The following is a 115343-nucleotide window of genomic DNA, read 5'->3' on the forward strand; positions in this document are numbered from 1 at the left end:
TGTTGAGGCGCCAGTGGTTCCAGATCGCTTCGTTGATGCGCATGCGACTGTCCATATGAGCCTGAGTCATGGGCGGCATTGACACGGATTCATAGGCCCACGCGTCGAGACTTGCGCGCAACAGCATTTGCTCGTGCAGCAGGTCGTTGAGTCGCGCATCGATGGTTCTGTTGTCCCAGCCAGTGTGGCGCAGGCGGCCGAGGATCTCTTCGGGAAACGCGTCCTCCAGCTCAAGCATGCGGATCTTGTCCAGCAGGCTCTCGTCGGTCATGTGCCAGTCGACCCTGCCACCGCCGCTTAATGGGTAGCCAAGGCGACCATCGGCCAGGCGCATGGGGGATTTCGAGCCTGGCTTGATCGCCTGCATGTTCAGCAATGGCGCGAGTTTCTGGCGGGGCAGGGGATTGTCCTGGATCAGCGCTGCCAGCGCCTGACCCTGCCCGGTGTGGGCAAAGCCCAACTGGTTGCGTTCGGCATCGGGCAGGGCGTGCAGCACGGACGAGTACAGATCGTCCAGCCCGTGCAGGTGCTGGTCATCAGCGTCACGGGCCTCGTAACGATTACCGTCCTTGATCAGTACTTTGCGCACAGGCGCATCCTCGAGACCGATGCTGTCGATCAGCCGGCCACCGAAATACCGGTCATGGACCTCCAGCCTGACCTGTGCAGGCCATTGCGGCAGGGCTTCAAGGCTGTGCAACGCAAGACAGTCGGTATCGGCGCTGGAGACCGAGGTCAGATAAAGCCCTTCATAGGCCCGCGCCAGCCTTACCTGTTGTAGATAGGCGCTGGCCTCTTCGGCAACGGGCAGCGGCACCCGGCGCTCCATCGTCAGTTGCAGCCGCTCTGCCGGCAAAGCGTGGCTGGCCAGTTCCTCGGCAACCAACGGCGGCAGGCCAGGAAATGCCTTCTGCAGGGTCTGCACTCCATCAGCCTCGGCGACGCTCAATGCGCGGTAACGGGATTCGAACAGCCAGCCTCGGGTGGCTCGGGCGCGTGCCGCCAATTGCGCCCGTAGTGTGATCAGTCGCGGTGACATGCCGAGCTGACCCGCGCCGAACTCTTCGTTGAGCAGGGTGCGTATTTCGTTGTTGCCGAGCTGTTCCAGCACCTGGCGCAGGGCATCCGGCTGGTCGGCACGCACCGTGATGTCGAGGCTGTCAGCCGCCACCGGATGAGAGGCCGGAGCGAATGTCTGAAGCGTATGGCCCTCGGCATCCACCAGGACCAGCGCGCGATTGCCCGGCCAGCCACGGTCCTGGCTCAACAGCTCCAGTTGAAGCGGTGCCGCCGCGTTTATATCGTTGGCTTCGAGCTGCTCGATGAAATGCTCGATCTCCTGGTCCAGCCTGAAACGGCGCGCCGTGTCCTCAAGCAATGCCGGAGGGCGACGCTGATCGGCCAGCGCCTCGCGCATCACCGATTCAGGCGTGTTGCTGACGTTGACGATGCGCCTGGCGGTGCTGTCGGAAAACGTATCGCTGGAATAGCCCAGCCGTCGAAACAAGGTCAGGCCTTCCATCTCCAGCGGCTGATCGAGCTCATGCAGCCATGCTCCGGCGCCGTTGTGTCGCAAGGCGGGCCGATAGCTGCCCGCGCGGGTCGGGTGCTCGATCAGGTAGCCGTTCCCGGTCGTGGCAGGACTGACGGAATAGATGCGTCCTTCAAGTGGCAACCATTGTTTGCCTTGCCAGGTGTACAGGCCCGTGGCATCGGGCTGCAGATCCTTGGGCAGGACGATGTCATGGGCAAAGGGCGTCAGATCAGGCTTCCACAGGCGCGTCGTGCCGCCTGGTAAATCCACGGGCTTGAGGCGGTGGACGAACTCGGGCGCCTGTACCGCAGGGATGCCTGCTGCGCCTGTCGACGCAGCACCAAGGGCCGATATCAGCGCAACGTTCTCGATCACATCGAACAGGTAGGCGAACGCCTGTCGTTTCTCGTCCCTGGCCCAGCTCTCCATGCCCTCATACACTTCGTGAACCAGCTGAATGGCGGTGACGGCCATCATCACTTCGCCCAATACCGGAACGACGAAGCCTGCGATATTCAAGACGTCGAAGGCGGTGTCCATGAAGTACTGCACCCGCTCATCGAAGGTCTTCTGGTCCTGTGCCGCAGTCGGCACACCATGAAACAGTGCGTCGTCGCGCAACGCCGCGCGTTTGCGCTCATGCAGGTTGTCCAGCAGCGGGCCTTGCAGCACGGTTTCTCTCAGGTCGAGCCGGGCGTTTCGGTCCGCTTCACGCTCCAGCCACTGACGTTCGAAAATGCCGCCTTTCTTGACTTTGGGGTACAGGCGTTCGGACAACTTTTCAAATACTGCACTTCGATGGCGTGCAGGTACGAAACGCATGAAGAAGTTCAGGTAGCCGTTGATGAACATCCGCTCACGCAGCGCATTTATGAAGACTTCGACCGAGTCGTATTCCTTCAGCGGCGCAACGGGGTCATCCGGGATATACACCACAATCCTTTCTGCCTGAGTGGCAATATCCCGGTCCTTGCCAATCACCAGAAGACCGGTCAGTTCGATATCGCCCAGGCACAGTACGCTGCAGTTGACCGGCCTGTTATCAAGTCGGACATGTTGCTTGCCGTCGAGAAGCTCAAGTAATGCGCCTTGCAAATCCGGGCCGATCTGCTGTTGCAGGGAGGCCATCTGCAACTGCAGCCGGATCGACGATGCTTCCAGTTGCATGAAGCTCTGGCGCAGTCTGGATGCCGCGGCGTCTGCAGTTTCGTCGGGGCTCGAAGGCGTGCTGAAGACGGCCTGGATATGCGCCTGATATTGGCCGCCCAGGTCCAGCTCACGGCACAGCGCCGCAAAGCCGGTCGGGGAAATCGGTAAGGACGTGCCAGTGATCTGTTGGCCGATGATTTCAAAGGAAGAAAACACCTGGGCCTTGATGCCGGTGCTGGCGTCCATTGCGCCCGGTGTGGTTTCCCAGGCTTCGAAATTCTGCAGCGCAGCCTTGAGGAGGCTCTGGGTCGACGCCCTCAGGGCAGTGTTTGCCTGCGTTACCGGGTCTCTGGATGCCGTATTGAACGACTGGTCGACCCGTGCACGACTGGCATGGAACAGCCAGGTGTTGGCGACGTCCACCTCCAGCCCGAAGCGATCCTTGATGGCGGCTGTCAGCAGGGGCCTTGCGAAGTCCTCCAGCGTCGACAGACCGTCCAGCGTCGGACGAACCTGTTGCTCGTACTCGCGGTGCCCGGCATACAGGCGCTGCAGCTCGGCGAGCTGACCGGGGCTGGACTTGCGGGCGCCTGCCAGCCATTGCAACGGACGTCGCGAGGCTTTGCGCAAGGTTGCATGGGTTGCCGGCGTTGCCTGAAGCAGCCACTCGGGGGATTTGTCTTTTATCAGTTGCAGATGCGGGAGCTCAGGAGCCTTGCCCGACGGAGATAGATCCAGCATTTAAGTGCCTTGTCGTGAATGAACAGGCGACAAAGCTTACGGCCGCGACTTGCCGTGCAAGTGCTAACTATCTATGTGCTCTTGCTGTTTCTGAAGGTCATAGCTCAAGTAGTGGTGGCGATGGCCGACAAGAAATGAAGAGGGACGAAAGAGTGGCGGTCGACAGCGGCCATGACTTCATTTTGTATTACCCATGTAACGTTTGACGGCTGGGCTATACTCACGCCGTTTGGACCGTTCGTCGGTCCGCTTCTTGAACACGGCCCGACGCCGTCGTTGAACTCTTGAGGGCTGACTGTGAAGAACTGGACCTTGCGCCAACGGATTCTGGCGAGTTTCGCCGTCATCATCGCAATCATGCTACTGATGGTCGTTTTATCTTATTCACGTTTGTTGTCCATCGAGTCCAGCGAGGAAGATGTGCGTCTCGATGCGTTGCCCGGCGTCTACTACAGCACCCTGGTGCGCAGTGCCTGGGGCGAGAGTTACATCCGCACGCTGGAGCTGATTGCCGAAGGGCAGGCTCGGCCGCTGACCAAGCAGGAAAAGGATCAGTTCAAGGGGTTTGAAGACGCCCTTCAGTCGCAGATGGACGGCTACAAGAAATCCATCTTCGATGACACGGACAGGGCCAGCTTCGCGGTGTTCGAAAAGCGCCGCGAGGTCTATTCGCGCATGCTTGCCGACGTTCACGCCAAGTACGAACGCGGTGATTATGCGGGCGCTCGCGATGAGTTTTACAACGAGCTCAATCCGGTCTGGAGCGAGGGCCGTCTGCAGCTCAGAGACCTGATCGTTGCCAACAAGCAACTGGCTGACCAGTCCACCACCAATATCGTCAACGCTGTGCTGGGTGCCAAGATCAGCATGGTGCTCTCTCTGCTGATCGCGGTCATGGCGGCGGCGGCCTGCGGGCTGCTGCTGATGCGCTCGATCACCTCTCCGATGCAGATGATCGTGAGTATTCTGGACGTCATGCGCAAGGGCGATCTGAGTACCCGGCTGAACCTGTCGCGCAAGGACGAGTTCAATGCGGTCGAGACCGGCTTCAACGACATGGTCTCCGAGCTCACCGCGCTGGTAGCGCAGGCGCAGCGCTCTTCGGTACAGGTCACGACCTCGGTCACCGAGATCGCTGCAACGTCCCGCCAGCAGCAGGCTACCGCCACCGAGACCGCGGCAACCACCACCGAGATCGGCGCGACGTCGCGGGAAATCGCCGCCACTTCGCGGGACCTGGTGCGGACCATGACCGAAGTCACTTCGGCGGCAGACCAGGCTTCGGTGCTCGCCGGTTCCGGCCAGCAGGGCCTGGCACGCATGGAAGACACCATGCATCAGGTGATGGGCGCTGCCAATCTGGTCAACGCCAAGCTGGCGATCCTCAACGAGAAGGCCGGCAACATCAATCAGGTCGTCGTCACCATCGTCAAGGTCGCCGACCAGACCAACCTGCTGTCGCTCAATGCCGCCATCGAGGCCGAAAAGGCCGGTGAATACGGTCGCGGGTTTGCAGTGGTGGCCACCGAGGTGCGTCGCCTGGCCGACCAGACTGCCGTCGCCACGTATGACATCGAGCAGATGGTGCGGGAAATCCAGTCGGCGGTGTCTGCTGGCGTGATGGGTATGGACAAGTTTTCCGAAGAGGTGCGCCGCGGCATGTTCGAGGTCACTCAGGTCGGCGAGCAATTGTCGCAGATCATCCATCAGGTTCAGGCGTTGGCACCCCGTGTGCTGATGGTCAACGAAGGCATGCAGGCTCAGGCCACCGGCGCCGAACAGATCAACCAGGCGCTGGTGCAACTGGCGGATGCCAGCAGCCAGACCGTCGAATCACTGCGTCAAGCCAGTTTCGCCATCGACGAGTTGAGTCAGGTCGCGGTCGGGCTGCGCAGTGGCGTTTCGCGTTTCAAGGTCTGAACGATCAATGAGCGATCACTCGCCGAGGCGCAATGGCCCGCCACTGACCGCCAGCAAACTCTTTCTGCTGTTTTGCATCGGCGAAGACCGCTATGCGCTGGACGCGACCGAGATCGCCGAAATCCTGCCGCTTGTGAAGCTCAAGACTATTGCCCGGGCACCTCACTGGGTGGCGGGAATCTTCGCCCATCGTGGCGAGATCGTTCCGGTGATCGACATCAGTGCGCTGAATTCCGGGCAGCCGGCGCGCTCGCGTACCAGTACGCGCATGGTGCTGGTGCATTATCGCTACGACGACGCGCACCCGGCGCAGTTGCTCGGACTGATTCTGGAACAGGCGACCGAGACGCTGCGCTGCCCTGTTGCGCAGTTCAAGGCCTATGGGCTGGACAATCGCCTGTCGCCTTATCTGGGGCCGGTGCGTGAGGATGAGCAGGGCCTGTTGCAGTGGATTCATGTTCACGAGCTGTTGAGCGAGCCGGTGCGCGAGTTGTTGTACCCGGTGCCGCCGATTGACCTCGAACTGCTCGAGGACGCGCAATGAAGGTGGATGATTCGCGCTTCTTCAGCTTTCTCAAGGAGCGTATCGGCCTGGATGTGACGTCCGTCGGCGAAGCGATCATCGAGCGCGCCTTGCGTCAGCGGGCGGCGGCCGCCCACTGCGCTGACAGCGATGCCTACTGGCATCTTCTGGTCTCGTCGGCGCAGGAGCAGCAGGCGCTGATCGAAGCGGTGATCGTTCCCGAGACCTGGTTCTTTCGTTATCCCGAATCGTTTGTCACCCTGGGCATGCTGGCCCGTGAGCGTATCGCCAGCCTTGCCGGTGCGCGCCCCTTGCGCATACTCAGCCTGCCGTGCTCGACCGGTGAGGAGCCATATTCCATCGCCATGGCGCTATTCGACGCCGGGGTCGATGCCAGGCAATTCAAGGTCGATGCCATCGATATCAGCCCTGTTTCGATTGCCAAGGCCGAGCACGGTATTTACGGCAAAAACTCGTTTCGTGGCAGCGACATCAGTTATCGCGAGCGGTATTTCAATCCGATCGCTGACGGCTTTGAAATCGCTGACAGTGTTCGCGCCTGTGTGAGTTTTCAGCCGGGCAACCTGCTCGACCCCAAACTCGTTTCGCAAGCGGCCTATGACATCGTCTTCTGCCGCAATCTGGTGATCTATTTCGATCGGCAGACCCAGCAACATGTGTTCAAGGTGCTCAAACAACTGACCCGTGAAGACGGCCTGCTGTTTATCGGCCCGGCGGAGGGCAACCTGCTGGCCGCTATCGGCATGCGCTCGACGGGGATCGCCCAGTCGTTCGCCTTCCGGCACGCACCTGTCGATGCGGCGGTGCCAGCTCCGACGCCTCGGCAGGTCCCTGCACCCGTTGCGTCCCGTCCGGTCGTCGAGGCCCCTGCCAGAGTTGTCGCGCCACGGCCTGCGCCGCGCCCCTCTGCGACATTCGCGCCCATTGCAAAACCCGTCGCTGCGGCGGGTAACACCGAGGTATCGGCAGTGCTCGACAGGATTGCGGGGCTGGCCAATGAAGGCAAAAGTGCCGAGGCGCGGGCTGAATGCGAGCGTTACCTGCAGCAGCATGAGCCGGTCGCGCAAGTGTTTTACTGGCTGGGTCTGCTCAGCGAAGTGGAGGGCCGTGTGCCACAGGCGCAGGGCTTCTATCGCAAGGCGCTGTATCTGCAACCGCAGCACTCAGAATCGCTGGCCCAACTGGCGGCATTGCTGGCTGCGCAGGGTGACACTGCCGGCGCGCGCCGCTTGCAGGACCGCGCTGCGCGTGGCGCGAATAAACAAGGAAACCACTGATGGCGGGCGTGTCCGGTTTTTCCAGTCTGACCCATGATCAGGCCCTGGATATCGATGATTGCTGGAACCGCATCGGCATTCATGGCGATCGCTCCTGCCCGTTGCTCGCAGAGCACATCCACTGCCGCAACTGCGCGGTTTATTCGGCCGCCGCCACCCGTCTGCTGGACCGCTATTCGCTGGCCCAGGAGTCGCCCGAGCATTTTCAGGGCTCGGTGTTGCTGCGCGACCTCGAGACCCGCTCGATTCTGGTATTTCGTCTTGGCGAAGAGTGGCTGGGGCTGGCGTCGCGCTGCCTCTCGGAAGTCGCCCCCAGCCAGACCATCCATTCACTGCCACACCAGCGCTCGCGTGCGTTGCTGGGTGTCGCCAATGTACGCGGCGCTCTGGTAGCGTGCATCTCGCTGGTCGAGCTGCTCGGCTTGGACAGTACCGCGGTGAGTAACCCGTCGACGCGGGTGGTACCGCGCATGCTGATCGTCAGCGTCGAGGGCGGCCCGGTGGTGGTGCCGGTCGACGAGGTGGACGGCATTCATGCCATCGACGAGCGGGAGCTGGAAGCCGCTTCGGCATCCGGCACGCACGCCAATGCCCGTTTCACCCGTGGCGTCCTGCAATGGAAGGGCCGCAGCCTGCGCTGGCTGGATGAAGATGAGTTGTTGTCGGCGGTGTATCGGAGCCTCACATGACGCCAGATCAAATGCGTGACGCCTCGCTGTTCGAACTGTTCACGCTGGAAGCCGACGCGCAGACCCAGGTATTGAGTGCCGGCCTGCTGGCACTCGAACGTAACCCGACCCAGGCGGATCAGCTGGAAGCCTGCATGCGTGCCGCTCATTCGCTCAAGGGCGCAGCGCGGATTGTCGGCGTCGATTTCGGTGTGAGCGTCGCGCATGTGATGGAAGATTGTCTGGTCAGCGCGCAGGAAGGGCGTCTGCTGCTTCAGGCCGAGCATATCGATGCGCTGCTGTCGGGGACCGACCTGTTGATGCGTATCGCCACGCCTGGCGGCGACAGCGTTGGTCAGCCTGATATCGACAGTTATGTCCAAAGGCTCAATACGTTGCTGGCTTCCGGTGCTGGCGCGGCGCGAACGGTCAGTACGCCACTGCCGGACCCGGCCTCGGACGCTTTACTCGCCAGCGCGATGCTGCAGTTCGAGACGCCCAGCGCGGCAGTTGTGCCGGAGTCTGTGCCCGAGCCCTTGGCCGCAGACTTGCCTGCGTCCGCCAATCCAGCCGCCGTGCCGGCTGCGGAACCTGAAGCACCGTTCACGCCATTGCGTGAGCGGCGTGTGGCCGAAGGTGGCGAGCGCGTGTTGCGAGTCACCGCCGAGCGCCTCAACGGGCTGCTGGACATGTCCAGCAAATCGCTGGTCGAGACTCAGCGACTCAAACCGCTGCTGGCCGGTATGCAGCGGCTCAAGCGTCTGCAAAGCAGCAGTGATCGTGCGCTTGAAGTGCTGGGCGCCAGCTTCGGCGAGGAAGGTCCTTCGGCTGATGTGCAAAAAGCCCTGGAAGACGCGCGTAGCCTCTTGTCCCAGGCGCAGCAGGTGTTGGTCCGGCACACTGCCGAGCTGGATGAATTCGGCTGGCAGTCGGCGCAACGTGCGCAGCTGTTATACGACACGGCACTGGCCTGCCGGATGCGACCTTTCGCCGACGTGCTGAACGGCCAGGCGCGCATGGTTCGTGACCTGGGGCGTGAACTGGGCAAACAGGTCCGCTTGCAGATCGAAGGCGAGAAGACGCAGGTCGATCGCGATGTGCTGGAAAAGCTCGATGCGCCACTGACTCACCTGCTGCGCAACGCCGTGGACCACGGCATCGAATCGCCCGAGAAGCGCGTGGCGTCCGGCAAGGACCCTGAAGGTCTGATTCGTCTGCAGGCCTCGCATCAGGCGGGCTTGCTGGTCGTCGAGTTGAGCGATGACGGTGGCGGCGTGGACCTTGAACGTGTGCGCCAGAGCATCATCGACCGCAAGCTCTCGCCCGCCGAGACCGCTGCGCAGTTGAGCGAGGAGGAACTGCTGAGTTTTCTGTTCCTGCCGGGCTTCAGCATGCGCGACAAGGTCACGCAGATTTCCGGCCGTGGTGTTGGTCTTGACGCCGTGCAGCACATGGTTCGCCAGATGCACGGCAGCGTCGAGCTGCAGCAATGGGCGGGCGAGGGCAGTCGCTTCAGAATCGAAATGCCGCTGACGCTTTCAGTGGTACGCAGCCTGGTCGTGGAAGTGGGCGGTGAAGCCTATGCCTTTCCGCTGGCGCATATCGAGCGCATGCGCGACCTGCAGCCTGACGATATTCTGCAGCTGGAAGGGCGTCAGCACTTCTGGGATGAAGAGCGGCATGTCGGTCTGGTTTCGGCCAGCCAGCTGTTGAACCGGCCGCCTGCGCAGAAGGCCGGAGAAACGCTCAAGGTCGTGGTGATTCGCGAGCGCGATGCGGTTTATGGCGTGGCCGTCGAACGCTTCATCGGTGAGCGTACGCTGGTGGTGATGCCGCTCGATGCGCGCCTTGGCAAGGTCCAGGACGTGTCGGCAGGGGCCTTGCTCGACGACGGTTCAGTGGTGTTGATCATCGATGTCGAAGATATGCTGCGCTCGGTGGAAAAACTCCTGAATACCGGCCGTCTGGAGCGCATCGACCGGCGCGCTCGTCAGGCAGATCAGGTGTCACGCAAACGCGTGCTGGTCGTCGATGATTCTTTGACCGTTCGCGAGCTGGAACGCAAGCTGCTGGTCAGTCGCGGTTACGAAGTATCGGTGGCCGTGGACGGAATGGATGGCTGGAATGCCCTGCGCGCCGAGGACTTCGACCTGCTGATCACCGACATCGACATGCCGCGTATGGACGGTATCGAACTGGTGACCCTGTTGCGCCGCGATACCCGCTTGCAGTCCTTGCCGGTCATGGTCGTGTCCTACAAGGACCGCGAAGAGGACCGGCGTCGCGGCCTGGACGCCGGCGCCGATTATTACCTGGCCAAGGCCAGTTTCCACGATGATGCCTTGCTCGACGCTGTCGTCGAATTGATAGGAGACGCGCAAGGATGAAGATTGCCATCGTCAACGATATGCCCATGGCCATCGAAGCCCTGCGCCGTGCGCTGGCCTTCGAGCCGGCGCATCAGATCATCTGGGTGGCGTCTAATGGTGCCGACGCCGTGCAGCGTTGCGTCGAGCAGACCCCGGACCTGATCCTGATGGACCTGATCATGCCGGTGATGGATGGCGTGGAAGCCACGCGCCGGATCATGGCCGAAACACCCTGCGCCATCGTCATCGTGACCGTCGACCACGAGCAGAACATGCGCCGCGTGTTCGAAGCGATGGGGCACGGCGCGCTGGATGTGGTGGACACGCCGGCCATTGGTGGTCCCAATCCAAAAGAGGCGGCGGCGCCCCTGCTGCGCAAGATCCTCAATATCGACTGGCTGATCGGCCAGCGTGTCGGCCTCGAACGGGTCGCGGCTACACCGCGCGCCGCGCCGTCGAGACGTGATCGGCTCGTGGCGATCGGCTCCTCGGCAGGCGGGCCTGCCGCGCTGGAGATTCTGCTCAAGGCGCTTCCGGTGAGCTTCCCGGCGGCGATCGTCCTTGTGCAGCACGTCGATCAGGTCTTCGCCGCCGGTATGGCCGACTGGTTGAGTTCCGCCTCCGGCCTGCCGGTACGTCTGGCAAGGGAAGGCGAAACGCCACAGCCGGGTGTGGTGTTGCTGGCAGGCACCAATCATCATATCCGCTTGCTCAAGGACGGCACGCTGGCGTACACGGCGGAGCCGGTGAATGAAGTTTACAGGCCCTCGATTGATGTGTTTTTCGAGAGCGTAACCCGTTATTGGAGTGGCGAGGCGATCGGCGTTCTGCTGACCGGGATGGGGCGCGACGGTGCACAGGGACTCAAGGCCATGCGTGAACGGGGGTTTCTGACCATCGCTCAGGATCAGGCCAGTTCTGCTGTGTATGGCATGCCCAAGGCCGCCGCAGCCATCGATGCTGCCGTGGAAATCCGTCCGTTGCCCGCCATAGCACCTCGCTTGATCGAGGTATTTACTCAATGACTGCTCTGCTGAACCCAGCGGTAGTCGGCGATCAGGAGAAAGATCATGAATGACCTGCAAACGGATGAGCTCAAGACACCGGATGAAAACAGCGCAATGGTGCTTCTGGTGGATGATCAGGCCATGATTGGTGAAGCCGTACGGCGCGGCCTGGCCGGCCATGAGTCTATCGACTTTCATTTTTGTGCCGACCCGCATCAGGCGATTGCTCAGGCCGTGCAGATCAAGCCGACGGTGATTCTGCAGGACCTGGTGATGCCGGGCCTCGACGGGCTGACGCTGGTTCGCGAGTACCGCAGCAACCCGCTGACACGCGATATCCCGATCATCGTGCTGTCCACCAAGGAAGACCCGCTGATCAAGAGCGCGGCGTTCACGGCCGGGGCCAACGACTATCTGGTCAAGCTGCCGGACAACATCGAGCTGGTGGCGCGCATTCGCTATCACTCGCGCTCGTACATGACCCTGCTGCAGCGCGATGAAGCCTACCGCGCGCTGCGCGTCAGCCAGCAGCAACTGCTCGACACCAATCTGGTGCTGCAGCGCCTGATGAATTCCGATGGCCTCACGGGGCTGTCGAATCGCCGCCATTTCGACGAGTATCTGGAACTGGAGTGGCGCCGGGCAATTCGCGAGCAGTCCCAGTTGTCGTTGCTGATGATCGATGTCGACTATTTCAAGCCCTACAACGACAACTTCGGGCATCTGGAGGGCGACGAGGCCCTGCGTCAGGTCGCCAAGGCCATTCGTAACAGTTGCAGTCGCCCGTCGGACTTGCCGGCTCGCTACGGCGGCGAGGAGTTCGCCATGGTCCTGCCCAATACCTCGCCCGGCGGCGCACGTCTGCTTGCAGAGAAGCTGCGCCAGAGCGTTTCAGGCATGAATATTCCGCACATTGCGCCAGCGCCGGGCTCCAGCCTGACCGTGAGTATCGGTGTGGCGACCATGACGCCACAGCTCGGAATGCCCAGCCGTCAGCTGATTCTGGATGCCGACAAGGGGCTTTATCAGGCCAAGAACAACGGGCGCAATCAGGTCGCAGCGGGCTGACGCCGGCAGCGACCGGTAAAATAGGCCTCACAACGCCTGCCCGACGGGCTGCTTTCGTGGCCTTGCCTGGGGTATACTCGTCGGCTTTGAAAATTTCGCCTGCGAGTGCTGCCTACCATGGAAATCAACCCGATCCTAAACAGCATCAAGGATTTGTCCGAGCGCTCCGAAACCATTCGGGGGTATCTTTGACTACGATCACAAACATGATCGTCTGACCGAAGTCAACCGCGAGCTCGAAGATCCAAACGTCTGGAACAACCCGGCCTACGCTCAGGAACTGGGGCGCGAGCGCTCCCTGCTGGCGCAGATCGTCGAAACCCTGGACGAAATGTCCTCGGGTCTGGCCGATGCCAAAGACCTGTTGCTGATGTCTGCCGAAGAAGAAGACCAGGCTGCCGTCGATGACGTCGCTGCCGAAGTCGAGCGCCTGCGCGAATCGCTGGAAAAGCTCGAATTCCGTCGCATGTTCAGCGGCGACATGGACCCCAACAACGCCTACCTGGACATCCAGGCCGGCTCCGGCGGTACCGAAGCGCAGGACTGGGCGAACATCCTGCTGCGCATGTACCTGCGCTGGGCCGACAAGCGCGGTTTCGACGCCACCATCATGGAACTGTCCGCCGGTGAAGTCGCCGGTATCAAGGGCGCTACCGTGCACATCAAGGGCGAGTACGCCTTCGGCTGGCTGCGTACCGAGATCGGCGTTCATCGTCTGGTGCGCAAGAGCCCGTTCGACTCCGGCAACCGTCGCCACACCTCGTTCTCGGCCGTGTTCGTTTCGCCGGAAATCGATGACAACATCGAAATCGACATCAACCCGGCGGACCTGCGCATCGACACCTACCGCTCCTCCGGTGCCGGTGGTCAGCACGTAAACACCACTGACTCGGCGGTGCGTATCACCCACGTTCCGACCAACACCGTGGTCAGTTGCCAGAACGAGCGTTCCCAGCATGCGAACAAGGACACCGCCATGAAAATGCTGCGGGCCCGTTTGTATGAGCAGGAAGTGCAGAAGCGCAACGCGGCGTCCCAGGCGCTCGAAGACACCAAGTCCGATATCGGCTGGGGTCACCAGATTCGCTCCTACGTACTGGACGCCTCGCGTATCAAGGACCTGCGGACCAACATCGAACGCAGCGACTGCGACAAGGTGCTTGATGGCGATATCGACGAATACCTGATCGCGAGCCTCAAGCAAGGGCTGTAAACCGTCAGCCGACAGCCGACACCTCAAGTCCCTCGTCGCCAGGCGAGGGCGAACCTGTGATGGAATATTTAAAGACATGAGCGACCAACAACTCGACCCGCAAGCCCTGCAACAGGAAGAAAACACCCTGATCGCCTTGCGCAAGGAAAAGCTTGCTGCAGGCCGTGCCAAGGGTCAGGCCTTCCCCAATGACTTCCGCCGCGACAGCTACTGCAATGACCTGCAGAAACAGTACGTCGACAAGACCAAGGAAGAACTGGCAGCGGCAGCGATTCCGGTCAAGGTTGCCGGTCGCATCATGCTCAACCGTGGCTCGTTCATGGTGATCCAGGACATGACCGGGCGCATCCAGGTCTATGTCAACCGCAAGACCCTGCCCGAAGAAACCCTGGCCGAGGTGAAAACCTGGGACCTGGGCGACATTATCGCCGCCGAAGGTACCCTGGCACGCTCCGGCAAGGGCGACCTGTACGTCGAGATGACCAGCGTTCGCCTGCTGACCAAGTCCTTGCGTCCGCTGCCCGACAAGCACCACGGCCTGACCGACACCGAACAGCGCTACCGTCAGCGCTACGTCGACCTGATCGTCAACGAGGAAGTGCGTGAGACCTTCCGCGTGCGTTCGCAGGTCATCGCTCACATCCGCAGCTTCCTGATGAAGCGCGACTTCCTCGAAGTCGAAACGCCGATGCTGCAGACCATTCCGGGCGGCGCGGCGGCCAAGCCGTTCGAAACCCACCACAACGCGCTGGACATGGAAATGTTCCTGCGTATCGCCCCGGAGCTGTACCTCAAGCGTCTGGTGGTCGGTGGTTTCGAGAAGGTCTTCGAGATCAATCGCAACTTCCGTAACGAAGGTGTTTCGACCCGGCACAACCCCGAGTTCACTATGCTCGAGTTCTACCAGGCCTACGCCGATTACGAAGACAACATGGACCTCACCGAGGAACTGTTCCGCGAACTGGCGCAACTGGTTCTGGGCAGCACCGATGTGCCTTATGGCGACAAGGTATTCCACTTCGGTGAACCGTTCGTGCGCCTGTCGGTGTTCGACTCGATCCTCAAGTACAACCCTGAGCTGACCGCTGCCGACCTGCAGGACATCGACAAGGCGCGCGCCATTGCGAAAAAGGCCGGTGCCAAGGTGCTGGGCTTCGAAGGCCTGGGCAAATTGCAGGTGATGATTTTCGAAGAGCTGGTCGAGCACAAGCTGGAACAGCCGCACTTCATCACCCAGTACCCGTTTGAAGTGTCGCCGCTGGCGCGTCGCAACGACGAAAACCCGAACGTCACCGACCGTTTCGAGCTGTTCATCGGTGGTCGCGAAATCGCCAATGCCTACTCCGAGCTCAACGACGCCGAAGATCAGGCCGAACGCTTCCAGGCTCAGGTGGCCGACAAGGATGCCGGTGACGACGAAGCCATGCACTACGACGCCGACTTCGTCCGTGCGCTGGAGTACGGCATGCCGCCGACGGCAGGCGAGGGGATCGGTATCGACCGGTTGGTGATGTTGCTCACCGACTCGCCGTCGATTCGCGACGTTATCCTCTTCCCGCACATGCGCCCGCAAGCGTAACCAGTGGAAAAACAGCCGCCTTCAATGGGCGGCTTTTTTTTAAGTGTTTTTCAGATCGACTCATTTCAGAGCGACTTATAAGGAAGCTGTCGTGACGATTGCCAGAGAAGGGGCCGCCGGAGTAGCCAGCGCGGTGGCCAAAAGTGTCAAGTATCAGGGCCGCAAGGCTGCGCGTGAGGGCAGTGAGCAACGCAGGCAGGTCATTCTCGATGCCGCCATGCGTATCGTGGTGCGTGACGGCGTACGCGCCGTGCGCCATCGCGCAGTGGCCGCCGAGGCCAGTGTGCCGCTGTCGGCAACCACCTATTACTTCAAGGACATCGATGATTTGCTCACCGATGCCTTCGCCCAGTATGTACAGCGCAGCGCTGATTATCTGGCGCGGCTGTGGCAAAACACCGAAGGTATTTTGCGCGAGATGATGAACCGCAGTTCCGGGAGTCCGACCGACCGTTTTCGTCTGGCGGACGACATTGCGCGTATGGTGATGGAGCATATCCGTCATCAGTTGCTGACCCGGCGCGACTATCTGATTGCCGAGCAGGCGTTCTACCATGAAGCACTGATCAACCCGCGCCTGACGCCATTGGTCATGGCCCATCAGGAAATTTTGCTGCAGGGCAGTTGTCAGTTCTTCCAGGTAATCGGTTCCCTGCATCCCTATCAGGATGCTCAGGTGTTGACGGGGCTTATCCGGCGCATTGAGTATCAAGGCCTGCTTCACGGACCGCAGCGTCAGGCGGACGAAGAAATGCTCTGTATCCTGACCCGGCAGATGCGTCTGGTACTGGGCACCCCGCAGCCGCTTCGAGGGTGACTATACTGCTGCGCGAGTGCCCCGGATCGGCTGTTCAGACGGTTTGACGATCCTGCCAGTTTCGATATTTACCAGCGGTGGTGTGTTGTTCCGCGCCGCCAAGCAGTAGCGTGACAGCCAGCCAAGGAGTACCGGTGGACGAGTATCAACAGACTATTCGTGCTTTATCGGATCGGATCGTCGTTGCACAGACGCCGATTCGCATTCTGGATGCAGTTAAATGGGATGAGAACGTCCGCAAGGAGTTTCTGGCCGCCAAGGGCAAGGCGCTGCCTGCCGTGGACCGCGCCTATTACGAAAACCGTCCGCTGGGTTTCGACTCTTCGGCCTTGAAGCAAGAGTTTCAGAACATCGAGCGCGACGTCACGCGTCAACTGGGGCAGTTCAACCCGGTCGGGCAGATCATGCGCCGCATGTGCCGTGAGTACCGCATGGTGGTGCGTATGCTTGAGGCACGCGGCACGTCCGACTTCGGGCTGATTTCTCAGGAACTGTATGGCGCGGCATCCGATGCCTTTCATGCGGGTGATCCGACGCTGGCCGATCTTGGCTTGATGCTCTCTGATTACCTGAACAACATTGCCGGGCGCGGCGACCTGAAGGACGAGCCGAAAACGCTCACCGCCAAGGACGCCGTTTCGCTGCTGCAATCGCGTTTGAACCGCGTGTTCGGTGAGGCCGAGGAGACCATCCGGGTTTTCGAATCCGACGGGATCGTCGCCGATGCGGCTGCCGGTGCCGACTACATCAAGATCCGCACTGACGCGATGTTCAACGAGCGCGATGTACGCGCGCTGGAAGTTCACGAAGGGCTGGTGCACGTGGGCACCACACTGAACGGGCAAAACCAGCCGATCTGTACCTTCCTGTCCAAAGGCCCGCCATCCTCGACGGTGACGCAGGAAGGCCTGGCGATTCTCATGGAAGTCATCGCCTTTGCATCCTATCCGAGCCGCCTGCGCAAGCTGACCAATCGCACACGGGCCATTCACATGGCCGAGCAGGGTGCCGATTTTCTGCAGGTGTTCGAGTTTTACCAGGAGCAGGGCTTCGGCATGTCCGAGAGCTACGGCAATGCCAGTCGCGTTTTCCGCGGCTCGGTGCCCAACGGCCTGCCGTTCACCAAGGACCTGTCCTACCTGAAGGGCTTCATCATGGTCTACAACTACATTCAGCTCGCCGTGCGCAAGGGCAAGCTCGAACAAGTGCCGCTGCTGTTCTGCGGCAAGACCACCCTGGAAGACATGCGTACCCTGCGTCAACTGGTGGACGAAGGGCTGGTGGTTGCACCCAAGTACCTGCCCGAGCAGTTCCGTGACATGAACGCCTTGTCGGCCTGGATGTGCTTCTCCAACTTCCTCAACCACCTGAGCCTGGACCGCATCGAAGCGGACTACTCGAATATTTTGTAGGCAGCGATCTTCGCTGTACGCCAGCCTGTTTTTGACTCTGGCCGAAGGCCGTAGGAGCGAACTTGTTCGCGAAGGAGAGGTACATTCTCCGAAAGCTCATGATTATGCCTATCGGCCAATGCTCGCAGAACATGGGAACGAGAATCTGAGTCTCGCGCCAGCACGGCAGTGATGTGGCGCTGAAAACAACAAGGAACCCTCATTTGAAACTGCTCGGCATCTTCACCCTGGTCCTTGCGCTCACCGGCTGCAGTTCGATGTTGTTCTACCCCGAGCAAGGGGTTCCGTTCACGCCCGACAAGGCGCGCCTGCAGTATCAGGACGTGAACCTCACGGCTGCCGACGGTACGCGCCTGCACGGCTGGTGGTTGCCAGCGAAAGAAGGCGTGCCGGTCAAGGGTACGGTGCTGCATCTGCACGGCAACGGTGGCAACCTGTCCTGGCATCTTGGCGGCGTCTGGTGGCTGCCCGAGCAGGGTTATCAGGTGTTGATGCTGGATTACCGTGGCTATGGCGAGTCGCAGGGCGAGCCGAGCCTGCCGGCGGTCTATGAGGATGTTCAGGCCGCTTTCGACTGGTTGAACACTGCACCGCAGGTGCAAGGCAAACCGCTTGTGGTCCTGGGGCAAAGCATTGGCGGGGCGCTGGCGGTGCATTATCTTTCCGAACACCCGCAAGAGCGTTCGCGTCTCAAGGCGCTGGTGCTGGACAGTGTGCCGGCCAGCTACCGCAGCGTCGCGCGAAACTCGCTGAGCAAATCGTGGCTGACCTGGCCATTGAAAACGCCCTTGTCCTGGCTGATCCCGGAAGCCGACAGCGCGGTCAACGGCCTGCCACGACTGGCCGGCACGCCGATGCTGATCTTTCATAGCATGGACGACACGCTGGTGCCGCTCGCCAACGGCATCGAACTGTACAAGGCCGCGCCGCCGCCGCGCGTGTTGCAATTGACCCGTGGTGAACACGTGCAGACGTTCGCAGACCCTCTCTGGCGTCAGGTGATGCTGCGCTATCTGGACGACCCGACGCATTTCAACGGTCTGCGTCGCCTTGCGGAAGTACCCAATTACCCGACCCCCGCAACACTTCCAGCGCAATGAGCCGCGATCGTAACCTCAACGGCATGATCCTCAGCGCTGTTGGTGCGGTCATCGGCACAGTGGGCTGTCTGTGGTTTTACGGCTACCTGCACTTCGCCAAGCCAGAGGATGCACTGTTGCTCGGTGAATTCACCCTGCTCAAAACCGTGCCCGGCGAGGATTACAAGGTCGCTGCCACGCCAGCCGCCGAGGTCGCGCAGTGCGTTGATGGCGTACTGGTGTTGTTCGATACGTCGCGAAAAGGTCTGTCAGGCGTGTTGATCGATGATCACAGGCAGGCCGTGCGCTGCCTTGGCCAGCAAACGCCTCGGCCGTAAGACACCGGTAAAAAACAGCGCCCATGAAAAAGCCCCGCCTGTATGCGCAGGCGGAGCTTCGGTGCAGCAGCTCAGTCGCTTATTTCATCGAAGAGCGCGGTGCAACAGGCTGGTTGTCGTTGGAGATAGTCACTTCCACACGACGGTTCATGGCGCGGCCCGAGTTGCTGGTGTTGTCAGCAACCGGGTATTCCTTGCCATAACCCATGGTCACAACGCGCGCTGGGTCTACACCCATGCGTACCAGAGCCATACGCACCGAGTTGGCGCGACGCTCGGACAGCGACTGGTTGTAGGAAGCCGAACCGGTGCTGTCGGTGTAGCCTTCGACAATCACTTTGCGATCAGGGTTTTCCTGCAGGAAGGCAGCCAGCTTGCCAATGTCGCCCTGGGCGGTCGGCTTCAGTTCGGCCTTGTTGTAGTCGAACAGCACGTCACCGAAGGTCACCAGCGTACCGCGTTCGGTCTGCTTGGCGTTCAGGCTGTTTTTCAGTGCAGCGATCTGCGCGTCACGTGCTTCCAGACGGGCCTTGGCGCGGTCGGCAGAAGCATTTTGCAGCGCGGCTTCAGAAGTGCGCAGGGCGATGGTCTGCTTGGCCAGCTCGACGCGCTGGTTGGTCAGATACGACAGTTGGTCGACTTTCTGCACGTCCTCATCGTTGCGGAAGGCCTGTTCTGCCTTGGTCAGCCATTCGCTGGCGTCCTTGGTTTCAAGGGCTGCGACTTGAGTGGCCTGAGGGTTGGTCTGCAGCGCGGTGAAGTTGCTGCGAGCCTGTTCCAGGTTAGGGTTCGGCTTGGTTGCACAGGCTGCCAGGGCAACGCTCATGGCCAGCAGAGCAGGGATCATCAATTGTTTACGCATAATAGGGTCGTCCTTTAATCAGTTACGAATTCATGAAAACAGAAGGGTGTACAGGACAATCACTGCACCTGACGCAGGCCTTCTTCACGGAGTTCGTTGACGCCTTGACGAGCGTCCTGCACGGCCTTGGCAGCTTTGGCGGCCTGAGATTTGCGTTCTGCTACGCGAGCGTCCCACTCGGCCTGTTCAGCCAGACGGCGTGCTTCATCGTATTTGTGATCCTGCATGGCCAGATCAGCAGCCTTGAGCTTGTCCTGAGCCGACTTCATTTCTACCGCCGCGAACTCGGTACCGCCAGCGCTGACAGCGCTGTTGACTGCCGATTGCGAAACCGCGTACTGCTCGGAGGGCGGGTTACCGGCACAGCCGGCCAGGATAAAGGTGCTACCGAGTGCCAGCGCAGCCAGCTTGAGACCGCGCAGGCCTTTGAATTTGGTTTTGGCAGTTAGGGTGTTCATGTTGATCAACTCCAATGTCTGACTCCAACGTGGTTATCCATGACAGTCGTTGCATCAAGTCCGGGCATCAGGTTCTACAACCGCCTACTGCCTTTCGGGCTTTCCTGTAATGGTTAATGGTTCCGACCTTCGCGGTTTTTGAATAGTTCAGATAAATATCTACTGACCGGTCAGGAATTTTCAGAGGCATTCAGACGAGTGCCAATATGTTGATCATCATATGAAGGCGCGTCGAACCCCGTTCAATAACCCTGATCGCGTTCAGGTTTTTGCTGAAGCATTTGTCCAACCGCAGACTTTTGGTGCACTGTTGGCATAGCGGATTCGAATTCACGTACGCCCGTGCTACCGAGCGGGTACGCAACTGAGCCCAGATAAAAAACGGGAGAGGAACGATGGCCGATATCGATGCGCGTCTGCGCGAAGACGTTCACCTGTTGGGTGAGCTGTTGGGGAATACGATTCGCGAGCAGCGAGGTGCGGAATTTCTCGACAAGATCGAGCGTATTCGCAAAGGTGCCAAAGCGGGCAGGCGCGGTTCCGCAGAAGGGGCCGAGCAACTCAGCTCCAGCGTCGACGGGCTGGGTGATGATGAGCTGCTGCCGGTGGCGCGTGCGTTCAACCAGTTTCTCAACCTGGCCAATATTGCCGAGCAATATCAGCTCATGCACCGCCGCGATGATAAACAGCCGCTGCCATTCGAGTCGCGAGTACTGCCCGAACTGCTTGATCGCCTCAAGGCCGAAGGCCACTCACCTGATGCCCTGGCACGCCAGCTCAGCAAGCTGGAAATCGACCTGGTGCTGACTGCGCACCCGACCGAAGTGGCACGTCGCACGCTGATTCAGAAATACGACGCCATCGCAGCGCAGCTGGCTGCACTTGATCATCGCGATCTCAATAGCATCGAGCGCACACAGATTACTTCGCGCCTGCAGCGGCTGATTGCCGAGGCCTGGCATACCGAAGAGATCCGGCGCATCCGACCCACCCCGGTCGATGAAGCCAAATGGGGTTTCGCGGTCATCGAACATTCCCTCTGGCACGCCATTCCAAACTACCTGCGCAAGGCAGACCATGCGCTGCATGCGGCCACCGGTCTGCATCTGCCCCTGGAAGCCGCGCCGATCCGTTTTGCCTCCTGGATGGGCGGCGACCGCGACGGCAACCCGAATGTCACCGCCGCTGTCACCCGCGAAGTGCTGTTGCTGGCGCGCTGGATGGCCGCTGACCTGTACCTGCGTGACGTGGACAATCTCGCCGCAGAACTGTCGATGCAGCAGGCTAGCGATGCTCTGCGTGCCAGCGTGGGTGACAGCGCCGAACCCTATCGGGCAGAACTCAAACGCCTGCGCGAGCGCTTGCGCGCGACGCGCAACTGGGCCAATGCCTCACTGAGCGAAACCCTGCCTGCGCCGGAAGCGGTGCTGCGAGACAACCGTGAACTGCTCGACCCGCTGCTGCTGTGCTTCCAGTCGCTGCACGAATGCGGCATGGGTGTCATCGCCGACGGCCCGCTTCTGGATTGCCTGCGTCGTGCGGTCACATTCGGCCTGTTCCTGGTGCGTCTGGATGTTCGCCAGGATTCCAGCCGTCACTGCGCAGCGATGACCGAAATCACTGATTATCTGGGGCTGGGGCGCTACGAAGAGTGGGATGAGCAGACCCGCATCGACTTTCTATTGCGTGAATTGAATAACCGCAGGCCGCTGCTGCCGAGCTACTTCAAACCGGCCGCCGATACCGCAGAGGTTCTCGCAACCTGCCGCGAGGTGGCGGCCGCCCCGGCCGCGTCGCTGGGGTCCTATGTCATCTCGATGGCCGGCTCGGCTTCGGATGTGCTGGCCGTGCAACTGCTGCTCAAGGAATCCGGGCTGCAGCGGCCCATGCGTGTGGTGCCGCTGTTCGAGACCCTGGCCGACCTGGATAACGCCGGGCCGGTGATCGAGACGCTGCTCGGGCTGCCGGGCTATCGCTCGCGTCTGCACGGCCCGCAAGAGGTGATGATCGGCTATTCCGACTCGGCCAAGGATGCCGGCACCACTGCGGCGGCCTGGGCGCAGTACCGCGCCCAGGAAAGGCTGGTGGAGATCTGCCGCGAGCAGCAGGTCGAATTGCTGCTGTTCCACGGCCGCGGCGGTACAGTCGGTCGTGGCGGCGGCCCGGCGCACGCGGCGATCCTCTCGCAGCCGCCGGGTTCTGTGGCCGGGCGTTTCCGGACCACCGAGCAAGGGGAAATGATTCGTTTCAAATTCGGTCTGCCGGACATCGCCGAGCAGAACCTCAATCTGTATCTGGCTGCCGTGCTGGAAGCGACCCTGTTGCCACCGCCACCTCCGCAGCCAGCGTGGCGGACGATGATGGACCAGATGGCCGACGACGGGGTCAGTGCCTACCGAGCGGTGGTGCGCGAGAATCCCGAATTCGTCGAGTATTTCCGTCAGGCGACGCCCGAGCAGGAGCTGGGGCGCTTGCCACTTGGCAGTCGTCCGGCCAAGCGCCGCGAGGGCGGTGTAGAAAGTCTTCGTGCCATTCCGTGGATCTTCGCCTGGACGCAGACGCGTCTGATGCTGCCCGCCTGGCTGGGTTGGGAGGCCGCGCTGAGCAAAGCGCTGGAGCGCGGCGAAGGCGAGGTGCTGGCGCAGATGCGTGAGCAGTGGCCGTTCTTCAGAACGCGCATCGACATGCTGGAAATGGTCCTTGCCAAAGCCGATGCGGACATCGCCCGACTCTACGACGAACGTCTGGTCAGCGCCGAGCTGCAACATTTGGGCGCACATTTACGCGACCTATTGTCGCAGGCGTGCAATGTGGTTCTGGGGCTGACCGGGCAGACGCAACTGCTGGCCCACAGCCCTGAAACGCTGGAATTCATCAGTCTGCGCAACACTTACCTTGACCCGTTGCATTTGCTTCAGGCGGAGCTGCTGTCGCGCTCGCGTAATCGTGAAGCCAGTCTGGACAGTCCTCTGGAACTGGCGCTGCTGGTGTCTGTAGCGGGGATTGCTGCCGGTCTGCGCAACACGGGCTGATGGATCCGGCCAATGTCATCGTCGGGCCTTTTCAGTCCGGCGATGGCCAGCGCGGGTTTTCCAGGCGGGTCTGCCTTAAACGTTGATATAGGTCATGTCACTCTGAAATCAAGGCCGACAAGCCGGTACGCCTGCGGTTACTGCGACTTTCGGCGGCTTGTGCGGCCTCGGTCTGCTGTGTATCTTGATCAGCCTTTCGGCCTATTGGCCTGATTCATTTTTTAGATTGGCCCCCGAGGCGAATCCGATGATTTCACTATAAAAAATTTGAGGAGCATGACGATGCGCGTGATTCTGCTGGGAGCTCCCGGGGCCGGTAAAGGTACTCAGGCAAAATTCATCACTGAAAAGTTCGGCATCCCGCAGGTTTCGACAGGCGACATGCTGCGCGCTGCAGTCAAGGCTGAAACCGAGCTGGGCCTGAAGGCCAAGAGCGTCATGGACGCGGGCGGTCTGGTTTCCGATGACCTGATCATCGGCCTGATCAAGGACCGTCTGGCCGAGCCGGACTGCGCGAACGGCGTGCTGTTCGATGGCTTCCCGCGCACCATTCCACAGGCCGAAGCCCTGTTGAACGCCGGTCTGGAAATCGACCATGTGCTGGAAATCGCGGTCGATGACGAAGAAATCGTCAAGCGCATGTCCGGCCGCCGGGTTCACGAAGGTTCCGGGCGCATCTACCACACTATCTTCAATCCGCCGAAGGTTGAAGGTATCGATGATGTGACCGGCGAACCGCTGCTGCAGCGCAAGGACGACGTCGAAGAAACCGTGCGTCATCGCCTGTCCGTGTACCACGCGCAGACCAAGCCGCTGGTCGAGTTCTACAGCCAGCTGGAAGCGAAGAACGGCAAGCCCAAGTGCAGCCATATCCCGGGCGTCGGCTCGGTTGAGGACATCACTGCAAAAGTACTGAAAGCCTTGAGCTGAGGCTCGCAGGCTGAACAATAAATGGCCCGCTTGCGGGCCATTTGTCATTTATACTGCTGCACTTTTTCACATTGACCACGACGGAAACACCGATGACCACCTTGCTGGCCCTGGACACCGCCACTGAAGCCTGCTCGGTCGCTTTGCTGCATGACGGCAAAGTACTGAGCCACTACGAGGTGATCCCGCGCCTGCACGCCCAGCGGCTGCTGCCCATGATCAAAAGCCTGATGGCCGAGGCGGGCATTGCCATGTCGGCGCTGGACGCCATTGCTTTCGGCCGCGGTCCCGGTGCGTTCACCGGTGTGCGTATTGCCATCGGCGTCGTGCAAGGCCTGGCATTCGCCCTTGAGCGTCCGGTGCTGCCCGTGTCGAACCTCGCCGTGCTGGCGCAGCGCGCCTTGCGCGAGCACGGCGTGTCGCAAGTGGCCTCGGCCATCGATGCACGCATGGACGAGGTGTACTGGGGCTGCTATCACGAGAGCGCCGGAGAGATGCGTCTGCTGGGCGACGAAGCTGTGATGGCGCCCGAACTGGCCACGCTGCCTGCGCACGCCAGCGGGCAATGGTTTGGTGCCGGTACGGGCTGGGGCTATGCAGAGCGTATTCCGCTCAGCCTGGCAGGCCATGATGCGGCCATGCTGCCGCACGCGCAGGATCTGTTGACACTGGCGACCTTCGCCTGGCACCGCGGCGAAGCCCTGCCTGCGGATGACGCTCAGCCGGTCTACCTGCGCGATAAGGTCGCTACACCTAAAGCACGTTGATTGAATGAGTTCAGGACCCGCGCAATCGTCTGATCCGTCATGAACACGTCTTTCAATACTCGCCAGCATCAGCCAATGCTGAAAAATATCAGTTTGCCATCTACCGTTTATCGTCTGAATGGTCTTTAATCTCATTTGGCGATAACAAGTTGCAAGATATGTGGTCTAGTTATCGTTACGCAATTTGCGAACTACAAGGCAGTAACGCTAAATTGCCACTATCGACGCCGAGTACATAATCGATGCGCATAGACGGAACCTCATCACGCTCGTACCCCATCAAGCGAAAGCCGCAGAAAACACCTTCGACGGTCGAAGGTTCTTTTGAGGAAGTCGTGGTTGATGCCGAGCTGCCGCCGCCACCAGCGCGCGCTCGCCGTGAAACGGGTGATCCAACGATTGGCAGCACTGCCAACGTACCTGCGCGTCCGCAAGACATCATTTTCCCGCGCTCCATGAGCTCTCGTGTCGCCCATGCGCTGGCCAGTTATATGGCCACTGCCAGTTTTGTCGATTGGGACCTTGAAGTATCGGGGCTCGATCTGCACGTCTGATTGTGTCTCGTCTGCCTTACTACCTCGGTTGTCCGTCATGGAGTGAAAACGCCTGGCGCGATTCGCTGTACCCCGAAAATGCCCGCCCCAATGATTTCCTGAACCTCTACACTCAGGTGTTCAACGCTGTCGAAGGCAACACCACGTTCTATGCCCGTCCCGCCGCCACTACGGTGCAGCGCTGGGCAGAAATAATGCCCGACGATTTTCGCTTCACCGCCAAATTCCATAAAGACATCAGTCACAACGGCGACCTTCGTGAGCAGGTGGGCGCCGCTGGGGAATTCATTCGCCTGCTTGCGCCTCTGGGCAGACGGGTCGCGCCGTTCTGGCTGCAGTTGCCCGCCAGCTTCACACCGCAGCGCCTGGCCGAACTGGCCGGTTTTCTTGACGAGCTCAAGGTGTCTGTAGCAGTGGAAGTGCGCAACATGGCTTTCTTCATGAAAGGTGACGAAGAGCGCATGCTCAATCGCCTGTTGCTGGACCGAGGCGTCGAGCGCATCTGCCTCGATTCGCGGGCATTGTTCAGCTGTGTCTCGAGTGATCCTGCAGTCCTGCACGCCCAATCGAAAAAGCCCAAGGTGCCGCCTCGTCCGGCTTCGCTGACGCTGTTTCCTCAAGTGCGCTTCATCGGCGGTCCGGACCTTGAGGCCAACGATCAGTTTCTGCTGCAGTGGGTGGAAAAGGTCGCCGTGTGGATTGAAGAGGGGCGCACGCCGTATGTCTTCCTGCACACTCCGGACAACATCAGGGCTGCCGAGCAGGCCATGCGCTTTCACCAGCAACTGATGGCGCGATTGCCGGGCTTGCCGGCATTGTTCGAACTGGATCGCGGGCCTCAGGTGGAACAGTTGGGCTTGCTCTGAGGTCTTCCAGGTGTGGGCTGAAAAAGCCTGGCCTTGCGGAGAGCACGCTTATGGATGCGCAACTGCGCTGTGTTGCCCCTGTTTACAAACGCCTCTTGCGGTTCGCCTCTGTTGCCCTGGTCAAGGGCTGAGCATGCGCGTGCTGCTGGTATTTCTGTTGCTCTGTGCAATGGCTGCGTTGGCAGTCTGGCGTGGCTGGGTCGATGTCCCCGAGCGCTGGAACCCATGGGCGCCACTGGATGTGCGGGCCGAGCCCAATTTTCTGACGGCTTACAAGCTATCGCGATTGCAGAACGATCCCGCACTGTGCGATCAGGTGCTGAGTTCGTCGGGGTTGCGTTTCAGTCGCCAGGCCGACAGTGATCCTTCTGCTCGTTGCCCTCTGCAAAATACCCTGCGTATCCAGGGTGGCGACGTGGCGCTGAGCAGCAGCTTTCTGGCCAGTTGCCCATTGGCGGTCGCCTATGCGCTATTTGATATCCACACGTTGCAGCCTGCCGCCCAGGCCGTTTTCGGCCAGCGGGTAGCGCGGATCGATCACTTGGGCAGCTTTGCCTGCCGCAATATCTATAACCGCACCAACGCTCGGCTCAGCCAGCATGCCACGGCCAATGCGCTGGACATGGCAGGTTTTCGCCTGGCAGACGGTCAGCGCATCGGTGTTCTAAAGGACTGGAACGATGATGGGGACAAGGGGCGTTTTCTGAGGCTGTTGCGTGACGGTGCCTGCAAAAATTTCAGTACGGTGCTCGGGCCGGAGTACAACGCAGCGCATCGCGATCATTTTCACGTCGACATGGGGCGCTGGTCGGTGTGCAGGTAAAGCCGCGGTAAGCTGCCGGCAGGAAGCGTTCGGGGCTTATGCCGCCATCCGCAGGTTTTGCAGGATCAGCGGGCGTGCCCAGCCGTTCTCGTAGTCGAACTGGCGTTGTTGGGCGGCGATGGTCTGCTCATCCAGGGGCAGGGCAGGCTTGTCGGCCAGTTCCCATTCGAATTCGGCAATCGGCAGATGCAGCGGGCGTGGCTGCGGGCCAGGGCCTGGTTTGACGCTATCGTCATAAGGATTCAGAACGGTAGGGCGTACCCAGTGGCTCTCGAACTCCAGATGGCGTTGCTGTTCGATCATTTCAGCCATGCTGAACGGTTCTGCAGGTGGAGGCAGAAGATCGAGGTCAAACTCGGCAATCGGCAGGAACAGCGGCTCTGGAGGCTTGACCTCGGTGTCGGTGACCGGGCAGGTACGTTGCTCGACGATCTTGCTCAGGGTTTTTGCGCCAGCGACCGGTTCGCCTGTTTCTACATCCACCTCAACGGCCGTCGGGTGCACGGGGACTGAAGCGCTTTCACTGACCTGATCCGCCATCGCCCGGGCAAATGCATCCGACCACAGCTGCGTCACACCACCCAGTGTGCGGCTGTTGCGTACGCTAAAGTCGCCTGAGTGCGACAAATAGCCGATGGATGATTGAACAATCTCTGACATAGCGATCAGTACTGGCCTTGGGTCTGGCAAAATGCCGGATACTTGGTTATCGGCAGGCTTTGCCGAACATTAACAATTTTTGAGTGTGTAAACGCAATGATTGAGCAGCAAGCAGGCAGTCGTATCCGGGTCGAAGCCCTGGCCGTTGGCGGACAGGAGCAGGCGGCGCAATGGGCGCAGCGCCTGGGCCTGCCGTTGACCGATGCTCACGCTGATTTTGCACTGCAGCTTACTGACGAAGGGCTGCAGTTGCAGCAATTGGGCGATGATGCGCCAGGCGCGGTACGTGTCGATTTTGTCGAGGGCGCAGTGGCTCATCGGCGACTGTTCGGTGGTGGGACCGGGCAGATGATTGCCAAGGCGGTTGGTATTCAGCCAGGCATTCGCCCCAGCGTGCTGGATGCAACGGCAGGGCTTGGCAAGGATGCGTTCGTGCTGGCAAGTCTCGGTTGCGACATGAGCCTGATCGAGCGTCAGCCGATCATCGCTGCATTGCTGGAGGATGGTCTGGCCCGTGGGCGCGGTGATCGTGACGTTGGTTCGATCATTGCCCGGATGCGCCTGTTGACCGGCAACTCGATCGACCTCATCCGCGCCTGGACAGGCGAGCCGCCCCAGGTGATCTACCTGGACCCGATGTTCCCGCATCGGGAGAAGACCGCCCTGGTGAAAAAGGAAATGCGCCTGTTCCGGCCGCTGGTCGGTGATGACATGGACGCGCCAGCCTTGCTGGAAGCCGCGCTGGCGCTTGCCACTCATCGGGTTGTGGTCAAACGCCCGCGCAAGGCCCCCTGCATCGACGGCCTCAAGCCGGGCTATGCGCTGGACGGCAAATCCAGCCGCTACGACATCTACCCGAAGAAGGCCTTGAAGCCCAAGGCAGCCACAGACGAGAGCGGTGCATAGCGCCTGTATCGTCGACGGCCTGAGCCCGAATCAAACGCAGATGCGCCTGTGAATACAGGCGCGAATCCCGCACTCAGAGTGCGCCAAACACTTTCTTCGCCAGGCCCGTAGCGGCGGCAGCAGGGTTGGCGCGAATGCTTTCTTCCTGTTTGGCGATCATTTCGAACAGCCCGTTCAGCGCTTGCTCGGTCACGTAGCCTTCAAGGTTGGCATTTTTGCTGTCAAGCGCGCCAAGCGCCGCCGCTTTGCCGGCAAAGGCGTTGTACTTCTGGGCCAGGCCCACCTGATCGGTGGACTTCTTGACGATAGGCAGGAACTTGGCGCGAATCTGCTCGCGGCTGGTGCTGCTCAGGTACTGGGTGGCCGAGTCCTTGCCACCGCCGAGAATGGCTTTGGCGTCGGTTACGCTCATCTTTTTCACTGCATCTACAAGCAGGGCCTGAGCTTGAGGCACGGCGGCTTCGGCGGCCTGGTTCATGCTGGTTTCCAGCTGATCGACCTGAGCGCCCATGCCGAGCATTTTCATTTTTTTCGCGATCTGGCCGAGTTTGCCCGGCAGCTCGATACGTACCTCTTCATTTTTGCTGAAGCCACCGGGCACGCCGAGCTGTTTGACGGCGACCTGTGCGCCTTGAGTCAGGGCATCCTTGAGTCCTCCGGTCGCGTCCGATTGCGAGAGGTCGCTCAGCGACAGGGCGAAGACGTTGGCCGACAGCAGAAGGCCAGCGCACAGGCCGGCCAGGGTGAAGGAAAAACGAGGCATGAGAGCTTCCTTGTTGAAGTGGGTTCTGACCTGAACCCGGGTCGATAGTGGTGCGGTGCGTGATCAAGCGTATCAGGAAGTCGCAACAGGCACTTGCGCCCGTGAGCGATGCACGTCAATCGATGTCGGGGGTGATGAAGCCTTGTGAAACGACAACGGCGCGTGAAGGCGCGCCGTTGAAGGGAGCAAGCAGTGTCGAACGGATTAGCCGGCTGCCTGAATGACCTTGATTTTCAGGCCGCTCTGGTCCTGGTTGGTCAGTTCAACAGGATGAACAGTGTCGTTGATCCAGATAAGTTTGCCGTCATGTTCGATGCGTGCCGACAGTGCATAGCTGCGACCCTGAATGGGGTAGCGATCTGCGGCATAGCCCAGTTCAAACGGCAATGGCACCTGGCTGGTAATGTGTGTTTCGCTGACGTCGATGACAGGGGCCAGAACATCAGCAAGGCTGATGTCACTCAGGGTGACAGTGAGCTTGCAGTCCGCTGGCAGCAGGATGCGTGGCAGGTAATAAACTTCACCCTGAAGGCGTACTAGGGGTTCGCTGGACATTTCAATTTCCTTATTGAGTGTGGGTACCAGTCATTGGCACAAACCACACCTTAGCAACTGCCGGGAGGCATAAAGCACTCGTCTAAAGATCCCCGGCTAATTGCGGAAGATCCCTACGCTGCGCCTTGATCGGTTCCCACATCCTGCTCCTCTTCATTGCTGTGCAAGGCTACTTGCCGTATCGAAAGACGGATTTCGGCAGGCAATACCCGCTTGGCCGCACCTTCTGCCAGTTCGCCCAGCATCGGGTGATAGCTCAGCTTGCCAGCACTGTCCTTGCGCAGTACGCCCAGGTCCAGCAGGGTCTGGATGAAGTGCCGGAACAGGCTCTTGTCGAAGAACTCCGGCGCATTGAGGCCATGCAGAATCGACAGGCGCTGGGCCATGACCGTGCACAGGTCCTCAAGCTGCTCGGGGCTCAGCGTGTTCTGCCCGCTGTTGAGCAACAAGGCAATCGCCATGTAGAAGCGCTGCAGGGTCTGGGCGATGGCGCGCGACAACAGGGTCAGCAATACGAACTCGCGGGAACTGGGCTCCGGGCGCACGTAGGCGTCCTTTTTGAAGCGCAACAGACCTTGTTCCACGAATGCGGCCAGCCATTGATCGACCACGTCATCCAGTTCGTTCAGCGGCCAGCGAATGAACAATTCCGATTGCAGGAACGGATACAGCGCACGTGTGTAGCGCAGGATCTGTTCACGGGTCATGCGCGACGAGCTCTGGAAAAAGCTCGCCAGCAGCGAGGGCAGGGCGAAGATGTGCAGGACGTTGTTGCGGTAATAGGTCATCAGCACCGCATTCTGTTCGTTCAGGTACAGAATTTTGCCCAGCGCGTCTTTTTGCTCGGCGAGCAGGTCCATGCCTTTGACATGCTCGATCAATGAGCGGCCATCACCTTCCGGCAACGTCGTGTGCGGAGAATAAGGTACGGCGCGCAGCAGGGTCAGGTACAGATCAAGAACCCGCTCCATGGCCTGATCGTCCAGCGCCAGTCTTTGTGTCGACAATAACGCCACGGCAACCAGGTTCATCGGGTTGACGGCAGCGGCTTCGTTCAGGTGCTGAGCCACACGCTCGCCCAGACGGTGCGTGGTCTCGCTCAGCCATTCGGGGCGAAATTGCGGGTCCAGTTGCTGTTCGCGCCAGTCCGGTTGTTCGCCATCGAGAAACTCGGCCAGTTTGATCGGCGCACCGAAGTTCACCGAGACCTGGCCGAAGCGCTGCTTCAGCGCGCCGATGACTTTGAAGATATCGAAGATCGACTCTTTCTTCTTGGTTGCTCCGCGCAGTTCGCCCAGATAAGTACGGCCTTCCAGTACGCGCTCGTAACCGATGTACACCGGGATGAAGACGATAGGCATCCGCGAGTTGCGCAGAAAGCTGCGCAGGGTAATGGCGAGCATGCCGGTTTTCGGTTGCAGCATGCGCCCGGTGCGCGAGCGACCGCCTTCGACAAAGTATTCGACCGGAAAGCCCTTGATGAACAGCGTGTGCAGGTATTCGGTGAACACCGCCGTATACAGCGGGTTGCCCTTGAACGTGCGGCGCATGAAAAATGCCCCGCCACGTCGCAGCAGGCCGCCGACCACAGGCATATTCAGGTTGATGCCCGCAGCAATGTGCGGCGGCGTTAGGCCGTTGCGAAACAGCAGGTAAGACAGCAGCAGGTAATCGATATGGCTGCGGTGGCAGGGGACATAAATGACCTCATGTCCCGGCGCGACTTCCTGAACGCCTTCGATGTGGCTGACCTTGATGCCGTCGTAGATCTTGTTCCAGAACCAGCTGAGCACCACCTCCATGAAACGGATCACCGAATAGGTGTAGTCCGAGGCGATCTCGTTGCCGTAGCTCAGCGCCCGTTCCCGCGCCTTTTCCTGGGTGATGTGTTCACGCTCGGCTTCTTCGATGATCGCCTGCTTGACCAGCGGCTCGTCCAGCAGACCTTTGACCACCGTGCGCCGGTGCGAAACGTCGGGACCGATCACGGCACTTTTCAGGTTGCGAAAGTGCACGCGCAGCAGACGTTGGGTCATGCGCAGGGTCAGTTCGTAACCTTTGTTTTCACCCACCAGTTCGCGCATGTGGATAGGCGCGGAAAACTGCACGCGGGTCTTGCGGCCCAGAATCAGAATGCTGACTAGGCGACGTAAGCGGCCGGTCACCGCCCAGCTGTCGGCAAACAGCAGCTTCCAGGCACTGGACTCGCGGTCAGGCGACTGGCCCCAGAACACGCTCACCGGGATGATCTGCGCGTCTTCGCCGGGGTTCTGGCTGACGGCTGCGACCACACGCTCCAGCGTCGGAGGCGCACCACGCTTGTCCTGGCGACCGAGCCAGTCGGGGGAGGGGGTCAGGTAAAAGAATGCGGCCGGCTCGATCAGGTTGCCGACCGCTACCGACAGCACCGGACGAGGCAGACCGGCCTTGCGGCATTCTGTGTCGATCACTGCCAGATCGCTGATCGACGGCGATTGCAGTGCATAGAACACCGGGCGGCTGCGGTCCAGATTCAGCGTAAAAGACGATTGATTGATGGTTTCCGAGCGAACCCAGAGATACAACAAACGGCGCAGGGTGCCGAACACAAGGCGACGGAATGGAGAGCGGGTCATACGGCTTCTGCTGAGTGAGGGGCGGGCGATTGCCCTGGATGGGCGCCAGTGTGACGTATCCCGAAGCGATCGGCAAAAGCGCCGGTGCGCGCGCTGAACGGATCACGTCTGAATGACCGCTTGCCGAGCCGGGCTCACCTGACGACGGCACGTATCAGGAACGTCGCGGCGAAAAATCCTACGCGGTTCGCCAGGTAATCTCTTCCTCACCGTCGGCACTCACGCGTATCCAGCGGTCGGCCGTCTCGTCGCTTTCTTCTTCAACCCAGGTGCCCGGGGCGCAACGTACTTCGACGTTCAATGCCTTGAATGCGGCGCGAGCACAGGCGATGTCGTCTTCCCACGGGGTCTGATCGCTGTCCAGGTGCAGGCTGTTCCATTTACCGACCGCTCTGGGCAGCCAGGTCACGGCGACAGTGCCCGCGGTGCATTTCCAGGTCTGGCCTTTCTGCTTCCAATCGCTGCAAAAGCCCAGCGCTTTGCCGAGCCACTGGGCAATTGCCTTGTGATCGACGTCTTCGTCTTTCAGGTAAATCTCGATATCGGGTTGGCGCATGGGGGCCTCTGTTGAATGCTTATTGCAGCACGAAATAATCGTAGCGCATGGAAACGGTGACCTTGAAAGGTCCTGGTTGCTCGATGACCGCTGCCCGACGTTCGGCGCTGGCGCGCCAGCCGTGCGGTGTCATGGCCAGCAGATCGGCGCGGGACTGGCCGTCGATCAGCTTCAGCGTGTAGCGCAGTGTTTCGCTGTGTTGCAACTGCATGCCTTGCGGCACCAGTGACAGGTGCTTGTCGTCTGCGTAATCGCGCACTTCATCATAGAGCCGCTGACGCAGCTCCATCAGATGCTCGCTGGTCGGGCCGACCCGCATCAGTCCGCCGCCAGGGGTCAGCAAACGCTTGGCTTCCTGCCAGTCCAGCGGGCTGAACACGCTGGCCAGAAACTGGCAGCTGGCATCCGCAAGTGGCACACGGGCCATGCTGGCGACCATCCAGGTCAGCGCCGGATCACGACGACAGGCGCGTTTGACCGCCTCGCGGGAGATGTCCAGCGCATAGCCATCGGCATGCGGCAAGGCTTCGGCAATCTGCGCGGTGTAATAACCTTCGCCACAGCCGATGTCCAGCCAGTGCGCAGGGGATCGCTCAGCGGCCAGTTCAGCCAGACGCCGGGCTACCGGAGCGTAGTGCCCGGCGTTGAGAAAATCGCGTCGCGCCTCGACCATGGCCTGATTGTCGCCCGGGTCGCGGCTGTTCTTGTGCTGCACCGGCAACAGGTTCAGATAACCCTGACGGGCTCGGTCGAAACGATGATTGGCCGGGCACACCACGCCGTTGTCGGCAGTGCTGAGCGGCGCTGAGCAGATCGGGCAGGTCAGCATCAGGCGAGCAACTTGACCAGAGTCTGGTAGTAGATCTCGGTCAGCACATCGAGGTCGCTGGCCAGAATACGTTCGTTAACCTGATGGATCGTTGCGTTGACCGGCCCCAGCTCGACCACTTGGGTACCGAGGGTGGCGATGAAGCGACCATCGGAGGTTCCGCCGCTGGTTGAGGCTTTAGTCTCACGGCCGGTGACGCTTTTGATGCTGGAAGACACGGCGTCCAGCAACGCGCCCGGTTCGGTGAGGAACGGCAGGCCGGACAATGCCCAGTCCACGTGCCAGTCCAGTTCATGCCTGTCGAGGATATCGGCAACGCGCTGCTGCAGACCTTCGACGGTCGACTCGGTGGAAAAACGGAAATTGAAGACCGCCACCAGATCGCCGGGGATGACATTGGTGGCGCCGGTGCCAGCGTTCAGGTTGGAGATCTGGAAGCTGGTCGGCGGGAAGAAGTCGTTGCCGTGGTCCCAGTGCTCGGCGGCCAGTTCGGCCAGGGCCGGCGCAGCCAGGTGAATCGGATTCTTCGCCAGATGCGGGTAAGCCACATGGCCCTGCTTGCCGCGTACTGTCAGCGTGGCGCCCAGCGAACCGCGCCGACCGTTCTTGACCACATCGCCGACCAGCGTGGTGCTCGACGGCTCGCCGACGATGCACCAGTCCAGACGCTCGTTACGCGCTGCGAGGCGTTCGACCACGGCTTTGGTGCCGTGATGCGCCGGGCCTTCTTCGTCGCTGGTGATCAGAAATGCCACCGAGCCCTTGTGATCAGGGTGGTCGGCGACAAAGCGTTCGGCCGCCACCAGCATGGCCGCCAGACTGCCTTTCATGTCTGCCGCGCCGCGTCCGCAGAGCATGCCGTGCTCGTCGATCAACGCATCGAACGGGTCGTTCTGCCAGTTCTGCAGCGGCCCGGTCGGCACCACGTCGGTATGCCCGGCGAAACACAGTACCGGGCCGTCGGTAGTGCCGTGGGTGGCCCAGAAGTTGTCGACGTCTTCGATACGCATTGGCTCCAGCTTGAAGCCGGCATCGCCCAGGCGCTGCATCATCACGGTCTGGCAATCGGCATCGACCGGCGTCACTGACGGACGGCGGATCAGATCGCAGGCGAGTTGGAGGGTGGGCGAGAGGTCGGCTGGGGCCGTCATGTACAGAACTCCGGTAGCAAGACTTTGGGCGCGAAAAGGCGGATATCTTAAAGCAAAACGACGACCTGAGGCCGTCGTTTATCGTGCCCGGTGGATAGGTCAGGTTGTCGGCAGTGCCGGGCGGTTTGCGCGTGCCGACAAGATAGCCATGGTTATGGCTGCAAGATAAGGGAGTGATTGTGCGAACAGCATGGTTATCCAGAAACCGGAATTCGTATCGATGGATGCCCTGCCTGTGAGCAAAAGCACAATCGCGATCCAGGAGATCGCCAAGGTAGACAGTTCTTCCCTTACATCGAGCAGGTTTTGTCCGATCCGGTTTGCAGAGGTATGTTTGGGCGTTCTGTAGAAAGGCATCGCCGAGGTGAAAAGCCCCGCCAGCACTGCCTTGCCCAAGGTCGGATAAAGCGCCATGCCGGCCAGTATCGCCGCCAATGCCTCTTTGATGTGTGTGCTGACCAACCGCCGGTAAAGCACAATCATCTTGAACGAGCGCAGGGCAAACATCAGTATCAACGACGTGGAAAATATCCATGGCAGCGGCCCGAAAGTCTCGGGCTTAAGGATCATAGCCATCGACCAGGCCAACACAGCCAGCGTTAACAGATAATTCATTCCTTCTGCCACCCACGGCATCCACCCCGCGATGAAATGGTAGCGTTGCATCGCGCTCAGGGACGCGCAATTTCCTGCAATCAGGCTTCCGGCGTGCCGCTTGACGATCTGCATAGCTCCATATGCCCAGCGATATCGTTGTTTCTTGAAGTCCATGAACGTATCGGGAGTCAGCCCTTTGCCATAGCTGATAGCGGCGTAACCAGTGGAGAAACCACTTTCAAGCATACGCAGGCCAAGTTCGGCGTCTTCGCATATGCACCATTCCGCCCAGCCCAGTCGGTCCAGTGCTGATCGGCGGATCAGTGTCATGGTGCCGTGCTGGATAATTGCATCGTGATCGTTACGGATCACCATGCCGATGTTAAAAAAACCTCGGTACTCGGCCTGACAGCAACACTTGAACAGGCTTTCGTGACCGTCGCGATAATCCTGCGGCGATTGAATGACTGCAACCTTCGGGTCCGTGAAGTGGGGCACCATATGTTTGAGCCACTGTCGATGGACGCAGTAATCAGCGTCGATGACTGCCACTACCTCTGCGTCTTCAGCGGTATGTCTCAGGAGGTAGTTGAGCGCACCCGCTTTGAATCCGGGAAGTGGACTGACATGAAAAAACCGGAACCGAGGGCCGAGCTGCTGACAGTATCGCTCGATAGGCTTCCAGATGGCCGGGTCCTGAGTATTATTGTCGATAACCAGCACCTCGAAGTCCGGGTAGTCCAGCGTTTGCAACGAGTCGAGAGTCCGTTTCACCATGTCCGGAGGTTCGTTGTAGCACGGAACATGCAGGGAAACTTTCGGGGCGGGACCAACAGGACGATGGACGGGGCTGAAAGAGCGTGGGGTGTCCGGTCCCCAGCAGGCTTCGAGGAATTCGTGCGTTTCGATACCCATGTAAGTCAGCACGCTGGCAGCCCAGATAAAGACGACAGGCAGCGCGAGCCAGGCGGGCAGTGGCTGTGAGTAGTGCATGCCGAACCCTGACAATGCGCAATAAGCCAGCACGATTATCAAGGCGCCTGCGGGCCACGACTCCGGTTTAAGGCGGGTGATAAGCCTGAGTATTTCCGAGAGCATGTTGACCGGCATTTTTACCGGGCCGTTGACGTGCAGTTTTAATCTGCGCTTTGCATCGAACAAACCCCAATTAGGCCCGGGCAGACCTTCTTCAGTCTTCCAGTGCTGGTCGAAGGCTTCTATCACGAAATAGTCATGGCCGTGCTGATCCAGTAATGGAATCTGGTTGCGCAGGTATATCGAGTGCTCTGCGTCAGAGGTCGTCATCCGCCTCTTGGCGATGGCCTTGCTCGGCCAGCCAATCTCCGAAAGTATGAGGGGCTTGTCGGGGAATCTCGTTCTCAGTTCGTTCGCGTGTGCCAGAACGATCGCGGTCGCGTCCAGCGCTGAAACGCCTTCCCAGAAAGGCAAAATATGGGCGGCAATGAAGTCGACATGCCTGACGAGGTCCGGCGTCTCGTACCATTGTGTCCATATCTCGGAGGTCGAAACAGGCACATTGACGGCGCGTCGTGCGGTCTGCAGATAGTGAATAAGCAGATCGATGGGAACATCATCACGAAACAGGACTTCATTTCCCAAGACCAGGCGTTGCACGCTGGAGTAACGGTTGGCGAGTTCGATCCCTGCATTTATTTCCTCGATATTGTGCGTTTCATCCTCTGTTATCCACACGCCAAGCGTGACATTCATGCCCAGTGCTTCGGCGAGTTCGGGGATATGCATCAATGTCCCTTCCACCGAGTAAGTTCTTATATTCCGTGTAATGCTTCGAAGTAGCAGCAGGTCTTCTCTTATCTGATCACGCGTCGGAAAAATCTGTTTGTAGGGGCTTTGGCCCGGTCGAAAAGGGGCGTAGGCCACGCCAGAGATCATTGCAGGCCAGTTGGGCGGATAATTGAACCTGGTTTTGAACAGGTTTTTCAGCCACGTGCCTGCCTTGTTTGAATATTCATCCATGTGTGAAACGTGCTCCATGCTTGTTGCACTGGTGCCGCGAGTTCCCTTCGCGTTGGTTAACCTTAGTCGCCCTCGTTCATTGCCGTTTGCAATGCTTAGACTCTTTTCCTCGGGCGTTTCCAAAAACGGAATGGCGTTTAGGCAGTGGGCGTTGATCGCGTTCTAAAATCATTATTTTTTACTTCCCTTGAGTCTCTGGGTCAGTTCGTCAACGGACCAGGACCTTGCCTGCCGGGAACAAGTCAGGTGTCTTGCCGTCGACAAACCCCTATAATGCGCGCCGGTTTTTGAGGTATTGATCATGAGCGCAGAAGATCCGCGGTTCGCTGGTATCGCCCGTCTATATGGCATCGAAGGGCTGGCACGCCTGCGCGCGGCCCATGTGGCGGTGGTGGGTATCGGCGGGGTGGGCTCCTGGGCGGCGGAAGCCATGGCGCGCAGTGGTGTGGGCGAGATTTCGCTGTTCGACATGGACGATGTCTGTGTCAGTAACAGCAACCGTCAGTTGCATGCGCTCAGCAGTACGGTTGGCCAGTCGAAAGTCGAGGTGATGGCTGAGCGTATCCGCGCGATCAACCCCGATTGCATCGTGCACGCGGTGGCTGATTTCGTCACCCGCGACACCATGGCCGAGTGCATCACCCCGGACATGGACTTCGTCATCGACTGTATCGACAGCGTCAACGCCAAGGCTGCGCTGATTTCCTGGTGCAAGCGGCGCAAGATTCAGATGGTCACCACCGGCGGGGCGGGGGGGCAGATCGACCCGACCCTGATTCAGATCGCCGACCTGAACCGCACGTTCAATGACCCGCTGGCCTCCAAGGTGCGCTCGACCCTGCGTCGGGATTATGGTTTTTCACGCACGCCGAACCGTCACTACAGCGTGCCTTGCGTGTTTTCTACTGAACAACTGCGCTACCCCAAGCCGGATGGCAGTATTTGTCTGGAAAAGAAATTCGTCGGCGAGGGCGTAAAGCTCGATTGCGCCGGTGGTTTCGGTGCAGTGATGATGGTGACTGCGACCTTTGGCATGGTTGCCGCTACCCGTGCGGTAGACAAGCTGGTGGCGGGCACGCGACGGCCTTCGGAGCGGATCAAGCCAGCGCTTGTAACACCCGATCAGGCTTGAGTCAGCTGGCGCATCTTCTGCAGTACGGCATTCAGGCCGTTGCTGCGCGAGGGTGAGAGCTGGCGGGCGAGGCCCAACTGATTGAACCAGCCAGGTAAATCCACGGCTGCCAGCTCCCGGTCCGACAGGCCGTTGACCCGCGCCAGCAGCAGCGCCACCAGACCGCGAATCAGTCGCGCGTCACTGCCGGCCCGAAACAGCCAGGCATTGTCGCTGACTTCACCGGTCAGCCAGACCTTGCTTTCACAACCGTGTACCAGGTTGTCGTCGGTCCTTTCTTCGTCACTCAGCGGCGCAAGTTGATCACCCCATTGCATCAGCAGGCGTGCGCGCTGTTCCCAGCCTTGTGGCCGGGAAAAACTGTCGAGCGCAGTTTGCGCCAATGGCGGCAGACTCATCGAAGCAGCTCCAGTGCCTGATCCAGTGCGCTGAAGAACTGCAGCAGATCGTCCGAATCGTTGTACAGCGCCAGTGACACGCGAATCGCGCCGGGTAGGCCAAGGGTCTTGAACAGCGGCATCGCGCAATGATGACCGGCACGTACGGCAATGCCCTGTTCGGTCAGCAGGTGAGCCACATCAGCATTGTGAACATCGTCGACGACGAAGCTGACCAGTGCCAGATCCGGCGAGCCCAGAACCTGGATGCCATCACGCTGTTGCAGGCCCTCAAGCAGGCGACGGTGCAGTCTGGCTTCATGTTCTGCGACCGCCTGATGATCGAGGCTGTCCAGATAGGCCAGCGTAGCGCCCAGACCGATCACACTGGCGATGGGCGGGGTGCCGGCCTCGAAACCCAGGGGTGCCGGACGAAATTTCGCGTGCTGATAATCGGCTGTCAGCACCATCTCGCCGCCGAACTGCCAGTGCGCGAGGCTGGGCAGCGCCTCGTTGCACCCGTAAAGCACGCCGAGTCCTTCCGGGCCATACAGTTTGTGGCTGGAAAACACATAAAAATCGCAGCCCAGCGCCTGCACATCGTGGCGTCCGTGCACCACGCCCTGTGAGCCGTCCACGACGGTAATGGCGCCTTGGGTCTTGGCAAGTGCGATAAGACGAGCGAGCGGTTGCCAGGTGCCGAGCACGTTGGAGAGCTGGGTGACGGCGAGCAGACGTGTGCGCGGTCCGATCAGGTTGGCGGCCGCGTCGCAGTCGATCACGCCATCGATATCCAGCGGCAGAACCACCAGTTTCAGGCCGCGACGCTGAGCCAGTTGTTGCCATGGCAGCAGATTGGCGTGATGTTCCAGCGCGCTGATGGCGATTTCGTCGCCCGCCGCGAATTCATGTTCCAGCCCGTAGGCCAGCAGGTTCAGCGCAGACGTCGCGCCGTGAGTGAAGATGATCTGGCTGTTCTCGCCGGCATTCAGCCAGCGGGCGGCCTTGCCACGGCTGGCCTCGAACGCTTGAGTGGCGTGTGCGCCGGGCAGATGCTGGGCACGATGCACATTGGCGGCACCGTTGGCATAGTAATGAGTCAGGGCGTCGATCAGCGCCTGGGGCTTTTGCGTCGTGGCGGCGTTGTCCAGATAAGTCTGGCCTTGCCGTTGCAGGGCGGCGATGGCGGGGAAGTCGCCACGCCAGGGAGAGAAGAGGGGCATTGTTCGTCCAGCGTGTGCAGGCGGGTTCAAAACCATCAGCCTTGAACCCGCACACAGCATCAGTTATGAGCGTGCAGTGCTTCGTTCAGCTCGACGGCCGACTTGTGGGTTTTGCATTCCACCGCGCCGGTCTGAGAGTTGCGACGGAACAACAGGTCGGTCTGACCCGCCAGCTCGCGGGCCTTGACGATCTTGACCAGCTCATTGTTTTCGTCGAGCAGCGCGACTTTGGTACCTGCGGTCACGTACAGGCCCGACTCCACGGTGTTGCGATCACCCAGCGGGATGCCGATGCCGGCGTTGGCACCGATCAGGCAGCCTTCACCGACCTTGATGATGATGTTGCCACCACCGGACAGCGTACCCATGGTCGAGCAGCCGCCGCCCAGATCCGAGCCCTTGCCGACGAATACGCCAGCGGAAACGCGGCCTTCGATCATGCCCGGGCCTTCGGTGCCGCCATTGAAGTTGACGAAGCCTTCGTGCATGACCGTGGTGCCTTCGCCGATGTAGGCGCCCAGGCGCACGCGAGCGCTGTCAGCGATACGGACGCCGCTCGGCACGACGTAATCGGTCATTTTCGGGAATTTGTCGACCGAGAACACTTCCAGCAGCTCGCCCTTGAGGCGTGCTTCGAGCTGACGTTCGGCCAGTTCGGCCAGATCGACCGCGCCCTGGCTGGTCCAGGCCACGTTTGGCAGCAGCGGGAAGATACCTGCCAGGTTCAGACCGTGCGGCTTGACCAGACGGTGCGACAGCAGATGCAGCTTGAGGTACGCCTCGGGAGTCGACGTCAATGTGGCGTCTTCAGCCAGCAGGGTCGCGACCAGCGGCTTCTGGCTTTCGGCCAGACGAGTCAGCAGTGCGGCTTGTGTCGCGTCCACGGATTTGGCCGCTTCGGCCAGCTTGTAGGCCATGTCGACATTGAAGGTGATCGCCTGGTTGCCGCCGGTGTAACCCAGAACCGGTGCGATAGCCGCGACCAGTTCCGCAGAAGGATTGATCAGAGGCTGAGCATAAAATACTTCAAGCCATGCGCCTTGACGATTTTGGGTGCCGACGCCGAAGGCCAGGCTGAACAGGGTGGTGGACATGTAAATACCTCGTGGCTTTATCAAGGGGCTTTCAGTAGCGCTCTGGCTTACTGTAAAGCCGCTGCATACAGGTCAGGCTTGAAGCCGATCAGGGTTTTATCGCCCAGATCAAGCACCGGGCGCTTGATCATGGACGGCTGCGCGAGCATCAGTTCTATGGCTTTCGCCTGGTCGAGATCGGCCTTTTGTCCGTCTTCGAGCTTGCGAAAGGTCGTGCCTGCGCGGTTCAGCACAACCTGCCATCCGTGTTCATTGCACCACTGCTCGAGGTGCTCACGGTCGATGCCCTGGGTCTTGTAGTCGTGAAATTCGTAGCTCGCCGAATGCTCATCGAGCCAGGTACGAGCCTTTTTCATCGTGTCGCAGGCTTTGATGCCAAATAGAGTGTAAGTCATTGTTTAAGGTGGGGTGGCTGATCTTGCTCGATACTCCCCACGTCCTCTCCTCGCAATTTAGCCGGCTATTATGCCACGTCAGTCCGTTCAGTGTTATGACAGAGCCAGTACGGTGACTGAACGAAAATTAGATAATAAGGCTAACCATCATTAAGAAAACTTCACCCGCTCACGCTTGAGTCGCTGGCTGCAGCGGGCAATTATTACCCGTCATTTGAAGTTTGGGTGCGTTATGTCTGAGCAAGAGAAGAAGCGTCAGGATGCGCTTGTCCGGCAACGTTATTACAGGGAGCGTCAACGTGCCGAGGGATTCAAGCAAAGTACCATCTGGATTCACGGTGAAGCCGAAGCTCAGGGCCGGCTGGCTGCCCGTGAAGGAAAGCCGTTGCTGCCCATGCAGTCTCATGACCCCGTCAGCTGGGCAGTCGGCTGGGTGGCTGAAAAGCTGCGGACCCGACAGTAGTCAGCACTTTTTCGGGCGGTCACGCCACTCGTTGGGGACGTATGGCGCGCTGTTGATTGCCGCATGATCAACACGTGTCAGGACGCTCTCCGTCAGAGCGTTTCAAATTTCGAGTTGCCACGGTCCGCGTAGATAGCGCCCATCACGGCGATGTCATTGCTGCTGAGTGTCTTGCCCACATTGATGATCTCGAAGTCGCCGAGGGTCAGGCCGTTGGGGATATCGAAATGCATGACCGAATCACGGTCGTAAGCCGAGTAGTGGAAGTCTGCGGCCTCGTACCTGTCGAAAAAATTGGTATTGATCTCTTCGTCACTCAACCCGGTTTGCGAAAGCAGTGAGCGCAAGAGCGGCTCGTTCCAGGGGATGTTTGCCTGTGGATGCTGATGCTCGTGAACCGCGCCCAAGGCGTGCCCGAATTCATGCAGTACGATGCGCGTCAATTCCGGCATCGGCTTCAGGTCCGCCGTGTACAGCTCTTTTAGGTTGAACTCCATCGTAGCCTCATCAGGTCCGGCCAGCAGGGTATCGGTGCCTATGGCGCTCCAGTTCAGGTGTTCATTGAAGCCAATTCGGATATCACTCGCCCCGTCCGTCACGAACTCGAATTTCAGGTTTATGTGCGGCAGCCACTTGCGGGCGGCCTCGACGATGGGTGCTGTCAGGCTGGCAGGAGGATTCTTCAAAAAAAGAACTTTCAGGGTTCGCCCGCGAGCCCAGTATTTGCTGAACGAAACCAGCAGGCGCGCCTGGCGACCTGACTGGCTGGTGTCGGCGCCGGTTTCCGATGGGTAAGCAGGGGTGATCGGCGCGTTGGCGGGGTTTTCGCGAATCGCTGCATCATACGAAGCCTGGTGATTTCCAGCGCTGCGCATGCAGCAGGATGCGGGCAGTTTTACGCCTTGGGTAACAGCGGGTGCGGTCATGGGAGTGGCCTTCATGGTAGTTCGCTTCGTGTCTGGAAGCATTAAAAATGAAGGGTGAGGGTACGTTCACGCAGGGGGCTGGAGGTGGTAACTAATTACCCCGCCGCACATTGCATGCGGCGGGACGATTTTTTTGGATTCGGCTTTTACTTGCTCAGGAATGCGCGGATACGTTCGGCCGCTTCGATGCATTCGGCCAACGGGGCCACGAGCGCAAGACGCACCCGGCCTGCGCCAGGGTTGACGCCATCCACTTCGCGGGAAAGGTACGAGCCCGGTACTGCAGTGACGTGCTGATCGACGAACAGATCGCGGCAAAATGCAGCGTCATCGGTACCGACGTTCGGCCACAGGTAAAAGCCGCCGTCCGGGCGTTGAACGTCGAGCACCGGGGTCAGGATGTCGAGCACCGCAGCGAACTTTTCCCGGTACAGATCACGGTTGGCGCGTACGTGCTCCTCATCATTCCAGGCGGCGATGCTGGCCAGTTGAGTCTGAACCGGCATGGCGCAGCCGTGATAGGTGCGATACAGCAGGAAGGCCTTGAGGATCTGGGCGTCACCCGCCACAAAACCTGAGCGCAGGCCCGGCAGATTGGAGCGCTTGGACAGGCTGTGGAAGACCACGCAGCGTTTGAAATCCTCGCGGCCCAGCTCGACGCAGGCGCTGAGCAGGCCCGGCGGCGGGGTCTGCTCATCGAAGTACAGCTCGCTGTAGCACTCGTCCGCAGCAATGACAAAGTCATGTTCGTCGGCCAGGGCGATGAGCTTTTTCAGGGTTTCAACCGGAATCAGCGCCCCGGTCGGGTTGCCTGGTGAGCACAGAAAGAGGATCTGGCAACGCTTCCAGATGTCCGGGCTGACGGCATCGAAATCGGGATTGAACCCGTTATCGCTCAGGCAGGGCAGGTAGTGCGGTTGGGCTCCGGCCAGAAACGCGGCGCCTTCATAGATCTGGTAAAACGGATTCGGGCTGATCACCAGGCCGTCATCACTGCGATTGACTACGGTCTGGGTGAAGGCGAACAGCGCTTCGCGCGTGCCGTTGACCGGTAATACATTGCGCGCCGGATCGATCCAGCCCTGTGGCACGCCGAATCGACGGCTGCACCAGCCGGCAATGGCTTCGCGCAGCGCAGGAATACCCAGCGTGGTCGGGTAAACCGCCATCTGATCGAGGTTGTCTGCCAGTGCTTTGGCAACGAAATCGGGAGAGCGGTGCTTCGGTTCGCCGATGGACAGTGCTACCGGACGCTTTTCCGGGTTGGGTGTCACGCCGGCCAGCAAGGCGCGCAGCTTCTCGAAAGGGTAAGGCTGAAGCAGTTGCATGGCGTTATTCATGGAACGTGTTCCTCAATGAGCTGCGTTGAGTCGATTCGTATGGCCGAGTATTCATATGCTGATCCGCAAATCGTTGCCCGGCTCTGAGTTGACGCTCAGTTGCTTGACGATCGCATCCTGCAACTGGCGGCACAGTTGTGGATCGGACAGCGGGTGATTGTTGGCGTCGGTGATGAAGAACACGTCTTCCACGCGCTCGCCCAGCGTTGCAATCTTGGCGTTCTGCAGGGACAGGTCGAACTCCAGGAAGATCTTGCCGATGCGCGCCAGCAGGCCTGGACGGTCCGGTGCCAGCAACTCGAGTACCGTCACCGGACGCTGGGCGTCGTTATGAATGGTGACTTGCGGTGCGAAGGCAAAGTGCTTGAGCTGACGTGGCACGCGGCGCTTGATGATTGTCGGGTAATCATCCGGGTTGCGCAGGGCTTCGGTCAGGCCTTCGCGGATGTCCTGAATGCGCTCCGGGTTGTTGCCGATCGAACCGCCCTCATGGTCGAGGACGATGTAGGTGTCGAGTGTGAATTTGCTGCTGGAAGTGATAATGCGTGCGTCGTGAATGTTCAGGTTCAGCTGGTCCATCGCCGCCACGGTAACCGCGAAGAAGTCATGCTGATCCGGGGCGTAAATGAAGATCTGCGTGCCGCCCTCGAATTCACGCTGCGTGGTTTCCTTGATCAGCACCAGCGGACCGCCGTCGGCTGGTTGCTGCAGAATCGCATCGCTATGCCAGGCCACGTCGCCGGCGGTGTGGCGCAGGAAGTAATCATCGCCCAGTGCTGACCAGAGTTGCTCGACGTCATCAGGATCGGTGCCGTTGCGTACCAGAATATCCAGTGCGGCAGTCTGTGTGCGGCGAATCTGTTCTTCGCGGTCGACCGGGTTTTCCAGGCCGCGGCGCAAGGCCCGCTTGGTCTCGGTGTACAGCTGACGCAACAGGCTGGCGCGCCATGAGTTCCAGAGCGTCGGATTGGTCGCGTTGATGTCGGCGACGGTCAGCACATACAGATAATCCAGATGCACTTCGTCGCCCACGAACTGGGCAAAGTCGTGGATGACCTGCGGATCGGAAAGGTCCTTGCGCTGGGCGGTGGTCGACATCACCAGGTGGTTGCTCACCAGCCAGACAATAAGCCGGGTGTCCCAGGCAGGCAGATGATGGCGCGCACCGAACGCCTGCGCATCGATGGCGCCCAGCTCCGAGTGATCACCGCCACGACCCTTGCCGATGTCGTGATAAAGCCCGGCCAGGTAGATCAGCTCCGGCTTGGGCAGGCGGCCCATGATCTTGCTGGCCAGCGGAAATTTCTCGGACACTTCGGTGTATTGCAGCTTGCGCAGGTGCTTGATCAGATTCAGCGTGTGCGCATCGACGGTATAGATGTGAAACAGGTCATGCTGCATCTGACCGACGATATGGCCGAACTCCGGCAGGTACAGGCCGAGAATGCCGTAGCGGTTCATCCGCCGCAGGTTGCGATGAATGCCTATTTCGCACTTGAACAACTCGATGAACAGGCTGGTGTTGCGAATATCGTTGCGGAACTCGTCGTTGATCAGGTGCCGATGTTCACGCAGCAAGCGAATGGTGTCGGCACGTACACCCTTTATTTCCGGATGCTGGGCCATGAGCACGAAGATTTCGATCATGGCAAACGGGGTGCGCTTGAAGACGTTCGGGTGGGTGGCTTCTATATAGCCATCGTGCAGCTGAAAGCGTGAATTGATCGGCTGTGGTGTGCCGCTGTCGTCGGAAAGAATCACTTCTTCGAAATGCTGGATGATCAGATCGCTGAGTTCGGCGATGCTCATGACCACCCGGTAGTACTTCTGCATGAAGCGCTCTATGGCCAGCTTGGCATCATTGTCTTCATAGCCCAGCAACCCGGCGATGCGTACCTGATAATCGAACAGAAGCCGGTCTTCGGAGCGTCCGGCCAGCATGTGCAGCGCGTAACGCACTTTCCACAAAAACTCCTGGGAGGAGGCGAGCAGAGCGTTTTCGCTGCCCAGCAGGAAGCCTTCGCCTGCCAGTGCATGCAGGTTCAGCGTGCCGTACTGGCGCCGCGCGACCCAGAGGATGGTCTGAATATCGCGCAGGCCACCCGGAGAGCCCTTGACGTTGGGTTCCAGGTTGTATTCGGTGTCGTTGTACTTGTGGTGGCGTTTTTTCTGTTCCGCGTGTTTGGCGAGGAAAAACTCCTTGCTCGGCCACATATGCTCGGTGCTGGTGACCTCCAGCATGCGCTGGCGCAGGTGTTCGGGGCCGGCGATGGTGCGACTTTCCATCAGATTGGTGATCACGGTCAGGTCGGCGCGGCCTTCCTGTGCGCACTCGTTGACCGAGCGTACGCTTTGTCCGACTTCCAGGCCGATGTCCCATAGCAGGGTCAGAAACCGCTCGATGGGCTCGCGGAAAACTTCGTGGTCATCGCTGTCCAGCAGGATCAGCAGATCGATGTCCGAGTAAGGATGCAGCTCGCCGCGCCCGTAGCCACCCACTGCCAGAAGCGCGATATCGGCGTCTTCACTCCATTCGAACTGATCCCAGGCCTTTTGCAGGATGTTATCGACAAACCATGCCCGGTCCTCGATCAGTCGTCGAATGTCACGGCCCGACCTGAAGCGCTCATCAAGGACGTCTCTCGCTCGGCGGATGGCCTTCTTGAACGCAGCGATGGGGCTGGCTTTCAAGGCCAGTTCGGCCTGGAACTGGCCTCGATCGAACAAGTCTGGATCTACTTGCGGCATTGAGCAGTATTCCTCGTGTCGGGCTGTGCAAGTGACGGGCGGGCGTTCAGCCAGGCATGATCGGGTCAGGGAGCCTTTTGGGCAATGGTGTCATCGCTGCGCAAGGTGAAGATTTCGTAACCGTCAGCGGTCACCAGCAGCGTGTGCTCCCATTGCGCCGAGAGCTTGCGGTCCTTGGTGATCGCCGTCCAGCCATCGCCGAGAATCTTGGTTTCAGGGCGACCCTGGTTGATCATCGGTTCGATGGTGAAGGTCATGCCTTCCTGCAACTCGATACCGGTTCCGGCCTCGCCAAAGTGCATCACCTGCGGCTCTTCATGAAACACCTTGCCGATGCCATGGCCGCAGAACTCACGAACCACGGAGAAGCCGTTCTTTTCAGCGTGTTTCTGGATGACGGCACCGATGTCACCCAGGCGAGTGCCGGGTTTGACGATTTCGATGGCCTTGTACAGGCACTCCTGAGTTACCTTCGACAGGCGCTCGGCCCATACCGGAACGGTGCCGACATGGAACATCCTGCTGGTGTCGCCATGGTAGCCGTCCTTGATGACGGTAACGTCGATGTTCAGCGAGTCACCGTCCTTCAGCTTCTTGTCGCTCGGGATACCGTGGCAGACCACCTGGTTGATCGAGGTGCAGATCGATTTGGGAAAGCCCTTGTAGTTCAGCGGGGCCGGGATCGCCTTCTGTTCGTTGACAATATAGTCATGGCAAAGGCGGTCCAGCTCTTCGGTGGTCACACCGGGCTTGACGTACGGCGCTATCATTTCCAGAACATCGGCGGCCAGGCGACCGGCGATGCGCATCTTCTCGATGTCTTCCGGGGTTTTGAGGGTGATGGTCATACGAATTCTCTCGGCGTGGCAGGCACGCGGTGGGTGCGCAAAGGCGCAATTCTATCAGACCACCGGTGCCGGGTAATCATCGCTTCCTTCTATAGGCCGTCCATGCAACTGCAAAGTCACCGCAAAACAAGCACTTGATGGGAGTTCCGTTCTCTTCCCTTTTATGATATAAAATGCGCCGCTTTCCAAGGTCCGTCCTTGAAGCACAAACCCACACACGTGTCGACACGATGACCTGGGTGCCCTTGGCAGATGCCATTGGTTGGTCATTGGGATACGTGGAGGCCTAACCCGACTTATCAAGGAACTATTTATGTCCCAAGTCAATATGCGCGATATGCTGAAGGCTGGTTGCCACTTCGGTCACCAGACCCGTTACTGGAATCCGAAAATGGGTAAATACATTTTCGGCGCGCGTAACAAGATTCACATCATCAACCTTGAAAAAACCCTGCCTATGTTCAACGAAGCGCTGACTTTCGTTGAGCGCCTGGCTTCGGGCAAAAACAAGATTCTGTTCGTCGGCACCAAGCGTTCCGCTGGCAAGATCGTTGCTGAAGAAGCAGCACGTTGCGGTTCGCCGTACGTCGACCATCGCTGGTTGGGCGGCATGCTGACCAACTTCAAGACCATCCGTCAGTCGATCAAGCGTCTGCGCGAGCTGGAAGTACAGGCTGAAGACGGTACTTTCGCCAAGCTGACCAAGAAAGAAGCCCTGATGCGTACCCGTGATCTGGAAAAACTGGATCGCAGCCTGGGTGGTATCAAGGACATGGGCGGTCTGCCGGACGCTCTGTTCGTTATCGACGTTGATCACGAGCGCATCGCGATCACCGAAGCCAACAAGCTGGGCATCCCGGTTATCGGCGTCGTCGATACCAACAGCAGCCCGGAAGGCGTTGACTACATCATCCCTGGCAACGATGACGCAATCCGCGCCATCCAGCTGTACATGGGTTCGATGGCTGATGCTGTTATCCGTGGTCGTAACAATGTTGCTGGCGGCACCGACGTCTTCGTCGAAGAAGCTCCAGCTGCAGCTGCTGTAGAAGGCTGAGTACAAACGCCTGGCGTTTACTCAGTACGCGAAAAGGGGGCTTAGCCCCCTTTTTGCCACCTAGGAAATGATTTGTCGGTCTGTAGCCATGACCTCGCTGTCATGTGTTGCTGCCACCCTGATTTTTCAAGAATTGCACGCCCGGCCTGTCGGGTGGAATGGTTGAAGACCTATCCAAGAGGATTTTGAAATGGCAGAGATTACTGCAGCGTTGGTCAAAGAACTGCGCGAGCGTACCGGCGAAGGCATGATGGATTGCAAAAAGGCCTTGACCAAGGCTGGCGGCGACATCGAAAAAGCAATCGACGACATGCGTGCTTCCGGCGCCATCAAGGCCGCCAAGAAAGCAGGCAACGTGGCTGCTGAAGGCGCTATCGCTATCAAGGACGACGGCAAGGCTGCTGTCATCATCGAAGTCAACTCGCAGACCGACTTCCTGGCCCTGCAGGACGACTTCAAGGCTTTCGTTGCTGCAAGCGTCGAAAAAGCCTTCGCTGACAAGCTGACTGATGTCGCTCCGTTGATCGAAGCTCAGGAAGCTGCACGTCTGGTACTGGTCGGCAAGGTTGGCGAAAACGTCAACATCCGTCGCTTGAAGCGTATCGAAGGTGACGTCGTAGGTACTTACCTGCACGGCAACAAGATCGGCGTGGTTGTTACCCTTAAAGGTGGCGACGTCGAGCTGGCCAAGGATATCGCCATGCACGTCGCGGCAAGCAACCCAGAGTTCCTGTTCCCTTCGGAAGTTTCTGCCGAAGCGATCGAGCGCGAGAAGAATGTCTTCCTGCAACTGAACGAAGACAAGATCAAAGGCAAGCCAGCTGAAATCGTTGAAAAAATGGTTGGCGGTCGTATCACCAAGTTCCTGGCAGAAGCCAGCCTGGTTGAGCAAGCCTTCGTCAAGAACCCGGAAGTCAAGGTCGGTGATCTGGCCAAGAAAGCCGGCGCTGAAATCGTTTCCTTCACCTACTTCAAAGTAGGCGACGGCATCGAGAAGCCAGTTGATAACTTCGCTGACGAAGTGGCTGCTCAACTGGCTGCCGCCAAGCAGTAAGACGGTTTTTCAACTGTCGCCCCAAAGAGGCTGCCCGCTCACGCGTGCGGCCTCTTTGTCGAAAGGGAAAAGGAAATTTTCCTTGGAGATTGTGCTCACAAGGCTGCATTCTCCCGACGCGCGCAAAGCGTCAAGCTAAAGTAAGCGCAGGCTTGAAATAGCCCGCACAGATTTTTTTCAGAAAACGCCGCAGGAGAGATTCGCAATGGCTCAGCAGGGCAGTGGTTATCAGGCTCGCTATAAACGCATTCTACTCAAGCTTAGCGGTGAGGCCCTCATGGGCTCGGAAGAGTTCGGCATCGACCCGAAGGTGCTGGATCGCATGGCGCTGGAAGTCGGCCAGCTGGTCGGTATCGGCGTTCAGGTCGGTCTGGTGATTGGCGGCGGCAACCTGTTCCGTGGCGCGGCCTTGAGTGCTGCGGGCATGGATCGGGTGACAGGCGATCACATGGGCATGCTGGCCACTGTGATGAACGCCCTGGCAATGCGCGATGCGCTGGAGCGCGCTAATATCACTGCCATCGTGATGTCGGCCATTTCCATGGTGGGTGTGACCGATCATTATGATCGCCGTAAGGCCATGCGCCATCTCAGCGCCAAGGAAGTGGTGATTTTTGCCGCCGGCACCGGTAATCCGTTCTTTACCACCGATTCGGCTGCCTGCCTGCGCGCGATCGAGATCGACGCCGATGTAGTGCTCAAGGCCACCAAGGTGGATGGTGTGTACACCGCAGATCCGTTCAAGGACCCGAATGCCGAGAAGTTCGATCATCTGACCTACGATGAAGTGCTGGATCGCAAGCTGGGTGTGATGGATCTGACCGCAATCTGCCTGTGTCGCGATCACAAGATGCCATTGCGCGTCTTCAACATGAACAAGCCGGGTGCCCTTCTGAATATCGTCCATGGTGGCGCTGAAGGGACCCTGATCGAGGAAGCACAATAATGATCAACGAAATCAAGAAAGATGCTCAGACCCGTATGCAGAAGAGTCTGGAGTCGCTGACCCATGCCTTCACCCGTATCCGTACCGGCAAGGCGCATCCGAGCATCCTGGGTGGTGTGATGGTTCCTTACTACGGCGCCGATACCCCGCTGAGCCAGGTGGCCAACGTGACCGTCAAGGACTCGCGTACCCTTCAGGTCGTGGCGTTCGAGCGCAACATGCTCGCTGCTGTCGACAAGGCCATCCAGAGCTCCGGTCTGGGCTTCAATCCGACCAACCTGGGTGAGTTGCTGCTGATCTCCATGCCGGCGCTGACCGAAGAAACCCGTAAGGGCTTCACCAAGCAGGCGCGCGATGCTGCAGAAGATGCCCGTGTGGCCGTCCGTAACATCCGCCGTGACGCCTTGAGCCAGTTGAAAGACCTGGTCAAGGAGAAGGAAATCAGCGAAGACGAAGAGCGTCGTGCGGCTGACGACGTACAGAAGCTGACTGACAAGTTCGTGGCGGAAATCGAAGTTGCGGTCAAGCAGAAAGAAGCCGATCTGATGGCTGTTTAAGGTTTCGGACGCTTTCATGGAAAAGATAAAACCGGCCGTGCCGTCTTCGGTGCCGCGCCATGTTGCGATTATCATGGATGGTAATAATCGCTGGGCCAAGAAGCGCCTGCTGCCAGGCGTTGCAGGCCATAAGGCCGGCGTCGATGCCGTGCGGGCCGTTATCGAGGTCTGCGCCGAAGCGCGGGTCGAAGTGCTGACACTGTTCGCGTTCTCCAGTGAAAACTGGCAGCGCCCGGCCGAAGAGGTGGGTGCGTTGATGGAGCTGTTTTTTACGGCGCTGCGCCGTGAAACCAAGCGCCTGAACGAAAACGAGATCAGCCTGCGAATTATCGGCGACCGCTCACGCTTTCATCCTGAGCTTCAGGCTGCCATGCGCGAGGCGGAAGTGCGCACCTCCGGCAACAGCCGTTTCGTGCTGCAGATCGCTGCCAACTACGGTGGGCAGTGGGACATCGCGCAGGCTGCCCAGCGGCTGGCGCGTGAGGTTCAGGCCGGGCACTTGCAGCCGGAGGACATTACTCCTCAGTTGTTGCAGACCTGCCTGGCCACCGGCGACCTGCCGTTGCCGGATCTGTGCATCCGCACCGGCGGCGAACACCGCATCAGCAATTTTCTGCTTTGGCAGCTGGCCTACGCCGAGCTGTACTTCTCCGACCTGTTCTGGCCGGACTTCAAACACGATGCCATGCGCGCCGCGCTGGCAGATTTCGCTTCTCGCCAACGTCGCTTCGGTAAAACCAGCGAACAGGTAGAAGCTGGAGCCCGGGCTTAATGCTGAAACAACGGATCATCACGGCACTCATTCTGTTGCCGATCGCCTTGTGCGGGTTTTTCCTGCTGACCGGCATGTACTTCGCCCTGTTCATCGGGGTCGTCGTCGTTCTGGGTGCCTGGGAATGGGCGCGGCTCGCAGGTTTTGCCGCGCAGTCGATGCGTATCGGCTATGCGGCTGTGGTCGCTGTTCTGCTTTTCCTCATGTACCTGCTGCCAGGGCTGGAGCCCTGGGTGCTGGTTGCTGCCGTCATCTGGTGGGGTGTGGCGACCTTTCTGGTCCTTACCTATCCGGACTCCAGCAGTCACTGGGCAAGTGCAGCGTGCAAGCTGGTCATCGGCCTTCTGATTCTGCTGCCTGCATGGCAGGGTCTGGTCCTGATCAAGCAGTGGCCACTGGGTAACTGGTTGATTCTGTCGGTGATGGTGCTGGTCTGGGCCGCCGACATCGGCGCTTATTTCTCCGGCAAGGCTTTTGGCAAGCGCAAGCTGGCGCCCAAGGTGAGCCCGGGCAAGAGCTGGGAGGGCGTATATGGAGGTCTGGTGGTCAGTCTGGGCATCACCGCAGCAGTAGGTTTTTCCCGCGACTGGACGGTTGCGCAGTTCATCGCGGCGCTCTTTGGTGCGGCGGTGATCGTATTCATCTCGGTGATTGGCGACCTGACCGAAAGCATGTTCAAGCGCCAGTCCGGGGTCAAGGACAGCAGCAATCTGCTGCCTGGACACGGCGGGGTACTGGACCGCATCGACAGCCTGACGGCGGCCATTCCGGTATTTGCCGTTCTGCTCTGGGCCGCTGACTGGGGTGTCATGTGAGTGCTCCGCAACAAATCACCATTCTGGGCGCAACCGGTTCCATAGGGCTGAGCACTCTGGACGTGGTTGCCCGTCATCCAGCGCTTTATCAAGTGTTCGCGCTCACAGGCTTCAGTCGTCTGGATGAATTGCTGGCCTTGTGCATCAGGCACACACCGCAGTACGCCGTAGTGCCGGATCAGGTGGTCGCTCGCAAATTGCAGGACGACCTGGCAGCGGCCGGGCTCGATACCCGGGTGCTGGTCGGCGAGGGCGGTCTGTGCGAAGTGGCCGCAGACCCTCGGGTCGATGCAGTCATGGCCGCTATTGTCGGGGCTGCCGGCTTGCGCCCGACGCTGGCTGCGGTACAGGCGGGCAAGAAGGTATTGCTGGCCAACAAGGAAGCGCTGGTCATGTCCGGCGCCCTGTTCATGCAGGCTGTTCGGCAAAATGGCGCTGTGCTGTTGCCCATAGACAGCGAGCACAATGCGATCTTCCAGTGCCTGCCCGGCGATTTCGCTCGCGGGCTGGGTGCCGTTGGCGTCCGGCGGATCATGTTGACTGCCTCGGGCGGGCCGTTTCGCGAAACGCCGCTGGAGCAGTTGCACAATGTCACGCCGGAGCAGGCCTGTGCCCATCCGGTCTGGTCGATGGGGCGCAAGATCTCCGTCGATTCGGCAACCATGATGAACAAGGGGCTTGAGCTCATCGAAGCCTGCTGGCTGTTCGATGCGCGGCCGGATCAGGTCGAGGTGGTCATTCACCCGCAAAGCGTGATCCACTCGCTGGTCGATTATGTCGATGGCTCGGTGCTGGCTCAATTGGGCAATCCCGACATGCGTACGCCCATCGCCAATGCATTGGCATGGCCTGCGCGTGTAGACTCTGGCGTTGCGCCACTCGACCTGTTTCGTATCGGCCAGCTTGATTTTCAGGCGCCGGACGAGGAGCGATTCCCCTGTCTGCGGCTGGCCCGACAGGCGGCAGAGGCTGGAGGCAGTGCACCTGCCATGCTCAACGCGGCCAATGAAGTGGCCGTCGCGGCATTCCTCGATGGGCGTATCCGCTACCTGGAAATCGCCGGTATTATCGAAGAGGTTCTGGATCATGAGCCTGTCACCGCGGTCGAAGGGCTCGAAGCGGTGTTCGCCGCCGATGCAAAGGCGCGTTTGCTGGCGGGCCAATGGCTTGAAAGACACGGGCGATAGTGATCTGACAACCCGTCAGGATGTGAGTGAAAGGGTTGATGTGGCGCGTCAACGGCGGGCCTGGAGGCCTGCAATGATTAACACACTGGCCGACCAGTCGGTACCCGGAGAAGGCTGATGAGCGCTTTATACATGATTCTCGGCACCCTGATTGCTCTGGGTGTGCTGGTGACCTTCCACGAATTCGGCCACTTCTGGGTGGCGCGCCGCTGTGGCGTCAAGGTGCTGCGTTTCTCGGTAGGCTTCGGCACGCCTCTGCTGCGCTGGCATGATCGGCAGGGCACCGAGTACGTCGTCGCTGCCATTCCTCTGGGCGGCTATGTGAAGATGCTCGACGAGCGCGAAGGCAATGTTCCGCCCGAACTCGCTGACCAGTCGTTCAACCGCAAGACAGTAGGGCAGCGCATCGCGATCGTGATTGCCGGCCCGACTGCCAATTTCATCCTGGCTATCGCATTTTTCTGGGTGCTGGCGATGATGGGCAGCGAGCAGGTGCGCCCCGTTATCGGCGCAGTCGAGTCCGGAAGCATCGCCCAGCAGGCTGGCCTGACGGCCGGACAGGAAATCGTCGCTGTCGATGGCGAGCCTACTTCGGGTTGGGCCGGGGTCAATCTGCAACTGGTCCGCCGTCTGGGTGAAAGCGGTACCATCGCGTTGAAAGTCAGGGACCAGGGTTCTACGGTCGACACGTCTCGTCAGTTGGTACTGAGTGACTGGCTGAGAGGCGCAGAAGAGCCTGATCCGATCAAGTCGCTGGGTATTCGCCCTTGGCGTCCGGCGCTGTTGCCGGTGCTGGCGGAAATCGATCCGAAAGGTCCGGCGCAGAGCGCAGGGCTCAAAACGGGTGATCGTCTCGTTGCGATGGACGGTCAGCCGCTCGATGAGTGGCAACAGGTTGTCGATCGGGTGCGCGAGCGTCCCGAAGCGAAGATTTCGCTGCGCATCGAGCGCGACGGGGTGCAAATGGACGTGCCGGTGACCCTCGCGGCCAAGGGCGAGGGCAAGGCTGCCGCGGGTTACCTGGGGGCTGGTGTGAAAGCTGTCGATTGGCCACCGGAAATGCTGCGCGAGGTCAGCTACGGGCCTTTCGCGGCGATGGCCGAGGGTGTGAAGCGCACCTGGAACATGAGTGTGCTGACCCTGGACTCGCTGAAGAAAATGTTGTTCGGCGAGCTCTCGGTAAAAAACTTGAGTGGACCGATAACCATTGCTAAAGTGGCGGGCGCTTCGGCCCAGTCGGGCATCGGAGATTTTCTGAACTTCCTCGCTTATCTGAGTATTAGCCTGGGTGTTCTGAATCTGCTGCCCATTCCCGTCCTGGACGGGGGGCATTTGCTGTTTTATCTGATCGAGTGGGCGCGTGGTCGTCCCCTTTCGGAAAAGGTTCAAGGTTGGGGGGCGCAGATCGGTATCAGTCTGGTAGTGGGCGTAATGTTGCTCGCGCTGGTCAACGATCTGGGCCGACTGTAAAGCGTTGCCGAGTTGCGAATCTGCCGCATTTTGCGGCAGTTTGTTTATTGCCAGTTGGAATAAGAAAGGACTTCATGAAACGTCTGCTGCTAACTGCGGTTCTTTCCGCACTGATGATCGCTGAAGTTCACGCCGAGTCCTTCACCATCTCCGATATCCGTGTCAACGGCCTGCAGCGGGTTTCCGCCGGCAGTGTCTTTGGCGCACTGCCGCTGAACGTAGGCGAGCAGGCGGACGATGGTCGTTTGGTCGATGCTACCCGTTCGCTGTTTAAAACCGGTTTCTTTCAAGATATCCAGCTGGGTCGCGACGGCAACGTGCTCGTCATCAACGTCGTCGAGCGCCCTTCGGTTGCGAGTATCGAAATCGAGGGTAACAAGGCCATTTCCACCGAGGACCTGATGAAGGGGCTGAAACAGTCCGGTCTGGCCGAAGGTGAGATTTTCCAGCGTGCCACCCTCGAAGGCGTGCGTAACGAGCTGCAACGTCAATACGTTGCCCAGGGCCGTTACTCTGCCGAGGTTGACGCCGAGGTTGTTCCTCAGCCGCGCAACCGCGTAGGCCTGAAGATCAACATCAATGAAGGCACCGTAGCCTCCATTCAGCACATCAACGTGGTGGGTAACAAGGTCTTCTCCGACGAAGACCTGACCGACCTGTTCGAGCTCAAGACCAGCAACTGGCTGTCGTTCTTCAAGAATGACGACAAGTACGCCCGTGAAAAGCTGTCGGGTGACCTTGAGCGCCTGCGTTCGTACTACCTCGATCGCGGCTATATCAACATGGATATCGCCTCGACCCAGGTGTCGATCACGCCCGACAAGAAGAACGTGTACATCACCGTCAACATCAATGAAGGCGAGAAGTACAGCGTCAAGTCGGTCAAGCTCAGCGGTGACCTGAAGGTCCCTGAAGATCAGGTCAAATCCCTGTTGCTGGTGCAGCCGGGCCAGGTGTTCTCGCGCAAGGTCATGACCACGACGTCCGAACTGATCACCCGCCGTCTGGGTAACGAAGGCTATACCTTCGCCAACGTCAACGGCGTGCCGACACCGAACAACGAAGACCACACGGTCGATATCACCTTCGTCGTCGACCCGGGCAAGCGTGCCTACGTCAACCGTATCAACTACCGCGGCAACACCAAGTCGGAAGACGAAGTGCTGCGTCGCGAAATGCGCCAGATGGAAGGCGGCTGGGCATCGACCTACCTGATCGACCAGTCGAAAACCCGTCTGGACCGTCTGGGCTTCTTCAAGGAAGTCAACGTCGAAACGCCACCTGTTCCTGGCACCGACGATCAGGTCGATGTGAACTACGCCGTTGAAGAGCAGGCGTCCGGTTCGATCACCGCCAGTGTCGGCTTTGCGCAAAGTGCCGGTCTGATCCTTGGTGGTTCGATCAGCCAGAACAACTTCCTGGGTACCGGTAACAAGGTCAGCATCGGCCTGACCCGCAGCGAATACCAGAGCCGTTACAACTTCAGCTACGTCGATCCGTACTACACGCCGGACGGTGTCAGCCTGGGTTACAGCGCGTTCTACCGCACCACCAACTACGATGACCTTGACGTTGATGTTGCAAGCTATGCGGTTGACAGCCTGGGTGCCGGTATCAACCTTGGCTACCCGATCAGCGAGACCTCGCGCCTGACCTACGGTCTGACCGTGCAGCAGGACGAGATCAAGACCGGCAAGTACACCGTTGACGAGATTTTCGACTTCGTCGAGAAGGAAGGCGACAAGTACCTGAACTTCAAGGGCTCGGTTGGCTGGTCTGAATCGACTCTGAACAAGGGTGTTCTGGCGACCCGTGGTCACTCGCAAAGCCTGGTGTTCGAATCCACCTTGCCGGGTAGCGACCTGTCGTTCTTCAAGCTGGATTACCGTGCCCAGTACTTCCACCCGATCACTGATAACTACACTCTGCGCCTGCACACCGAGCTGGGTTATGGCGACGGCTATGGTTCGACCTCGGGTCTGCCGTTCTACGAGAACTACTACGCCGGTGGCTTCAACTCGGTACGTGGCTTCAAGGACAGCACCCTTGGTCCGCGCAGTACGCCAAGTAATGGCTCCAAGCCGGGCACATTGGCGGACCCGGATCAGGATCCACTGCCGTTCGGCGGTAACGCTCTGGTTCAGGGTGGCGTAGAAGTCATGTTCCCGCTGCCATTCGTCAAGGATCAGCGCTCCTTGCGGACGTCTGTTTTCTGGGACGTGGGTAATGTCTTCGATACCAAGTGCGACTCGACCAGAACAAGCGCGTCAGGCAAGAAAGTCGAATGCAACGACATCGACCTTTCCGGCATGGCCAGCTCGGTGGGTATCGGCGTCACCTGGATCACTGCGCTCGGTCCTTTGAGCTTTGCTCTGGCGATGCCGATCAAGAAGCCGGATGACGAAGCAGAAACTCAGGTCTTCCAATTCTCCCTGGGTCAGACCTTCTAAGCGTCTGGTCTTTGATAACGCAACGAATTTTGTAGGAGTTGTATTGTGCGTAAGTTGACTCAACTGGTAATGCTGGCCACCGTACTGGTCGCCAGCCCTGCATTTGCCGACATGAAAATTGCGGTACTGAACTATCAGATGGCCCTGCTGGAATCGGACGCTGCCAAGCGTTACGCAGTGGACGCCGAGAAGAAGTTCGGCCCGCAACTGACCAAGCTGAAAAGCCTGGAAAGCAGCGCCAAGGGTATTCAGGATCGTCTGGTCAGCGGTGGCGACAAGATGGCTCAGCCTGAGCGCGAGCGTCTGGAGCTTGAGTTCAAGCAAAAGGCCCGTGATTTCCAGTTCCAGTCCAAGGAACTGAACGAAGCCAAGGCCGTTGCTGACCGCGAAATGCTCAAGCAGTTGAAGCCGAAGCTGGATCAGGCTGTAGAAGAAGTCATCAAGAAAGGTGGTTTCGACCTGGTCTTCGAGCGCGGTGCGGTGATCGACGTCAAGCCACAGTATGACGTGACTCGCCAGGTCATCGAGCGCATGAACCAGCTGAAGTAACCATGAGCATAACCATCAAGCTCGGCCAGTTGGCCGAGTTCCTTGGTGCCACGTTACGTGGCGACAAGGATATCGAAATCACCGGGCTGGCCACTTTGCAAGAGGCCGGCCCTGGTCAAGTCAGTTTCCTGGCAAATCCCAAGTACCGTAAATTGCTGGTCGATACCCAGGCCACTGCCGTGCTGCTCAAACCTGCAGACGCCGACGGTTACGCCGGTAATGCGCTGGTGGTTCCTGATACTTATCTGGCCTACGCACGCATTTCGCATTTTTTCGATCCCAAGCCTAAAAGTAGCGCAGGCGTTCATCCGACGGCAGTGATTGCCGCAGATGCACTGATTGATCCTGCTGCCAGCATTGGCGCTTTTGCTGTGATCGAGAGCGGTGTGCGCATTGCAGCAGGTGTCACCATCGGTGCTCACTGCTTCATCGGCGCTCGCTGCGAGATCGGTGAAGGCGGCTGGCTGGCCCCGCGGGTAACGCTTTACCACGATGTGCGCATTGGCAAGCGCGTGGTCATCCAGTCGGGTGCTGTGCTGGGTGGCGAAGGCTTTGGCTTTGCCCAGGATAAAGGTATCTACCACAAGGTTGCACAGATCGGTGGCGTCACCCTCGGTGATGACGTCGAGGTTGGCGTCAATACGGCGATCGATCGCGGTGCACTGGCTGACACGCGCATCGGCAATGGCGTGAAACTGGATAACCAGATTCAGATTGCTCACAACGTTCAGATTGGCGACCACACGGCGATGGCTGCGTGTGTCGGCATTTCCGGAAGCACCAAAATCGGCAAGCATTGCATGCTGGCTGGAGGTGTCGGTCTGGTGGGGCATATCGAGATTTGCGATGGCGTTTTCATCACCGGCATGACGATGGTGACGCATTCCATCACCGAGCCGGGTTCGTACTCGTCCGGTACGGCCATGCAGCCGGCCGCCGAGTGGCGCAAGAGTGCAGCTCGTCTGCGCAAGATCGATGATATGGCGCGACGTCTGCAAAAGCTTGAAAAGGCCATAGAGACGGTGACCTGCGCTGATAATCGCTCATCTGATGGCTGATACCTTTTTAATATCAAGCGTGCTCAGTCGATAAACTGCCTCCTTGATGTAGAGGGGTGCTGCGCAGTCGCGACGCACTCCTAATCTTTACTACAGGCTTCCCCTCGAAATGATGGACATCAAAGAAATTCGCGAATACCTGCCTCATCGTTACCCGTTCCTGCTGGTGGATCGCGTGACCGAGCTGGATATCGAGAACAAGAACATTCGCGCCTACAAGAATGTCAGCGTCAATGAGCCTTTTTTCAACGGTCACTTCCCTGAGCATCCCATCATGCCGGGCGTGCTGATCATCGAAGCGATGGCGCAGGCTGCAGGTATCCTCGCGTTCAAGATGCTCGACTCCAAGCCGTCGGACGGCACGCTCTATTATTTCGTCGGTTCGGACAAACTGCGTTTTCGTCAGCCGGTTCTGCCGGGCGACCAACTGGTTCTCGAGGCGAAATTCCTGAGCAGCAAGCGTCAGATCTGGAAGTTCGAATGCAAGGCTACCGTTGATGGCAAGGCAGTCTGCTCTGCCGAAATCATCTGTGCGGAACGCAAACTATGAGTTTGATTGACCCTCGCGCAATCATCGATCCGACGGCCGTTCTGGCCGACAATGTTGAGGTCGGCCCCTGGTCGATCATCGGACCCGGTGTGGAAATTGGCGAGGGTACAGTCGTCGGTCCTCACGTTGTCCTCAAGGGGCCAACCAGAATCGGCAAGCACAACCGCATCTACCAGTTTTCATCGGTGGGTGAGGACACGCCTGATCTGAAATACAAGGGCGAGGAAACCCGTCTTGTCATTGGTGATCACAACGTGATCCGCGAAGGCGTGACCATTCACCGCGGGACCGTCCAGGACCGTGCCGAAACCACGCTGGGCGATCACAACCTGATCATGGCCTATGCCCATATCGGGCATGACAGCGTGATCGGCAACCACGTGATTCTGGTCAACAATACTGCCCTGGCAGGCCACGTTCACGTGGATGACTGGGCGATCCTGTCCGGCTTTACCCTGGTCCATCAGTTCTGCCACATCGGTGCGCACAGCTTCTCCGGCATGGGCACTGCGATCGGCAAGGATGTACCTGCGTTCGTCACAGTCTTTGGCAACCCGGCCGAGGCGCGCAGCATGAACTTCGAGGGCATGCGCCGTCGGGGTTTCTCCGAAGAAGCCATTCATGCGCTGCGCAGAGCCTACAAGACGGTTTATCGTCAGGGTCTGACCATCGGCCAGGCGCTGGCCGATCTGGCAGAGCCTGCGGCGCAGTTTCCTGAAGTGGCCGTATTTCTTCAGTCCATTCAGACGTCGACCCGCGGCATCATTCGCTAACCATGACCAGTCCACTCTGTATCGCTCTGGTCGCGGGTGAAGCATCCGGCGATATCCTCGGATCCGGTCTGATGCGTGCCCTCAAGGTGCGCCATCCCGACATCCGCTTCATTGGTGTCGGCGGTCCGTTGATGGAAGCCGAAGGCATGCAGTCCTCCTTCCCGATGGAGCGCCTGTCGGTGATGGGGCTGGTTGAAGTGCTCGGGCGACTGCGCGAGCTGCTGGCCCGGCGCAAGCTGTTGGTCCAGACCCTGATCAATGAAAAGCCGGACGTCTTCATCGGCATTGACGCGCCTGACTTCACGCTCAATATCGAACTTCAGCTACGTCGCGCCGGGATCAAGACTGTGCACTACGTCAGCCCGTCGGTCTGGGCCTGGCGTCAGAAGCGTGTGCTGAAGATTCGTGAAGGCTGTGACCTGATGCTGACCCTGTTGCCATTCGAAGCGCGTTTCTACGAAGAGCAGGGCGTACCGGTGCGTTTTGTCGGTCATCCGCTGGCAGACACAATTCCTCTGGAGTCCGATCGTGCAGGTGCTCGCGCAGGCCTGGGATTGGCGCAGGAGACGCCGGTTGTCGCGCTGATGCCGGGCAGCCGGGGCGGTGAAGTGGGGCGTCTGGGCGGGTTGTTTTTCGACACGGCCGAGCGGCTGCTTGCCCGGCGCCCAGAGCTGCGCTTCGTACTGCCCTGCGCCAGCCCGCAGCGACGGGCTCAGGTGGAGCAATTGCTGCAGGGGCGTGATCTGCCCGTCACGCTGCTCGACGGCCAGTCGCATGTTGCTCTGGCCGCGTGCGATGCGGTACTGATCGCCTCCGGCACCGCGACCCTGGAGGCGCTGCTTTACAAGCGCCCCATGGTAGTTGCCTATCGCCTGGCGCCGCTGACCTTCTGGATACTCAAGCGAATGGTCAAAAGCCCTTACGTGTCGCTGCCGAACCTGCTGGCCCAGCGTCTGCTGGTGCCTGAGCTGCTGCAGGACGACGCTACGCCAGAAGCCCTGGCGCGTACGCTGCTGCCATTGATCGACGACGGTCGCGAGCAGACCGCCGGTTTTGATGCCATTCACCGGATCCTGCGCCGCGATGCGTCCAATCAGGCCGCCGATGCGGTATTGAGCCTGCTCGGACGGTCGCCTTCACTGTGAGGTCGCCCATGATGCAAACAGGTCTGGATTTTACCCTCGTCGAGGACCTGGTGGCGGGTGTTGATGAAGTGGGTCGCGGCCCGCTGTGCGGTGCCGTGGTAACCGCCGCCGTCATTCTCGACCCGACCAGGCCCATTCTCGGTCTCAATGATTCGAAGAAACTGACCGAAGCCAGGCGCGAAAAGCTCTACGTCGAAATTCAGGAGAAAGCCCTGTGCTGGTTCATCGCCAGGGCTGAAGTCGAAGAGATCGACCAGCTGAATATCCTCCACGCCACGATGCTGGCCATGCAGCGCGCCGTCGAAGGGTTGAGTATCACGCCCAGACTGGCGCTTATCGACGGCAACCGCTGCCCGCAGTTGTCGGTGCCCTCGGCGCCGGTGGTAAAGGGTGACTCCAAGGTACCTGCCATCGCTGCCGCCTCGATTCTTGCCAAGGTGAGTCGGGATCGGGAAATGGCAGCGTTCGAACTCATCTACCCGGGTTATGGCATCGGTGGGCACAAGGGTTATCCTACCCCGGTGCATCTGGAAGCACTGGCCCGGCTCGGGCCGACGCCCATTCATCGGCGTTCCTTCGCTCCGGTGCGTGCAGCCCATGAAGCGCGCGCAACGATAATGATGGGTGGCTCGATTTCGCCTTCAGTCGGGTTGCTGCAGGACTGACGTTTCACTCCGGGCCAGCTACAATCCTGCCCTTCGTTTTTTGTATTTTCGCGTTTTATAGGATCATCATGCCGGCTTCTTTCGTTCATCTACGCCTGCACACCGAATATTCGCTGGTTGACGGTCTGGTTCGGGTCAAACCGTTGATCAAGGCGCTGACCGGCATGAACATGCCCGCCGTGGCGGTGACCGACCAGAACAACATGTGCTCGCTGGTCAAGTTCTACAAGGCCGCCCAGGGCTCCGGCATCAAGCCGATCTGCGGTGTCGACCTGTGGCTGGCGGGCAGGGACGAAGATGCCGCGCTCAGCCGCATCAGCCTGCTGGCGATGAATGCCCAGGGCTACCGCAACCTGACCGAGCTGATTTCCCGAGGCTTTATCGAAGGCCAGCGCAACGGTCAGATCGTCATTCAGCGCCAGTGGGTCGCGCAGGCCAGTGAAGGTGTGATTGCGCTTTCTGCGGCCAAGGAAGGCGAGATCGGCATGGCCTTGCTCGGCGGCAATCCGGGGGAGGCTGACGAACTGCTGCGCGAGTGGCTGGAAGTCTTTCCTGACCGCTTCTATATCGAAGTGCAGCGCACCAACCGCGCCAATGACGAAGAACATCTGCACGCTGCTGTGGCCCTGGCCGAGCGTCACGGTGCACCGCTGGTGGCGACCAACGATGTGCGCTTCATCAAACAGGCCGATTTCGAAGCTCACGAAACCCGTGTGTGCATCGGTGAAGGGCGTGCGCTGGACGACCCGCGTCGCTCGCACAACTACAGCGATCAGCAATACCTGAAAAGTCCGGAAGAAATGGCCGAACTGTTCAGCGATCTGCCGGAGGCGCTGGAAAACACCGTCGAGATTGCCAAGCGCTGCAACATCGACGTCAAGCTGGGCACGCACTTCTTGCCCAACTTCCCGATTCCCGATGGCATGACCATCGATGAGTATTTCCGTAAGGTCTCCTTCGACGGCCTCGAAGAGCGTCTTGCAGTCCTGTTGCCCAAGGACACGACCGAAGATTACGAAGCCAAGCGTCAGGTGTATGTCGACCGGCTGAATTTCGAGCTGGATATCATTATCCAGATGGGCTTTCCCGGTTACTTCCTGATCGTGATGGACTTCATCCAGTGGGCCAAGAGCAACGGCGTACCGGTGGGGCCGGGTCGTGGTTCGGGTGCCGGGTCGCTGGTTGCCTATGTGCAGAAGATCACCGACCTCGACCCGCTGGAATATGACCTGCTGTTCGAACGCTTCCTGAACCCGGAACGGGTTTCCATGCCCGACTTCGACGTCGACTTCTGCATGGATGGTCGTGACCGGGTGATCGAATATGTGGCCGAGAAGTACGGTCGCAACGCGGTCAGCCAGATCATCACCTTCGGTTCCATGGCCGCCAAGGCGGTGGTGCGTGACGTGGCGCGGGTGCAGGGCAAGTCTTACGGGCTGGCTGATCGTCTGTCGAAGATGATCCCGTTCGAGGTCGGCATGACCCTCGAAAAAGCCTACGAGCAGGAAGAGATTCTTCGCGATTTCCTCAAGGTCGATGAGGAAGCTGCAGAAATCTGGGAGATGGCGCTCAAGCTCGAAGGCATTGTGCGTAACGTCGGCAAGCACGCCGGCGGTGTGGTTATTGCCCCGACCAAGCTGACCGACTTCTCGCCGATCTATTGCGACGAGGCCGGTGACGGTCTGGTGACCCAGTTCGACAAGGACGATGTCGAGGCTGCGGGGCTGGTGAAGTTCGACTTCCTCGGTCTGCGTACCCTGACCATCATCGACTGGGCACTCAAGACCATCAACCGCGACCGCGCCAAGGTCAACGAAGAACCGCTGGACATCGCGTTCATTCCGCTCGATGACATGCCGACCTATCAGTTGCTGCAGCGCGCCGAGACCACGGCAGTGTTCCAGCTCGAGTCGCGCGGCATGAAAGAGCTGATCAAAAAGCTCAAGCCCGACTGTCTGGAAGACCTGATCGCACTGGTGGCACTGTTCCGTCCCGGCCCTTTGCAATCGGGCATGGTCGACGACTTCATCAACCGTAAACACGGTCGCGCCGAGCTGTCCTATCCGCACGTCGATTACCAGTACGAAGGCCTCAAGCCGGTACTGGCACCGACCTACGGCATCATCCTGTATCAGGAACAGGTGATGCAGATCGCCCAGGTCATGGCCGGTTACACCCTTGGCGGTGCGGACATGCTGCGTCGTGCCATGGGTAAGAAAAAGCCCGAGGAAATGGCCAAGCAGCGCGGTGGTTTCATCGATGGCTGCAAGACCAATAACATCGACCCGGACCTGGCCGGTAACATCTTCGACCTGGTGGAAAAGTTCGCCGGTTACGGTTTCAACAAGTCCCACTCTGCGGCCTACGGGCTGGTGTCGTACCAGACTGCCTGGCTGAAGACTCACTACCCGGCGCCGTTCATGGCGGCGGTATTGTCGGCGGATATGCACAACACCGACAAGGTCGTGACCTTGATCGAAGAAGTGCGCACGATGAAGCTGCGCCTCGATGCGCCGGACGTGAACACCTCGGAGTTCAAGTTCACGGTAAGCGACGATGGCCGCATTCTTTATGGCCTCGGTGCGATCAAGGGGGTAGGCGAGGGGCCGGTCGAGGCGATTACCGACGCGCGCCAGAACGGGCCGTTCAAGGACCTTTTCGATTTCTGCGCCCGCGTCGACCTCAAGCGGGTCAACAAGCGAACCCTGGATGGGCTGATTCGCAGCGGTGCGCTGGATCGCCTCGGGCCGTACTTCGAACTGGAGCCCAAGGCCTATCAGGCCAATATCGACCGTAACCGTTCGGTGCTGCTTGCCGCACTGGAAGAAGCCATTCAGGCAGCAGAGCAGACGGCGCGCAGTCGCGACAGTGGTCACTCGGACCTGTTCGGCGGCCTGTTCGTCGAAGCGGATGCCGATGTCTACGCCAACCATCGCAAGACCCGCGAGCTGAGCCTCAAGGATCGTCTGCGTGGCGAGAAGGAAACCCTGGGGCTGTACCTGACCGGGCATCCGATCGATGAATATGAAGGCGAGATCCGCCGGTTCGCCCGGCAACGGATCATCGATCTCAAGCCGGCAAGAGACACTCAGACGGTGGCAGGTCTGATCATTGCCCTGCGCGTCATGAAGAACAAGAAGGGCGACAAGATGGGGTTCATTACCCTGGACGATCGCTCGGCGCGCATCGAGGCGTCGCTGTTTGCCGAAGCGTTCCATTCGGCTCAGTCACTGTTGCAGACCGATGCTATGGTGGTGGTCGAGGGCGAAGTCAGTAATGATGACTTCTCCGGCGGGCTGCGCCTGCGCGCCAAGCGTGTCATGAGTATCGAGGATGCCCGCACCAATCTGGCCGAGAGCCTGCGTGTGACGGTGCGTGCCGAAGCGCTCAAGGGCGACCGGCTGCGCTGGCTGGGCGATCTGTGCAAGCGCCATCGCGGTGCCTGTCCGATCACGGTGGACTACACGGGGCAGGACGCCCGTGCATTGCTGCAATTGGGAGAAGCATGGCGGATTGATCCTGCGGACAGCTTGATTCAAGCTCTGCGTGACCAGTTCGGACGTGAGAACGTCTTTCTCCAGTATCGTTGAACGCCGCAGGCTCGACTTGCGCTCAACCCTGAATTTTAATTTCGACCTGAACGCGCCGGTTCCGAACAGGAACGGCGCAGACGGATCAACCGGCCGGCCTCTTGGCCGTCGACCCAAGACGGATGCCTATGAACCCGAATTTTCTTGATTTCGAACAGCCTATCGCTGACTTGCAGGCCAAAATCGAAGAACTGCGCTTGGTGGGTAACGACAACTCGCTGAACATCGGCGACGAGATCTCCCGGCTGCAAGACAAGAGCAAGACGCTCACCGAAAGCATCTTCGGCAACCTGACCAGCTGGCAGATCGCGCGCATGGCGCGCCATCCGCGTCGTCCCTACACGCTGGACTACATCGAAAACATCTTTACCGAATTCGATGAGCTGCACGGTGATCGTCATTTCTCCGATGATGCGGCGATCGTCGGCGGTATTGCCCGTCTGGACAACCAGCCAGTCATGGTCATCGGTCATCAGAAAGGTCGTGAAGTGCGCGAGAAGGTTCGTCGCAACTTCGGTATGCCGCGCCCCGAAGGCTATCGCAAGGCCTGCCGTCTGATGGAGATGGCCGAGCGCTTCAAGATGCCGATCCTGACCTTTATCGACACGCCGGGCGCCTATCCGGGTATCGACGCGGAAGAGCGCAACCAGAGCGAGGCCATTGCCTGGAACCTGCGCGTGATGGCCCGTCTCAAGACGCCGATCATCGCTACCGTCATCGGTGAAGGCGGTTCCGGTGGTGCGCTGGCAATTGGTGTCTGTGACCAGTTGAACATGCTGCAGTATTCGACCTACGCGGTGATCTCTCCGGAAGGCTGCGCATCGATTCTGTGGAAGACCGCCGAGAAGGCCCCGGATGCTGCCGAAGCCATGGGCATCACTGCTGATCGCCTGAAAGGCCTGGGTATCGTCGACAAGGTCATCGCCGAACCTCTGGGTGGCGCGCATCGTGACCCGGTAGCCGCCGCTGCCTTGATTCGTGAAGAGCTGAGCAGTCAGCTGGCGATGCTCAAGGAGTTCGATAACGACGAACTGCTGGCCCGCCGTTATGACCGCTTGATGAGCTACGGTCTGTAAGCTGCATCGCCCCGATTGTTTCCACGTCTTGCGGGCTTCTGCCCGAAGGGCGTGGGAGCGAACCTGTTCGCGAAAGGGCGGGTTCGAGCACTGAAGCCGTTAGTGTGCGAACCCGCCAGGCCGGTGAAAACACCCATGACCACCCCCTCACGCACCGGTCATGATCTTTCTGTCAGGCTTCTTCAAGTCCTGGCCCCCTGGCGCAATGCGCCTGTCTGGCATGTCGGTTTCTCCGGCGGCCTCGACTCAACCGTGCTTTTGCATCTTCTGGCTGAACTTGCCAGTCGCGAAACCCTGCCTGCGCTTAACGCCATCCATGTGCACCATGGCCTGCAGCCCGCTGCCGATGCCTGGCCAGAGCATTGTCAGCAGGTCTGCAGGACGCTCGGTGTGGCATTCGAGTCGGTTCGTGTTCAGGTCGAGCCGGGTGCAAGTCTCGAGCAGGCGGCCCGGCAGGCGCGATACAGCGCGTTCAGCGAGCGGCTGGGTGAGGGCGAGGTGCTGCTGACGGGGCAGCATCGCGATGATCAGGCCGAGACCCTGTTGTTCCGTCTGCTGCGCGGCGCAGGCGTACGCGGTCTGGCTGCCATGCCCGATCAGCGGGTTCTGGGGCGTGGGCGTCTGGTGAGGCCGCTCCTGGATATGTCGCGAATGCAGTTGGAGGATTACGCGCATCGGCACGGGCTGAACTGGATCGAAGATCCCAGCAATGACGATCAGCAGTTCTCGCGCAATTTTCTGCGCAGTCAGGTACTGCCGTTGCTGACCTCCCGATGGCCACAGGCAGCGGCCAGTCTGGCGCGAACCGCACGTCACCTTGGCGAAGCGCAGCAATTGCTGGACGAGATTGCGCTGCAGGATATTGCCCATGCCCAGGCTGCAACGTCGTTCGCTTGGCTTGGCCTGCCGGTATTGAGTCTTGGGCCGATTGCCGCATTGTCAGCAGCCCGGCAGCGCAATGCACTGCGTCACTGGCTTGCGCCGCTGACGCGCCTGCCGGACACCGATCACTGGGCCGGCTGGGAGGCGTTGCGCGATGCAGCGCAGGACGCGGGCCCGCTGTGGCGGCTCGCCGATGGAACCCTGCACAGGGCGCAGGGCTGCCTCTGGTGGGTGCCCGCTGGCTGGGAGCCGCTCGGTCATCAGGCAATGGACTGGTCGGACCCTTGCGCGGCGCTGCACCTGCCCGGCAATGGCCGCGTGGTTCTGCAAGGCGAGGCGCCGTCGGGGTGTCTGCAAGTCCGCTATCGGCAGGGCGGTGAAGTGTTACGCCTGGACGGGCGTGGCAGCCGTGATCTCAAGCGCCTGCTCAACGAGCAGTCAGTACCGGCGTTTCTGCGCGGCAGATTGCCGCTGCTGTACCTCGATAACGTGCTGCTGGCGGTCGCCAACCTGCCAGGGCTGGACGGTTCGCCCAATGAAAACTGGCGTTTGCGCTGGGTTGCGCCGACCGGCGACCAAAGTTTGAGCTGAAAGGCCCTTTCAGGTAGACTACGCTCCCTTCTTGATACAGCTTCTGTCGGCTCTTTTGAAACGACATGAGTTGCCGGTTACCAACCAGTATTTACTGGGTAATTCTTAAAATGTAGCGCACACCACACGGGCTTCGGCCGGTCGGTTTCAACGCAGCAGTTTCGGGAGTGCACCGTGAATTTTGTCGGTAATCGGGGGCTTCGGCCTTCCTTCGCTATCCCCGGCGGCTCTGACCGCTTTAACGCAGACTTCTAGGGTTTTTCATGACGCGCTACATCTTCGTCACGGGCGGTGTTGTTTCTTCATTGGGGAAAGGCATTGCCTCGGCTTCATTGGCGGCCATCCTGGAGGCGCGGGGACTCAAGGTCACCATGCTCAAACTGGATCCCTACATCAACGTGGACCCAGGCACCATGAGCCCGTTCCAGCACGGTGAGGTGTTCGTCACTCACGACGGCGCCGAGACCGACCTGGACCTTGGTCACTATGAGCGGTTCATCCGCACCACCATGACCCAGAACAACAACTTCACCACCGGCCGTGTGTACGAGCACGTCCTGCGCAAAGAGCGCCGTGGTGATTACCTGGGCGCGACCATTCAGGTCATCCCGCACATCACCGATGAAATCAAGCGCCGCATCATCAAGGGTGCAGGCGATGCCGACGTGGCGCTGGTCGAGATCGGCGGCACGGTGGGTGACATCGAGTCCCAGCCGTTCCTTGAAGCCATCCGCCAGTTGCGTTTCGAAGTCGGCGCGCGCCGCGCGATGCTGATGCACCTGACGCTGGTGCCGTATATCGCCACTGCCGGCGAGACCAAGACCAAGCCGACCCAGCATTCGGTGAAGGAATTGCGCTCCATCGGCCTGCAGCCTGATGTGCTGGTCTGCCGTTCCGATCACCCGATCGACGTTTCTTCGCGTCGCAAGATCGCTCAGTTCACCAACGTCGAAGAGCGTGCAGTCATCGCCCTCGAAGACGCGGACACCATCTACAAGATCCCGGGCATTCTGCATTCGCAAGGCCTGGACGATTTTGTGGTCGAGCGCTTCGGCCTGCAATGTGGCGGTGCCGACCTGTCCGAGTGGGACAAGGTTGTCGACGCCAAGCTCAACCCGGAGCACGAAGTGACCATCGCGATGGTCGGCAAGTACATGGAACTGCTCGACGCCTACAAGTCGTTGATCGAAGCCATGAGCCACGCCGGTATCACCAATCGCACCAAGGTCAACCTGCGCTACATCGACTCTGAAGACATTGAAAACCAGGGCACCGGCCTGCTGGAAGGCGTGGATGCGATCCTGGTTCCGGGTGGCTTCGGTCTGCGCGGCGTGGAAGGCAAGATCACGGCCGTTCAGTTCGCCCGTGAGAACAAGGTTCCGTATCTGGGCATCTGCCTGGGCATGCAGGTCGCAGTCATCGAGTTCGCGCGTAACGTGCTGGGCTGGAAAGACGCCAACTCCACCGAGTTCGACCGCACCAGCGCACACGCTGTGGTGGGGCTGATCACCGAATGGGAAGACGCCACCGGCGCGGTCGAAACCCGTACCGAAAGCTCCGATCTGGGCGGCACCATGCGTCTGGGTGCGCAAGAGTGCCAGCTTGAAGCCGGTTCGCTGGTTCACGATTGCTACACCAAGGACGTGATCGTCGAACGTCATCGGCATCGTTACGAAGTGAACAACAACCTGTTACCGCAACTGATCGAGGCCGGCCTGAAGATTTCCGGTCGCTCCGGCGACGGCGCGCTGGTTGAAGTGGTCGAAGCACCGGATCATCCATGGTTCGTTGCTTGCCAGTTCCACCCGGAATTCACCTCCACGCCCCGTGACGGTCATCCGCTGTTCAGCGGTTTCGTCAAGGCGGCACTGGCTCAACATCAGAAAAATTCCTGACAGGGACTGCAGACATGGCTCAGAAAATCATCCGCGTAGGTTCGATCGAGGTCGCCAACGACAAGCCAATGGTGCTGTTCGGCGGCATGAACGTACTCGAATCCCGGGATATGGCCATGCAGGTCTGTGAAGAATACGTAAAGGTCACCGAAAAGCTCGGTATCCCTTACGTGTTCAAGGCCAGCTTCGACAAGGCCAACCGCTCTTCGGTGAACTCCTACCGCGGGCCGGGCCTTGAAGAAGGCATGCGTATTTTCGAAGAGATCAAGCGCACCTTCAACGTGCCGCTGATCACCGATGTTCACGAGCCTCATCAGGCTGCCGTGGTGGCCGAAGTCTGCGACATCATTCAGCTGCCGGCTTTCCTGTCGCGGCAGACCGATCTGGTTGTGGCGATGGCGAAAACCGGCGCGATCATCAACATCAAGAAAGCCCAGTTCCTTGCACCCCAGGAAATGAAACACATCCTGACCAAGTGCGAAGAGGCCGGTAACGATCAGTTGATTCTCTGTGAGCGGGGTTCCAGCTTCGGTTACAACAACCTGGTCGTGGACATGCTTGGCTTCGGCATCATGAAACAGTTCGAGTACCCGATCCTGTTCGACGTAACCCACGCCCTGCAGATGCCGGGCGGTCGTTCCGATTCTGCCGGCGGCCGCCGCGCCCAGGTGCTGGACCTGGCCAAGGCCGGCATCAGTCAGAATCTGGCCGGTCTGTTCCTTGAAGCCCATCCGGACCCTGACAACGCCAAATGCGACGGGCCATGTGCCCTGCGTCTGAACAAGCTGGAGCCGTTCCTGGCCCAGCTCAAGTCACTGGATGAACTTGTCAAAAGTTTTCCGATCGTAGAGACCGCTTGAGCAGGGTTCTCCGGTAAAGTGCCGTTCCCCGTCATTCGTGACGGGGTTGTCACATTCAGGGCTGCCGGTTTTTGCGCCTGACTGTGAACATCGTTTTCCCGCTGCGTCGTTTTCGTCAATCCTGGAGTGTTTACAACAATGGCAAAAATCGTTGACATCAAAGGTCGTGAAGTTCTTGACTCCCGTGGCAACCCAACCGTTGAAGCAGATGTGCTCCTCGATAACGGCATCATCGGCAGCGCCTGCGCGCCGTCTGGCGCTTCAACCGGCTCGCGCGAAGCGCTGGAGCTGCGTGATGGCGACAAGAGCCGTTACATGGGCAAGGGCGTTCTGAAGGCTGTTGCCAATATCAATGGTCCGATCCGCGACCTGCTGCTGGGCAAGGATCCGGTTGACCAGAAGGCGCTGGATCACGCGATGATCGAGCTGGACGGCACCGAAAACAAGGCAAGCCTGGGCGCGAACGCCATCCTCGCAGTCTCCCTGGCAGCTGCCAAGGCAGCGGCACAGGATCAGGACCTGCCGCTGTACGCGCACATCGCCAACCTCAATGGCACACCGGGCGTGTATTCCATGCCGGTGCCGATGATGAACATCATCAACGGTGGCGAGCATGCCGATAACAACATCGACATCCAGGAATTCATGATCCAGCCTGTCGGCGCCAAGTCCTTCGCTGAAGGCCTGCGCTGGGGCACCGAGATTTTCCATCACCTCAAGGCGGTTCTCAAGGCGCGTGGCCTGAACACCGCAGTGGGCGACGAAGGTGGCTTCGCGCCTAACCTGGCGTCCAACAAGGAAGCGCTCGACGCCATCGCCGAGGCGGTTGCCAATGCGGGTTACACGTTGGGCACTGACGTGACTCTGGCGCTGGACTGCGCAGCGAGCGAGTTCTACAAGAACGGCAAGTACAAGCTGAGCGAAGAGGGCGAGTACAGCTCTGCCGAGTTTGCCGAATACCTTGCCGAGCTGACTCGCAAACACCCGATCATTTCCATTGAAGACGGTCTGGACGAGTCCGACTGGGATGGCTGGAAAATCCTCACCGACAAGATCGGCGAGAAAACCCAGTTGGTAGGTGACGACCTGTTCGTGACCAACACCAAGATCCTCAAGGAAGGCATCGACAAGAAGATCGCCAACTCGATCCTGATCAAGTTCAACCAGATCGGCACGCTGACCGAAACCCTGGAAGCCATTCAGATGGCCAAGGCTGCCGGTTATACTGCGATCATCTCTCACCGTTCCGGCGAGACCGAAGATTCGACCATTGCCGACCTGGCGGTGGGCACCTCTGCCGGTCAGATCAAAACCGGTTCGCTGTGCCGCTCCGATCGCGTGTCCAAGTACAACCAATTGCTGCGCATCGAGGAGCAATTGGGCTCCAAGGCTGTGTATCGTGGTCGTGCCGAGTTTCGCGGCTGAGCCATAGATGGTAAAAAGACGCAGAGTGCTGCACGGATTCGGGTTCCCTGACTCGCCTGTGCAGCTCCGATGCTGACGCTCCGCGGTAATCTGGAGTGATTGAGCCTGGCTTATGTCAGGCTCAATGCCCTCAGTCGTTTGTTGTTCACGTTGGCTCTGCTGTCTTTTTTACTGGGTACCTGATATTTCAATGCGCAGTCCTAACTGGTTGTTCCTCGTCCTGCTCCTGTTGCTGGCTGGCTTGCAGTACCGCCTTTGGGTCGGTAACGGAAGCCTCGCGCAAGTGGCCAGCCTGACTCAGCAGATTGCCGACCAGCACGCTGAAAATCAGGTGCTGCTGGAGCGCAACCGCGTGCTTGATGCCGAGGTCATGGAATTGAAAAAAGGTCTGGAAACCGTCGAAGAGCGTGCCCGACATGAATTGGGCATGGTCAAGGACGGCGAAACCCTTTACCAGCTCGCGCAATAATCAAGTTGGTGCGATGAAAGACTTTCTTCCTGCCTTCTGGGCGGTGATACCTGCAGCGGGCATTGGTGCTCGCATGGCAGCCGACCGTCCCAAGCAATACCTGTCACTGGGCGGCCTGACAATTCTGGAACACAGCCTGCTTTGTTTTCTCGATCACCCCCGTCTCAAGGGGTTGGTGATCAGTCTGGCTGTGGACGACCCTTACTGGGCGGCATTGCCCTGCGCGCATGACACTCGCATCCAGCGCGTGGACGGCGGCAGCGAGCGCTCAGGCTCGGTGCTCAACGCGCTTCTGCACCTGCATGCGCAGGGCGCCAGTGACAATGACTGGGTGCTGGTTCATGACGCTGCGCGTCCGAATCTGGCGCGCAGTGATCTGGATAATCTGCTCGGCGAGCTGGCCGATGATCCTGTCGGCGGCCTGCTGGCCGTGCCGGCCCGCGATACGCTCAAGCGTGCCGACAGCAGCGGTCGCGTGCTTGAGACTGTGGATCGCAGCCTGGTCTGGCAAGCGTTCACGCCGCAGATGTTTCGTCTTGGGGCCCTGCATCGCGCCCTGGCGGACAGCCTGGTCTCCAACGTCAGCATCACCGATGAGGCATCGGCCATCGAGTGGGCAGGGCAGTCGCCCCGCCTGATCGAGGGGCGCTCGGATAACATCAAGGTCACTCGCCCCGAGGACCTGGAATGGCTACGTCAGCGCCGCAGCGAGTTCGGGCGCTAGGTTTTCGCTATTGGCGATATTCATCCCGCATCGCCAACCCTTCCTTAAGATAATCCACCAGCTTGCGCACCTTGGGTGACAGGTGCCTTTGCTGCGGATACAGCGCCCACACGGCGGTGTTGGGCGGTTGATGTGCCTCCAGCAACGACACCAGCGTGCCGTCGTTGAGGTGTTTCTGCACGTAGTAATCCGGCAACTGGCATAAGCCGACCCCGTGCAGCGCGGCATCCAGCACGGCCTGGCCGCTGTTACAGCGCCAGTTGCCTTGCACGCGCTGGGAGAATTCACGCCCGTTCTGCTGAAGCTGCCAGGTGTCGCTGCCACCGATCAGGCAATTGTGGCGATTCAGTTCTGAAAGGCTGTGCGGCCGGCCGTAACGCTGGATGTAGGACGGCGAAGCGCACAGGTACATCTGCCGTGGCGCGAGGCGGGTTGCGACCAGACGCGAATCCTGCAGCCGACCCAGACGAATCGCCAGGTCCATGCCTTCATGAACCAGATCCAGCGTGTCGTTGCTCAGCTCGATATCGACCCGCAGGTGTGGGTACACATCCATGAAACGCGTGACCAGCGGCGTGATGAAGCGCTCCCCGTACGCCACGGCGCAGGTCATGCGCAACAACCCCTTCGGTTCGCTGGCCAGATCGCCCACGGCGCGCAGTGCTTCTTCACGGCCGTCCTGCAGGCGCTGGCAGTGATGCAGAAAGGTCTGCCCGGCTTCGGTGAGTGCGACCTTGCGTGTACTGCGGTAGAGCAGACGGGTCTGCAGGCGTTCTTCAAGACGCACGATCTGACGGCTGACGTGCGACGAGGAGACCCCGAGCCGCTGAGCCGCCGCCGTGAACTGCCCGCATTCCGCAACAGCAACGAACTCATCCAGACCTTCCCAGCGATTGGTGTACATCGATTATCCCTGTACAGCATTAATGTTTTGCTTTTAGCCGCATTACTCGTCAATTGGCACTGTACTACACTGCAATCCTTGTTTTTACCCGTCGGAGAAGATTGATGATCAAGTCGCGCGCTGCTGTCGCTTTTGAAGCCAAAAAGCCATTGGAGATCGTTGAAGTCGATGTGGCCATGCCCAAGGCGGGAGAAGTGCTGCTCAGAGTAGTGGCCTCCGGCGTTTGCCACACCGATGCCTACACATTGTCCGGGGCTGACCCTGAAGGGATTTTTCCGTCGATCCTCGGCCACGAAGGTGGTGCGATTGTCGAAGCGGTGGGTGAGGGCGTGACCTCGGTGGTGGTCGGCGACCACGTGATTCCGCTGTACACCCCGGAATGCCGTCAGTGCAAGTTCTGCCGCTCGGGCAAGACCAACCTGTGCCAGGCGATTCGTGCCACGCAGGGTAAAGGCCTGATGCCGGATGGCACCACGCGCTTTTCCTACAAGGGCGAGCCGATTTTCCACTACATGGGCACCTCGACCTTCTCCGAATACACCGTACTGCCGGAAATCTCGGTGGCCAAAATCGACAAGCAGGCACCGCTGGAAAAAGTCTGCCTGCTGGGATGTGGCGTCACCACCGGTATCGGTGCGGTGCTCAACACCGCCAAGGTCAAGCCTGGTGATACCGTGGCCATCTTCGGTCTGGGCGGTATTGGCCTCTCGGCATTGATCGGTGCGGTCAAAGCCAAGGCGGCTCGAATCATCGCCATCGACATCAACCCGGCCAAGTTCGAGATCGCCAAACAGCTGGGCGCGACTGATTGCGTCAATCCGAAGGATTTCGACCGTCCGATCCAGGAAGTCATCGTCGACATGACCGATGGCGGCGTCGACTTCTCGTTTGAGTGCATCGGTAATGTGCAACTGATGCGTGCAGCGCTGGAATCCTGCCACAAGGGCTGGGGCGAGTCGGTCATCATCGGCGTGGCCGGTGCCGGTCAGGAAATCGCTACCCGTCCGTTCCAACTGGTGACCGGGCGCGTCTGGCGCGGTTCGGCATTTGGCGGCGTGCGTGGCCGTACCGAATTGCCGAGCTATGTGGACATGGCGCAGACCGGAGAAATCCCGCTGGATACGTTCATCACCCACACCATGGGCCTGGAGGACATCAACAAGGCGTTCGACCTGATGCATGAAGGCAAAAGCATCCGCACCGTCATTCATTTTTAAGGAGCAGCGGCAAGCTGTCAGCTCCAAGCGGCAAGCACGAAGGTCTCTTACCTGCTTGTAGCTTGCGGCTTATAGCTTGCAGCTGGAGGACATCACATGCCTTTGGAAAATATTTCCTGTCAAAAGAGTTTCGGCGGCTGGCACAAGCGCTACAAGCACCACTCCCAGGTGCTGGGCTGCGACATGGTGTTTGCCGTCTATCTGCCACCGCAGGCGGAGCAGGGCGGCAAGCTGCCGGTGTTGTACTGGCTGTCCGGCCTGACCTGTACGGATGAAAATTTCATGCAGAAAGCCGCCGCCCATCGACTGGCGGCCGAGTTGGGCATCATCATCGTGGCGCCTGATACCAGTCCGCGTGGTGCCGACGTGGCAGATGACCCTGACGGCGCCTGGGACTTCGGTCAAGGCGCGGGCTTCTACCTCAACGCTACCGAGCAGCCTTATGCACGGCATTACCAAATGCATGATTACGTGGTCAAGGAGCTGCCGGCGCTGATCGAGGGGCATTTTCCGGCGTCACAGGTGCGCAGTATCAGCGGGCACTCGATGGGCGGTCACGGCGCGCTGGTCTGCGCATTGCGTAATCCGGGTCGCTATCGGTCGGTGTCGGCGTTCTCGCCGATCAGTAATCCGATCGATTGCCCATGGGGGCAAAAGGCATTCTCGCGTTATCTGGGCGAAGACCGTTCCCGCTGGCGCGAATGGGATGCCAGCGTGCTGATTGCGCAGGCGTCCGAAAAGCTGCCGACGCTGGTCGATCAGGGCGATCGTGACGATTTTCTGGTCAACCAGCTCAAACCCGAGGTGCTGGTTCAGGCGGCCAAGGCTGCGGACTATCCGCTGACCCTGCGCATGCAGCCAGGCTACGACCACAGCTATTTCTTCATCGCCAGCTTCATTGAGGACCATCTCAGGCATCACGCTGCAGCCTTGAACAGCTAACGCGTGCCAAAGCAGGTAGAATCACGCCCTGACTTTTTTCAGGGCGTTTTTTTATGCGTATTGGCCATGGCTTTGATGTGCACCGTTTCGCTGAAGGCGACTTCATTACCTTGGGCGGCGTGCGGATTGCACACGGGTTCGGCCTGCTGGCCCATTCCGATGGCGATGTCCTGCTGCATGCCTTGAGCGACGCGCTTCTGGGCGCCGCAGCGCTGGGCGATATCGGCAAGCATTTTCCCGACACCGATCCGCAGTTCAAGGGCGCCGACAGCCGCGTGCTGCTGCGTCATGTCCTCACGCTGATCCACGGCAAAGGCTGGAAGGTCGGTAATGTCGACGCCACCATCGTCGCTCAGGCACCAAAAATGGCACCGCATATCGATGCCATGCGGGCATTGATCGCTGAAGATCTTCAGGTTGAGCCGGACCAGGTCAACGTCAAGGCCACAACGACCGAAAAGCTTGGCTTTACCGGGCGTGAAGAAGGCATCGCGGTGCATGCCGTTGCGTTGTTGCTGCGCGCATGAACGAACTTGAACTGCTGGGCCCGCGAGCTTACGGCGAGGCACTGGGGCGTGCAGTCCTCAAGGCGACTGCCGAAGACTTTCAGGTCGACGAAGTGCTGGACATTCCGCTTTCCGGGGATGGCGAGCACTTGTGGCTATGGGTCGAGAAGCGCGGTCTGAACACGGAAGAGGCGGCACGTCGGCTGGCCAGGGCTGCGGGCGTTCAGCTGCGCACAGTCAGCTACGCCGGGCTCAAGGATCGCCAGGCACTGACCCGCCAGTGGTTCAGCATTCAACTGCCGGGCAAGGCCGATCCTGACCTGTCCGCGGCGCAGGACGACACGCTGCAGATTCTCAAGAGCGGCCGCCACAAACGCAAGCTGCAGCGCGGCGCCCATGCGGCCAATGGCTTCACACTGCGTCTGACCCAGCTGGATGCAGACAAGGACGCCTTGAATCAGCGTCTTGAAACCATCGCCCGGCAGGGCATCCCCAATTATTTCGGCGCGCAGCGTTTCGGTTATCAGGGCGGAAATCTTGGCGAGGCACGCGATTACGCCGCCCGCAAGGCGCTGCCTGAGCAACGCGCGGTGCGTTCGCGACTGTTGTCCACGGCGCGCAGTTACCTGTTCAATCGGGTGTTGGCCGCCCGGGTTGCCGATGGCAACTGGCAGAAGGCTCAGGTCGGTGATTTGCTCGCGTTCACCGACAGCCGCAGCTTTTTTCCGGCCGGGGTGGATGAATGCAGCGATCCTCGTCTGGCGATCCTTGACCTGCACCCCACCGGACCACAGTGGGGTGAAGGCCCTTCGCCAGCTGGCGGTGCGACGGCAGCGCTGGAAAATACCGTTGCCGATGACGAATCTGTGTTGCGTGACTGGCTGGTCAGAGCGGGCATGGAGCACGAACGTCGCATCCTGCGACTGCCCATTGGGCGGCTGACGTGGCATTATCCCGAGTCTGACATTCTGCAACTGGAATTCGTCCTTCCGCCCGGATGCTTTGCTACCGTTTTGGTACGCGAACTCATCGATCTGGTGCCGGTTGGGCAGACGGACAGCTCATGCGTATTCTGATATCAAATGATGACGGGGTGAATGCGCCCGGTCTTGTCGCGCTCCATGCGGCGTTGGCGGACTACGCCGACTGCGTGGTGATTGCGCCTGATCAGGACAAAAGTGGTGCCAGCAGTTCTCTGACACTCGACCGGCCCCTGCATCCGCACACCCTGGAAAATGGCTTCATCAGTGTCAACGGTACGCCCACCGACTGCGTGCATCTGGGCATTCACGGGCTACTGGAGCGTCAACCGGACATGGTGGTTTCAGGCATCAACCTGGGGGCCAATCTGGGCGACGATGTACTGTATTCCGGAACGGTCGCTGCAGCCCTGGAAGGGCGTTTTCTGCAGCGCCCGTCGTTTGCCTTTTCGTTTCTGTCACGTCAGCCGGATAATCTGGCGACGGCGGCGCATTACGCGCGTTTGCTGGTCGAGGCCCATGAGCAACTCGACCTGCCACCCCGCACGGTATTGAACGTGAATATTCCCAACCTGCCGCTCGAGCATATCCGCGGCATTCAATTGACCCGATTGGGGCATCGTGCCCGCGCTGCAGCACCGATCAGGGTCGTCGACCCGCGTGGCCGTGCAGGCTACTGGATCGCGGCTGCCGGCGATGTCGAGGACGGCGGTGCCGGGACCGACTTTCATGCGGTCGTACAAGGCTACGTATCGATCACGCCGTTGCAACTGGATAGAACCTGTCAGGACGGATTCAGCAGCCTGAACACCTGGCTGGAGGGACTTCGTTGATGTCACGCGAGCAGGATGATTTATTGCGTCGAGGGATCGGAATGACGTCGCAGCGTACCCGCGAGCGTCTGATTCAACGCCTCTGTGAAGAGGGCATTTCCAATCAGCGGGTACTGGACGTCATTCGCAAGACGCCCCGGCATCTGTTTGTCGATGAAGCGCTGGCGCATCGCGCCTACGAAGACACCGCATTGCCCATCGGCCACAACCAGACGATATCCCAGCCCTACATGGTCGCGCGGATGAGCGAGCTGCTGCTGGCAGCAGGGCCGCTGGACAAGGTCATGGAGATCGGTACAGGGTCCGGCTATCAGACCGCTGTGCTCGCCCAGCTGGTAGAGCGAGTGTTTTCGGTCGAGCGCATCAAGGGGCTGCAGGATCGCGCCAAGGAGCGTCTGGTCGAGCTCAATCTGCGCAACGTGGTTTTTCGCTGGGGTGACGGCTGGGAGGGCTGGCCAGCCCTGGCGCCGTATAACGGCATCATCGTCACGGCGGTGGCAACCGATGTACCGCAGGCATTGCTCGATCAACTGGCTCCGGGAGGCCGTCTGGTCATCCCTGTTGGCTCTGGGGAGGTTCAGCAGTTGATGCTGATCATTCGTGAAGAAAACGGTTTTTCCCGGCATGTGCTGGGGGCTGTGCGCTTCGTACCCTTGCTCAACGGGCCCATCGCTTGAAGATTGTCTGCGGTAAACAATGAATTCTGGCGTCAGTCATCGGTCTACAGCGCGCGGCCCGGAATCTTGAATGGCCTGATGGCATCATTTCCACGCAGCTGATTGATACTTAACAGCGTTTTTCAGCGGCTTATCACTGGCTGCCCGTTGCTATTACGACACAATAGGCATCTTTTTTGAATTCAGTCACCAGTAAAGGGAGTGGCGGGTGAGTCTCACAGTCATTCAGCAGCTCAGGTCTTCAAGAAGTTATCAGCGTCTGGTGATTGGCATTGCTCTCAGTGTCCTTTTGGTCGGCTGCTCCAGCTCGCCTTCAGGCGGCGTTCGCGTGGTCGATCGCAACGGCAATGCAGTCGCCCAGCGCCCGACGGTGACCACCGGCCAATATGTGGTCAGGCGCGGTGACACACTTTTTTCCATTGCATTTCGTTACGGCTGGGACTGGAAGGCGCTGGCTGCCCGTAACCAGATCCCGGAGCCGTTTACCATCAAGCCCGGTCAGACAATTCGCTTTGACGGACGCTCCTCTTCAACGCCGAACGTGGTTTCAACGTCCGGCGCGGGGCGTCCGGTGACTTCTACATCGACCAGTACCGGCAGTTCCGGATCCGTCAAAACCACGGTCATGTCCAAACCCGTTGCGGTTGTACCTGTGGTTATACCTCCGTCGGCGACCACCGGGACAGGCCCGGCCGGCAAGTCTCCGACGGGTTGGACCTGGCCTTCGAGTGGCATTTTGATAGGAAAATTTTCCTCAAACGGCAGTTTGAATAAAGGAATTGATATCGCTGGTGATTTGGGACAGCCTGTTTTGGCAGCGTCTGATGGTTCAGTTGTTTACGCCGGAAGTGGATTACGGGGCTACGGCGAATTGATCATCATCAAACACAGCGATACCTACGTCAGTGCCTACGGTCATAACCGCAGGCTTTTGGTACGGGAAGGACAACAGGTCAAGGCAGGGCAGACGATTGCCGAAATGGGGTCAACAGGAACTGACCGGGTGAAACTGCATTTTGAGATTCGCCGCCAAGGGAAACCTGTAGATCCGTTAGGATTCTTGCCACGTCGTTGATAGTTGTCAGCCTGTTCCTGGCGTAGTAGGAACAGGCTCAAGCGTTGCCATGGAACCAGGCGATGCTGGAGCTTGAGGTCGAACTCACCAAAGGACTAAAACAATGGCTCTTGGCAACGAAGCGCCGGAGTTTGACATCGATGATGAAGTGCTCCTTATGGAAGCCGGCATTGTCCTGAAGGAAGCGTCAAACGAGAAGCAGCCAGCCGCTGTCTCGGGACGTACCAAGGTCAAGCATTCAACATCGCTCAAACAACACAAGTACATTGACTACACGCGGGCGCTCGATGCTACCCAGCTGTACCTCAATGAGATCGGTTTTTCTCCTCTATTGTCCCCGGAAGAAGAAGTTCATTTTGCGCGTCTGTCGCAAAGTGGAGATCCGGCCGGGCGCAAACGCATGATTGAAAGCAATCTGCGGCTGGTAGTGAAAATTGCCAGACGCTATGTCAATCGTGGGCTTTCATTGCTTGATCTGATCGAGGAGGGCAACCTGGGGTTGATCCGGGCGGTTGAGAAGTTCGACCCAGAGCGCGGCTTTCGTTTTTCGACCTACGCCACCTGGTGGATTCGTCAGACCATTGAACGCGCGATCATGAATCAGACGCGGACCATCCGGCTGCCGATTCATGTGGTCAAGGAGCTGAACGTTTATCTGCGTGCGGCCAGAGAGCTGACCCAGAAGCTGGATCACGAGCCCTCTCCTGAAGAGATCGCCAACCTGCTGGAAAAACCGGTAGGCGAGGTCAAGCGCATGCTGGGCCTGAACGAGCGTGTTTCGTCGGTGGACGTTTCGCTGGGGCCGGATTCGGACAAGACACTGCTCGATACCTTGACCGACGACCGTCCGACAGACCCCTGCGAGCTGCTGCAGGACGATGATCTTTCACAGAGCATCGATCAATGGCTGTCTGAACTGACCGAGAAGCAGCGCGAGGTTGTGATTCGTCGCTTTGGCTTGCGCGGGCATGAGAGCAGCACACTTGAAGATGTTGGGCTTGAGATTGGTCTGACGCGTGAGCGTGTAAGGCAGATTCAGGTCGAAGGACTCAAGCGTCTGCGCGAGATCCTTGAGAAAAACGGTCTGTCCAGCGAGTCGCTCTTCCAGTAATCCCCCTCCGTAGCCACCATCCAGGGCCGATATAACACTGTGTGTATATCGGCCTTTTTATATGTCTTCCGTCATTCCAATGTTACTGCACGTGCTGCCAGCAGACGCTGTTCTGCCTGGTCGATAACTACGTGCCTGTACTCATAAGTTTCAAAGCCTGTAAGTCATTGCGTACGCTTGCTGTAAGTCATTCAGTTAAGCAGAGTGAGGCTTGTCGCCAACTCGCCGGTTTTTCCACTGCAAGGCTTTGTTTTAGAAGAGGTTCTAATTTTGAAAGGCGATCTTCCAGGAAATATTCTGGAGCGTTTCGGGTGTTGCTCTCCAAGGTTAAATCTCTAATATCGAAGCTGTGCCAACGGACAGGCACAGGCCATCAAGGATGAAGGCCGGGATATCGCGGGACGCGATTCATCAGGACGATGACTAGGGAATACAGGGATCAAGGAAAAATGTGGGCGGGTCATACCGCCCCTTTTTTTATCTGCAGAAAATCGTCTTCAACAAAAAAGGCCCTCTTGAGGGCCTTTTGTCTGTATGGAATCTAGCGTTCCAGATCAGCGATCTTGCCGGTTTTGCCATCCCACTCTGCCGCATCCGGCATAGCGTCTTTCTTTTCGGTGATATTGGGCCAGATTTCAGCAAGCTCGGCATTGAGCTCAATGAAGTTTTCCATGCCGGCAGGAATCTCGTCTTCAGAGTAAATGGCTACGGCAGGGCACTCTGGCTCGCAGAGCGCGCAGTCGATGCACTCGTCCGGGTGAATCACCAGGAAATTCGGGCCTTCGTAAAAGCAGTCCACCGGACAGACTTCTACGCAGTCGGTGTACTTGCACTTGATGCAGTTGTCGGTGACGACGAAGGTCATTTCTAATTTTCTCCTCAGGCGGCTGCGGCAGAGCCCTTCCAGACAGGGGTGCCAGGTTCGGGAGGTTTCCCGGCCCTATGAAAACACGTGCTTGTGGTGGGTGGCCTTGAGGCAGTAAGACTGCGTCGTCTGCTACCTCTCCCTGCTACCTACCGGCGGTTCGCTGCATTTTCACGCGGCTCGAAAAACGCCTCGACCAGGCTAAAAGCCGAGAGCGTCCCAAACCGCGCGGGATTCTAACAGTATGTAACGCTTCGCGTCACAGGCGAGTTTGCAATGTGTATAGCAAATCCAGCGCCTGTCGCGGGGTCATATCGTCGACCTTGACCTTCGACAGCTCGTCGAGCACCGGGTGCGGCAGACTTGCGAACATATCGCTCTGCTGCGGGACAGCGGGCTTGCCGGGTTTGGCGCGCGGCTGCTCGTGCGGCAGGCTGGTGGTTTCCAGACGTTGCAAGTGCTCCTTGGCGCGGCTGATGACCTTGCCCGGCACACCGGCCAGTTGCGCCACGGCCAGGCCATAGCTCTGGCTCGCAGGCCCGGGCAGGACGCGGTGCAGGAACACGATGCGCTCGTTATGCTCGGTGGCATTGAGGTGCACGTTGGTCACCAGCGGTTCGCTTTCCGGCAACACCGTCAGTTCGAAATAGTGCGTGGCGAACAGCGTGTAGGCACGCAGTTGCGCCAGACACTCGGCTGCCGCCCAGGCCAGCGACAGGCCGTCGAAGGTGCTGGTACCGCGCCCGACTTCATCCATCAGCACCAGACTCTTATCGGTGGCGTTGTGCAGGATGTTTGCCGTTTCGCTCATTTCGACCATGAACGTCGAACGTCCGCCCGCCAGGTCGTCGCTGGAGCCGATGCGCGTGAAGATCCGGTCGACCAGCGACAGTTCGCAGCTGGCGGCGGGGACGAAGCTGCCGATATGGGCCAGCAGTACGATCAGCGCCGTCTGACGCATATAGGTCGATTTACCGCCCATGTTCGGGCCGGTGATGACCAGCATGCGCGTGCTGTCGTCCAGCGCCAGGTCGTTGGCCACGAAAGGCGTGCTTAGAACCTGTTCCACCACCGGATGGCGACCCTGCTCGATGCGCATGCACGGTTCGGCGACAAAGCGTGGGCAATTGAGGTCCAGATTCAGCGCGCGTTCCGCAAGGTTGCTCAGCACGTCCAGTTCGGCCAGAGCCGCTGCCGTGTCCTGAAGCGGCGCAAGATGACCGATCAGGTCTTCGAGCAGTGTTTCGTAGAGCATCTTTTCCCGAGCCAGCGCGCGGCTCTTGGCCGACAACGCCTTGTCTTCGAACTCCTTGAGTTCGGGCGTGATAAAGCGCTCGGCGCCCTTGAGGGTCTGGCGGCGTATGTAATCAGCCGGCGCCTGCTCGGCCTGCTTGCTTGGCAGCTCGATGAAGTAGCCATGCACGCGGTTGTAGCCGACTTTCAGGTTGCCGAGGCCGGTACGGGCTTTTTCGCGGGCTTCCAGGTCGATCAGGAACTGACCGGCGTTTTCGCTCAGCGACTGCAGATCATCCAGTTCAGCGTCGTAGCCCGTCTTCAAAACGCCGCCGTCACGGATGACGGCTGGCGGATTGTCGATGATCGCGCGCTGCAGCAGGTCGGCCAGCTCGGGATAGGTTCCGGCAGTCTGCGCAAGTTGCTGCAGATGCGGCGCGTCCAGATCGGTCATCGCCTGTTGCAGTTCGGGCAGGGCGCTCAGTGCGTCGCGCAGGCGGGCGAGGTCACGTGGCCGCGCGTTACGCAGGCCGATACGCGCCAGAATCCGCTCGATGTCGCCGATTTCCTTGAGCTGTGGCTGCAGGTTTTCGAAGCGATAGCGTTCCAGAAAACAGGTGATCGATGTCTGCCGTGCCTGAAGGATGGTCAGGTCGCGCAGTGGCCGGTTCAGCCAGCGGGTCAGCAGCCGCGTGCCCATTGCGGTCTGGCAGCGGTCCATGACCGATTGCAGGGTGTTGTCACGGCCCCCGGACAGGTTGGTGTCCAGTTCCAGGTTACGGCGGCTGGCGGCATCGAGGATCACGGTATCGTCGAGACGTTCGTGACGCAGGCTGCGTAAATGGGGCAGGGCGGTACGCTGGGTTTCCTTGGCATAACTGAGCAGGCAGCCGGCAGCACCAATGGCCAGCGTGAGGTTTTCGCAACCGAAACCCTTCAGGTCCTGGGTTGCAAACTGCTGACACAGACTTTTGTGGGCTGAGTCACGCTCGAAATCCCAGGGTGCGCGACGTCGAGAACCACGGCGTTTCTCGGCGGGCAGACCTGGTGGCCAGTCATCCGGAATCAACAGCTCGACCGGGTTGATGCGCTCGAGCTCGGCCAGCAGGTTCTCCCAACCCTTGATCTCCAGCACACTGAAGTTGCCGCTGGTGATATCCAGTACCGCCAGGCCGAACAGGCGTTCGTCACCCAGCACGGCGGCGATCAGGTTATCGCGGCGCTCGTCGAGCAGGGCCTCATCGCTGATGGTCCCTGGCGTGATGATCCGCACCACCTGACGATCCACCGGCCCCTTGCTGGTCGCCGGGTCGCCGATTTGCTCGCAGATCACCACCGATTCGCCCAGTTTCACCAGCTTGGCCAGATAACCCTCGGCTGCGTGGTAGGGAATCCCGCACATGGGAATGCTCTGACCTGCCGACTGGCCGCGTGCGGTCAGCGTTATGTCCAGTAGCTTGGCGGCTTTCTTCGCGTCTTCGTAGAAGATCTCGTAGAAATCGCCCATGCGATAAAACATCAGCTGATCCAGGTGCTGGTTTTTGAGTTTCCAGTACTGCTGCATCATCGGAGTGTGTGCGGAGAGGTCGGAAATTGCTTTATTCATCAGTGGCTTAGGCAAGTTCTTGAGAGGAGTGAGGCAACCTTGAGACGCGACGGGTAGCCCTTGTCTGAATCAAGGGGCGTCTGCCGGGTATGTGCGATGGCGGCAAGGTTATCACGCTCGACCGGGTGGTGCAGTGACAGCGTGGCGCCCGCGTATTGGTGACCGGGCGTTTCCAGACAGCCATGCAGCTCGATTTGCCGTATAGACTTTCATCGCTGCCACTCGATCTCCGGGCGGTAACTTATAAAAAAGGATTTTTATATGAAGAACAGACGAGCAAGGGACTCTGTCAGCGGGCGCTTCATCCCTTTGGAAGAAGCCAGAAAAAGGCCGAGAGAAACCACGGTGGAAACGGTCAAAAAGCCCGGGCGCAGGAAAAATGACAAGTAAAGCAGCATGCTCAGTACCGTTGCGCGGCAGGTGCGCGGCTCCAGGATTCACCTTTACAGGCTTTCCAGCATGAACGATTACACCGTGAGTGAGATAACCGGGCTTGCCGATACGCTTGGCAGGCTTCTCGACGCAATGAACGCGCAAGTGACCACTGCCGAATCCTGTACGGGGGGCGGAATCGCCGAAGCGATCACGCGCATTGCCGGCAGCTCGGCGTGGTTCGAAGCCGGTTACGTGACCTATTCGAACGCCCAGAAGACCCGTCAGTTAGGGGTGCCCGAGGTATTCTTCGAAGAGGTCGGGGCGGTCAGCCAGCCGGTCGTCGAAGCCATGGTGCGAGGCGCACAGCGTGAAAGCGGTGCACGATTCGCCGTCGCGGTCAGCGGTGTCGCAGGCCCCGGCGGCGGTTCGCCGGACAAACCGGTCGGTACTGTGTGGCTGTGCTGGGGCAAGGATGATGCGTTGGTCAGCCGCCGTTACCGGTTCGATGGCGACCGTGATCAGGTTCGTCGACAGACGGTCGAAGCCGCGCTGCACGGGCTGATACAGCTTGCGCGCGGAGAAATGCCAAAACAGGGGTAGGCGCGCGCTCACTGCTGTGGAATAATACTGTCTACTTATACAGGTGTTGTGGCCATCAAGGCCCTAATTGAATTTGATTACGTGAGGACTTCAATGGACGACAACAAGAAGAAAGCCTTGGCTGCGGCCTTGGGTCAGATCGAGCGTCAGTTCGGTAAAGGCGCCGTGATGCGCATGGGCGATCACGATCGCCAGGCAATTCCTGCCATCTCCACCGGTTCGCTGGGTCTGGATATCGCTCTCGGTATTGGCGGGCTGCCAAAAGGCCGGATCGTGGAAATCTACGGTCCTGAGTCTTCCGGTAAAACCACACTGACGCTGTCGGTCATCGCCCAGGCCCAGAAAATGGGCGCTACCTGTGCCTTTGTCGACGCCGAACACGCGCTGGATCCGGAGTACGCAGGCAAACTGGGCGTCAATGTCGACGACCTGCTGGTTTCGCAGCCGGACACTGGTGAGCAGGCGCTGGAAATCACCGACATGCTGGTGCGCTCCAATGCCATCGACGTGATCGTGGTCGACTCCGTTGCTGCGCTGGTGCCGAAGGCAGAGATCGAAGGCGAAATGGGTGACATGCACGTGGGTCTGCAGGCGCGTCTGATGTCGCAGGCGCTGCGCAAGATCACCGGCAACATCAAGAACGCCAACTGCCTGGTGATCTTCATCAACCAGATCCGCATGAAGATCGGCGTGATGTTCGGCAGCCCGGAAACCACCACCGGTGGTAACGCGCTGAAGTTTTACGCTTCGGTACGCCTGGACATCCGTCGTACGGGCGCGGTCAAGGAAGGCGATGAGGTTGTCGGCAGCGAAACCCGCGTCAAGGTTGTGAAGAACAAGGTGGCTCCGCCGTTCCGTCAGGCCGAGTTCCAGATTCTTTACGGCAAGGGTATCTACCTGAACGGTGAAATCGTCGATCTGGCCGTTCTGCATGGTTTTGTCGAGAAGTCCGGTGCCTGGTACAGCTACCAGGGCAGCAAGATTGGTCAGGGCAAGGCCAACTCGGCCAAGTTCCTGGCAGATAACCCGGAAATCTGCAAAGCGCTCGAGAAGCAGATCCGCGACAAATTGCTGACCCCTGGCGTCGACACCAAGGCTGTCGGCTCCCGTGAAGCAGTGGCTGCCGATGATATGTCTGAAGCAGATGTCGATATCTGATAGCCATGCCTGCCGTACTCGATACACCTGTCGCCGTCAGGCGCACTGCAATGGACCTGCTCGCACGTCGCGAGCACGGTCGAGTCGAGCTGACGCGTAAACTGCGTCAGCGCGGCGCTCCCCCCGAGCTTATCGATGCCGCCCTTGATCGCCTGGTCGAGGAAGGTCTGCTCTCTGAATCCCGCTACCTTGAAAGCTTCGTGTCTTACCGGGCACGTTCGGGCTACGGTCCTGTTCGTATTCGCGAAGAGCTTGGTCAGCGTGGCTTGCAACGTGCCGACATTGAGCAGGCGCTCAGGGACTGCGGTATTGATTGGCAGGAGAAGCTTTACGAGCTTTGGCAGCGCAAGTTTGCCGGTGCTCTGCCTGTCGATGCGCGCGAGCGAGCCAAACAGGGGCGTTTTTTGAGTTATCGAGGCTATCCGCTGGAAATGATCGGCCGCTTGTTAAGCGGCCGTGGCGGAGATGACTGATATATCGGGGCGTTTACTGTGGCGCCCGTTTCTGAGCTGCGTCCCTGGTCGCTGAAGCGTCTTCCCAGTTTTCCTGTTGGTTGATGTAATCCACCAGTTCACGAAGCCTGCCCTGATTGCGGCCTGTGAAGGTGAACGCCAGTCGTGTCAGGTGACTGAACTGCGCTTCATCGTGTTCTTCGCCCTGATAACTGTGCTGGTGAAAGTTTTCATTGATGCACAAGTCAGCGAACGCTTCCTGCATGTGCTCCAGAGCTTGCTCGCTCAGCGCATGATGCATACGGATCACGAACTTGTTTTTCAGCCAGCGGCTGGAATGGAAGTTGGCGTAAAACCGGTTGATCTCTTGCACCGCTTCGTCGGCGCTGTAAACCAGCCTCATCAGCTTCATGTCGGCTGGCAGAATGTAGTGATTGTCCTGCAACTGGTGCTTGATGAAGTCCAGCGCACCTTGCCAGAAACTCCCGCCAGGCGTGTCCAGCAATACCACAGGCACCAACGGGCTTTTGCCGGTTTGTATCAACGTCAGCACTTCCAGGGCTTCGTCCAGAGTTCCGAGGCCGCCTGGGCATAGCACCAGCGCGTCGGCTTCCTTGACGAAGAACAGCTTGCGCGTGAAGAAGAAGTGGAAGGGCAGCAGGTTTTCGCTGCCCTCTACCGTCGGGTTGGCGTGCTGTTCGAAGGGCAGGGTAATGTTGAACCCGAGGCTGTGTTTCAAGCCTGCACCGGCATGGGCTGCCGCCATGATGCCGCCGCCTGCGCCGGTGATGACCATCATGTTGGAGCTGGCCAGTTTTTCTCCCAGCTCTCTGGCCTGGGCGTACAGCGGATGTTCCATTGGTGTACGAGCGGAGCCGAAGACAGTGACTTTGCGGCGGCCCTTGAAGCGCTCTAGCACCCGAAAGGCTTTGTCCAGTTCGCGCAGGGTCTGCAGCGTTATCTTGACGTCCCAGCGGTTACGGTCATCCTGGGCCATGCGCAACACGGTGAGCATCATGTCGCGGTACAGCGGAAGGTTTTTCGTGCCCGGAGCCACCTCATTGATGTGCTCTTCAATCTTGCTGGTCAGGTCGAGACCGTCGCTTTGAAAGTGTCGGGATAGAAGATCGTCAGGTACATACGGCATTCGGGATTTTTCCTCCTGCAGGATCGATGGCCCGGTGGGGCGTGTTGAATCGATGATGTCCCGGTTTGCAGAGAAAGGCTACCCATTCCCTGTTCATTGCCAGGGTGGATTGGTTGCAGGATGTCTTGAGTACTGCTCGAATGACGCGCCTGAAGAACAGGCGCGCGGGGGGAGGCTACATGTCGGGCGTGGCTTATTGCTTGGGCTTTACAGTGCAGTCGGAAGCCTGAAAGGTCTGCGTCGCAACCGGGCGGTTGGTCTTGTACTCGGTGAACTGATACTTGAGTACGGCACCCTTGGTCATCAACTGGCGAAAACCATTGTTGTGGCACACGCTATTGCCCAACTGGTTGCGCATCACGTCCGGGTTGGCGCGCATCTGCTGAGCCTGGCCTTCACGAACGCTCAGGTGGTTGATCAGCTGGTTGCCGCTGACGGTATAGCCCTGATCGAGGATGTCTTCGTTGATCGCTCTCGGCGTGCCGACACTGCTTTCCTTAGCGACTTTTTCCAGCATCTTGCTGAGTTCGAACTCCTGTTTCGACGCCGCCTGGGCGCACAGTGGAGTAACGAGCAAAAGCGTAAGGGTGGGTACGATAAGGCGCAGCATTAAACTCTCCTGATTAAGTCACTGGCCGTTGGACCAGCGACTTCAAAGTGCGTTCCGGGCAGCCCACCGATAGCGCGGGGTGCTGTGGCGCAGCAGTATAGAGCAGGAGTCTTCCTCGGGCCTAGACTCTGGACGAAAAGAGGCTGCCGTACCGAAAGCGCGTTGAAGTGCCGGGGCTCTGATAAACTGCGCGCACTTTAGTCCTGCCGAGTCTTTGTGGTGTCGATGTATCTCCCCCGCAGGTGTGTCCTGTAATGAGCCATGCCGTGTCCCGCCTGCGCGATGAGCGTCTGGCCCGCAGTACCAGGCCTTTTATTGCCCGAGGCTCGCGCGCGCCGCGCTGCCCGGAATGCCGGGTGATCTCCAGCTATTGTCTGTGCGAATGGCGACCCAGCGTCGCTGCCGACTCAGGCATCTGCCTGCTGATGTATGACACCGAGCCCTTGAAGCCGACCAACACTGGTTGGCTGATCGCCGATGTCATCCAGGACACTCATGCCTTCCTCTGGTCGCGGATAGAGGTCGATGAGCAATTGCTCGCCTTGCTGGACGACCCGCAGTGGCAGCCCTACATCGTCTTTCCCGGAGAATTTGTCGCCGAGGAGCGCGTGGTCAACAGGGTCTCGCGCCTGGATGGCAAGCGCCCGCTGTTCATTCTGCTGGATGCCACCTGGACCGAAGCACGCAAGATGTTTCGCAAGAGCCCGTATCTGGAGCGGTTTCCGGTCTTGAGTCTGGAGCCCGAGCAGATCTCGCGTTACCGTTTGCGTCGATCGAGGCGTGACGATCACTTCTGCACGGCGGAAGTGGCCGCCCTGTGTCTGGAACTGGCCGGTGACGCCAGTGCCAGCGGAGTGCTGGATGCTTATCTGGACGTGTTCAGCGCTCATTACCTGGGCGCCAAGTACCAGAACCCGATCGATCCCGACGACGCGGCGCATACCCACTTGAAGGCGTTCATTTGAAGGCTGTTCATAACCAGGGGCTGCCGAACTGCACGGGTTTGGCTAATTGCCATCTATGTTCCCGGGTATCGACGCTTCGCGCTTGACCGTCATGGCCATGCTGGGCATGCTTGGCGCCGCCTGGAAGCCGATTCATCTGGTCTGGCAGGGCACCGGGGCCCGCTTCGGGTTTCGCACTGTGCGTTCGCCAGCCTTGCTGGGCGGCCGAGTCTTCGGCCCCTCACTATAAAAACAGGATCATTACATGACCTACGACATCCTGATCGCTGATGATCATCCCCTGTTTCGCAGTGCGCTGCATCAGGCGCTGAGCATTGGCCTGGGGCCTGACGCACGGCTGGTCGAGGCAGAAAGCATTGCCCAGCTTGAGTCGCGCCTGGGGGAGAAGGCTGATTGGGATCTGGTTCTGTTGGACCTGAACATGCCAGGGGCCTACGGCTTCTCCGGGCTGGTCCTGTTGCGTGGCCAGTACCCGCAGATACCGGTGGTGATGGTCTCGGCGCAGGAAGAAGCCTCCATCGTGGTGCGCTCCAGAGAGTTTGGTGCCAGCGGCTTCATTCCCAAATCCAGCTCGCTGGAAGTCATTCAGCAGGCGGTACGCACGGTGCTTGACGGTGACGTCTGGTGGCCGCCGCAGGTCAATGAAGTGATCAGTGTTTCAGACGAAGCAAAGGCTGCCAGCGCAGGCCTTGCCAGCCTGACGCCTCAGCAGTTTCGAGTGCTGACGATGGTCTGTGAAGGCTTGCTGAACAAGCAGATCGCTTCCGAACTCAGCGTGTCCGAAGCGACCATCAAGGCACATGTCACAGCCATTTTCCGCAAGCTTGGCGTACGCACGCGTACCCAGGCAGCATTGTTGTTACAGCAGCTTGAGTCCATTTCGTCCAGCTGACGGCTTTCAGGTTGCGAGCATTCACGCTTTTTTGACCTTTATTGCCTTAGCTTTCCTCATCTTTTTTACACAGCAGCCTCTCTATGTCGCCCTTCAAAGGCCAAACCGGTCTGAAACGTATTCTTAATGCCGCGGGTTATTCACTGGACGGTTTGTGCGCAGCCTTCAAAGGTGAAGCGGCTTTCCGCCAGTTGGTACTGCTCAACGTGGTCCTGGTCCCGCTGTCGTTTTTCCTGCACGTCAGCAAGGGCGAGCATGCCCTGCTGGTTGCCGTGTGCCTGCTGGCGCTGATCGTGGAGCTGCTCAATTCGGCCGTAGAGGCGGCCATTGACCGCATCTCGCTGGACCTGCACCCGCTGTCCAAGAACGCCAAGGACATGGGCAGTGCTGCCCAGTTCATCGCCCTGAGCATGATCGGCCTGGTGTGGGCGATCATTCTGCTGGGCTGACGCCTTTGGTACAGATCGTCAATACAGGCTGGGCAGCACGATCTCGTCGCTGCGCTGCACCCCGGCGGTGAACGCGCGGCACAGTTCGAGAAACTCGCGCATGGCCGAGGTCTGGTATTTCTGTTTGTGCCAGATGAAGTAGAACTGCCTGGCCAGGTCCAGCTCGGGCGTAGCCAGTTCGACCAGATTGCCGCGACGAAAGGCATCACGCAGCGCCAGTCTGGAAATGCAGCCAATGCCCAGCCCGGATTCGACTGCGCGTTTGATGGCTTCGGTGTGCTCAAGCTCCAGTCGGACATTCAGCCCGTTACGGTGATGACGCATCGCCTGATCGAACGTCAGGCGTGTGCCTGAGCCCTGTTCCCGAAGTATCCAGGCTTCATGGGTCAGCTCTTCCAGGGTTACCTGGGCGCGCTTGGCCAGCGGATGCTGCGGGGCGCAGAACACCACAAGTTCGTCTTCGACCCAGGATTGCACTTCGATGTCCGGGTGGCTGCAATCGCCTTCGATGAGGCCCAGATCGATCTCGTAGTGCGCAACCTGTTGCACGATATGCGCCGTGTTCTGGACATGTAGCTTGACCTGGCTTTCCGGATGGCGCTGCATGTAGCCGCCGATCAGCAGGGTCGCCAGGTAATTGCCGATTGTCAGCGTCGCCCCGACCGCCAGTGAACCGAAGCCTGATTTACCGTTGAGCAGGTCTTCGATTTCCTTGGCCTGATCGAGTAGCGCGACGGCTTGGGGCAGCAATTGTCTGCCGGTGGCGTTGAGGCTGAGGCGCTTGCCGGCACGGTCAAACAGCTGGCAGCTCGATTGGCGCTCCAGCTCGGTGATGGAGGTGCTGGCAGCCGACTGCGAAAGCGAAAGCAGCACTGCGGCCTTGGAGACGCTTTCCTGCCGGGCGACGGCCACAAATACCTGGAGCTGACGGAGAGTAAATCGCATATCTATATAACCGATAACCTATATCTTGATAATTCATTTAACAGATATTGTGTCTGCCACTAGAATGTCGCGCAATAGCGCAGTGCTTCTGCGCGCACTATTTTTTCAGGAGTCCTCACGTACATGAGCAACATGAACCACGAGCGTGTCCTCAGCGTCCACCACTGGAACGACACCCTCTTCAGTTTCAAGTGCACCCGCGACCCTGGTTTGCGTTTCGAGAACGGTCAGTTCGTGATGATCGGTCTGCAGCAGCCAAACGGTCGTCCGCTCATGCGTGCTTATTCGATTGCCAGCCCGAACTGGGAAGAGCATCTGGAATTCTTCAGCATCAAGGTGCCTGACGGCCCGCTGACTTCCCAGCTGCAGCACCTCAAGGAAGGTGACGAGATCATCATCAGCAAGAAGCCTACGGGTACGCTGGTGCTGGACGATCTCAAGCCGGGCAAGCATCTTTACCTGCTGAGCACCGGTACCGGCCTTGCGCCGTTCATGAGTGTCATCCAGGATCCCGAAACCTACGAGCGTTTCGAGAAAGTCATCCTCTGCCACGGCGTGCGTTACGTGAACGAAGTCGCCTATCGCGAATTCATCACCGAGCACCTGCCGCAGAATGAATTCTTCGGTGAAGCGCTGCGTGACAAACTCATCTACTACCCGACGGTCACCCGCGAGCCTTTCGAGAACGAAGGTCGTCTGACTGACCTGATGCGCAGTGGCAAGCTGTTCAGCGACATCGGCCTGCCGCCGATCAACCCGCAGGACGACCGTGCCATGTTGTGCGGCAGCCCGAGCATGCTCGACGAGACCAGCGAAGTGCTCAACAGCTTCGGCCTGACCGTTTCGCCGCGTATGCGTGAGCCGGGCGACTATCTGATCGAGCGTGCGTTCGTCGAGAAGTAAGCCGGCTGCACAAGACCCGCCTCTTCCTTGAGTGGATCAGGCGGGTTTTTGTTGTGCGGGATTTGTTGCCTCGATCAGTTCAGATCAGCAGCAGCCTCAGGCGAGCAGCACTTCAAGCACGCAAATCACGCCGGCCTGCGGGTAGTGCCAGCGCACGTCCAGATCCCAGAACTGAGCACCATAGCGACGTTCCGGCGTGGGCAGCTGATAGGCCGGGCGCGGGTCCTGGGCCAGGCACTGCTCGATCAGTTCGACCAGCGGCTCGTTCAGGCGCAACGCGTGTTCACGAGCCTGTTGCAGCGCGGCCTCCTGCCAGCGCACCGGTATCAGGTCTGGCGCAGCACTGGCGATGTGGTTGGTCGCGTCGGCGATTGCGTCGGCGTAGGGCACATAGGGCTTGATGTCCAGCACCGGCGTGCCATCCAGCAGGTCGATGCCGGACAGCCAGAGTCGCCCGGGCTCGACCTTGTCCAGCTTGACCACCGACTGGCCGATGCCATTGGGGCGATGGGTTGCGCGGGTAGCGAACACGCCCATCGACTGGTTGCCACCCAGGCGCGGCGGGCGCACCTTCAGGCGTGGCTTGTCTTCCAGTGTCAGGTGGAACAGAAACAGCAGCCAGACGTGACTGACCTGTTCCAGCCCCTGAACCGCTTCACCCTGATCGAAAGGTGGCACCAGCTCCAGCACGCCGCGTGCCGCCGGTGCCAGCTGTGGCTGGCGCGGGATGGCGAACTTCTCCTTGAAGCAGGAGCGCACGAAGCCGACAGGGGAGACGTTGTAGCTCATCGGGACCGATTCAGCCACGCACGCGCAGGGTCAGGCCCTTGAGGAAATTGCGCAGCAGTTGATCGCCACAGGCGCGGTAGTTGGTGTGTCCGACCTTGCGGAACAGGGCGCTCAGTTCTGGTTTGGAAACCGGGAAGTCGACTGATTTGAGGATGGCGTGCATGTCGTCTTCTTTCAGTTCGAACGCCACGCGCAGTTTTTTCAGGACGATATTGTTGGTGATCGGCAAATCGATCGCCTGTGGCGGACGGCTGTCGTCCTTGCCACGCTTGAAGTAGACCAGGCCATCGAGGAAGTGCGCCATGATTTCATCGCTGCAATCCAGATAGCCTTCTTCTTCCTCTTTTTTCATGAAAGCGATGACATCGCTCTTCGACACTTCAAAACCGGTCAGTGCGGTGATCTCGACAATCTTGCTGTCGCTGATATCGAGCATGTAGCGCACGCTGCGCAGTACATCGTTGTTCATCATGAGGCGTGTTTCCTGATAAGTCGTAGGGCAGCGCATGACGGTGGTCATGCGCGCTGTAATAAGGTGGGTGGCGCGAGGGTCAGAATTTTTCCTTGGCCGTCATGTAGCGCCACTGGCCTTCGGGCAGTTTGCCCATGGACACGCCGCCGATGCGGATGCGGCGGATAGCGACGATCTTCAGGCCGACGGCCTCGCACAGCAGGGCGATGATGCCGGGCTGCGGGTTTTTCATTGCAAAGCGCAGGCGGTTCTCGTTCTGCCAGCTGGCTTTCACGGCTGGCAGCTCCTTGCCTTTGTAGGTCAGGCCGTGGTTCAGCCGATTGAGGCCGTGAGCAACCATCTCGCCCGAGATTTCCACCACGTATTCCTGCTCGATTTTGCTGCGGTCATCGGTGAGCTTGCGCAGGATTTTCCAGTCCTGGCTGAATACCATCAAGCCGCTGGCGTTGGCCTGCAGGCTTGAAATCGCCTCAAGGCGCATGAAATGGCCCTTGAGCGGACGCTTGCTGTAGCTGTGCTCTACGGAGAGCGTACCCGGCGTGATCATCTGCAACGCTTCTTCGGCGCTTGCCGAGGCGGGTTTGTGCAGGATGATCGTCACCGGCTCGGGCGAGTCGGCCTTGGCGTCCGGGCTGAGCTCGATTTTCTGGGTGCTGACCTTGAAGTGCGGTTCTTCGATGACCTCGCCGTCCACAGTGACCCAGCCACCCTCGATAAACAGTTCGGCCTCCCGGCGGGAGCAACCGACCAGCTCGATAAGGCGTTTGGAAAGGCGAATGGGGTCTGTCATGACAAAAAAGCCGTTTGCTAAAATAAAGTCGCCATTGTAACCGCCCGGCGACGGTTAATCGCGGCAACATTGCATTTGCGCTGCAATCGGTGTCAGTTACGACTGATCAGGCGCATTCTGAGCATGGGGTAAGGCTGGCCCAGACCATCGATTTCAGAGCGGCTGACAACCTCGAAACCATGCCTGCGGTAAAACCCCAATGCCTGCGTATTCTGCTCGTTGACGTCCAGCTCGCGGATATTGAACTGCTCGATTGCATGAGTCAGCAACTGCGTGCCCAGCTTCTGGCCGCGATGGTCCGGGTCGATGAACAGAATATCCAGACTGTCCTTGTGCGCACCCGCAAAGCCGGTGATGTTGAGCTGCTCATCCCTTGTACAGAACAGGGTCACACTGCCCAGATACTGCGGCAGCAGCCCCTTGAGCCGGGTGATGTAGGCGTCTGGCAGAAAGTCATGGGTGGCGCGCACCGAGCGTTCCCATACCTCGGTCATTTCCGGGTAATCATGGGTATCCGGTGTGTATAGCTGCATCTCGCGTCCTCCTTTAAGCCGGTCCTGGATAGACAACAGCCAGAGACGAAAAAGCCCTGCCGGTTAAAGGGCAGGGCTTTCGCTTGCGACCAGGGAGAGTACTTAGAGCATTTCGGCCCACAGGTCGTATTCGTCGGCATCGGTCACTCGGCACATGATCTTGTCGCCGGGCTGAACGGTGCTGCCGTCGTCCAGGCCGATGAACACGTTGCCGTCGATTTCCGGGGCGTCGAAGAAGCAGCGGCCCACGGCACCACGATCGTCGACTTCGTCGATCAGCACTTCGATCTCCTTGCCGATTTTCATCTGCAGGCGCGCAGCGCTGATTGCCTGCTGATGAGCCATGAAGCGATCCCAGCGATCCTGCTTGACGTCGTCCGGCACGATGGCCGCGTCCAGCAGATTGGCGGGCGCGCCTTCAACCGGCGAGTACTGGAAGCAGCCAACCCGGTCCAGCTGCGCTTCGGTCAGCCAGTCCAGCAGGTACTGGAAGTCTTCTTCGGTTTCGCCGGGAAAACCGACGATGAAGGTCGAGCGGATGATCAGGTCCGGGCACTGCTCACGCCAGTTCTTGATGCGCGCCAGCGTCTTGTCTTCAAAGGCCGGACGCTTCATCAGCTTGAGGATTTTCGGGCTGGCGTGCTGGAACGGGATGTCCAGGTACGGCAGGATCTTGCCCGCGGCCATCAACGGGATCAGTTCGTCGACGTGCGGGTACGGGTAGACATAGTGCAGGCGCACCCAGACACCCATCGAGCCCAGCGCCTGGCACAGCTCGGTCATGCGGGTTTTGACCGGCTGACCGTCCCAGAAACCGGTGCGGTATTTGACGTCAACGCCATAGGCGCTGGTGTCCTGGGAAATGACCAGCAGTTCCTTTACGCCGGATTTGACCAGGCGCTTGGCTTCGTCCAGTACATCACCCACCGGGCGGCTGACCAGCTTGCCGCGCATCGACGGGATGATGCAGAAGCTGCAACTGTGGTTGCAGCCTTCGGAAATTTTCAGATACGCGTAGTGGCGCGGAGTCAGTTTGACGCCTTGTGGCGGCACCAGGTCGATCAACGGATTGTGATCCTGGCGGGGCGGCACCACATCATGCACCGCGTTGACCACCTGCTCGTACTGCTGCGGGCCGGTCACCGACAGCACGCTCGGATGCACATTGCGAATGACACTCGCATCGACGCCCATGCAGCCGGTCACGATGACCTTGCCGTTTTCCTTGATGGCTTCGCCGATCACTTCCAGCGACTCGGCCTTGGCCGTATCGATGAAGCCACAGGTGTTGACCACCACCACGTCGGCGTCCTCGTAGGTCGCAACGACTTCGTAACCTTCCATGCGCAGCTGGGTCAGGATGCGTTCAGAGTCAACGAGTGCCTTTGGGCAACCCAGTGAAACGAATCCAACCTTGGGGGCGGACGGCGTGGTGACGGTGGACATGGCAAACCTCGGCGTGAAGGGCGCCCGGACGCGAAGCGCAGGCGCTGACTGGGCGCTTGCTGCGCCTCTGATCAAAAAGTGCGCAATTCTAGCGGCGAGTGGGCAGGATGACCAGCGTTTGCATGAGAATTACGACGTACGCGAGACGCAGCCAGGGCCAGCGCTTGACGAGCCGATCGCATCACGACCGGCAGTAACGCCGGCACACGCAGTGTATTGAGGGAAATAGCCGATGTTGCAAAGGGCGGCAGTGACAGTTTGAATGAAGTCCAGGCCCGACTGCGCAGGCCTGGACTGGCTGTCACATGCTCTCAGCGCCGCGGTTCATGCATCGGGCAGCCGTTGTGCTGGCTGCGAAAGCCCGCCGAGTGTTCATAGGCCGGTTTGCGCACGCGCATGACGCCGCCCAATGGACGATGCGCCTCAAGGCCATGCCACGGGCTGAATGCCATGGCTTCGTCGATTTCCTGGACGTTTTGCTCCGACCACGATGACTGGCGGGGCACATCGATTCGAGCCACGGCCACGTAAGGGCTGAGGTCTTCCGGCCAGATCGCCGAGGCGTCCTCGATCGGCATTTTTTCCAGGTCCGTGGCCAACTGGACGCGCACTTCCCAGCTGGCATCGTGTTCAAGAAAGAACGCTTTGACTGCTTCGCGCAGACCGTCCGGGTTGTCTTTCAGGTCCACAGCCTTGTCGGTCAGTGCAATCAATTCGGCGCAGACCGGCACGACACTGAGTTTGGCGTAGTAGGGGCCGTACAGAAACGGTACGACGGTGTAGAACGTCTCGCCCAGGATGTGGGTCATCGGGTGCCCGCCGAGACTTCTCAGTGTGCCACTTTCGCCTCCGGCAGACTCGATCACCGACTCGATGCCACGCAGGACGGCAGACAGCGCGCGTTTCATGCTCGGCGCCTTGTCGGTGGTCTTGGCCAGCAACTTCAGGGTCTTCAAGAACGCTTTGGGGTCCTTGGCAGTAAACGCCTTGGCGTTTTGCATGACAAAGTCCTGGGTGGTTGCCTCTGCGCTGCCGGGCAAGCGCGGGCCTTCGACGCCGACCAGTTTGATGGCCAGGCCTCGAGGCGTTGATACCTTGTCGTCGAGGATGTCGCCCGGGTTGGTCGAGAAGCGCATGACCACCGGGAAGTTGCCGGGCCTGGCGAAGGCACCCTGGGCCAATGGCTCGGGCAGGTCGCCGTACACTTGAATCTGACCGTGGAGCAAGCCGTGAGCCTTGGCATGCACACTGCGAATGGCGTGCCCTGTATCTTGATAAGTGGTCTCGAGGATGGAATGCATGGCTTCGACCAGCTCTTTGCTGGTCTGCGCTTCATCATCCGGAACGACTTCAAATGAGGGCTGGAAGGGTAAAGGCTGGACAGTCAGGTTTTGTGTGGTCATCAGAGCATCTCGGTCAGAGGTAATCAGGGTGCCCGGGCGTCGGTGCGGTTCTTGAAGACCCCTGAGGCGGCAGGCTTAACTAATGACCGGCCGATATTTTTGTCGTTCCATGAGAAACGCTGCCTCGAAAAACGCCTTCATCCGGCAGTGATCAAGGCGTGGTGGCAGGCTGGATCGTTGCGACGATCTGCGTTTCACCAAGAATTACGACGAGTGCTGCGTTATGCTTCGCGCCATCGCGCCGAGGCATGTCAATGTCTGGCTGAATCTGAATTGTTACGCCTTGTGATGTTCTCAGTGTTGAACCTCATGTCTGGTTTCCGGGAGTAGTGGATGAGTCAAGCAAACAGTCATGCGGAGGCCGGAGGCGCTGCCAAGCCCATCGGGCTGCTGATCGCCGCAGTAGGGGTGGTTTACGGCGACATCGGCACCAGTCCGCTGTACACCCTCAAGGAGGTGTTTCAGGGTGGTTACGGCGTAGAAGTGACCCATGACGCGATTCTCGGGGTGCTGTCGCTGATCTTCTGGTCGCTGATCTGGGTGGTTTCGTTCAAGTACATGGCGTTCGTCCTGCGTGCCGATAACCAGGGTGAGGGCGGCATCATGGCGCTGATGGCCCTGGCGCGGCGCGCTTCGGCCAAGCATCCCCGGCTGCAAATGATGATGGTGGTGTTCGGCCTGTTCGGCGCCGCATTGTTCTACGGTGACAGCATGATCACCCCGGCGGTTTCGGTGTTGTCGGCGATGGAAGGGCTGGAGCTGGCGTTCGATGGCCTCGATCACTGGATCGTGCCCATGGCGCTGGTTGTGCTGGTGGGCCTGTTTCTGATTCAGCGTCATGGCACCGCGCGTATCGGCGTGCTGTTCGGCCCGGTGATGGTGATCTGGTTTCTGGTGCTCGGCGCGCTGGGTGTCTACGGCATCATGCAGTCGCCGGAAGTGCTGAAAGCGGTCAACCCGGCATGGGGTGTGAATTTTTTCATCATCCATCCGGGCATCGGTGTGGCCATTCTGGGTGCTGTGGTGCTTGCCCTGACAGGGGCCGAGGCGCTGTACGCCGACATGGGCCACTTCGGCCGCAAGCCGATTTCGCGTGCCTGGTTCATCCTCGTGCTGCCTGCGCTGCTGCTCAACTATTTCGGCCAGGGTGCGCTTGTGCTGGGCAACCCTGAAGCGGTTCGTAACCCGTTCTACCTGCTGGCGCCGGGTTGGGCGCTGCTGCCACTGATCGGTCTGTCGACGATGGCGACCATCATTGCCTCGCAAGCGGTGATCTCCGGTGCCTTCTCGATGACACTGCAGGCGATCCAGCTGGGCTACATTCCGCGCATGCACATCCAGCACACCTCCAGCGACGCGCAAGGCCAGATCTACATTGGTGCCGTCAACTGGGCGCTGATGGCGGGTGTCATTCTGCTGGTGATCGGCTTCGAATCGTCTGGCGCGCTGGCGTCTGCCTACGGCGTCGCGGTGACCGGAACCATGCTCTGCACCACCATTCTGGTGTCGACGGTCATGCTGATGCTCTGGAAATGGCCGCCATTGCTGGCTGTTCCGTTGCTGATCTGCCTGCTGCTGGTGGACGGTCTGTTCTTCGCGGCCAACGTGCCGAAGATCTTCCAGGGCGGGGCCTTCCCGGTACTGGCGGGCGCGGTGTTGTTTATCCTCATGACCACCTGGAAGCGCGGCAAGCAGTTGCTCGCGGAGCGAATCGACGAGGGCGGCCTGCCATTGCCGATCTTCATCGGCAGCATTCGCGTCCAGCCGCCGCACCGGGTACAGGGCACGGCAGTGTTCCTGACTGCACGTTCGGATGCCGTACCCCATGCGCTGTTGCATAACATGCTGCACAACCAGGTGTTGCACGAGCAAGTGGTGCTGTTGACCGTGGTGTATGAAGATTCGCCGCGTGTGCCGTCCGCTCAGCGCTTCGAAGTCGAATCCTATGGCGAAGGCTTCTATCGGGTGATCCTGCACTTCGGCTTTATCGATGAGCCTGACGTACCGGCTGCGCTGGCCTTGTGTCACTTGCCGGAGCTGGACTTCAGTCCGATGCGCACCACGTACTTCCTCAGCCGCGAGACCGTGATCCCGTCCAAGATGGATGGCATGGCTCGCTGGCGTGAAGCGTTGTTCGCCTTCATGCTCAAGAACGCCAACGGCAACCTGCGCTTCTTCAAGCTGCCGTTCAACCGGGTGATCGAGTTGGGTACGCAAGTGGAGATGTAAGCGTTGGCCGGGTTGTCCGGCAGCGCAGATAAAAAAATCCCGGCCACCTCACGGTGCCGGGATTTTTTTGTCGCAGACTGTGGCGTTACTGAGCGGCAGTCTTGCCCTGACGCTTGTTGATCGCGTCGATCAGACGTTTGGCCAGCGCCGGATAGTCCTCATCGAAGTGATGACCGCCTGGCAACTGAACCGCTTCGCCGACGGCGGTGGTGTCAGTGCAACCGCTGTCTTTCTTCTCTTCGACGCCGTAAACGCAGAACACCTTGGCGGCTGGCAGCTTGGCCATTTCCTGTCCGGTGGTGGCTTCCTTGCCTGCGTTGCCAAGCCAGCCGTCGACGTGAATCTCGAAGCTGCCAGTGCGCGCGAAGGCAAGCAGAATAATCGCGTCGACCCGATTCTGATCGTCTGCCGCCAGGCGATTGTAGATAGCCGGCATGACGTCAGCACCGAACGAGTAGCCCGCCAGAATGAAGCGCTTGGTGCCCCACTTCTGACGGTAGTGGTTCATCAGGTCGGTGAGGTCGACGGCGGTCTGTTCCGGCGTCTTGTGTTCCCAGTAGTAGCGCAGTACGTCGATGCCCACCACCGGGTAGCCCATCTTGGCCATGTCGCCGGCCACGACCTTGTCCAGGTCGCGCCATCCGCCGTCACCGGACATGAACAGCGTCACGGTGTCGGAAGGCTGGCTGGCCGGAACTTCGACCGTCGGTATACCCAGTCCGCCACTGTCATTCTCGCCGAGCAACAGATGACGAAGTTCGGTATTGAGCACCTGAGGCAACGGGATGTCGTAGTCGCTGATGCTGGTGTCGGCGTTGCTCTGATCGCGCACGAACGCTGCGCTCGGATCATCCGGCGCGTCGTTCCAGGCGGCCAGCCAGTGACCGTGCGCAGCCTTCTGCGGCAGCGGCACGTCGCAGATCTGCGGCGGCTTTTCGTCCTCCTCCACAACGGGCGGAGGATTAGACACGTGCTCGAGCGCAAAACCTACGGAAATGGCCTGCGCCTGGTCATCGGTCTGCCCGGCCAGCCAGCGCCAGGCCAGGGTTGCGCCCGGGCCTATGCCACCGACGACCTTTGCCGGGCCGTCGAGCTTCGTCAGAGCGTCCTGAAAGGTCTTCTGTTGCAGGACGCAGTCGTCCTTGGGCAGCACCACCTGAATGATGCGTGCCGACGCATCCTTGCTGATCGCCAGCAATTGCTTGTCGCTCAGCATGTCTTCAGCGGTGACGGCCAGTGCGATACGGGTCTTGATGCTGGTGGCCGGCGTTACGCTGGTCAGCGGCGCGCCCCCGTCAAGGTTCGAGTGTTCCAGTGATGCGGGCGGAGCGGGGCGGGTCCAGACCCAGACTCCCAGCGCCACGATTAAAAGAACAATTACCAGAGCTGCGAGCAAAAGGCGCCAGGAGCGTCGAATCATCAGCGTTTCACCAATCCAGTCAGGCCGCCCGCAATCAGGGCGGCGGTGTCAGCCAGTGCCACGAGCGGATCGAGTCCGGCAGGCACGGCCATATAACGAGGTTCCCAATCGGGCTGGAACTTGTCCTTGAAGCGACGCAGCCCCTGGAAGTTGTACAGCTGTTCGCCACGGCGGAAGATCATCGAACCCAGACGCTGGGTGATGGGTGCGCCACGTCGTGGCTGCAGACCCGACAAAGGCACCATGCCCAGGCTGAAGCGCGCGTAGCCCTGGGCTTTGTAATGCAGAATCAGGCCGACCATCATGAATTCCATGGTCAGCTTGGGTGCATCCGGGTGGGAGCGCATCAGGTCCAGGCTGGCCAGTTCCGGGCTGGTGGTTTCCAGCAGGTTGGAGAACGCGACCGGCTTGCCCTGGAAGTGCACGATGGCAATGCGGAAGTACTTCAGGTACTCAGTGCTGAAACGGCCCAGCGAAAAGCCTTTTTCGCGGACATTCTTGCCCGTCAGCCAGGCGTCGGAAATCACTTTCAGCTCGTCGATCGGCGCCTGGCCCGGTTCGTAGATCTCCAGCGAAAGACCGTCGCGGCCACCCCGGTTCCAGGTGTAACGCAGGTCTTTCATCTCCTTGCCCTTGGCGTCGATGTCGAAGCGATGCAGGTCGACGCGCGCTTCTTCACCCAGCTTGATGGCCGTGAGACCGATGTCCATGTAGAACGGCAGGTTTTCTGCACGTACCTGATAGAACACCGGGCGCGCATGGTGCACGTCGCACAGGTCGCGGAACTGCCAGATCAGCTCGGCACGCTGTTGTGTGGGGCCGATCGGGTCGTAAAGTGCTACCAGACTGCGGCCGCGATGCGAGTACATCAGGAACGCATTGCCGGCCGGATGGAACAGGATCGCCTTGTCGCCGGTGAGCACCAGGCCGCCATCGGGCTGTTTGGAGGCCTTGAGGATCTCGGCCGCCTTGTCCAGATCTGCGGCGTCGGGCAGCTTGATGACCGGTCTGGCAGTACGCAGTAACCAGGTCAGCGAAACCACTACCAGCAGCACGGCGCTGCCGAGCGCCGAACGCAGGCCGCGCGGGGCGTCTGCATCGAGGGTGAACTGCCACCACAACTGGTGACTGTAGGGCACGTCCTGATAGGCGAACAGCAGCAGCCAGATCGAGGCACCGACCACGCAGATGCTGGCAATCAGGTAGACCGGCGAGAACGGCAGCTCCAGCAGGCGGCTTGGACGGTAGAACGAACGGCGGAAAGTCAGCAGCAGGCAGGCGGTCAGCAGCAGCATGCTGGCTTCTTCCCAGTCGAAGCCCTTGAGTATCGACAGCACTGCACCTACCAGCAGCAGAATAGAGGTCAGCATCCAGGCAGCCGACAGCCGGCGACGCAGGCCCTGGGCGAGCAGCAGGCACAGCACACCCACCAGACTGGCTCCAAAGTGCGACGCATCGATCAGTCGATGCGGGATCATGAAGCCGACGTTTTCCAGACGGGTATCGATTTCAGGGGTGGCACCAGAGAAGAGCAGCACCACCCCCGACAAGAAAACCAGTAGTGCCAGAATCGGTGCCGCCAGTCCTGAGGCGACGCGCATGGCCTGCCTGGTCGGCAGCAGGCGCTGAGCCTCGGTGAACAGCAGGGTAAGGCAGGCCAGCAGCAGCGGCAGGATCACGTAGATCAGGCGGTACAGCAGCAGTGCAGCGGCGAGCGGCGCGGCACCCAGTTCGTTGGCAAAGGCTGCGAGCAGAATCGCCTCGAACACGCCGACGCCACCAGGCACATGGCTGAGCACGCCAGCAGCGAGCGCCAGCAGGTAGATAAGGATGAATGCACCCAGCGGCGGCGCATGCGGCAGCAGCAGGTACAGCACCATCGCTGCGGCGGCGACGTCCAGCGCGGTGATCACCAGCTGAATCAGCGTCAGCTTCAAATCCGGCAGGCGCAAGGTGCGACGACCGAGACGAACCAGAATATTGTGCGGGATGTCCTGTTCCGGCAGGCGTCGACGGTAGATTAACACCGCCAGCAGCAGGCTGCCGATCAACACCGCTGTAGCGACTACAGCCAGCACGTCGACGGGAAGCTTGAGGGCCAGTGACGCGCCTGACAGGTTGCTCAGCGTGGCCAGTGCAGCCAGCGGCGGCAGCGCACAGCCCAGTGACAGGCTGGCGAACACGGTCATGCGGGCGATTTCAATTGCGCCTACGCCATGGCGTGAATAAAGCCTGTAGCGCACCGAGCCACCGGACAGCATCGACAGGCCGACCGCATTGCCGATGGCAAATGAGGTGAAGCCGCCGAGAAGCAGCGTCTTGATAGGCAGGTCGACATTGGCGTATCGACTGGCGGACAGTTCATAGCCCATCAGAATGATATAGCCGACGATTGCCGCGAGCAGCGCACCGCCCAGGGCGGGCAGGGGGACTGCGAACAGCGAGTCGTGCAGCGCATACCAGTCCATTTCGACCAGCATGTGGCGGCAGGCTATAAGGGCCAGGCTGAACAACAGCAGCATCACCGCCAGCCCGATGGGCTGTCGGTATTTGCTCAGCAGCTCCCGCCAGTTATGGCGTGGTGGGCTGACGGGTTGCTCTGCATCAATGGTTTCATTGGAATCGGACATGTTGTCGCGCATCAATCACTCCTTGGATCGTGCGCGACAGGATGGAGGTATGCAGCCAAGTTACCAATCCCTACGCAGAAAATATTTCAGGATGTTAGCGCGTCAACGTCTAACGAGCGAATGGCGAATCGAGCCGGGTGATGCTGTTCAGCTACGGTTCAGTCGTGATTCAGCTTAGTAACACCTATCGGCAGCGCACGCAAAAACTGTCGTAAATGCACGCATTACGTTACAGATGTGATGATAGGGTTTCAAAGGGCTTTGGAAATAGTCTTTTTTGTCAGACAGTTAGCCGTTGCCCGCGCTACTTTTTTACCGGAAACAAAAAAGGCCACTCTTTCGAGTAGCCTTTCTTGATGTTTGGTTGCGGGAGCCGGATTTGAACCGACGACCTTCGGGTTATGAGCCCGACGAGCTACCAGACTGCTCCATCCCGCGTCTGTGTGGCGGCATTCTACAGCCGAACGCTGAAGTGTCAACCCTTAATCCGCAAAGCATGCAAATGAATAGCAGATTGTGCACATTGTGCACGCTCTATAGCCAAGGCAGAGGGCCACGACGGCGTGCAGGTCAGGGCTTGAGAAGAGGGCTTTTCAGGCACGCACAAAAAAGGCCACTCTTTCGAGTAGCCTTTTCTGATGTTTGGTTGCGGGAGCCGGATTTGAACCGACGACCTTCGGGTTATGAGCCCGACGAGCTACCAGACTGCTCCATCCCGCGTCTGTGTGGCGGCATTCTACAGAGAGATGACAAGGTGTCAATGGTTAGTTTTAAAAAAGTGCTTTTTCTTCAAACGCTTAGCGGATCCAAATGATCGATCTGCACGGCATCGGCGCTTGCATGACGGGGCTTTGCAGCTGTTTCGGTCATGCGTGATGGGCTTTTGACTACTTTTCGTGGCGGCCTTTCGCATCATTGGATGTTACTTGGCGGCACGAATGAGATACTGCCCGGCCATTGATTGCAAAATCCCATCAGGTCATGACGCAGCGCAAAATCATCCACATCGACTGTGACTGCTTTTATGCAGCCATTGAAATGCGTGACGAGCCCGACCTCGCCGGCAAACCGTTGGCGGTAGGCGGCTCTGCGGAGCGGCGCGGGGTGATTGCGACCTGTAATTACGAGGCGCGCGCCTATGGCGTGCGTTCGGCCATGTCGTCCCGGCATGCGCTCAAGCTCTGCCCGGACCTGACCATCGTCAAGCCGCGCATGGATGCCTATAAAGAAGCATCGCGGGAAATCCACACGATCTTTCGCGATTACACCGACCTGATAGAGCCGCTGTCTCTGGATGAGGCCTTTCTGGATGTGTCCGAGGCCGGGCACTTTTCCGGCAGCGCCACGCGCATCGCGCAGGACATCCGTCGTCGGGTCTCGAATCAGTTGCACATCACCGTGTCGGCGGGCGTTGCGCCCAACAAGTTTCTCGCCAAGATCGCCAGCGATTGGAAAAAGCCCAACGGGTTATTCGTCATTACGCCGGATCAGGTCGAGGAATTCGTCGCTTCCTTGCCGGTCACCAAGCTTCATGGCGTAGGCAAAGTCACCGCAGACAAACTCGGCCGGCTGGGTATCGTCGACTGCGCCGACCTGCGAAGCCGCAGCAAGCTCGCGCTGGTCCGGGAATTCGGCAGCTTCGGTGAGCGCCTCTGGAGTCTGGCGCACGGCATTGATGACCGACCGGTGCAGAATGACAGCCGACGTCAGTCAGTCAGCGTTGAAAATACCTACGACACGGATCTGCCTGATCTGGCGGCCTGCCTGGAAAAGCTGCCCGACCTGCTGGAAACCTTGAGTGGCCGGATGGCCAGAATGGAAGGGCAGTACCGGCCCGGCAAGCCGTTCGTCAAGGTGAAGTTTCATGACTTTACGCAGACGACTCTGGAGCAGTCCGGAGCCGGAAGGGATCTGGGCAGTTATGAACAGTTGCTGGCTCAGGCGTTCGCCCGCGGTGGCAAGCCGGTCAGGTTGCTGGGCATAGGCGTGCGCCTGCACGACCTGCGTGCAGCCCATGAGCAACTGGAATTGTTCTCTCGACAATGACTGGCCGCGGTTAAACGCCGCGGCCTTTCATGTTGCGGGCTTTTTTTACTGGCTCTGGGCAGGAACGGCGACCAGGCGGCCAGCGTCTCTGGCGAGCGACTTGAGAAATTCACCCTGCAGTTGCGGGTCGTTGCGCGTCAGTTCGATCAGGTTCTGTTCCAGCTCGCTGGCTTCTTCTTCCAGTCCCATGTCAGAAAGACGTTTGACGCGATGCACCCACTGGCTGACCTCATCATCTTCAAGGTCGTCGTAGATCAGGGCGTGCGCCTCCAGCAACTTGCCGCGTAGCGAATGGCTGATTGGCAAACTGGCGCTCGTGTGCGCGCTGTCCTGATCGTCTTCGACATTGATATAAATGCGCGTTATGCGGCTCAGGTCCTGTTCGGCAAACGGACTGTCCAGCAGGTTCAGGCGCAGGATGCCGTTGCGGTCGGTGCTCATTTCGTGAGTTTCATTGCCAGCCTTGACCATCACCAGGCGTTCATTCCAGGGCAGGGTGGAGTTCTCGATCCGCTTGTCCTTCTGAACTTCGTCGATGCTCGCCAGATTCTGCTCGGCGCGACCGTGGGACGGGGCGTTCATGAACGGGTTCAGACCTGCCACGCCATAGTGAATCCAGTCCTTGGTCATGCTTTCCGGCAGATTACCCAGCGCAAACACGTTGACCACGTTAGCCCCGACACCTGCGACAACAGCGACTGCGCCGAGGGGGATCTCGTAGACCTCCCGCCACGGTTGGTAAGGCGTATAGCGGTCATAGTGGCGGGTGACTTCAAAGTCGGTGACCTCGAACGATTTGTGCTCGTGAATCCGCACGCGGCGTTGCGGCAACTCCAGTGTCTTGGGTTCGCCGATATCGACTTGCAGGGTGTGTTCGAGCAGTTTGCGTTCGACTCGCTCCTCGTGCTCGCTGCGCTGAGAGAGCTGGTTGGCACAGCCGCCGACGAGAAATGAGCCGCACAGAACGGCGCTGCCGAGGCTTAGGGTGCTTCGTTTGAGCATGGGATCTCTGATGCGGATTGGGCGAGTGAAGAGCGGCGCACCTGCGAGCAGGTGCGCACGTTGACTCAGCGGTTCACTTTGCCCTGGATGAACGACAGCACGTCCGCAACCGCAATGGCTTGCGGTTGCGATTCGGTACGGCTCTTGTATTCCAGATTACCTTCGGCCAGGCCTCGGTCGCTGACCACGATACGGTGCGGGATACCGATCAGTTCCATGTCGGCGAACTTGATGCCCGGGCTGGTCTTCTTGTCGCGGTCGTCGAGCAGTACTTCAAAACCGGCAGCCGTCAGGTCGGCGTAGAGTTTGTCCGTCGCTTCACGAACGGCGTCCGTCTCGTAGCGCAGCGGGACCAGCGCAATCTGGAACGGCGCGAGGGTGTCGTTCCAGATGATGCCGTTTTCGTCGCTGTTCTGTTCGATGGCAGCGGCAACCACTCGGGAAACACCGATGCCGTAGCAACCCATCGCCAGATTGACCGGCTTGCCGTTTTCACCCAGCACCTGGCACTTCATCGCTTCGCTGTACTTGGTGCCCAGCTGGAAGATGTGACCCACTTCGATGCCGCGCTTGATTTCCAGCGTGCCCTTGCCGTCCGGGCTTGGGTCGCCCGCAACCACGTTGCGCAGGTCGGCAACGGTCGGAACCGGCAGATCGCGCTCCCAGTTGACGCCGAAATAGTGTTTGTCGTCGATGTTGGCACCGACACTGAAGTCGCTCATCAGCTCGACAGAGCGGTCGATGATGCACGGCAGTGACAGGTTCAATGGGCCCAGTGAGCCCGCGCCTGCGCCGATGGCGTCGCGCAGTTCGGCTTCGGACGCCATGACCAGCGGGTTGGCGACCTGTTCCAGCTGACTGGCCTTGATTTCATTGAGCTCGTGATCGCCGCGGATGATCAGGGCGATCAGCTTGCCTTCTTCGGCAGCATGCACCACCAGGGTCTTGACGGTTTTCTCGATCGGCAGACCGAAACCTTCGACCAGTTGGGCGATAGTCTTGGTGTTCGGTGTGTCGATCAGACGCAACTCTTCGGTCGCGGCAGGGCGCGTCTTCTCGCGAGGAATCGCCTCGGCCTTTTCGATGTTGGCTGCGTAATCGGAGCCGTCGCTGAACACGATATCGTCTTCGCCGGATTCGGCCAGTACGTGGAATTCGTGCGAGCCTGCGCCACCAATCGAGCCGTTATCCGCTTCGACCGGGCGAAACTTCAGGCCCAGTCGGGTAAAGATGTTGCTGTACGCCAGATGCATGCGGTCGTAGGTGACCTGCAGCGATTCTTGATCGGCATGGAACGAGTAGGCGTCTTTCATGACGAACTCGCGTCCACGCATCAGGCCGAAGCGCGGGCGGATCTCGTCACGGAATTTGGTCTGGATCTGGTACAGGTTGATCGGCAGCTGTTTATAGCTGTTGAGCTCATTGCGTGCCAGATCGGTGATGACTTCTTCGTGGGTCGGGCCCAGGCAAAACTCACGGTTGTGGCGGTCGACCAGACGCATCAGCTCCGGGCCATACTGCTCCCAGCGTCCGGATTCCTGCCACAGTTCTGCGGGTTGAATGCCGGGCATCAGAATTTCGAGTGCGCCTGCGGCGTCCATTTCTTCACGAACGATGGCTTCGACCTTGCGCAGTACGCGCAGGCCCATGGGCAGCCAGGTGTAGAGGCCGGAGGCCAGCTTGCGAATCATGCCGGCGCGCAGCATCAGCTGATGGCTGACCACGACCGCATCGGAAGGGGTTTCTTTCTGTGTGGCGAGCAAAAATTGACTGGTGCGCATGGTTGGCCGTTGTCGGTTGCTGAGACAGGAAATGACCTGGCATTGTACGGCGCTGTGCCGGTCGCGTACAGGGCGGGGCTGGCTTGCAGGTGGTGTTGGAGTGCTTTCTTGGGGGCATGAAAAAGCCCGGCATGTGCCGGGCTTCTTCTATTAACGAGTGCTGAGCGGTGATTACAGGATCGAGATCGGGTAATCGACGATCAGGCGGAACTCGTTGACGTCGCCATCTGCCTGGGCATCGTTACCACGGTGCCATGCCTGACGCATACGGAAGGAAAGGTCTTTGGCCGGGCCAGTCTGTACGACGTATTTGGCTTCCAGGTTGGTTTCGTGGTGCTTGCCGTCAGCTCCATACATATTGGCATAGGCGCTGGACGCGTCTACTTTGGTGCCATCAATGTTGTCACCGTTGAGGTAGCGTGTCATGAAGCTCAGGCCAGGAACGCCGTAAGGCGTCATGTTCAGGTCGTAGCGCACTTGCCACGATTTCTCGCCTGGGCCGTTGAAGTCGGAGTACTGAACGGAGTTGGCCAGGAAAATAGAGTCGCCGCCACGATTGTTGTCGCCTATACCGATATAGTCGAACGGCGTATCGCCGTCGACTTTCTGGTACGCAACGGTAATGGTATGCGCTGCCAGGAACGAATAAGCCGCCGACGCCGAGTAAGTGGTGTTGTTAATCGACCCAGCTTTAGCGCTGCCTTCGTCAAGGGTGCGGTACAGGTTGACGTCGAAAGCCAGTGACTGATCATTCCCCAAAGGCAATGCATAGTTCACGTTACCGTAGTACTGATCCCAGATGTCTTCGAGTTTGGCTGCATAGAAAGCCACGCCCAAACCATCGGTCACTGCGTACTTGCCGCCAACAAAATCTGCACTGCTGGCTTTCAGGCCGTTGAAGCCGTTTGCGTAAGTTGCCCAGATGCTGCCGTCGTGACTCGTGTCATCCTGGCTTGTGCCCGAGTAGAAGTGTCCTGCTTCAAGATCAAGACCTGCAATCTCACTGCTTTGCAGGCTTAGACCGCTAGCGGTTTGAGGTAGCAGGCGTGATCCGCCAACCGCAAATACTGGACTGGTAGGCTGCATGTCGCCGATTTTCAATTCAGTCTTCGATACGCGGAATTTTACAGCGCCGCCCAGCTTGCCCTGCGTAGCCTCGTTATCACCATTGGCGTCAGTGACCAGGTTTCCAGAGCCTGAGTATTTGTCGAGACCCCAAAGCCTGAGGCCTCCATAGCCGAATGCCTCAACGCCTACACCGATGGTGCCTTGAGTGTAGCCGGTGCTGAAGTTGGCCCAGATGCCTTGGGTCCAGTCTTTGTCGCTGCGACCGCCTGGAGCAGGGTTGTTTTTCTTGTCACGGTTGAAATAATAGTTGCGCAACTTCAGGTCAAGCGTGCTGCCTTCCACAAAGCCCTTGGCATCAGCCTGATCGCTGACGAAAGGTGCGGCTGTTGCCATTTGGGCGCTGGCTGCCGTAACGGCCAGTGCGATTGCGCTCCACTTCATCACTCTCATCGTGATTGCTCCTTTGGTTTTTAGAAGATTTGTCTGCCGTCCCACCTGTTTTTTTATCTGGGCGGCTCTTTCTATTTTTGTCGGCGGAATCTATATCACGCTGACTTGGGTTGCTATAGCTACAGCCTTATCCTTTCAGAATCTTTACGACGCGCAGCCGAGCTAGCCTGTAGTGGCATTCTGCACCTTGTCTGATTGATCAAAGTGCGGTCCGTCACAGCGTCCCTCAGGGTCGCAAGCCTTGTTTCCCTTGATTCTGCCACCCCTGTTTTCCGCCAGGGGTGCCTTGATCATATGGGTGATAAAGCAACAAGCGTGCACAAAGTTTCCGAAAATGAAAAAAATTTGTGAAAAATCAGAATCAGGATCGCATTTTTGCTCTATCTACATGTTTTTGTTAGCCATTTTTATTTTTTAAAAATACCTGTGGCTTTTCCTCGCCAAGGATGAGCGCTGCCCTGATTGCCCAAAACGTTACCGGTATCGGCTCACGTTGAGTAGAAAACGAATCCGCTTTGTTGCTGTCGCAACAGCAGTGTGTGATTTTGGTGCAGTCCTTATCGGATTCGCCTGAACCTGGAGCATTGCTCTGGTGGCGGTCATGGTGAGGCAGTGGATGTTTCATTTTCATGTACGTCAGGCAGGCAATTGTAAGGCACTGGTTCAACGTGTGGCTGTTTGCAGCGGGATCTGCCGTCATTCAGTGGCGTCAAATTGGTGCAGCGACCGTTGTGGTGGGTGCATTCTGGTGCATAGGTGAAGCCTCACGCGAAGCCTAGTATCCTGCCTGCCTATCGCAGCACCCTGCCACAGGCAGGGCAGGTGCATTTACCTGGCAGTCAGGAGCTTTTTATCGTGTTCGTTCTGGATTCCCGTCTTCAACAAGACACCCTGCCGATTGGCGACTTTCCGTTGTGCCGGTTACTGCTCTCCAACGACAGTCACTACCCATGGTTCATTCTGGTGCCGCGTCGGGCTGAGATCACTGAAGTCTTTCAGCTGAGCGCTGCAGATCAGGTGCAGTTGTGGCAGGAGACGACTGCACTGTCCAGGGTGCTGAACGAGCTCTTCGATGCGGATAAAATCAACGTTGCCGCCTTGGGGAACGTGGTGAGCCAGCTGCATATGCACGTCATCGTGCGCAAGCGTGACGATGCCGCCTGGCCTGCGCCCGTGTGGGGCAAGCAGGCTGCCATCGCTTATACTGACGAACAGTTCTCGGCAATCCGCCAGCAACTGAAGCCGGTACTGACAAATGATTTCCGATTTGAGGAGGAGCAATCATGAGCCTTGAAGAGCGAGTCATGGAGCTTGAAAGCCGTATGGCCTTTCAGGACGATACGATCCAGGCGCTCAATGACGTGCTGGTAAAGCAGCGGCGCGAGCTTGATCATCTGCAACTGCAGATGGCGGCGATGCTCAAGCGTCAGGAGGAAATGGGCAGTCAGTTCGAGACCTTCGAGGAAGATGCGCCGCCACCTCACTATTGATCGGCTGCCATAAAAAAACCGCGACTTCCGTCAGGAGGTCGCGGTTTTTTGTTGCTTGAAACAATCAGCGGCGGGGCAGGGCTGCAATGACATCTTCGGCCTGCAGGCCTTTGTCGCGGTTCATCACGGAAAATTCGACGCGTTGCCCCTCGACCAGTACGCGATGACCCTCACCGCGAATGGCACGAAAATGCACAAAAATATCGTCGCCGGAATCCCGGGAGATGAAGCCGAAGCCCTTGGAGGTGTTGAACCACTTTACGGTGCCAGTATCACGATTCCCCATGTCGTGGCTTTGCGGCGCGGACGAGGGCGTGTAAGACCTGTAAAAGCTGACGCCCAGGTGCAAGGCGACGGCTGCGATGGCGACAGCCAGGCTCACCAGAATGGCGGGTTGACCTGCGATGCCGGGTAGAGGAACAAGCAAGGTTAGCGTTTGTACGATTACCGCAATGACAAGCAGTGCACTGACCAGATTTTGCAGATTATGACGCGGGCCTCGATTCCAGTAAGGAATGACCGGAGCGAGTATCAGGTTAAGCAGCCCTAGAAAAGCCAAGCAGATCGCGTCAGGATTTTGCAGGTAGAGAGATGCCGCTTCACTAC

At 59.4% G+C, this 115343-nt stretch carries 101 protein-coding genes, 2 tRNA genes and 1 pseudogene (2 of these 104 only partly in view); 65 read left to right on the forward strand and 39 right to left on the reverse strand.

What is annotated here, in order from left to right; translation table 11 throughout:
• Nucleotides 1–3424, reverse strand: partial view of an NEL-type E3 ubiquitin ligase domain-containing protein gene (locus AC54XV_RS07240; RefSeq protein ID WP_496718237.1) — the 5' portion only. Its footprint begins 2549 nt before the window's first position; 3424 of the gene's 5973 nt are visible here — the first part of the coding sequence; its start codon is at nucleotides 3422–3424; its stop codon lies beyond the left edge, outside the window.
• A 297-nt stretch (nucleotides 3425–3721) separates the two neighbouring features.
• Between AC54XV_RS07240 and AC54XV_RS07245 the strand changes: the two genes are divergently transcribed.
• The 13 genes from AC54XV_RS07245 (at nucleotide 3722) to AC54XV_RS07305 (ending at nucleotide 18715) form a co-directional block, all read left to right on the forward strand.
• Entirely contained in the window at nucleotides 3722–5344 is a 1623-nt protein-coding gene (locus tag AC54XV_RS07245; protein ID WP_496718239.1) for a methyl-accepting chemotaxis protein, read from the forward strand.
• 7 nt (nucleotides 5345–5351) lie between these two features.
• Entirely contained in the window at nucleotides 5352–5888 is a 537-nt protein-coding gene (locus tag AC54XV_RS07250) for a chemotaxis protein CheW (protein WP_024661009.1), read from the forward strand.
• Nucleotides 5885–7165 carry a CheR family methyltransferase gene (locus AC54XV_RS07255; protein WP_496718241.1) on the forward strand — a complete coding sequence of 427 codons (1281 nt, stop codon included), beginning with the start codon at nucleotides 5885–5887 and terminating at the stop codon, nucleotides 7163–7165. Before AC54XV_RS07250 ends, AC54XV_RS07255 begins: the two co-directional genes overlap by 4 nt.
• Nucleotides 7165–7854: a chemotaxis protein CheW gene (locus AC54XV_RS07260; protein WP_004406331.1), complete on the forward strand. Its 690-nt coding sequence runs from the start codon at nucleotides 7165–7167 to the stop codon at nucleotides 7852–7854. Before AC54XV_RS07255 ends, AC54XV_RS07260 begins: the two co-directional genes overlap by 1 nt.
• On the forward strand, nucleotides 7851–10220 hold the full coding sequence (locus AC54XV_RS07265) for a hybrid sensor histidine kinase/response regulator (protein WP_032656408.1): 2370 nt from the start codon (nucleotides 7851–7853) through the stop codon (nucleotides 10218–10220). Before AC54XV_RS07260 ends, AC54XV_RS07265 begins: the two co-directional genes overlap by 4 nt.
• Nucleotides 10217–11227 carry a chemotaxis response regulator protein-glutamate methylesterase gene (locus AC54XV_RS07270; RefSeq protein WP_011266950.1) on the forward strand — a complete coding sequence of 337 codons (1011 nt, stop codon included), beginning with the start codon at nucleotides 10217–10219 and terminating at the stop codon, nucleotides 11225–11227. Before AC54XV_RS07265 ends, AC54XV_RS07270 begins: the two co-directional genes overlap by 4 nt.
• Nucleotides 11228–11272: 45 nt before the next feature.
• The gene (locus tag AC54XV_RS07275; RefSeq protein ID WP_004406328.1) at nucleotides 11273–12277 is read left to right on the forward strand and encodes a response regulator; all 1005 of its coding nucleotides are present in this window, start codon (nucleotides 11273–11275) and stop codon (nucleotides 12275–12277) included.
• A 117-nt stretch (nucleotides 12278–12394) separates the two neighbouring features.
• Nucleotides 12395–13490, forward strand: a protein-coding gene (prfB, locus tag AC54XV_RS07280; RefSeq protein WP_096102164.1) for a peptide chain release factor 2 whose coding sequence is annotated in 2 segments (ribosomal slippage) — nucleotides 12395–12466 and nucleotides 12468–13490 — 1095 coding nt in all. Because the reading frame shifts where the segments join, the coding sequence is not laid out codon by codon here.
• Between the two features lie 76 nt (nucleotides 13491–13566).
• Nucleotides 13567–15069, forward strand: a complete 1503-nt coding sequence (gene lysS / locus AC54XV_RS07285) for a lysine--tRNA ligase (RefSeq protein WP_024641278.1) — start codon at nucleotides 13567–13569, stop codon at nucleotides 15067–15069.
• A 91-nt stretch (nucleotides 15070–15160) separates the two neighbouring features.
• Nucleotides 15161–15886: a TetR/AcrR family transcriptional regulator gene (locus tag AC54XV_RS07290; RefSeq protein WP_032607412.1), complete on the forward strand. Its 726-nt coding sequence runs from the start codon at nucleotides 15161–15163 to the stop codon at nucleotides 15884–15886.
• A 134-nt stretch (nucleotides 15887–16020) separates the two neighbouring features.
• Nucleotides 16021–17298, forward strand: coding sequence for a flavohemoglobin expression-modulating QEGLA motif protein (locus AC54XV_RS07295; protein WP_003339622.1), 1278 nt, complete (start codon nucleotides 16021–16023; stop codon nucleotides 17296–17298).
• 203 nt (nucleotides 17299–17501) lie between these two features.
• Nucleotides 17502–18398, forward strand: a complete 897-nt coding sequence (locus tag AC54XV_RS07300) for an alpha/beta hydrolase (RefSeq protein ID WP_058398418.1) — start codon at nucleotides 17502–17504, stop codon at nucleotides 18396–18398.
• Nucleotides 18395–18715: a PA3694 family proteiin gene (locus AC54XV_RS07305; protein ID WP_024641454.1), complete on the forward strand. Its 321-nt coding sequence runs from the start codon at nucleotides 18395–18397 to the stop codon at nucleotides 18713–18715. The genes AC54XV_RS07300 and AC54XV_RS07305 overlap by 4 nt, the downstream gene beginning before the upstream one ends.
• 79 nt (nucleotides 18716–18794) lie before the next feature.
• Here AC54XV_RS07305 and lptF read toward each other — a convergent pair whose 3' ends face one another.
• Nucleotides 18795–19577 carry a lipotoxin F family OmpA-related lipoprotein LptF gene (gene lptF, locus AC54XV_RS07310; RefSeq protein ID WP_011266956.1) on the reverse strand — a complete coding sequence of 261 codons (783 nt, stop codon included), beginning with the start codon at nucleotides 19575–19577 and terminating at the stop codon, nucleotides 18795–18797.
• A 59-nt stretch (nucleotides 19578–19636) separates the two neighbouring features.
• A complete protein-coding gene (locus AC54XV_RS07315) occupies nucleotides 19637–20050 on the reverse strand; it encodes a DUF4398 domain-containing protein (protein ID WP_003409265.1) in 414 nt (137 codons plus the stop codon).
• Between the two features lie 380 nt (nucleotides 20051–20430).
• Here AC54XV_RS07315 and ppc point away from each other — a divergent pair, with 380 nt between their 5' ends.
• The 6 genes from ppc (at nucleotide 20431) to AC54XV_RS07345 (ending at nucleotide 27007) form a co-directional block, all read left to right on the forward strand.
• Nucleotides 20431–23067 carry a phosphoenolpyruvate carboxylase gene (gene ppc, locus AC54XV_RS07320; RefSeq protein ID WP_011266958.1) on the forward strand — a complete coding sequence of 879 codons (2637 nt, stop codon included), beginning with the start codon at nucleotides 20431–20433 and terminating at the stop codon, nucleotides 23065–23067.
• Between the two features lie 282 nt (nucleotides 23068–23349).
• Nucleotides 23350–23997, forward strand: coding sequence for an adenylate kinase (gene adk, locus AC54XV_RS07325; protein ID WP_058398420.1), 648 nt, complete (start codon nucleotides 23350–23352; stop codon nucleotides 23995–23997).
• A 92-nt stretch (nucleotides 23998–24089) separates the two neighbouring features.
• Complete coding sequence (gene tsaB, locus AC54XV_RS07330) at nucleotides 24090–24764, forward strand: tRNA (adenosine(37)-N6)-threonylcarbamoyltransferase complex dimerization subunit type 1 TsaB (protein ID WP_004406315.1); 675 nt, start codon at nucleotides 24090–24092, stop codon at nucleotides 24762–24764.
• Nucleotides 24765–25006: 242 nt separating this feature from the next.
• A complete protein-coding gene (locus tag AC54XV_RS07335; protein WP_011266960.1) occupies nucleotides 25007–25318 on the forward strand; it encodes a hypothetical protein in 312 nt (103 codons plus the stop codon).
• A 2-nt stretch (nucleotides 25319–25320) separates the two neighbouring features.
• Nucleotides 25321–26184 carry a DUF72 domain-containing protein gene (locus AC54XV_RS07340; protein ID WP_058398421.1) on the forward strand — a complete coding sequence of 288 codons (864 nt, stop codon included), beginning with the start codon at nucleotides 25321–25323 and terminating at the stop codon, nucleotides 26182–26184.
• 133 nt (nucleotides 26185–26317) lie between these two features.
• Nucleotides 26318–27007, forward strand: a complete 690-nt coding sequence (locus tag AC54XV_RS07345; RefSeq protein ID WP_004406300.1) for an extensin-like domain-containing protein — start codon at nucleotides 26318–26320, stop codon at nucleotides 27005–27007.
• A gap of 36 nt (nucleotides 27008–27043) precedes the next feature.
• Here the strand turns inward: AC54XV_RS07345 and AC54XV_RS07350 are convergent, their stop codons facing one another.
• Entirely contained in the window at nucleotides 27044–27667 is a 624-nt protein-coding gene (locus tag AC54XV_RS07350; RefSeq protein WP_004406299.1) for a hypothetical protein, read from the reverse strand.
• A 96-nt stretch (nucleotides 27668–27763) separates the two neighbouring features.
• Between AC54XV_RS07350 and AC54XV_RS07355 the strand changes: the two genes are divergently transcribed.
• Nucleotides 27764–28573, forward strand: coding sequence for a class I SAM-dependent methyltransferase (locus AC54XV_RS07355; RefSeq protein WP_011266962.1), 810 nt, complete (start codon nucleotides 27764–27766; stop codon nucleotides 28571–28573).
• Between the two features lie 73 nt (nucleotides 28574–28646).
• On the opposite strand, the gene AC54XV_RS07360 is transcribed toward AC54XV_RS07355, so the two are convergent.
• The 7 genes from AC54XV_RS07360 to AC54XV_RS07390 form a co-directional block, all read right to left on the reverse strand.
• Nucleotides 28647–29336, reverse strand: coding sequence for a DUF4197 domain-containing protein (locus AC54XV_RS07360; RefSeq protein ID WP_024639891.1), 690 nt, complete (start codon nucleotides 29334–29336; stop codon nucleotides 28647–28649).
• Nucleotides 29337–29540: 204 nt separating this feature from the next.
• Nucleotides 29541–29891, reverse strand: coding sequence for a YbaY family lipoprotein (locus AC54XV_RS07365; protein WP_011266964.1), 351 nt, complete (start codon nucleotides 29889–29891; stop codon nucleotides 29541–29543).
• A 113-nt stretch (nucleotides 29892–30004) separates the two neighbouring features.
• Nucleotides 30005–32506 carry a glycerol-3-phosphate 1-O-acyltransferase PlsB gene (gene plsB / locus AC54XV_RS07370; RefSeq protein ID WP_011266965.1) on the reverse strand — a complete coding sequence of 834 codons (2502 nt, stop codon included), beginning with the start codon at nucleotides 32504–32506 and terminating at the stop codon, nucleotides 30005–30007.
• Nucleotides 32507–32684: 178 nt separating this feature from the next.
• A complete protein-coding gene (locus tag AC54XV_RS07375; RefSeq protein WP_004406289.1) occupies nucleotides 32685–33062 on the reverse strand; it encodes a hypothetical protein in 378 nt (125 codons plus the stop codon).
• Between the two features lie 19 nt (nucleotides 33063–33081).
• Nucleotides 33082–33891 carry a putative RNA methyltransferase gene (locus tag AC54XV_RS07380; protein ID WP_024639894.1) on the reverse strand — a complete coding sequence of 270 codons (810 nt, stop codon included), beginning with the start codon at nucleotides 33889–33891 and terminating at the stop codon, nucleotides 33082–33084.
• Nucleotides 33891–35042, reverse strand: coding sequence for a succinyl-diaminopimelate desuccinylase (gene dapE, locus AC54XV_RS07385; RefSeq protein ID WP_003409292.1), 1152 nt, complete (start codon nucleotides 35040–35042; stop codon nucleotides 33891–33893). The genes AC54XV_RS07380 and dapE overlap by 1 nt, the downstream gene beginning before the upstream one ends.
• 99 nt (nucleotides 35043–35141) lie before the next feature.
• Entirely contained in the window at nucleotides 35142–37637 is a 2496-nt protein-coding gene (locus AC54XV_RS07390; protein WP_080266999.1) for a glycosyltransferase family 2 protein, read from the reverse strand.
• A 301-nt stretch (nucleotides 37638–37938) separates the two neighbouring features.
• Between AC54XV_RS07390 and tcdA the strand changes: the two genes are divergently transcribed.
• Nucleotides 37939–38769: a tRNA cyclic N6-threonylcarbamoyladenosine(37) synthase TcdA gene (tcdA, locus tag AC54XV_RS07395; protein WP_004406281.1), complete on the forward strand. Its 831-nt coding sequence runs from the start codon at nucleotides 37939–37941 to the stop codon at nucleotides 38767–38769.
• Here the strand turns inward: tcdA and AC54XV_RS07400 are convergent.
• From AC54XV_RS07400 to AC54XV_RS07415, 4 genes are read right to left on the reverse strand one after another with little or no spacing between them, the layout of a single operon-like run.
• Nucleotides 38760–39167, reverse strand: coding sequence for a SufE family protein (locus tag AC54XV_RS07400; protein ID WP_024639896.1), 408 nt, complete (start codon nucleotides 39165–39167; stop codon nucleotides 38760–38762). The genes tcdA and AC54XV_RS07400 overlap by 10 nt on opposite strands.
• Entirely contained in the window at nucleotides 39164–40369 is a 1206-nt protein-coding gene (locus tag AC54XV_RS07405) for an aminotransferase class V-fold PLP-dependent enzyme (protein ID WP_496718253.1), read from the reverse strand. Before AC54XV_RS07405 ends, AC54XV_RS07400 begins: the two co-directional genes overlap by 4 nt.
• A gap of 59 nt (nucleotides 40370–40428) precedes the next feature.
• Complete coding sequence (dapD, locus tag AC54XV_RS07410) at nucleotides 40429–41463, reverse strand: 2,3,4,5-tetrahydropyridine-2,6-dicarboxylate N-succinyltransferase (protein WP_024639898.1); 1035 nt, start codon at nucleotides 41461–41463, stop codon at nucleotides 40429–40431.
• Nucleotides 41464–41510: 47 nt separating this feature from the next.
• Nucleotides 41511–41858, reverse strand: a complete 348-nt coding sequence (locus tag AC54XV_RS07415; RefSeq protein ID WP_003314287.1) for an ArsC family reductase — start codon at nucleotides 41856–41858, stop codon at nucleotides 41511–41513.
• A 232-nt stretch (nucleotides 41859–42090) separates the two neighbouring features.
• Between AC54XV_RS07415 and AC54XV_RS07420 the strand changes: the two genes are divergently transcribed.
• The gene (locus AC54XV_RS07420; RefSeq protein ID WP_024639899.1) at nucleotides 42091–42321 is read left to right on the forward strand and encodes a hypothetical protein; all 231 of its coding nucleotides are present in this window, start codon (nucleotides 42091–42093) and stop codon (nucleotides 42319–42321) included.
• Nucleotides 42322–42413: 92 nt separating this feature from the next.
• Here the strand turns inward: AC54XV_RS07420 and AC54XV_RS07425 are convergent, their stop codons facing one another.
• The 4 genes from AC54XV_RS07425 to map all read right to left on the reverse strand — a co-directional run bounded on the left by AC54XV_RS07425 (nucleotide 42414) and on the right by map (nucleotide 48183).
• Nucleotides 42414–43262 (reverse strand): matrixin family metalloprotease, encoded by an 849-nt coding sequence (locus tag AC54XV_RS07425; RefSeq protein WP_164920454.1) that lies wholly within the window; start codon nucleotides 43260–43262, stop codon nucleotides 42414–42416.
• A 131-nt stretch (nucleotides 43263–43393) separates the two neighbouring features.
• Nucleotides 43394–44587 (reverse strand): succinyldiaminopimelate transaminase, encoded by a 1194-nt coding sequence (gene dapC / locus AC54XV_RS07430; protein ID WP_004406264.1) that lies wholly within the window; start codon nucleotides 44585–44587, stop codon nucleotides 43394–43396.
• 51 nt (nucleotides 44588–44638) lie between these two features.
• Nucleotides 44639–47335: a [protein-PII] uridylyltransferase gene (locus tag AC54XV_RS07435; protein ID WP_004406260.1), complete on the reverse strand. Its 2697-nt coding sequence runs from the start codon at nucleotides 47333–47335 to the stop codon at nucleotides 44639–44641.
• A 65-nt stretch (nucleotides 47336–47400) separates the two neighbouring features.
• Nucleotides 47401–48183, reverse strand: a complete 783-nt coding sequence (map, locus tag AC54XV_RS07440) for a type I methionyl aminopeptidase (protein WP_011266973.1) — start codon at nucleotides 48181–48183, stop codon at nucleotides 47401–47403.
• 313 nt (nucleotides 48184–48496) lie between these two features.
• On the opposite strand from map, the gene rpsB reads away from it, so the two are divergent.
• The 23 genes from rpsB (at nucleotide 48497) to ispD (ending at nucleotide 74743) form a co-directional block, all read left to right on the forward strand.
• Entirely contained in the window at nucleotides 48497–49240 is a 744-nt protein-coding gene (gene rpsB, locus AC54XV_RS07445; RefSeq protein ID WP_003314293.1) for a 30S ribosomal protein S2, read from the forward strand.
• Between the two features lie 190 nt (nucleotides 49241–49430).
• Complete coding sequence (tsf, locus tag AC54XV_RS07450; protein WP_003415531.1) at nucleotides 49431–50294, forward strand: translation elongation factor Ts; 864 nt, start codon at nucleotides 49431–49433, stop codon at nucleotides 50292–50294.
• 205 nt (nucleotides 50295–50499) lie between these two features.
• Entirely contained in the window at nucleotides 50500–51240 is a 741-nt protein-coding gene (gene pyrH / locus AC54XV_RS07455) for a UMP kinase (RefSeq protein WP_003339591.1), read from the forward strand.
• Nucleotides 51240–51797 carry a ribosome recycling factor gene (gene frr, locus AC54XV_RS07460; protein ID WP_004657953.1) on the forward strand — a complete coding sequence of 186 codons (558 nt, stop codon included), beginning with the start codon at nucleotides 51240–51242 and terminating at the stop codon, nucleotides 51795–51797. Before pyrH ends, frr begins: the two co-directional genes overlap by 1 nt.
• A 16-nt stretch (nucleotides 51798–51813) precedes the next feature.
• Nucleotides 51814–52569 carry a polyprenyl diphosphate synthase gene (gene uppS / locus AC54XV_RS07465; protein ID WP_003314296.1) on the forward strand — a complete coding sequence of 252 codons (756 nt, stop codon included), beginning with the start codon at nucleotides 51814–51816 and terminating at the stop codon, nucleotides 52567–52569.
• Nucleotides 52569–53384 carry a phosphatidate cytidylyltransferase gene (locus AC54XV_RS07470; protein WP_003415535.1) on the forward strand — a complete coding sequence of 272 codons (816 nt, stop codon included), beginning with the start codon at nucleotides 52569–52571 and terminating at the stop codon, nucleotides 53382–53384. Before uppS ends, AC54XV_RS07470 begins: the two co-directional genes overlap by 1 nt.
• Nucleotides 53381–54571: a 1-deoxy-D-xylulose-5-phosphate reductoisomerase gene (gene ispC, locus AC54XV_RS07475; protein ID WP_032656425.1), complete on the forward strand. Its 1191-nt coding sequence runs from the start codon at nucleotides 53381–53383 to the stop codon at nucleotides 54569–54571. Before AC54XV_RS07470 ends, ispC begins: the two co-directional genes overlap by 4 nt.
• 117 nt (nucleotides 54572–54688) lie before the next feature.
• Entirely contained in the window at nucleotides 54689–56041 is a 1353-nt protein-coding gene (rseP, locus tag AC54XV_RS07480) for a sigma E protease regulator RseP (protein ID WP_004406254.1), read from the forward strand.
• A gap of 74 nt (nucleotides 56042–56115) precedes the next feature.
• Nucleotides 56116–58491: an outer membrane protein assembly factor BamA gene (gene bamA / locus AC54XV_RS07485; protein WP_011266976.1), complete on the forward strand. Its 2376-nt coding sequence runs from the start codon at nucleotides 56116–56118 to the stop codon at nucleotides 58489–58491.
• A gap of 45 nt (nucleotides 58492–58536) precedes the next feature.
• Nucleotides 58537–59040: an OmpH/Skp family outer membrane protein gene (locus AC54XV_RS07490; protein WP_003314303.1), complete on the forward strand. Its 504-nt coding sequence runs from the start codon at nucleotides 58537–58539 to the stop codon at nucleotides 59038–59040.
• A gap of 2 nt (nucleotides 59041–59042) precedes the next feature.
• Nucleotides 59043–60098 carry a UDP-3-O-(3-hydroxymyristoyl)glucosamine N-acyltransferase gene (gene lpxD, locus AC54XV_RS07495; RefSeq protein ID WP_011266978.1) on the forward strand — a complete coding sequence of 352 codons (1056 nt, stop codon included), beginning with the start codon at nucleotides 59043–59045 and terminating at the stop codon, nucleotides 60096–60098.
• 109 nt (nucleotides 60099–60207) lie between these two features.
• Nucleotides 60208–60648: a 3-hydroxyacyl-ACP dehydratase FabZ gene (gene fabZ / locus AC54XV_RS07500; RefSeq protein ID WP_002554719.1), complete on the forward strand. Its 441-nt coding sequence runs from the start codon at nucleotides 60208–60210 to the stop codon at nucleotides 60646–60648.
• Entirely contained in the window at nucleotides 60645–61421 is a 777-nt protein-coding gene (gene lpxA, locus AC54XV_RS07505) for an acyl-ACP--UDP-N-acetylglucosamine O-acyltransferase (protein WP_003314305.1), read from the forward strand. The genes fabZ and lpxA overlap by 4 nt, the downstream gene beginning before the upstream one ends.
• 2 nt (nucleotides 61422–61423) lie before the next feature.
• Complete coding sequence (lpxB, locus tag AC54XV_RS07510; RefSeq protein WP_024651769.1) at nucleotides 61424–62566, forward strand: lipid-A-disaccharide synthase; 1143 nt, start codon at nucleotides 61424–61426, stop codon at nucleotides 62564–62566.
• 11 nt (nucleotides 62567–62577) lie between these two features.
• Entirely contained in the window at nucleotides 62578–63231 is a 654-nt protein-coding gene (gene rnhB, locus AC54XV_RS07515) for a ribonuclease HII (RefSeq protein ID WP_024639907.1), read from the forward strand.
• 68 nt (nucleotides 63232–63299) lie between these two features.
• Nucleotides 63300–66821, forward strand: coding sequence for a DNA polymerase III subunit alpha (dnaE, locus tag AC54XV_RS07520; protein WP_011266980.1), 3522 nt, complete (start codon nucleotides 63300–63302; stop codon nucleotides 66819–66821).
• 128 nt (nucleotides 66822–66949) lie between these two features.
• A complete protein-coding gene (gene accA / locus AC54XV_RS07525) occupies nucleotides 66950–67897 on the forward strand; it encodes an acetyl-CoA carboxylase carboxyl transferase subunit alpha (protein ID WP_003364825.1) in 948 nt (315 codons plus the stop codon).
• A 135-nt stretch (nucleotides 67898–68032) separates the two neighbouring features.
• Entirely contained in the window at nucleotides 68033–69370 is a 1338-nt protein-coding gene (gene tilS / locus AC54XV_RS07530; RefSeq protein ID WP_024642848.1) for a tRNA lysidine(34) synthetase TilS, read from the forward strand.
• Nucleotides 69371–69633: 263 nt separating this feature from the next.
• Complete coding sequence (gene pyrG, locus AC54XV_RS07535) at nucleotides 69634–71265, forward strand: CTP synthase (RefSeq protein WP_003364819.1); 1632 nt, start codon at nucleotides 69634–69636, stop codon at nucleotides 71263–71265.
• A 14-nt stretch (nucleotides 71266–71279) separates the two neighbouring features.
• Entirely contained in the window at nucleotides 71280–72125 is an 846-nt protein-coding gene (gene kdsA, locus AC54XV_RS07540; RefSeq protein ID WP_058398425.1) for a 3-deoxy-8-phosphooctulonate synthase, read from the forward strand.
• A gap of 138 nt (nucleotides 72126–72263) precedes the next feature.
• Nucleotides 72264–73550, forward strand: coding sequence for a phosphopyruvate hydratase (gene eno, locus AC54XV_RS07545; protein ID WP_003339565.1), 1287 nt, complete (start codon nucleotides 72264–72266; stop codon nucleotides 73548–73550).
• A 190-nt stretch (nucleotides 73551–73740) separates the two neighbouring features.
• Entirely contained in the window at nucleotides 73741–74019 is a 279-nt protein-coding gene (ftsB, locus tag AC54XV_RS07550) for a cell division protein FtsB (RefSeq protein ID WP_003314315.1), read from the forward strand.
• Between the two features lie 13 nt (nucleotides 74020–74032).
• Nucleotides 74033–74743: a 2-C-methyl-D-erythritol 4-phosphate cytidylyltransferase gene (gene ispD, locus AC54XV_RS07555; RefSeq protein ID WP_004406223.1), complete on the forward strand. Its 711-nt coding sequence runs from the start codon at nucleotides 74033–74035 to the stop codon at nucleotides 74741–74743.
• Nucleotides 74744–74750: 7 nt separating this feature from the next.
• Here the strand turns inward: ispD and AC54XV_RS07560 are convergent, their stop codons facing one another.
• Nucleotides 74751–75647: a LysR family transcriptional regulator gene (locus AC54XV_RS07560; protein ID WP_004406220.1), complete on the reverse strand. Its 897-nt coding sequence runs from the start codon at nucleotides 75645–75647 to the stop codon at nucleotides 74751–74753.
• 104 nt (nucleotides 75648–75751) lie between these two features.
• Here AC54XV_RS07560 and AC54XV_RS07565 point away from each other — a divergent pair, with 104 nt between their 5' ends.
• The 8 genes from AC54XV_RS07565 to rpoS all read left to right on the forward strand — a co-directional run bounded on the left by AC54XV_RS07565 (nucleotide 75752) and on the right by rpoS (nucleotide 82988).
• Entirely contained in the window at nucleotides 75752–76864 is a 1113-nt protein-coding gene (locus AC54XV_RS07565; RefSeq protein ID WP_003314319.1) for an S-(hydroxymethyl)glutathione dehydrogenase/class III alcohol dehydrogenase, read from the forward strand.
• Nucleotides 76865–76960: 96 nt separating this feature from the next.
• Complete coding sequence (fghA, locus tag AC54XV_RS07570) at nucleotides 76961–77806, forward strand: S-formylglutathione hydrolase (RefSeq protein ID WP_003364809.1); 846 nt, start codon at nucleotides 76961–76963, stop codon at nucleotides 77804–77806.
• Nucleotides 77807–77859: 53 nt separating this feature from the next.
• Complete coding sequence (gene ispF / locus AC54XV_RS07575) at nucleotides 77860–78333, forward strand: 2-C-methyl-D-erythritol 2,4-cyclodiphosphate synthase (RefSeq protein WP_240850774.1); 474 nt, start codon at nucleotides 77860–77862, stop codon at nucleotides 78331–78333.
• Complete coding sequence (truD, locus tag AC54XV_RS07580) at nucleotides 78330–79388, forward strand: tRNA pseudouridine(13) synthase TruD (RefSeq protein ID WP_057458496.1); 1059 nt, start codon at nucleotides 78330–78332, stop codon at nucleotides 79386–79388. Before ispF ends, truD begins: the two co-directional genes overlap by 4 nt.
• Nucleotides 79376–80125, forward strand: coding sequence for a 5'/3'-nucleotidase SurE (surE, locus tag AC54XV_RS07585; RefSeq protein WP_004406214.1), 750 nt, complete (start codon nucleotides 79376–79378; stop codon nucleotides 80123–80125). The genes truD and surE overlap by 13 nt, the downstream gene beginning before the upstream one ends.
• Before the next feature lie 41 nt (nucleotides 80126–80166).
• Nucleotides 80167–80802 (forward strand): protein-L-isoaspartate(D-aspartate) O-methyltransferase, encoded by a 636-nt coding sequence (locus AC54XV_RS07590; RefSeq protein WP_004406213.1) that lies wholly within the window; start codon nucleotides 80167–80169, stop codon nucleotides 80800–80802.
• A gap of 208 nt (nucleotides 80803–81010) precedes the next feature.
• Nucleotides 81011–81877: a peptidoglycan DD-metalloendopeptidase family protein gene (locus AC54XV_RS07595; protein WP_004406211.1), complete on the forward strand. Its 867-nt coding sequence runs from the start codon at nucleotides 81011–81013 to the stop codon at nucleotides 81875–81877.
• 103 nt (nucleotides 81878–81980) lie between these two features.
• Complete coding sequence (rpoS, locus tag AC54XV_RS07600) at nucleotides 81981–82988, forward strand: RNA polymerase sigma factor RpoS (RefSeq protein ID WP_003314325.1); 1008 nt, start codon at nucleotides 81981–81983, stop codon at nucleotides 82986–82988.
• Nucleotides 82989–83529: 541 nt separating this feature from the next.
• On the opposite strand, the gene fdxA is transcribed toward rpoS, so the two are convergent.
• Complete coding sequence (fdxA, locus tag AC54XV_RS07605) at nucleotides 83530–83853, reverse strand: ferredoxin FdxA (protein ID WP_003314327.1); 324 nt, start codon at nucleotides 83851–83853, stop codon at nucleotides 83530–83532.
• A gap of 259 nt (nucleotides 83854–84112) precedes the next feature.
• The gene (gene mutS, locus AC54XV_RS07610; protein WP_177410916.1) at nucleotides 84113–86680 is read right to left on the reverse strand and encodes a DNA mismatch repair protein MutS; all 2568 of its coding nucleotides are present in this window, start codon (nucleotides 86678–86680) and stop codon (nucleotides 84113–84115) included.
• A gap of 486 nt (nucleotides 86681–87166) precedes the next feature.
• Between mutS and AC54XV_RS07615 the strand changes: the two genes are divergently transcribed.
• The 3 genes from AC54XV_RS07615 to recX all read left to right on the forward strand — a co-directional run bounded on the left by AC54XV_RS07615 (nucleotide 87167) and on the right by recX (nucleotide 89298).
• Nucleotides 87167–87667, forward strand: a complete 501-nt coding sequence (locus AC54XV_RS07615) for a CinA family protein (RefSeq protein WP_080433809.1) — start codon at nucleotides 87167–87169, stop codon at nucleotides 87665–87667.
• 93 nt (nucleotides 87668–87760) lie between these two features.
• A complete protein-coding gene (gene recA, locus AC54XV_RS07620; protein ID WP_002554688.1) occupies nucleotides 87761–88825 on the forward strand; it encodes a recombinase RecA in 1065 nt (354 codons plus the stop codon).
• A gap of 5 nt (nucleotides 88826–88830) precedes the next feature.
• On the forward strand, nucleotides 88831–89298 hold the full coding sequence (recX, locus tag AC54XV_RS07625) for a recombination regulator RecX (RefSeq protein ID WP_004406202.1): 468 nt from the start codon (nucleotides 88831–88833) through the stop codon (nucleotides 89296–89298).
• A gap of 13 nt (nucleotides 89299–89311) precedes the next feature.
• On the opposite strand, the gene AC54XV_RS07630 is transcribed toward recX, so the two are convergent.
• Entirely contained in the window at nucleotides 89312–90424 is a 1113-nt protein-coding gene (locus AC54XV_RS07630; protein WP_060409005.1) for an LOG family protein, read from the reverse strand.
• A gap of 193 nt (nucleotides 90425–90617) precedes the next feature.
• A complete protein-coding gene (locus AC54XV_RS07635) occupies nucleotides 90618–91034 on the reverse strand; it encodes a quorum-sensing-regulated virulence factor family protein (protein ID WP_004406195.1) in 417 nt (138 codons plus the stop codon).
• A gap of 254 nt (nucleotides 91035–91288) precedes the next feature.
• Here AC54XV_RS07635 and AC54XV_RS07640 point away from each other — a divergent pair, with 254 nt between their 5' ends.
• The 4 genes from AC54XV_RS07640 to AC54XV_RS07655 all read left to right on the forward strand — a co-directional run bounded on the left by AC54XV_RS07640 (nucleotide 91289) and on the right by AC54XV_RS07655 (nucleotide 93340).
• Nucleotides 91289–91999: a tRNA-uridine aminocarboxypropyltransferase gene (locus AC54XV_RS07640; protein ID WP_004406193.1), complete on the forward strand. Its 711-nt coding sequence runs from the start codon at nucleotides 91289–91291 to the stop codon at nucleotides 91997–91999.
• Between the two features lie 46 nt (nucleotides 92000–92045).
• Entirely contained in the window at nucleotides 92046–92228 is a 183-nt protein-coding gene (locus tag AC54XV_RS07645; RefSeq protein ID WP_011266990.1) for a hypothetical protein, read from the forward strand.
• A 15-nt stretch (nucleotides 92229–92243) separates the two neighbouring features.
• The gene (gene erdR, locus AC54XV_RS07650) at nucleotides 92244–92891 is read left to right on the forward strand and encodes a response regulator transcription factor ErdR (RefSeq protein WP_003319664.1); all 648 of its coding nucleotides are present in this window, start codon (nucleotides 92244–92246) and stop codon (nucleotides 92889–92891) included.
• A gap of 83 nt (nucleotides 92892–92974) precedes the next feature.
• Nucleotides 92975–93340, forward strand: coding sequence for a diacylglycerol kinase (locus tag AC54XV_RS07655; RefSeq protein ID WP_003364775.1), 366 nt, complete (start codon nucleotides 92975–92977; stop codon nucleotides 93338–93340).
• Between the two features lie 18 nt (nucleotides 93341–93358).
• Here the strand turns inward: AC54XV_RS07655 and AC54XV_RS07660 are convergent, their stop codons facing one another.
• Nucleotides 93359–94285 carry a LysR family transcriptional regulator gene (locus AC54XV_RS07660; RefSeq protein WP_003339525.1) on the reverse strand — a complete coding sequence of 309 codons (927 nt, stop codon included), beginning with the start codon at nucleotides 94283–94285 and terminating at the stop codon, nucleotides 93359–93361.
• A 123-nt stretch (nucleotides 94286–94408) separates the two neighbouring features.
• Here AC54XV_RS07660 and fpr point away from each other — a divergent pair, with 123 nt between their 5' ends.
• Complete coding sequence (fpr, locus tag AC54XV_RS07665; RefSeq protein ID WP_002554680.1) at nucleotides 94409–95188, forward strand: ferredoxin-NADP reductase; 780 nt, start codon at nucleotides 94409–94411, stop codon at nucleotides 95186–95188.
• Nucleotides 95189–95284: 96 nt separating this feature from the next.
• On the opposite strand, the gene tsaA is transcribed toward fpr, so the two are convergent.
• The 6 genes from tsaA to AC54XV_RS07695 all read right to left on the reverse strand — a co-directional run bounded on the left by tsaA (nucleotide 95285) and on the right by AC54XV_RS07695 (nucleotide 100621).
• On the reverse strand, nucleotides 95285–95977 hold the full coding sequence (tsaA, locus tag AC54XV_RS07670) for a tRNA (N6-threonylcarbamoyladenosine(37)-N6)-methyltransferase TrmO (RefSeq protein ID WP_024643240.1): 693 nt from the start codon (nucleotides 95975–95977) through the stop codon (nucleotides 95285–95287).
• 10 nt (nucleotides 95978–95987) lie between these two features.
• Nucleotides 95988–96449, reverse strand: coding sequence for a YehS family protein (locus tag AC54XV_RS07675; RefSeq protein WP_003409371.1), 462 nt, complete (start codon nucleotides 96447–96449; stop codon nucleotides 95988–95990).
• A gap of 79 nt (nucleotides 96450–96528) precedes the next feature.
• On the reverse strand, nucleotides 96529–97239 hold the full coding sequence (locus AC54XV_RS07680; RefSeq protein WP_003339519.1) for an rRNA pseudouridine synthase: 711 nt from the start codon (nucleotides 97237–97239) through the stop codon (nucleotides 96529–96531).
• Nucleotides 97240–97331: 92 nt separating this feature from the next.
• Complete coding sequence (locus AC54XV_RS07685) at nucleotides 97332–97772, reverse strand: GNAT family N-acetyltransferase (RefSeq protein ID WP_004406183.1); 441 nt, start codon at nucleotides 97770–97772, stop codon at nucleotides 97332–97334.
• A gap of 102 nt (nucleotides 97773–97874) precedes the next feature.
• The gene (rimO, locus tag AC54XV_RS07690; RefSeq protein WP_058398526.1) at nucleotides 97875–99218 is read right to left on the reverse strand and encodes a 30S ribosomal protein S12 methylthiotransferase RimO; all 1344 of its coding nucleotides are present in this window, start codon (nucleotides 99216–99218) and stop codon (nucleotides 97875–97877) included.
• A 311-nt stretch (nucleotides 99219–99529) separates the two neighbouring features.
• On the reverse strand, nucleotides 99530–100621 hold the full coding sequence (locus AC54XV_RS07695; protein WP_024641887.1) for a catalase family protein: 1092 nt from the start codon (nucleotides 100619–100621) through the stop codon (nucleotides 99530–99532).
• A 333-nt stretch (nucleotides 100622–100954) separates the two neighbouring features.
• Here AC54XV_RS07695 and AC54XV_RS07700 point away from each other — a divergent pair, with 333 nt between their 5' ends.
• On the forward strand, nucleotides 100955–102850 hold the full coding sequence (locus AC54XV_RS07700) for a potassium transporter Kup (RefSeq protein ID WP_024641888.1): 1896 nt from the start codon (nucleotides 100955–100957) through the stop codon (nucleotides 102848–102850).
• A gap of 85 nt (nucleotides 102851–102935) precedes the next feature.
• Here AC54XV_RS07700 and AC54XV_RS07705 read toward each other — a convergent pair whose 3' ends face one another.
• The 4 genes and pseudogenes from AC54XV_RS07705 to AC54XV_RS07720 form a co-directional block, all read right to left on the reverse strand.
• The gene (locus AC54XV_RS07705) at nucleotides 102936–104270 is read right to left on the reverse strand and encodes a virulence factor family protein (protein ID WP_004406171.1); all 1335 of its coding nucleotides are present in this window, start codon (nucleotides 104268–104270) and stop codon (nucleotides 102936–102938) included.
• A pseudogene (mprF, locus tag AC54XV_RS07710) lies at nucleotides 104270–106887 on the reverse strand (bifunctional lysylphosphatidylglycerol flippase/synthetase MprF). Before mprF ends, AC54XV_RS07705 begins: the two are co-directional and overlap by 1 nt.
• 374 nt (nucleotides 106888–107261) lie before the next feature.
• Nucleotides 107262–107338, reverse strand: a tRNA-Met gene (locus tag AC54XV_RS07715).
• Nucleotides 107339–107543: 205 nt separating this feature from the next.
• Nucleotides 107544–107620 (reverse strand) — tRNA-Met (locus AC54XV_RS07720).
• 261 nt (nucleotides 107621–107881) lie between these two features.
• Here AC54XV_RS07720 and dinB point away from each other — a divergent pair.
• Complete coding sequence (gene dinB / locus AC54XV_RS07725; protein ID WP_004406165.1) at nucleotides 107882–108946, forward strand: DNA polymerase IV; 1065 nt, start codon at nucleotides 107882–107884, stop codon at nucleotides 108944–108946.
• A 45-nt stretch (nucleotides 108947–108991) separates the two neighbouring features.
• On the opposite strand, the gene AC54XV_RS07730 is transcribed toward dinB, so the two are convergent.
• The 3 genes from AC54XV_RS07730 to AC54XV_RS07740 form a co-directional block, all read right to left on the reverse strand.
• Complete coding sequence (locus AC54XV_RS07730; RefSeq protein WP_496718277.1) at nucleotides 108992–109948, reverse strand: hypothetical protein; 957 nt, start codon at nucleotides 109946–109948, stop codon at nucleotides 108992–108994.
• Between the two features lie 65 nt (nucleotides 109949–110013).
• Nucleotides 110014–111729 (reverse strand): proline--tRNA ligase, encoded by a 1716-nt coding sequence (locus tag AC54XV_RS07735; RefSeq protein WP_496718279.1) that lies wholly within the window; start codon nucleotides 111727–111729, stop codon nucleotides 110014–110016.
• Between the two features lie 171 nt (nucleotides 111730–111900).
• A complete protein-coding gene (locus AC54XV_RS07740) occupies nucleotides 111901–113247 on the reverse strand; it encodes an OprD family porin (RefSeq protein WP_003433319.1) in 1347 nt (448 codons plus the stop codon).
• 855 nt (nucleotides 113248–114102) lie between these two features.
• On the opposite strand from AC54XV_RS07740, the gene AC54XV_RS07745 reads away from it, so the two are divergent.
• Together AC54XV_RS07745 and AC54XV_RS07750 are read left to right on the forward strand one after the other, a co-directional pair.
• A complete protein-coding gene (locus tag AC54XV_RS07745; protein WP_004406157.1) occupies nucleotides 114103–114534 on the forward strand; it encodes an HIT domain-containing protein in 432 nt (143 codons plus the stop codon).
• A complete protein-coding gene (locus AC54XV_RS07750) occupies nucleotides 114531–114737 on the forward strand; it encodes a SlyX family protein (RefSeq protein WP_003364741.1) in 207 nt (68 codons plus the stop codon). Before AC54XV_RS07745 ends, AC54XV_RS07750 begins: the two co-directional genes overlap by 4 nt.
• Before the next feature lie 64 nt (nucleotides 114738–114801).
• Here AC54XV_RS07750 and AC54XV_RS07755 read toward each other — a convergent pair whose 3' ends face one another.
• Nucleotides 114802–115343 carry the 3' portion of a cold-shock protein gene (locus AC54XV_RS07755; protein ID WP_004406145.1) on the reverse strand. It continues 67 nt past the right edge of the window, so 542 of the gene's 609 nt are visible here — the last part of the coding sequence; the start codon falls outside the window, past its right edge — the gene reads right to left on this strand; it ends in the stop codon at nucleotides 114802–114804.

The organism is Pseudomonas fragariae (ex Marin et al. 2024), assembly GCF_059621105.1.

Bases quoted from the DNA above. Each gene is read 5' to 3' on its own strand.
- recA (WP_002554688.1), top strand. From the start codon at position 87,761: ATGGACGACAACAAGAAGAAAGCCTTGGCTGCGGCCTTGGGTCAGATC.
- tcdA (WP_004406281.1), top strand. From the start codon at position 37,939: ATGAGCGCAGAAGATCCGCGGTTCGCTGGTATCGCCCGTCTATATGGC.
- AC54XV_RS07470 (WP_003415535.1), top strand. From the start codon at position 52,569: ATGCTGAAACAACGGATCATCACGGCACTCATTCTGTTGCCGATCGCC.
- surE (WP_004406214.1), top strand. From the start codon at position 79,376: ATGCGTATTCTGATATCAAATGATGACGGGGTGAATGCGCCCGGTCTT.
- dnaE (WP_011266980.1), top strand. From the start codon at position 63,300: ATGCCGGCTTCTTTCGTTCATCTACGCCTGCACACCGAATATTCGCTG.
- eno (WP_003339565.1), top strand. From the start codon at position 72,264: ATGGCAAAAATCGTTGACATCAAAGGTCGTGAAGTTCTTGACTCCCGT.
- fdxA (WP_003314327.1), bottom strand. From the start codon at position 83,853: ATGACCTTCGTCGTCACCGACAACTGCATCAAGTGCAAGTACACCGAC.
- fghA (WP_003364809.1), top strand. From the start codon at position 76,961: ATGCCTTTGGAAAATATTTCCTGTCAAAAGAGTTTCGGCGGCTGGCAC.
- AC54XV_RS07260 (WP_004406331.1), top strand. From the start codon at position 7,165: ATGGCGGGCGTGTCCGGTTTTTCCAGTCTGACCCATGATCAGGCCCTG.
- dapD (WP_024639898.1), bottom strand. From the start codon at position 41,463: ATGTCCACCACCCTGTTCAGCCTGGCCTTCGGCGTCGGCACCCAAAAT.
- AC54XV_RS07655 (WP_003364775.1), top strand. From the start codon at position 92,975: ATGTCGCCCTTCAAAGGCCAAACCGGTCTGAAACGTATTCTTAATGCC.
- AC54XV_RS07590 (WP_004406213.1), top strand. From the start codon at position 80,167: ATGACGTCGCAGCGTACCCGCGAGCGTCTGATTCAACGCCTCTGTGAA.
- AC54XV_RS07435 (WP_004406260.1), bottom strand. From the start codon at position 47,335: ATGCCGCAAGTAGATCCAGACTTGTTCGATCGAGGCCAGTTCCAGGCC.
- dinB (WP_004406165.1), top strand. From the start codon at position 107,882: ATGACGCAGCGCAAAATCATCCACATCGACTGTGACTGCTTTTATGCA.
- AC54XV_RS07265 (WP_032656408.1), top strand. From the start codon at position 7,851: ATGACGCCAGATCAAATGCGTGACGCCTCGCTGTTCGAACTGTTCACG.
- lysS (WP_024641278.1), top strand. From the start codon at position 13,567: ATGAGCGACCAACAACTCGACCCGCAAGCCCTGCAACAGGAAGAAAAC.
- frr (WP_004657953.1), top strand. From the start codon at position 51,240: ATGATCAACGAAATCAAGAAAGATGCTCAGACCCGTATGCAGAAGAGT.
- tsaB (WP_004406315.1), top strand. From the start codon at position 24,090: ATGACCACCTTGCTGGCCCTGGACACCGCCACTGAAGCCTGCTCGGTC.
- AC54XV_RS07305 (WP_024641454.1), top strand. From the start codon at position 18,395: ATGAGCCGCGATCGTAACCTCAACGGCATGATCCTCAGCGCTGTTGGT.
- ispD (WP_004406223.1), top strand. From the start codon at position 74,033: ATGAAAGACTTTCTTCCTGCCTTCTGGGCGGTGATACCTGCAGCGGGC.
- AC54XV_RS07705 (WP_004406171.1), bottom strand. From the start codon at position 104,270: ATGATTCGACGCTCCTGGCGCCTTTTGCTCGCAGCTCTGGTAATTGTT.
- adk (WP_058398420.1), top strand. From the start codon at position 23,350: ATGCGCGTGATTCTGCTGGGAGCTCCCGGGGCCGGTAAAGGTACTCAG.
- AC54XV_RS07425 (WP_164920454.1), bottom strand. From the start codon at position 43,262: ATGAAGGCCACTCCCATGACCGCACCCGCTGTTACCCAAGGCGTAAAA.
- AC54XV_RS07680 (WP_003339519.1), bottom strand. From the start codon at position 97,239: ATGACAGACCCCATTCGCCTTTCCAAACGCCTTATCGAGCTGGTCGGT.
- uppS (WP_003314296.1), top strand. From the start codon at position 51,814: ATGGAAAAGATAAAACCGGCCGTGCCGTCTTCGGTGCCGCGCCATGTT.
- rimO (WP_058398526.1), bottom strand. From the start codon at position 99,218: ATGTCCACCGTCACCACGCCGTCCGCCCCCAAGGTTGGATTCGTTTCA.
- tsaA (WP_024643240.1), bottom strand. From the start codon at position 95,977: ATGAGCTACAACGTCTCCCCTGTCGGCTTCGTGCGCTCCTGCTTCAAG.
- AC54XV_RS07685 (WP_004406183.1), bottom strand. From the start codon at position 97,772: ATGCAGCTATACACACCGGATACCCATGATTACCCGGAAATGACCGAG.
- AC54XV_RS07415 (WP_003314287.1), bottom strand. From the start codon at position 41,858: ATGACTTACACTCTATTTGGCATCAAAGCCTGCGACACGATGAAAAAG.
- AC54XV_RS07735 (WP_496718279.1), bottom strand. From the start codon at position 111,729: ATGCGCACCAGTCAATTTTTGCTCGCCACACAGAAAGAAACCCCTTCC.
- pyrG (WP_003364819.1), top strand. From the start codon at position 69,634: ATGACGCGCTACATCTTCGTCACGGGCGGTGTTGTTTCTTCATTGGGG.
- rpoS (WP_003314325.1), top strand. From the start codon at position 81,981: ATGGCTCTTGGCAACGAAGCGCCGGAGTTTGACATCGATGATGAAGTG.
- rseP (WP_004406254.1), top strand. From the start codon at position 54,689: ATGAGCGCTTTATACATGATTCTCGGCACCCTGATTGCTCTGGGTGTG.
- AC54XV_RS07270 (WP_011266950.1), top strand. From the start codon at position 10,217: ATGAAGATTGCCATCGTCAACGATATGCCCATGGCCATCGAAGCCCTG.
- dapC (WP_004406264.1), bottom strand. From the start codon at position 44,587: ATGAATAACGCCATGCAACTGCTTCAGCCTTACCCTTTCGAGAAGCTG.
- AC54XV_RS07250 (WP_024661009.1), top strand. From the start codon at position 5,352: ATGAGCGATCACTCGCCGAGGCGCAATGGCCCGCCACTGACCGCCAGC.
- AC54XV_RS07675 (WP_003409371.1), bottom strand. From the start codon at position 96,449: ATGATGAACAACGATGTACTGCGCAGCGTGCGCTACATGCTCGATATC.
- AC54XV_RS07345 (WP_004406300.1), top strand. From the start codon at position 26,318: ATGCGCGTGCTGCTGGTATTTCTGTTGCTCTGTGCAATGGCTGCGTTG.
- tsf (WP_003415531.1), top strand. From the start codon at position 49,431: ATGGCAGAGATTACTGCAGCGTTGGTCAAAGAACTGCGCGAGCGTACC.
- kdsA (WP_058398425.1), top strand. From the start codon at position 71,280: ATGGCTCAGAAAATCATCCGCGTAGGTTCGATCGAGGTCGCCAACGAC.
- lpxA (WP_003314305.1), top strand. From the start codon at position 60,645: ATGAGTTTGATTGACCCTCGCGCAATCATCGATCCGACGGCCGTTCTG.
- lptF (WP_011266956.1), bottom strand. From the start codon at position 19,577: ATGCGTAAACAATTGATGATCCCTGCTCTGCTGGCCATGAGCGTTGCC.
- pyrH (WP_003339591.1), top strand. From the start codon at position 50,500: ATGGCTCAGCAGGGCAGTGGTTATCAGGCTCGCTATAAACGCATTCTA.
- AC54XV_RS07390 (WP_080266999.1), bottom strand. From the start codon at position 37,637: ATGGATGAATATTCAAACAAGGCAGGCACGTGGCTGAAAAACCTGTTC.
- AC54XV_RS07365 (WP_011266964.1), bottom strand. From the start codon at position 29,891: ATGTCCAGCGAACCCCTAGTACGCCTTCAGGGTGAAGTTTATTACCTG.
- AC54XV_RS07630 (WP_060409005.1), bottom strand. From the start codon at position 90,424: ATGCCGTATGTACCTGACGATCTTCTATCCCGACACTTTCAAAGCGAC.
- AC54XV_RS07730 (WP_496718277.1), bottom strand. From the start codon at position 109,948: ATGCTCAAACGAAGCACCCTAAGCCTCGGCAGCGCCGTTCTGTGCGGC.
- lpxB (WP_024651769.1), top strand. From the start codon at position 61,424: ATGACCAGTCCACTCTGTATCGCTCTGGTCGCGGGTGAAGCATCCGGC.
- AC54XV_RS07355 (WP_011266962.1), top strand. From the start codon at position 27,764: ATGATTGAGCAGCAAGCAGGCAGTCGTATCCGGGTCGAAGCCCTGGCC.
- AC54XV_RS07420 (WP_024639899.1), top strand. From the start codon at position 42,091: ATGTCTGAGCAAGAGAAGAAGCGTCAGGATGCGCTTGTCCGGCAACGT.
- AC54XV_RS07560 (WP_004406220.1), bottom strand. From the start codon at position 75,647: ATGTACACCAATCGCTGGGAAGGTCTGGATGAGTTCGTTGCTGTTGCG.
- AC54XV_RS07635 (WP_004406195.1), bottom strand. From the start codon at position 91,034: ATGCTGCGCCTTATCGTACCCACCCTTACGCTTTTGCTCGTTACTCCA.
- rnhB (WP_024639907.1), top strand. From the start codon at position 62,578: ATGCAAACAGGTCTGGATTTTACCCTCGTCGAGGACCTGGTGGCGGGT.
- ppc (WP_011266958.1), top strand. From the start codon at position 20,431: ATGGCCGATATCGATGCGCGTCTGCGCGAAGACGTTCACCTGTTGGGT.
- fabZ (WP_002554719.1), top strand. From the start codon at position 60,208: ATGATGGACATCAAAGAAATTCGCGAATACCTGCCTCATCGTTACCCG.
- AC54XV_RS07640 (WP_004406193.1), top strand. From the start codon at position 91,289: ATGAGCCATGCCGTGTCCCGCCTGCGCGATGAGCGTCTGGCCCGCAGT.
- accA (WP_003364825.1), top strand. From the start codon at position 66,950: ATGAACCCGAATTTTCTTGATTTCGAACAGCCTATCGCTGACTTGCAG.
- dapE (WP_003409292.1), bottom strand. From the start codon at position 35,042: ATGACGGCCCCAGCCGACCTCTCGCCCACCCTCCAACTCGCCTGCGAT.
- AC54XV_RS07275 (WP_004406328.1), top strand. From the start codon at position 11,273: ATGAATGACCTGCAAACGGATGAGCTCAAGACACCGGATGAAAACAGC.
- AC54XV_RS07660 (WP_003339525.1), bottom strand. From the start codon at position 94,285: ATGCGATTTACTCTCCGTCAGCTCCAGGTATTTGTGGCCGTCGCCCGG.
- AC54XV_RS07695 (WP_024641887.1), bottom strand. From the start codon at position 100,621: ATGACCACACAAAACCTGACTGTCCAGCCTTTACCCTTCCAGCCCTCA.
- AC54XV_RS07740 (WP_003433319.1), bottom strand. From the start codon at position 113,247: ATGAGAGTGATGAAGTGGAGCGCAATCGCACTGGCCGTTACGGCAGCC.
- tilS (WP_024642848.1), top strand. From the start codon at position 68,033: ATGACCACCCCCTCACGCACCGGTCATGATCTTTCTGTCAGGCTTCTT.
- AC54XV_RS07335 (WP_011266960.1), top strand. From the start codon at position 25,007: ATGCGCATAGACGGAACCTCATCACGCTCGTACCCCATCAAGCGAAAG.
- truD (WP_057458496.1), top strand. From the start codon at position 78,330: ATGAACGAACTTGAACTGCTGGGCCCGCGAGCTTACGGCGAGGCACTG.
- AC54XV_RS07380 (WP_024639894.1), bottom strand. From the start codon at position 33,891: ATGCTGACCTGCCCGATCTGCTCAGCGCCGCTCAGCACTGCCGACAAC.
- plsB (WP_011266965.1), bottom strand. From the start codon at position 32,506: ATGACCCGCTCTCCATTCCGTCGCCTTGTGTTCGGCACCCTGCGCCGT.
- AC54XV_RS07350 (WP_004406299.1), bottom strand. From the start codon at position 27,667: ATGTCAGAGATTGTTCAATCATCCATCGGCTATTTGTCGCACTCAGGC.
- lpxD (WP_011266978.1), top strand. From the start codon at position 59,043: ATGAGCATAACCATCAAGCTCGGCCAGTTGGCCGAGTTCCTTGGTGCC.
- AC54XV_RS07400 (WP_024639896.1), bottom strand. From the start codon at position 39,167: ATGAGTCTGCCGCCATTGGCGCAAACTGCGCTCGACAGTTTTTCCCGG.
- AC54XV_RS07360 (WP_024639891.1), bottom strand. From the start codon at position 29,336: ATGCCTCGTTTTTCCTTCACCCTGGCCGGCCTGTGCGCTGGCCTTCTG.
- erdR (WP_003319664.1), top strand. From the start codon at position 92,244: ATGACCTACGACATCCTGATCGCTGATGATCATCCCCTGTTTCGCAGT.
- map (WP_011266973.1), bottom strand. From the start codon at position 48,183: ATGACCATCACCCTCAAAACCCCGGAAGACATCGAGAAGATGCGCATC.
- AC54XV_RS07375 (WP_004406289.1), bottom strand. From the start codon at position 33,062: ATGCGCCAACCCGATATCGAGATTTACCTGAAAGACGAAGACGTCGAT.
- rpsB (WP_003314293.1), top strand. From the start codon at position 48,497: ATGTCCCAAGTCAATATGCGCGATATGCTGAAGGCTGGTTGCCACTTC.
- bamA (WP_011266976.1), top strand. From the start codon at position 56,116: ATGAAACGTCTGCTGCTAACTGCGGTTCTTTCCGCACTGATGATCGCT.
- fpr (WP_002554680.1), top strand. From the start codon at position 94,409: ATGAGCAACATGAACCACGAGCGTGTCCTCAGCGTCCACCACTGGAAC.
- AC54XV_RS07750 (WP_003364741.1), top strand. From the start codon at position 114,531: ATGAGCCTTGAAGAGCGAGTCATGGAGCTTGAAAGCCGTATGGCCTTT.
- AC54XV_RS07565 (WP_003314319.1), top strand. From the start codon at position 75,752: ATGATCAAGTCGCGCGCTGCTGTCGCTTTTGAAGCCAAAAAGCCATTG.
- ftsB (WP_003314315.1), top strand. From the start codon at position 73,741: ATGCGCAGTCCTAACTGGTTGTTCCTCGTCCTGCTCCTGTTGCTGGCT.
- AC54XV_RS07405 (WP_496718253.1), bottom strand. From the start codon at position 40,369: ATGCCCCTCTTCTCTCCCTGGCGTGGCGACTTCCCCGCCATCGCCGCC.
- AC54XV_RS07255 (WP_496718241.1), top strand. From the start codon at position 5,885: ATGAAGGTGGATGATTCGCGCTTCTTCAGCTTTCTCAAGGAGCGTATC.
- ispF (WP_240850774.1), top strand. From the start codon at position 77,860: ATGCGTATTGGCCATGGCTTTGATGTGCACCGTTTCGCTGAAGGCGAC.
- AC54XV_RS07700 (WP_024641888.1), top strand. From the start codon at position 100,955: ATGAGTCAAGCAAACAGTCATGCGGAGGCCGGAGGCGCTGCCAAGCCC.
- recX (WP_004406202.1), top strand. From the start codon at position 88,831: ATGCCTGCCGTACTCGATACACCTGTCGCCGTCAGGCGCACTGCAATG.